Source organism: Allobosea sp. BH3 (assembly GCF_025499465.1).
In the GTDB taxonomy this organism is placed as follows: domain Bacteria; phylum Pseudomonadota; class Alphaproteobacteria; order Rhizobiales; family Beijerinckiaceae; genus Allobosea.
Genome location: NZ_JAIMCA010000002.1, coordinates 680,978 through 796,320, shown reverse-complemented (window position 1 = coordinate 796,320; position 115,343 = coordinate 680,978). Strand labels below are relative to the sequence as shown.

Annotated in this window: 97 protein-coding genes and 1 pseudogene (1 of these 98 cut by a window edge); 43 read left to right on the top strand and 55 right to left on the bottom strand. The window is 67.5% G+C overall.

All coding sequences use genetic code 11. The features are described 5' to 3' along the window. On the top strand, positions 1–710 hold the 3' portion of the coding sequence (locus BoBH3_RS08765) for a TetR/AcrR family transcriptional regulator (RefSeq protein WP_262330378.1). The gene continues 31 nt to the left of window position 1, outside the view; 710 of the gene's 741 nt are visible here — the last part of the coding sequence; the start codon falls outside the window, past its left edge; the stop codon is at positions 708–710. Between the two features lie 100 nt (positions 711–810). Here BoBH3_RS08765 and BoBH3_RS08760 read toward each other — a convergent pair whose 3' ends face one another. From BoBH3_RS08760 to BoBH3_RS08730, 7 genes are read right to left on the bottom strand one after another with little or no spacing between them, the layout of a single operon-like run. Continuing rightward, positions 811–2,934 carry an acetate--CoA ligase family protein gene (locus BoBH3_RS08760; protein ID WP_262330377.1) on the bottom strand — a complete coding sequence of 708 codons (2,124 nt, stop codon included), beginning with the start codon at positions 2,932–2,934 and terminating at the stop codon, positions 811–813. A 60-nt stretch (positions 2,935–2,994) separates the two neighbouring features. After that, positions 2,995–4,626 carry an ABC transporter substrate-binding protein gene (locus BoBH3_RS08755; RefSeq protein ID WP_262330376.1) on the bottom strand — a complete coding sequence of 544 codons (1,632 nt, stop codon included), beginning with the start codon at positions 4,624–4,626 and terminating at the stop codon, positions 2,995–2,997. A gap of 40 nt (positions 4,627–4,666) precedes the next feature. Next, positions 4,667–5,701, bottom strand: coding sequence for an oligopeptide/dipeptide ABC transporter ATP-binding protein (locus BoBH3_RS08750; RefSeq protein ID WP_262330375.1), 1,035 nt, complete (start codon positions 5,699–5,701; stop codon positions 4,667–4,669). Continuing rightward, the gene (locus BoBH3_RS08745; RefSeq protein ID WP_262330374.1) at positions 5,698–6,510 is read right to left on the bottom strand and encodes an ABC transporter ATP-binding protein; all 813 of its coding nucleotides are present in this window, start codon (positions 6,508–6,510) and stop codon (positions 5,698–5,700) included. The genes BoBH3_RS08750 and BoBH3_RS08745 overlap by 4 nt, the downstream gene beginning before the upstream one ends. Beyond that, the gene (locus BoBH3_RS08740) at positions 6,507–7,409 is read right to left on the bottom strand and encodes an ABC transporter permease (RefSeq protein WP_262330373.1); all 903 of its coding nucleotides are present in this window, start codon (positions 7,407–7,409) and stop codon (positions 6,507–6,509) included. Before BoBH3_RS08740 ends, BoBH3_RS08745 begins: the two co-directional genes overlap by 4 nt. An 11-nt stretch (positions 7,410–7,420) precedes the next feature. Beyond that, entirely contained in the window at positions 7,421–8,389 is a 969-nt protein-coding gene (locus tag BoBH3_RS08735; RefSeq protein ID WP_262330372.1) for an ABC transporter permease, read from the bottom strand. A gap of 12 nt (positions 8,390–8,401) precedes the next feature. Beyond that, entirely contained in the window at positions 8,402–9,307 is a 906-nt protein-coding gene (locus BoBH3_RS08730; RefSeq protein ID WP_262330371.1) for an amidohydrolase family protein, read from the bottom strand. Between the two features lie 146 nt (positions 9,308–9,453). On the opposite strand from BoBH3_RS08730, the gene BoBH3_RS08725 reads away from it, so the two are divergent. Next, positions 9,454–10,344: an IclR family transcriptional regulator gene (locus BoBH3_RS08725; protein ID WP_262330370.1), complete on the top strand. Its 891-nt coding sequence runs from the start codon at positions 9,454–9,456 to the stop codon at positions 10,342–10,344. A 28-nt stretch (positions 10,345–10,372) separates the two neighbouring features. Here the strand turns inward: BoBH3_RS08725 and BoBH3_RS08720 are convergent, their stop codons facing one another. From BoBH3_RS08720 to BoBH3_RS08680, 9 genes are all read right to left on the bottom strand, one after another. Continuing rightward, a complete protein-coding gene (locus BoBH3_RS08720; RefSeq protein WP_262330369.1) occupies positions 10,373–11,560 on the bottom strand; it encodes an acetyl-CoA C-acyltransferase in 1,188 nt (395 codons plus the stop codon). Between the two features lie 68 nt (positions 11,561–11,628). Further along, a complete protein-coding gene (locus tag BoBH3_RS08715) occupies positions 11,629–13,698 on the bottom strand; it encodes a 3-hydroxyacyl-CoA dehydrogenase NAD-binding domain-containing protein (protein ID WP_262330368.1) in 2,070 nt (689 codons plus the stop codon). Between the two features lie 14 nt (positions 13,699–13,712). Then, positions 13,713–14,495, bottom strand: coding sequence for an SDR family NAD(P)-dependent oxidoreductase (locus BoBH3_RS08710; RefSeq protein ID WP_262330367.1), 783 nt, complete (start codon positions 14,493–14,495; stop codon positions 13,713–13,715). A 31-nt stretch (positions 14,496–14,526) separates the two neighbouring features. Next, positions 14,527–15,594, bottom strand: a complete 1,068-nt coding sequence (locus BoBH3_RS08705; protein WP_262330366.1) for a phosphotransferase family protein — start codon at positions 15,592–15,594, stop codon at positions 14,527–14,529. A 6-nt stretch (positions 15,595–15,600) separates the two neighbouring features. Then, positions 15,601–16,356, bottom strand: a complete 756-nt coding sequence (locus tag BoBH3_RS08700) for an SDR family NAD(P)-dependent oxidoreductase (RefSeq protein ID WP_262330365.1) — start codon at positions 16,354–16,356, stop codon at positions 15,601–15,603. A gap of 10 nt (positions 16,357–16,366) precedes the next feature. Beyond that, entirely contained in the window at positions 16,367–17,572 is a 1,206-nt protein-coding gene (locus tag BoBH3_RS08695; RefSeq protein WP_262330364.1) for an acyl-CoA dehydrogenase family protein, read from the bottom strand. 12 nt (positions 17,573–17,584) lie between these two features. Continuing rightward, on the bottom strand, positions 17,585–18,004 hold the full coding sequence (locus BoBH3_RS08690; RefSeq protein WP_262330363.1) for a PaaI family thioesterase: 420 nt from the start codon (positions 18,002–18,004) through the stop codon (positions 17,585–17,587). After that, on the bottom strand, positions 18,001–18,990 hold the full coding sequence (locus BoBH3_RS08685; RefSeq protein WP_262330362.1) for an NADPH:quinone oxidoreductase family protein: 990 nt from the start codon (positions 18,988–18,990) through the stop codon (positions 18,001–18,003). The genes BoBH3_RS08690 and BoBH3_RS08685 overlap by 4 nt, the downstream gene beginning before the upstream one ends. Before the next feature lie 79 nt (positions 18,991–19,069). Beyond that, complete coding sequence (locus BoBH3_RS08680) at positions 19,070–20,245, bottom strand: acyl-CoA dehydrogenase family protein (protein WP_262330361.1); 1,176 nt, start codon at positions 20,243–20,245, stop codon at positions 19,070–19,072. A gap of 133 nt (positions 20,246–20,378) precedes the next feature. Here BoBH3_RS08680 and BoBH3_RS08675 point away from each other — a divergent pair, with 133 nt between their 5' ends. Continuing rightward, positions 20,379–21,182 (top strand): IclR family transcriptional regulator, encoded by an 804-nt coding sequence (locus BoBH3_RS08675; RefSeq protein WP_262330360.1) that lies wholly within the window; start codon positions 20,379–20,381, stop codon positions 21,180–21,182. Between the two features lie 39 nt (positions 21,183–21,221). On the opposite strand, the gene BoBH3_RS08670 is transcribed toward BoBH3_RS08675, so the two are convergent. The 13 genes from BoBH3_RS08670 to BoBH3_RS08610 all read right to left on the bottom strand — a co-directional run bounded on the left by BoBH3_RS08670 (position 21,222) and on the right by BoBH3_RS08610 (position 36,274). Beyond that, positions 21,222–22,049 carry an MBL fold metallo-hydrolase gene (locus BoBH3_RS08670; protein ID WP_262330359.1) on the bottom strand — a complete coding sequence of 276 codons (828 nt, stop codon included), beginning with the start codon at positions 22,047–22,049 and terminating at the stop codon, positions 21,222–21,224. Between the two features lie 572 nt (positions 22,050–22,621). Beyond that, a complete protein-coding gene (locus BoBH3_RS08665; protein WP_262330358.1) occupies positions 22,622–24,025 on the bottom strand; it encodes an FAD-dependent oxidoreductase in 1,404 nt (467 codons plus the stop codon). Continuing rightward, the gene (locus BoBH3_RS08660; RefSeq protein ID WP_262330357.1) at positions 24,022–24,636 is read right to left on the bottom strand and encodes a cysteine hydrolase family protein; all 615 of its coding nucleotides are present in this window, start codon (positions 24,634–24,636) and stop codon (positions 24,022–24,024) included. Before BoBH3_RS08660 ends, BoBH3_RS08665 begins: the two co-directional genes overlap by 4 nt. Before the next feature lie 2 nt (positions 24,637–24,638). Beyond that, positions 24,639–26,702 carry a hydantoinase/oxoprolinase family protein gene (locus BoBH3_RS08655; RefSeq protein WP_262330356.1) on the bottom strand — a complete coding sequence of 688 codons (2,064 nt, stop codon included), beginning with the start codon at positions 26,700–26,702 and terminating at the stop codon, positions 24,639–24,641. Further along, positions 26,702–28,441 carry a hydantoinase B/oxoprolinase family protein gene (locus BoBH3_RS08650; protein WP_262330355.1) on the bottom strand — a complete coding sequence of 580 codons (1,740 nt, stop codon included), beginning with the start codon at positions 28,439–28,441 and terminating at the stop codon, positions 26,702–26,704. Before BoBH3_RS08650 ends, BoBH3_RS08655 begins: the two co-directional genes overlap by 1 nt. Further along, positions 28,438–29,310 carry an isocitrate lyase/PEP mutase family protein gene (locus tag BoBH3_RS08645; protein ID WP_262330354.1) on the bottom strand — a complete coding sequence of 291 codons (873 nt, stop codon included), beginning with the start codon at positions 29,308–29,310 and terminating at the stop codon, positions 28,438–28,440. The genes BoBH3_RS08650 and BoBH3_RS08645 overlap by 4 nt, the downstream gene beginning before the upstream one ends. 4 nt (positions 29,311–29,314) lie before the next feature. Further along, positions 29,315–30,727 carry an MmgE/PrpD family protein gene (locus BoBH3_RS08640; RefSeq protein WP_262330353.1) on the bottom strand — a complete coding sequence of 471 codons (1,413 nt, stop codon included), beginning with the start codon at positions 30,725–30,727 and terminating at the stop codon, positions 29,315–29,317. 7 nt (positions 30,728–30,734) lie between these two features. After that, a complete protein-coding gene (locus tag BoBH3_RS08635) occupies positions 30,735–31,436 on the bottom strand; it encodes an ABC transporter ATP-binding protein (RefSeq protein WP_262330352.1) in 702 nt (233 codons plus the stop codon). Further along, on the bottom strand, positions 31,429–32,181 hold the full coding sequence (locus BoBH3_RS08630; protein ID WP_262330351.1) for an ABC transporter ATP-binding protein: 753 nt from the start codon (positions 32,179–32,181) through the stop codon (positions 31,429–31,431). Before BoBH3_RS08630 ends, BoBH3_RS08635 begins: the two co-directional genes overlap by 8 nt. Beyond that, on the bottom strand, positions 32,181–33,146 hold the full coding sequence (locus tag BoBH3_RS08625) for a branched-chain amino acid ABC transporter permease (RefSeq protein ID WP_262330350.1): 966 nt from the start codon (positions 33,144–33,146) through the stop codon (positions 32,181–32,183). The genes BoBH3_RS08630 and BoBH3_RS08625 overlap by 1 nt, the downstream gene beginning before the upstream one ends. Next, the gene (locus tag BoBH3_RS08620) at positions 33,143–34,015 is read right to left on the bottom strand and encodes a branched-chain amino acid ABC transporter permease (protein ID WP_262330349.1); all 873 of its coding nucleotides are present in this window, start codon (positions 34,013–34,015) and stop codon (positions 33,143–33,145) included. Before BoBH3_RS08620 ends, BoBH3_RS08625 begins: the two co-directional genes overlap by 4 nt. A gap of 189 nt (positions 34,016–34,204) precedes the next feature. Next, entirely contained in the window at positions 34,205–35,422 is a 1,218-nt protein-coding gene (locus BoBH3_RS08615) for an ABC transporter substrate-binding protein (protein WP_262330348.1), read from the bottom strand. A 72-nt stretch (positions 35,423–35,494) separates the two neighbouring features. After that, a complete protein-coding gene (locus BoBH3_RS08610) occupies positions 35,495–36,274 on the bottom strand; it encodes a GntR family transcriptional regulator (protein ID WP_262330347.1) in 780 nt (259 codons plus the stop codon). A gap of 120 nt (positions 36,275–36,394) precedes the next feature. On the opposite strand from BoBH3_RS08610, the gene leuC reads away from it, so the two are divergent. Together leuC and leuD are read left to right on the top strand one after the other, a co-directional pair. Beyond that, the gene (gene leuC / locus BoBH3_RS08605) at positions 36,395–37,837 is read left to right on the top strand and encodes a 3-isopropylmalate dehydratase large subunit (protein ID WP_262330346.1); all 1,443 of its coding nucleotides are present in this window, start codon (positions 36,395–36,397) and stop codon (positions 37,835–37,837) included. Further along, positions 37,834–38,451, top strand: coding sequence for a 3-isopropylmalate dehydratase small subunit (gene leuD, locus BoBH3_RS08600; protein ID WP_262330345.1), 618 nt, complete (start codon positions 37,834–37,836; stop codon positions 38,449–38,451). Before leuC ends, leuD begins: the two co-directional genes overlap by 4 nt. Before the next feature lie 7 nt (positions 38,452–38,458). Here the strand turns inward: leuD and BoBH3_RS08595 are convergent, their stop codons facing one another. From BoBH3_RS08595 to BoBH3_RS08580, 4 genes are all read right to left on the bottom strand, one after another. Continuing rightward, on the bottom strand, positions 38,459–38,809 hold the full coding sequence (locus BoBH3_RS08595) for a hypothetical protein (RefSeq protein ID WP_262330344.1): 351 nt from the start codon (positions 38,807–38,809) through the stop codon (positions 38,459–38,461). Between the two features lie 35 nt (positions 38,810–38,844). After that, positions 38,845–40,428, bottom strand: a complete 1,584-nt coding sequence (locus tag BoBH3_RS08590) for a serine hydrolase domain-containing protein (RefSeq protein ID WP_262330343.1) — start codon at positions 40,426–40,428, stop codon at positions 38,845–38,847. 73 nt (positions 40,429–40,501) lie between these two features. Beyond that, positions 40,502–41,395 carry a hypothetical protein gene (locus BoBH3_RS08585; RefSeq protein ID WP_262330342.1) on the bottom strand — a complete coding sequence of 298 codons (894 nt, stop codon included), beginning with the start codon at positions 41,393–41,395 and terminating at the stop codon, positions 40,502–40,504. Between the two features lie 265 nt (positions 41,396–41,660). Next, positions 41,661–42,530 carry an AraC family transcriptional regulator gene (locus BoBH3_RS08580; protein WP_262330341.1) on the bottom strand — a complete coding sequence of 290 codons (870 nt, stop codon included), beginning with the start codon at positions 42,528–42,530 and terminating at the stop codon, positions 41,661–41,663. Between the two features lie 515 nt (positions 42,531–43,045). Here BoBH3_RS08580 and BoBH3_RS08575 point away from each other — a divergent pair. The 4 genes from BoBH3_RS08575 to BoBH3_RS08560 all read left to right on the top strand — a co-directional run bounded on the left by BoBH3_RS08575 (position 43,046) and on the right by BoBH3_RS08560 (position 46,524). Then, positions 43,046–43,768, top strand: a complete 723-nt coding sequence (locus BoBH3_RS08575) for a response regulator (RefSeq protein ID WP_262330340.1) — start codon at positions 43,046–43,048, stop codon at positions 43,766–43,768. Further along, entirely contained in the window at positions 43,765–45,102 is a 1,338-nt protein-coding gene (locus BoBH3_RS08570) for an ATP-binding protein (RefSeq protein WP_262330339.1), read from the top strand. The genes BoBH3_RS08575 and BoBH3_RS08570 overlap by 4 nt, the downstream gene beginning before the upstream one ends. A 103-nt stretch (positions 45,103–45,205) precedes the next feature. Next, complete coding sequence (locus BoBH3_RS08565; RefSeq protein ID WP_262330338.1) at positions 45,206–45,760, top strand: hypothetical protein; 555 nt, start codon at positions 45,206–45,208, stop codon at positions 45,758–45,760. An 86-nt stretch (positions 45,761–45,846) separates the two neighbouring features. Beyond that, positions 45,847–46,524, top strand: a complete 678-nt coding sequence (locus BoBH3_RS08560) for an SGNH/GDSL hydrolase family protein (RefSeq protein WP_262330337.1) — start codon at positions 45,847–45,849, stop codon at positions 46,522–46,524. Positions 46,525–46,569: 45 nt separating this feature from the next. Here the strand turns inward: BoBH3_RS08560 and BoBH3_RS08555 are convergent, their stop codons facing one another. The 6 genes and pseudogenes from BoBH3_RS08555 to BoBH3_RS08530 form a co-directional block, all read right to left on the bottom strand. After that, complete coding sequence (locus BoBH3_RS08555) at positions 46,570–47,121, bottom strand: hypothetical protein (RefSeq protein WP_262330336.1); 552 nt, start codon at positions 47,119–47,121, stop codon at positions 46,570–46,572. 206 nt (positions 47,122–47,327) lie between these two features. Further along, positions 47,328–49,637, bottom strand: a complete 2,310-nt coding sequence (locus tag BoBH3_RS08550; protein ID WP_262330335.1) for a molybdopterin guanine dinucleotide-containing S/N-oxide reductase — start codon at positions 49,635–49,637, stop codon at positions 47,328–47,330. A gap of 167 nt (positions 49,638–49,804) precedes the next feature. After that, complete coding sequence (locus BoBH3_RS08545) at positions 49,805–51,316, bottom strand: globin-coupled sensor protein (protein ID WP_262330334.1); 1,512 nt, start codon at positions 51,314–51,316, stop codon at positions 49,805–49,807. 121 nt (positions 51,317–51,437) lie between these two features. Continuing rightward, positions 51,438–52,551: pseudogene (locus BoBH3_RS08540) on the bottom strand (ABC transporter permease). Next, positions 52,551–55,316, bottom strand: a complete 2,766-nt coding sequence (gene rbbA / locus BoBH3_RS08535) for a ribosome-associated ATPase/putative transporter RbbA (protein WP_262330333.1) — start codon at positions 55,314–55,316, stop codon at positions 52,551–52,553. Before rbbA ends, BoBH3_RS08540 begins: the two are co-directional and overlap by 1 nt. After that, positions 55,313–56,383 (bottom strand): HlyD family secretion protein, encoded by a 1,071-nt coding sequence (locus BoBH3_RS08530; protein WP_262330332.1) that lies wholly within the window; start codon positions 56,381–56,383, stop codon positions 55,313–55,315. Before BoBH3_RS08530 ends, rbbA begins: the two co-directional genes overlap by 4 nt. Positions 56,384–56,636: 253 nt before the next feature. Here BoBH3_RS08530 and BoBH3_RS08525 point away from each other — a divergent pair, with 253 nt between their 5' ends. Genes BoBH3_RS08525 through BoBH3_RS08515 form a run of 3 tightly spaced genes read left to right on the top strand, consistent with a single transcriptional unit; the run spans position 56,637 to position 60,971 of the window. After that, a complete protein-coding gene (locus BoBH3_RS08525; protein WP_262330331.1) occupies positions 56,637–58,397 on the top strand; it encodes a PHA/PHB synthase family protein in 1,761 nt (586 codons plus the stop codon). A 7-nt stretch (positions 58,398–58,404) separates the two neighbouring features. Beyond that, on the top strand, positions 58,405–59,802 hold the full coding sequence (locus tag BoBH3_RS08520; RefSeq protein WP_262330330.1) for a bifunctional enoyl-CoA hydratase/phosphate acetyltransferase: 1,398 nt from the start codon (positions 58,405–58,407) through the stop codon (positions 59,800–59,802). Next, entirely contained in the window at positions 59,799–60,971 is a 1,173-nt protein-coding gene (locus BoBH3_RS08515; protein WP_262330329.1) for an acetate/propionate family kinase, read from the top strand. Before BoBH3_RS08520 ends, BoBH3_RS08515 begins: the two co-directional genes overlap by 4 nt. A gap of 51 nt (positions 60,972–61,022) precedes the next feature. Here BoBH3_RS08515 and BoBH3_RS08510 read toward each other — a convergent pair whose 3' ends face one another. Together BoBH3_RS08510 and BoBH3_RS08505 are read right to left on the bottom strand one after the other, a co-directional pair. Next, a complete protein-coding gene (locus BoBH3_RS08510; protein WP_262330328.1) occupies positions 61,023–61,736 on the bottom strand; it encodes a CBS domain-containing protein in 714 nt (237 codons plus the stop codon). A gap of 116 nt (positions 61,737–61,852) precedes the next feature. Beyond that, positions 61,853–62,260, bottom strand: a complete 408-nt coding sequence (locus tag BoBH3_RS08505) for a phasin family protein (protein WP_262330327.1) — start codon at positions 62,258–62,260, stop codon at positions 61,853–61,855. A 245-nt stretch (positions 62,261–62,505) separates the two neighbouring features. On the opposite strand from BoBH3_RS08505, the gene BoBH3_RS08500 reads away from it, so the two are divergent. From BoBH3_RS08500 to BoBH3_RS08415, 18 genes are all read left to right on the top strand, one after another. Further along, a complete protein-coding gene (locus BoBH3_RS08500; RefSeq protein WP_262330326.1) occupies positions 62,506–63,768 on the top strand; it encodes an NAD(P)/FAD-dependent oxidoreductase in 1,263 nt (420 codons plus the stop codon). A 157-nt stretch (positions 63,769–63,925) separates the two neighbouring features. After that, on the top strand, positions 63,926–64,510 hold the full coding sequence (locus BoBH3_RS08495; RefSeq protein ID WP_262330325.1) for an ANTAR domain-containing response regulator: 585 nt from the start codon (positions 63,926–63,928) through the stop codon (positions 64,508–64,510). Then, positions 64,507–65,556: an ABC transporter substrate-binding protein gene (locus BoBH3_RS08490; RefSeq protein ID WP_262330324.1), complete on the top strand. Its 1,050-nt coding sequence runs from the start codon at positions 64,507–64,509 to the stop codon at positions 65,554–65,556. Before BoBH3_RS08495 ends, BoBH3_RS08490 begins: the two co-directional genes overlap by 4 nt. 314 nt (positions 65,557–65,870) lie before the next feature. Further along, positions 65,871–67,190: a CmpA/NrtA family ABC transporter substrate-binding protein gene (locus BoBH3_RS08485; protein ID WP_262330323.1), complete on the top strand. Its 1,320-nt coding sequence runs from the start codon at positions 65,871–65,873 to the stop codon at positions 67,188–67,190. Positions 67,191–67,194: 4 nt separating this feature from the next. Then, positions 67,195–68,409, top strand: coding sequence for an NAD(P)/FAD-dependent oxidoreductase (locus BoBH3_RS08480; RefSeq protein WP_262330322.1), 1,215 nt, complete (start codon positions 67,195–67,197; stop codon positions 68,407–68,409). After that, positions 68,409–71,096 (top strand): nitrate reductase, encoded by a 2,688-nt coding sequence (locus BoBH3_RS08475; protein ID WP_262330321.1) that lies wholly within the window; start codon positions 68,409–68,411, stop codon positions 71,094–71,096. The genes BoBH3_RS08480 and BoBH3_RS08475 overlap by 1 nt, the downstream gene beginning before the upstream one ends. 28 nt (positions 71,097–71,124) lie before the next feature. Continuing rightward, positions 71,125–72,030 (top strand): nitrate ABC transporter permease, encoded by a 906-nt coding sequence (gene ntrB, locus BoBH3_RS08470; protein ID WP_262330320.1) that lies wholly within the window; start codon positions 71,125–71,127, stop codon positions 72,028–72,030. A gap of 10 nt (positions 72,031–72,040) precedes the next feature. Further along, positions 72,041–72,832 carry an ABC transporter ATP-binding protein gene (locus tag BoBH3_RS08465; protein ID WP_262330319.1) on the top strand — a complete coding sequence of 264 codons (792 nt, stop codon included), beginning with the start codon at positions 72,041–72,043 and terminating at the stop codon, positions 72,830–72,832. A gap of 14 nt (positions 72,833–72,846) precedes the next feature. Further along, positions 72,847–73,269 (top strand): globin family protein, encoded by a 423-nt coding sequence (locus BoBH3_RS08460; RefSeq protein ID WP_262330318.1) that lies wholly within the window; start codon positions 72,847–72,849, stop codon positions 73,267–73,269. A gap of 28 nt (positions 73,270–73,297) precedes the next feature. Continuing rightward, on the top strand, positions 73,298–75,094 hold the full coding sequence (locus BoBH3_RS08455; protein ID WP_262330317.1) for a NirA family protein: 1,797 nt from the start codon (positions 73,298–73,300) through the stop codon (positions 75,092–75,094). After that, complete coding sequence (locus BoBH3_RS08450) at positions 75,091–76,680, top strand: sulfite reductase subunit alpha (protein ID WP_262330316.1); 1,590 nt, start codon at positions 75,091–75,093, stop codon at positions 76,678–76,680. Before BoBH3_RS08455 ends, BoBH3_RS08450 begins: the two co-directional genes overlap by 4 nt. 343 nt (positions 76,681–77,023) lie before the next feature. Next, complete coding sequence (locus BoBH3_RS08445; RefSeq protein ID WP_262330315.1) at positions 77,024–77,845, top strand: metallophosphoesterase family protein; 822 nt, start codon at positions 77,024–77,026, stop codon at positions 77,843–77,845. Between the two features lie 68 nt (positions 77,846–77,913). Next, on the top strand, positions 77,914–79,095 hold the full coding sequence (locus tag BoBH3_RS08440) for an ABC transporter ATP-binding protein (protein ID WP_262330314.1): 1,182 nt from the start codon (positions 77,914–77,916) through the stop codon (positions 79,093–79,095). Positions 79,096–79,097: 2 nt separating this feature from the next. Beyond that, positions 79,098–80,024, top strand: a complete 927-nt coding sequence (locus tag BoBH3_RS08435) for a carbohydrate ABC transporter permease (protein WP_262330313.1) — start codon at positions 79,098–79,100, stop codon at positions 80,022–80,024. Further along, positions 80,024–80,884 (top strand): carbohydrate ABC transporter permease, encoded by an 861-nt coding sequence (locus BoBH3_RS08430; RefSeq protein ID WP_410050569.1) that lies wholly within the window; start codon positions 80,024–80,026, stop codon positions 80,882–80,884. Before BoBH3_RS08435 ends, BoBH3_RS08430 begins: the two co-directional genes overlap by 1 nt. A 54-nt stretch (positions 80,885–80,938) precedes the next feature. Next, positions 80,939–82,210, top strand: a complete 1,272-nt coding sequence (locus tag BoBH3_RS08425; RefSeq protein WP_262330312.1) for an extracellular solute-binding protein — start codon at positions 80,939–80,941, stop codon at positions 82,208–82,210. Between the two features lie 144 nt (positions 82,211–82,354). Continuing rightward, entirely contained in the window at positions 82,355–83,200 is an 846-nt protein-coding gene (locus BoBH3_RS08420; RefSeq protein ID WP_262330311.1) for a phosphodiesterase, read from the top strand. After that, the gene (locus tag BoBH3_RS08415; protein ID WP_262330310.1) at positions 83,193–83,984 is read left to right on the top strand and encodes an inositol monophosphatase family protein; all 792 of its coding nucleotides are present in this window, start codon (positions 83,193–83,195) and stop codon (positions 83,982–83,984) included. Before BoBH3_RS08420 ends, BoBH3_RS08415 begins: the two co-directional genes overlap by 8 nt. Before the next feature lie 34 nt (positions 83,985–84,018). Here the strand turns inward: BoBH3_RS08415 and xylB are convergent, their stop codons facing one another. Both xylB and BoBH3_RS08405 read right to left on the bottom strand, forming a co-directional pair. After that, positions 84,019–85,467, bottom strand: a complete 1,449-nt coding sequence (gene xylB / locus BoBH3_RS08410) for a xylulokinase (RefSeq protein ID WP_262330309.1) — start codon at positions 85,465–85,467, stop codon at positions 84,019–84,021. Further along, positions 85,464–86,420, bottom strand: a complete 957-nt coding sequence (locus tag BoBH3_RS08405; RefSeq protein WP_262330308.1) for a sugar-binding transcriptional regulator — start codon at positions 86,418–86,420, stop codon at positions 85,464–85,466. Before BoBH3_RS08405 ends, xylB begins: the two co-directional genes overlap by 4 nt. A gap of 192 nt (positions 86,421–86,612) precedes the next feature. Between BoBH3_RS08405 and BoBH3_RS08400 the strand changes: the two genes are divergently transcribed. Both BoBH3_RS08400 and pcaF read left to right on the top strand, forming a co-directional pair. Further along, positions 86,613–87,641 (top strand): zinc-dependent alcohol dehydrogenase, encoded by a 1,029-nt coding sequence (locus BoBH3_RS08400; protein ID WP_262330307.1) that lies wholly within the window; start codon positions 86,613–86,615, stop codon positions 87,639–87,641. Between the two features lie 93 nt (positions 87,642–87,734). Then, positions 87,735–88,943, top strand: coding sequence for a 3-oxoadipyl-CoA thiolase (gene pcaF / locus BoBH3_RS08395; RefSeq protein WP_262330306.1), 1,209 nt, complete (start codon positions 87,735–87,737; stop codon positions 88,941–88,943). A gap of 75 nt (positions 88,944–89,018) precedes the next feature. Here the strand turns inward: pcaF and BoBH3_RS08390 are convergent, their stop codons facing one another. Next, positions 89,019–89,486: a hypothetical protein gene (locus BoBH3_RS08390; RefSeq protein WP_262330305.1), complete on the bottom strand. Its 468-nt coding sequence runs from the start codon at positions 89,484–89,486 to the stop codon at positions 89,019–89,021. Between the two features lie 168 nt (positions 89,487–89,654). On the opposite strand from BoBH3_RS08390, the gene BoBH3_RS08385 reads away from it, so the two are divergent. From BoBH3_RS08385 to ccoS, 9 genes are all read left to right on the top strand, one after another. Next, positions 89,655–90,359: a helix-turn-helix domain-containing protein gene (locus BoBH3_RS08385; RefSeq protein WP_262330467.1), complete on the top strand. Its 705-nt coding sequence runs from the start codon at positions 89,655–89,657 to the stop codon at positions 90,357–90,359. A gap of 334 nt (positions 90,360–90,693) precedes the next feature. Continuing rightward, the gene (ccoN, locus tag BoBH3_RS08380; protein ID WP_262330466.1) at positions 90,694–92,307 is read left to right on the top strand and encodes a cytochrome-c oxidase, cbb3-type subunit I; all 1,614 of its coding nucleotides are present in this window, start codon (positions 90,694–90,696) and stop codon (positions 92,305–92,307) included. Between the two features lie 12 nt (positions 92,308–92,319). Then, the gene (ccoO, locus tag BoBH3_RS08375; protein ID WP_262330304.1) at positions 92,320–93,084 is read left to right on the top strand and encodes a cytochrome-c oxidase, cbb3-type subunit II; all 765 of its coding nucleotides are present in this window, start codon (positions 92,320–92,322) and stop codon (positions 93,082–93,084) included. A gap of 11 nt (positions 93,085–93,095) precedes the next feature. After that, the gene (locus tag BoBH3_RS08370) at positions 93,096–93,251 is read left to right on the top strand and encodes a cbb3-type cytochrome c oxidase subunit 3 (RefSeq protein WP_262330303.1); all 156 of its coding nucleotides are present in this window, start codon (positions 93,096–93,098) and stop codon (positions 93,249–93,251) included. A gap of 4 nt (positions 93,252–93,255) precedes the next feature. Next, entirely contained in the window at positions 93,256–94,140 is an 885-nt protein-coding gene (gene ccoP, locus BoBH3_RS08365) for a cytochrome-c oxidase, cbb3-type subunit III (protein ID WP_262330302.1), read from the top strand. Positions 94,141–94,147: 7 nt separating this feature from the next. Further along, positions 94,148–95,596 carry a cytochrome c oxidase accessory protein CcoG gene (gene ccoG, locus BoBH3_RS08360; RefSeq protein WP_262330465.1) on the top strand — a complete coding sequence of 483 codons (1,449 nt, stop codon included), beginning with the start codon at positions 94,148–94,150 and terminating at the stop codon, positions 95,594–95,596. Between the two features lie 20 nt (positions 95,597–95,616). Continuing rightward, positions 95,617–96,138, top strand: a complete 522-nt coding sequence (locus tag BoBH3_RS08355) for a FixH family protein (protein ID WP_262330301.1) — start codon at positions 95,617–95,619, stop codon at positions 96,136–96,138. Position 96,139: 1 nt separating this feature from the next. Beyond that, a complete protein-coding gene (locus tag BoBH3_RS08350; RefSeq protein WP_262330300.1) occupies positions 96,140–98,356 on the top strand; it encodes a heavy metal translocating P-type ATPase in 2,217 nt (738 codons plus the stop codon). Beyond that, on the top strand, positions 98,353–98,499 hold the full coding sequence (gene ccoS, locus BoBH3_RS08345; RefSeq protein ID WP_262330299.1) for a cbb3-type cytochrome oxidase assembly protein CcoS: 147 nt from the start codon (positions 98,353–98,355) through the stop codon (positions 98,497–98,499). Before BoBH3_RS08350 ends, ccoS begins: the two co-directional genes overlap by 4 nt. 78 nt (positions 98,500–98,577) lie before the next feature. On the opposite strand, the gene BoBH3_RS08340 is transcribed toward ccoS, so the two are convergent. From BoBH3_RS08340 to BoBH3_RS08325, 4 genes are all read right to left on the bottom strand, one after another. Next, a complete protein-coding gene (locus BoBH3_RS08340; RefSeq protein WP_262330298.1) occupies positions 98,578–99,444 on the bottom strand; it encodes a carbohydrate ABC transporter permease in 867 nt (288 codons plus the stop codon). Beyond that, positions 99,441–100,319 carry a carbohydrate ABC transporter permease gene (locus tag BoBH3_RS08335; RefSeq protein ID WP_262330297.1) on the bottom strand — a complete coding sequence of 293 codons (879 nt, stop codon included), beginning with the start codon at positions 100,317–100,319 and terminating at the stop codon, positions 99,441–99,443. Before BoBH3_RS08335 ends, BoBH3_RS08340 begins: the two co-directional genes overlap by 4 nt. Positions 100,320–100,444: 125 nt before the next feature. After that, positions 100,445–101,734, bottom strand: a complete 1,290-nt coding sequence (locus BoBH3_RS08330) for an ABC transporter substrate-binding protein (protein WP_262330296.1) — start codon at positions 101,732–101,734, stop codon at positions 100,445–100,447. 49 nt (positions 101,735–101,783) lie between these two features. Beyond that, a complete protein-coding gene (locus BoBH3_RS08325; protein WP_262330464.1) occupies positions 101,784–102,821 on the bottom strand; it encodes an ABC transporter ATP-binding protein in 1,038 nt (345 codons plus the stop codon). A gap of 328 nt (positions 102,822–103,149) precedes the next feature. On the opposite strand from BoBH3_RS08325, the gene BoBH3_RS08320 reads away from it, so the two are divergent. Then, positions 103,150–103,854, top strand: coding sequence for an SDR family oxidoreductase (locus tag BoBH3_RS08320; RefSeq protein ID WP_262330295.1), 705 nt, complete (start codon positions 103,150–103,152; stop codon positions 103,852–103,854). Between the two features lie 571 nt (positions 103,855–104,425). After that, positions 104,426–106,861 (top strand): putative bifunctional diguanylate cyclase/phosphodiesterase, encoded by a 2,436-nt coding sequence (locus BoBH3_RS08315; RefSeq protein WP_262330294.1) that lies wholly within the window; start codon positions 104,426–104,428, stop codon positions 106,859–106,861. Between the two features lie 941 nt (positions 106,862–107,802). Here BoBH3_RS08315 and BoBH3_RS08310 read toward each other — a convergent pair. The 7 genes from BoBH3_RS08310 to BoBH3_RS08280 form a co-directional block, all read right to left on the bottom strand. After that, on the bottom strand, positions 107,803–108,390 hold the full coding sequence (locus tag BoBH3_RS08310; protein ID WP_410050568.1) for a transglycosylase SLT domain-containing protein: 588 nt from the start codon (positions 108,388–108,390) through the stop codon (positions 107,803–107,805). Beyond that, complete coding sequence (locus BoBH3_RS08305) at positions 108,338–109,612, bottom strand: flagellar hook-length control protein FliK (RefSeq protein WP_262330292.1); 1,275 nt, start codon at positions 109,610–109,612, stop codon at positions 108,338–108,340. The genes BoBH3_RS08310 and BoBH3_RS08305 overlap by 53 nt, the downstream gene beginning before the upstream one ends. Further along, the gene (locus tag BoBH3_RS08300; RefSeq protein ID WP_262330291.1) at positions 109,609–110,826 is read right to left on the bottom strand and encodes a chemotaxis protein MotC; all 1,218 of its coding nucleotides are present in this window, start codon (positions 110,824–110,826) and stop codon (positions 109,609–109,611) included. The genes BoBH3_RS08305 and BoBH3_RS08300 overlap by 4 nt, the downstream gene beginning before the upstream one ends. Beyond that, on the bottom strand, positions 110,823–112,118 hold the full coding sequence (locus BoBH3_RS08295; protein WP_262330290.1) for a MotB family protein: 1,296 nt from the start codon (positions 112,116–112,118) through the stop codon (positions 110,823–110,825). The genes BoBH3_RS08300 and BoBH3_RS08295 overlap by 4 nt, the downstream gene beginning before the upstream one ends. Before the next feature lie 36 nt (positions 112,119–112,154). Next, the gene (locus tag BoBH3_RS08290) at positions 112,155–112,874 is read right to left on the bottom strand and encodes a hypothetical protein (RefSeq protein ID WP_262330289.1); all 720 of its coding nucleotides are present in this window, start codon (positions 112,872–112,874) and stop codon (positions 112,155–112,157) included. Further along, positions 112,871–114,502, bottom strand: coding sequence for a flagellar basal-body MS-ring/collar protein FliF (gene fliF / locus BoBH3_RS08285; RefSeq protein WP_262330463.1), 1,632 nt, complete (start codon positions 114,500–114,502; stop codon positions 112,871–112,873). The genes BoBH3_RS08290 and fliF overlap by 4 nt, the downstream gene beginning before the upstream one ends. Positions 114,503–114,643: 141 nt before the next feature. Continuing rightward, a partial coding sequence (locus BoBH3_RS08280) for a flagellin (RefSeq protein ID WP_262330288.1) occupies positions 114,644–115,343 on the bottom strand: 700 nt, incomplete at its 5' end.

Below are 115,343 nucleotides of genomic sequence, written 5' to 3'. Positions count from 1 at the left end.
GCCCTGATACAAGCGAAACGCGCGGGACAAGCGAGGCTGATTTCTTGAGCGGGGAAGAATTCGATTATGTCTCGTACCTTGAGAAGCGCCTGGCGGCAGCTCACGGCGAAAAGAAAATAATTCGCACCGAGATACAGATCGAGATAGCGACCGCGAAATTGCTTTGCGAGAAGAATTACCATGCGATAACGGTCAATCTCATCGCCAATACGGCGGGCGTCGCACACGGAACATTTTACCGTTATTTCACCGACAAGCGCAGCGTCGTCGCCAAGACGATAGCAGATTATTTCAGATTCGTGCGCGCTTCGCGTCTGCCGATTCCCCGCGACGCTTCGCAGTTCGAGGCCATTCACCAGGCCAACCTGCATTATGTCGAGTGCTTCCGCCGCAATGTCGGGCTGATGCGTTGCCATTTCCGGCTGAAGGACGAGGACGAGGTCATCGCGGAGGTGGGCCGGCATGCGGATGCCGCCATGGTCGGCCGGGTCATCGAACGCCTGAGGCGCGAGGGCGAACTGGATCGCTGGGACCGGGCACGGCTGCGCCTGACGATCTTCTGCCTGATCGGCATGGTCGACGAACTCCTGCTCAAGATCTACAGCCAGACCCAGCCGGCGCTCGCGGAGTTCGAGGACGATCCGCAACTTGTCGCGACGACCCTCTCGCAGATGTGGTTCTCCGCGATCTATGGCGTCCAAGGCGCGTAGGCCCGACGAACATTTCGAGCCGCGCCGGACGGGCGCCGGAGCTGCGGCCGGGCCGAGCGCCGCCTGCTGCCGGATGCAGGCGGCACCGACGTTTTCAGCGCTACGAGCGACGCACGAAGAGCGCGTCGACGACGCGGATCTCGCCGGTGCCCTTGCGGACGAGCACCGGGTTGAGGTCGCAGGCGGCGATGACGTCTCCCAGGTCGCTGGCGAGCTCGGACAAGTGGATGGCGACGTCGACCAACGGCGCCGTGTCGGTGGGCGTCATCAGATTCCGGTAGCCGGACAACAGTCGATGCAGCCTGGTCTTCGCCAGCATCGCCTGCGCCTCATCGTGCTTGAGCGGGCCGAGCGCCACCGCGCGGTCCGCCAGCAGCTCGACGAGCGTGCCGCCGCTTCCCAGAACGATCATCTGTCCGAAGGGCGATGCATCCGTGAAGCCGGCCATCGCCTCCACGGCATCGACCAGCTGCTCCTGTAGCTCGTAGCCATCGATCGTCGCGTTGGGCAGAGCCTTGGCGACATTGCTGGCGATGGTCGCGATGGCGGCACGCAGCTCGTCACCGTTGCCGATGTCGAGCAGCACTCCCCCGACATCCGAGCGGTGCTGCACATCGCGCGACGCGACCTTGACCACCATGGGAAAGCCGATCTCGTCCTTGCGGGCCACGGCTTCGTGCTCGTCCTTGACGACGATCGACCTGGTGACCGGGATGCCATAGGCGTGCAGCAGCCCGAAGGAGAGCGCCGCATCGAGCGTGTTGCCGGGGCTCGCCGCGATCTCCGCTCGGAGGCTGGTGGCCTGCGGGTTGAAGGGCGATGTCCTCGGCCCATGCTGGCGCGCCCAGCTTCCGGCAGGCCCCGGCTTGCCCAGCGCTAGGTTTCCGACAGCGCGAAGCCCCGGGCTCATGCCGCGCAGCAAGGGAACGCCGTGCTCCAGCAGCGTCGCGCGGACGCCTGGATCGAGGTTCTCCGACGTCGGCGAAATGACGACCAGCGGCGTCTGGCTCGATTTGCCCGCCGCGGCATAGACACCGAGGATGTTCATGTAGTTCTGCAGGGTCGCGGGATTCAGGCTCTCCTGCGTGTCCTGCAGCGCCACGACCGCGCCGACCTGCGCGTCGTTGAGGACGGCCTGCATGGCGTCCGGTGTGTTGCGATCCTCGACATTGACGGTTGCGCCGAAATCCACCGGGTTGTTCCCCGACGTACCGGGCAAGGCTGCGCGCAGCCGCTCCACCGTTGCCGGCTCGAACGCTGCGACCGCGACGCCCTGTGCGTCGGCGACGTCGCAGGCGAGCGCCGTCTGCCCGCCGGAAATCCCGACGATGCCGATGCTCGCGCCGCGCACCATCCGCCGCGCCACGGCAGCGCATTCGAGGGAGGCGATGAGCTCGTCGTAATCGGAGACGGTCGCGATGTTGGTTTCGCGGAAGAAGCTGTCATAGGCGTCGCTGTCGCTGACGAGCGCGCCGGTATGCGCCTGCGTCGCCGCGAGCCCGACATCCGACCGCCCGACCTTGAGGACCACGAGCGACTTGCCGGCGGCGTGGACGCATTCGGCCGCCTCGGCCAACGCATGCGGAGACTTGATCGATTCCGCGACCACACCGATGACGCGCGTCTCGTCATCGTCCGCGAGCCAGCGAATATAGTCCGCGGCCGAGACCTGAAACTCGCTGCCGACCGTGACGACCTTCGACAGGCCGACGACCGTCGAATTCATCACCGAAATGGCGGCCGAGCCCGACTGCGCGACAAGCGCGACATTGCCCGGCTTTAGCCGCAGCGACGGCCGGGACGGATAGAGCGGAATCGAGTCCGTGAAATTGACGAGGCCCATGCAGTTGGGACCGTGCACGATGATGCGGCTTTGGGCGCCGAAGGCCCGGATGGCAGCTTCCTCATCATGCGAGAAGCCGTTGGTGAAGACGATGGCGGAGCGAACCGAGCTGGCTTCGAGCTCCTGAAGCATGCTGGGCACATGGGCCGCCGGGATCGCGATGATGGCGAGATCCGTCTCATCACGGATCTCGCCGATCGAGTTGATCGCTCGAAGACCGTCGATTTCCTCGGCCTGAGGATGGACCGGCAGAATCTCGCCCGCATAACCCCAGGATTTGAGGTTGCTGATGACGACGTTGCCTTGCGTGACGCGCTTGGCCGAAGCGCCGACAATCGCCACGGAGCGTGGCTTGACCATGGGAGTGACGTCGATGTGCAAGGCTTGCTTCCTTCGGATAGCGGCGTGCTTCCGCGGCCGCGTGCGCGGGATTTCGTCGGATTACTGCTTGTCTTTGGGGAGCCAGGCTTCCGCCCAGTTCGGATGGGTGTTGAACGCGAAGTTGAACTGGGCGTCCAAGTTCTTGAAGTTGTTGGTAACGGCTTCGAAGACCCGGGCGTTCGTCAGTGCGAGCTGATTGAGATCGCGGGCGACGATTTCGGCATAGGTCTTGTAAAGCGCCTTCTGCTTGTCCAGCGGCGCCGATGCCGCATCAGCAGCGACCTTGTCGAATTCGGGGTTGCAGTAGCCCGTCGGGTTGGCGAACGGCACGCTCGTCTTGTTGCAGACGAAGCTGCGGTCGACGCCGAGGACAGGGTTCGATCGGCCGGTCAACGAGATGATCGATGCATCGAAATCGTGCTGCGTATAGACCTTGTTGGTCCAGATCTGCAGGTCGAGCGCGCTGAGCTTCACGTCGATGCCGATCGCCGTCCACTGAGCCTGGATGACCTGGGCGACGGCGTCATATGGAGCTGCCGAGATCACGGCGAGCTCCAGCGCGAAGCGCTTTCCGTCCTTCAGCGGGAAGCCGGCTTCATCGAGCAGCTGCGCAGCCTTCTTCGGGTCATAGGCATACATCGTGTCGTAGTTGACCGAGGAGTCGTGCAGGTTCTTGAACTGCGTCGGGATGGCGTTCTTCGCGGTCTCGGCCAGTCCCTGATAGACGTCCTGCACGATGCGCTGACGGTCGATCGCATGGAACAGGGCCTGCCGGACCTTGACGTTGTTGATCGGCGAACGCCGCAGGTTGAAGTCGATCACGGCCGTTTCAGGCGCGTTCGTCATGATCGGCACCACACGGAACGTGCCGCGCTTGGCCGCCTGCTGTGTCGCCGGAACCTGCACCACCTCGGGGCGGAACCAGTTCACCTCGCCGTTGACGATGGCGTTGAGGCGCTGCTGGGGGCTGGGGATCAGCGCGAAGATCACCGAGTCCAGATGGGGCTTGGGCGCCTCCCAGTAGTGCGGGTTGCGCACGAAGGTGATCGACTGGCCGCTCACCCACTTATCGAACTTGAACGGGCCAAGGCCGACTGGCGCGATATTGGCCGGGTGCGTGGCGATGTCCTTCCCCTCGTAGATGTGCTTCGGCATCAGCGGAAACACCTCCTTGTCGAAGAGGTCGAGCGTCGCGGTCAGCGGCTCCTTCAGCGTCAGAACGAAGGTCTTGTCGTCGGGCGCCGAGGCCTTGTCGACCAGAGGCATGAGCTTGGTGAGGTAGGTGTTGAACTTGCCGAAGTTCTCCAGGGTGAAGACCACGTCGGTGGCCGTGAACGGCTTGCCGTCCGACCATTTGACGCCCTCGCGGAGGGTGAAGGTGTAAGTCTTGCCATCCTCGGAGACGGTCCAGCTGGTGGCCAAGCGGGGAAGGCGATTGGCGTCGCGATCATAGGTCATGAGACCGTCCGCCCAGACATCCGCCGCGAACAGCGCCGGCACCGAAGACGTCATCTGCGTGTTCAAGTTGGGGATCGTCGTCGAATTCAGCGCGGCGATGACGGTGCCGCCGCGAACCGGCTTGCCGTCGTCGGCCAGTGCCCCTGCCGCTGAAAGGCTCATCGCTCCGGCAAGGAGCGCGATCGCGCGCAGCTGGCGGATCGGCCCGGCTCCATACCCCTTGATCGCTTTCATGATGTGCTCTCCCTCGTTGTTATGGTGGCTGCTTGGTTGGTCAGACCTCGAGCGGGCTGGGACGCGCCGGTTCCGCCGACCTGCCTGCCACCGCGCCGATCTCCTCGGCGCGGTGGCAGGCGGCCATTGTTCCGGCCTGATCCACTGGCTTGAGCGCCGGGGCCTGCGCCGCGCAGATGTCGATGGCGTAGGCACAGCGCTGGCGGAAGCGGCAACCGCCCTGCGCAGGCTCGGACGAGTCGGCTCGCGGCGGCGCGGCGCTCAGGCTGCGGATCCGGCTCCGGCGCGGATCGAGCGAGAGCCGGGCATCCAGCAGAAGCTTCGTATAGGGGTGAAAGGGGCGCTCGTAGATCGAGCGGCCGATCTCGACGATGCGGCCGCGATACATCACCGCCGTACGGTCAGCGATCGACTCCATCGCGCCGAGATCGTGGCTGATGACGACGAAGCCGACATTGGTCGTCTTGTGCAGGTCCCGCATCAGCTGCAGGACCTGCGCCTGGACCGAGACGTCGAGGCTGGAGAGCGGTTCATCGGCGATGATGATCGCCGGCCGCAGCATCATGGCGCGCGCGATCGCGATGCGCTGCTGCTGCCCCCCGGACAGCTGGTGGGGATAACGCTCGAGATAGCTCTCGGGAGGGGTCAGGCCGACCGCGGCAAGGTGGCCGGCGAGGAATTGGCGGGTCTCGCCCGGTGTCGCGAGCGCGTGGCGCTGAACGATGTAACCCAGCATGCGCTCCACGGTCATGCGCGGGTTCAGCGACGAGGCCGGGTCCTGAAAGACGGCCTGGACCTGTCGCCGAAAGGCCTGGTAGTCGGCGGAAGCGAGTGCAGACAGCGAGGTACCACGGAACTGGACCTCGCCGGTGGTGGGGCGGTTGAGCAGCAGCAGCAGCTTGGCGAGCGTGCTCTTGCCTGAGCCCGACTCGCCGACGATCGCCAGTGTCTCGCCTTCCCTGATATCCAGATCGACGCCGTCGACGGCACGTAGCTGGTTCCAGCCCGGTCCGTTGGCGTTGCGGCTGCGATAGATCTGCTCGACACCGTTGAGGCGCAGGATCGGCTCGCTCATGCCTGCAGCTCCCGCGACAGCCGGCGCGTGCTGAGCTCGATGAGCCGGCGAGAGTAATCGTGCTGCGGCTGCTCGAAGAGCCTGACGGTTTCGGCGCTCTCGATCACCTTGCCGGCCCGCATCACGTAGACCCGGTCGCAAAGCTCGGCCACGACGCCAAGGTCGTGCGTGATGATGGCCATCGCCATGTTGCGTTCCTTGTGCAGCCGGTAGAGCGTCTGCAGCACCTGGAGCTGCACGGTCGCGTCCAGCGCGGTGGTGGGCTCGTCGGCGAACAGAAGCTGAGGGTCGCTGGCCAGCGCGATCGCGATCATCACGCGCTGGCGCATGCCGCCCGACAGTTCATGCGGATAGCGGCGCGCAACATTGGCCGGGTCCGGCAGGCCGACCTCGTCCAGCAACCTGTGCACGCGGTTCCGGTTGGAGCCGCGGGAAGGGTCGCGCGCGAGGGCCTCCTCGATCTGCCGGCCGACACGCTGGGTCGGGTTGAGATAGCCGAGCGGGTCCTGGAAGATCATCGAGAAGCCGCGCCCCCGCCGCAGGGCGCGCAACGGGCCATCGGCCATCGCGAGGATGTCCTGGCCCTCGAAGCTGAGCTCGCCGCTCAGCTCCGCGATGTTCACATTTGGCATCAGCCGGGTGATGGCCCGCGCCATCGTGCTCTTGCCGGAGCCGGATTCGCCGACGATGCCGACGCATTCCCCCGGCATGATCCGGAAGTCCACGCCATCTATAGCCTTCACGACGTTGGGACCGAGGCGCAGATGGACCTTGAGATCGCGGACATCGAGGAGCGGCGAGAGGCTCATTGCAGCCCTCCCACCCCGCTCGTGCTGCGGGGATCGATGACCTCGTTGAGACCGTCTGCGAAGAGGTTGAGGCCGACGACGGTGATGCAGATGGCGGCGCCGGGGAAGAGGCTCATCCACCAGGCGCTGTCCATGTAGTCCTGCGCCACGAAGAGCAGCCGGCCCCAGCTCACCTTGCTGGGATCGGAAAGGCCGAGGAAGCCGAGGCCAGCCTCGATGAGGATGGCGATGCTGGCGTCGAGCGCGACCTGCACGATGATGGGCTGGATCGCGTTGGGCAGGATCTCCCGGAACATGATGTGCGCGGTCGAGAGATCGGCGACGCGCGCGGCGGCAATGAATTCGCGATCCCGCAACTTGATGTACTGGCCGTAGACCAGGCGCGCTTCCATCGGCCAGATCGCCAGCGCCACCGCGGCGATCAGCAGCCAGAAATTCGAGCCGAAGAGGGCGACGGCGCAGAGCACGAGGATGATGACGGGCAGCGTCTGGAACAGCTCCACCAGGCGCATCAGCCCCGCTTCGACCGGTCCCTGGAAATAGCCGGCGAGGATGCCCAGCGTGCCGCCGATGAGCAGCGCGGCCAGTGCGGCCCCGAGCCCGACCATCAGCGAGGAGCGGCTGCCATGGACAATGAGCGAAAAGACGTCGCGGCCGATATTGTCGGTGCCGAACAGGAACTGGGCGGATGGCGGCGCCAGGCTCGCCTGCGTCTGCTCGAGCGGGCTGTAGGGCGCGATCAGCGGAGCCGTTATGGCGACGAGCAGCAGGACAAGCAGGATGCTCGCTCCGAGCGCGCCGTGGCGCGTGCCGAAGAGGTTCGCGACATGGACCTGCCAGCTTCCGATGGAGAAGCCGTTGCTGGCCGCAGGCGCCGTGGAGGTTTTGAGTTCCGACATCTCTGGCGACCTCACCGCGTGGTTCTGATGCGCGGATCGAGCGCCGCGTAGAGGAGATCGACGATCAGGTTCATGGCGATGACGGCGACGGCGGAGAAGATGACGACCCCGATCACGGTCATGTTGTCCCGCAGCCGGATCGAGTCGACGAGGAGCAGGCCGAGTCCGGGCCAGGTGAACACCGTTTCGAGCAGGACGGCGCCGCCGAGCGCCGAGCCGAAGGCGTAGCCCGCGATCGTGACCAGCGGCAGGCTCGAATTGCGCATCACATGGCTGCGGATGATCTGGCCGCGGCTTAGCCCCTTCGCGCGTGCCGTGATGATGTAGCCCTGCGACAGCGTGTCGATCACGCTGGCACGCATGATGCGCGCGATCCGCATGCCCTCATGGATACCGAAGGCGAGGACCGGCAAAGCGAGATAGCGAAGCTTTTCGAGGAGCCAGGCGAAGCCTTGCGTCCGGCTGATAAGGGGGCCGATGCCCTGGGTCGGGAACCAGCCGAGCCGGAGAGCGAGCAGCATCACGAGGAGCTGGCCGAGCCAGAAGGTCGGGATCGCGTAGACGATCAGCGCCGTGGTGGTCCAGAACTTGTCGACGCCGGGGCGGCGAGACGTTCCGGCCGCGATGCCGATCGCCATTCCCAACGGAATCGCCAGCGCGAAGCTGACGGAGGCCAGCAGCATCGTCCGCGGGGCGCGCTCGAGGATGAGGTCGAGCACGTTGCGCTGGTTCTGGTAGGAGAAGCCGAAATCGCCTTGGGCGACATTGGCGAGATAATTCCCGACCTGGACCAGGAAGGGATCGTTCAGCCGGTACTTCTCCTCGATCGCCTGCCGATAGGCCGGCGGCACGGGATAATCGCCGACCAGCGCCTGCACCGGATCGCCAGGGATGAGGTGCAGCAGGGAGAACATCAGGATGATGATCGCCAGGAGCAGGGGAATGGCCAACAATGCGCGCCGGCCGACGAAGCGGAGCATCGGAGCGAGCCCTCAGTTGAGGCGGAAGAATTCAGCGGCGTTGCCGTAGAGCCATTTCTCGAGGACCTTCTCCTTGAGCGGCAGCTCCTTGTACTGCTCGATGATGCTCTCGAAGGAGGTGCCGAAGAGATAGCGCGACAGCCCGACCATGACCTTGTCCTGGAGCAGGGTGTTGCCGAACTGGATGAACTGCTCCCAGCCCGAGCCGGGTTGGCTGAAGTAGCGAGGGTGATGGGCCGCCGTATCGACATAGAGGTTCGGATGGCGACGCAGCAGCCCCACCATATCGTTGACCCACGGCCAGCCGGCGAGGCCCGCCACGATCCGCAGCTCGGGAAAGTCGACCGCGACATCGTCCAGATAGCGCGGATGGCCGAGATCATAGGGCCGGTCGTTGGCGTAGTTCATCGCCGTGTAGATGCGCACCGGCACGTCGAGCTCCGCCGCCTTGGCGTAGAGCGGATAGTAGCGCCGGTCATTGGCCGGCACGCCGTTGTAGAGCGCCGACAGGCGCAGCCCGTTGGCGCCCTCTTCCTTGACCAGCCGCTCGAACTCGCGAACGGCGCGCATGCCGTCCAGCGGATCGAAGGTCGTGAACAGGAAGAAGCGGCCGGGATGGGCCTGGTGGATGCGCCCCGTGGCGCTGTTCTCCGCTCCGACCAGCAGGCCCCGCTGGATGCCCGCCCGGTCCATGTCCTCGACCAGCTTCACCAGGCCGCCATCGTCGGTCGCGCCCTTGCCGGCGCCCGCCGTCTCCTTGCTGCGGAAGACATTGCCGTAATTCGCAAAGCCGTAGCCTTCGGGGCGCGGCAGGGATTGGGCGAAAGGAGTTCCGGGCCGTCCGCGTGCGATGCGCTCCAGATCCGGATTCGCTTCGCTGTGAGGCAAGCTGATTTCCATATCGATCACGCGGCTCATCCACATTTCTCCGTGAAGCGTGCAAGCGCACGCGGCAGCCAATGTTCGATAGTGAGCTCTCGCGTCGCGAATGAGTCAAGTAAATGATGATATCAATATCAAAATGTTCATTATATTGACATTTGCTATGTTGGAGCTAGTTTGAGGTGGCGGCCTCCCCGTCCGCGTGCGGTGGTCCTGCCAAAGCGCGTCCGGTCGTATTGCGAAGATCAACGCCGCGGCTTTGCGGTACCGATGAAGTCACTTTGGAGATATTCTTGAAGATCCCCGTGGACGATCCGGATATTGCGACCACCCTCGTCAAGGGTCTCGCCGTGCTGGAAACCTTTCGCCCGAACCGGACCTTGATGAGCAATGGCGAGATCGCGAAGGAGTCCGGAATAAACCGCTCCACGGTGGCGCGCCTGACCTACACGTTGGAACGCATGGGCTATCTGCGCCAGGAGAAGTCCAAGTTTCGACTCAGCTGGCGGGCGCTGATGCTGGTGAACCCGCTGCTGGTCAATCTCAAGCTGCTGCATGTCGCGCGCCCGTCGATGCAGAAGCTGGCGCAGGATCTCGGCGGCACCGTTTCGATCGGCACGATGGACCGCACCAACTTCGTCTACCTCGAGACGTCGCGCGTGAACGAGAACATCTGGACATCACCGGATCTGGGCACGATCGGGCCACTCCTGCCGGCGACCATCGGCCATGCGCTCGGCTCGCTGCTGACGGAAGACGAGCTCAGGCTGAAGCTCGACGAGATGAAGCGTCGCTCGCCCGAGCTCTGGGAGACCTACGCCGAATCCTACGTTCAGGGCGTGGCCGACTGCCGCGAGCGCGGCTTCTCGGTTTCAAGGGGCGTCTGGATACCCGGCACCCACTCCGCCGGCGTTCCCCTGATCCGTGATGCCAATGGAGACTGCTTCGGCATGAACTGCCGGGTGCCGATCTTCCGCCTCAGCCCCAATCAGATCGAAGAGGAGGTCGGGCCGCGGCTGATCTCGCTGGCTGCGAACATCCGCAACCAGCTGAGCTACATCATGCCCGTCTGAAGGCGCGCCCCGGCCTTGCCGGCGTGGATCAGCCCGGGTTGATCTCGAAAAGCCCGGCGCAGCCCATGCCGCCTGCGACGCACATGGTCACGACCGCATAGCGTGCCTTGCGACGGCGGCCCTCCAGCAGCGCATGGCCCACGAGCCTCGCGCCGCTCATGCCGAACGGATGGCCGATCGCGATCGCGCCGCCGTTGACGTTGACCTTGTCGGGGTCGATGCCGAGCTTGTCGCGGCAATAGATCGATTGCGAGGCGAAGGCCTCGTTCAGCTCCCACAGGTCGATGTCCTCGACCTTGAGACCATTGCGCGCAAGCAGGCGCGGCACCGCGAAGACGGGCCCGATCCCCATCTCGTCGGGCTCACAGCCGGCCGCGGCGAAGCCACGAAAGATGCCGAGCGGAGACAGGCCGCGCCGCGCCGCTTCCTGAGCCGACATCACGACGCTGGCCGCGGCGCCGTCGGAGAGCTGGCTTGCATTGCCGGCGGTGACGAAGTTGTGCTCGCCGCGCACCGGCTTCAGCTTCTGCAGGGCTTCCAGCGTGGTGTCCGGGCGGTTGCCCTCGTCCTGGGCGAGCGTCACCTCCTGCTGGCTGATCTCGCCCGAGGCCTTGTCGGTGACGGCCATGACAGCGCTCATCGGCACGATCTCGTCATCGAACAGCCGCCGCTGCTGGGCGGAGGCCGTGCGCCGCTGGCTCTCCAGCGAGAACGCGTCCTGTGCCTCGCGCGAGACCCCGTAGCGAGCGGCAACGATGTCGGCGGTCTCGATCATCGAGGTGTAGATCGTCGGTTTGTTGGCCAGGAGCCAGTCGTTCTGGGTCAGCTCGCGCTGGACCACGGGCTGGACGAGGCTGATCGACTCGACGCCGCCGCCGACCGCGACCGGCACGCCGTCCATGACCACACGCCGGGCAGCATGCGCGATCGCTTCCAGGCCGGAGGCGCAGAAGCGGCTGACGGTGACGCCGGTCGACTGGACGGGCAGCCCGGCGACCAGCGCCGCGTGGCGCGCGACGTTGCCGCCGGTCGCCGCCTCCGGATAGCCGCAGCCGAGCACGACCTCCTCGACCTCGGCCGCCTCGACCGCGGTTCGGGCCAGGGCATGGCGGATCGCATGGGCTGCCATGTCGGCGCCGCGGACCTGATTGAAGGCACCGCGATGGGCCTTCCCGATCGGCGTGCGGGCGGTGGATACGATGACGGCTTCGGTCATGGGGCGGGCGTTCCTGTCCTTGGGGATGTCTTGTCCTTGGGAATGTCTTGCCGGATGCGGTCCCGGTCTCAGCTTTTCGAGGTCAGGCTGCCAAAGCCCTTGCGCTCGGCGGCGAGGAACTGCAGCAGCGGCGCAGGCTCCAGCGCCTTGTCGCCGGTCTCGGCCGCCAGCGCGGAGAGGCGCTTTGCGATGACATCGAGCCCGACGCTGTCGGCCCAGAACATCGGCCCGCCGCGCCAGGCCGGCCAGTTGTAGCCGTTGATCCAGACGATATCGATGTCGCCCGGCCGCGCCGCGATGCCGGCTTCCAGGATGCGCGCGCCCTCGTTCACCATCGGGTCGAGCAGTCGCGCCAGGATCTCTTCGGACGTGAACGAGCGGCGCGTCACGCCCTTCTCGGCCGAGATGCGCGCGATCAGCGCCTCGACCTCGGGGTCGCGCTGTCCGGCGCGGGCACCCTGCGGATAGAGGTAATAGCCGCGCCCGGTCTTCTGGCCGAACCAGCCGGCCTCGCAGATCGCATCCGCCACGGACGCCTTCAGGCCCCGCGCCTTGCGCGAGCGCCAACCGATGTCGTTGCCGGCGAGATCGGCCATGGCGCAGGGGCCCATCTTGAAGCCGAAGCCGGTCAGCGCCGCGTCGATCTCGTGTGGCAGCGCGCCCGCCACCAGCAGGCGCTCGGTCGCGCGGGTGCGCTGCTCCAGCATGCGGTTGCCGACGAAGCCGAAGCCGTTGCCGACCACGACCGGCACCTTGCCGAGCCGGCGCCCAAGCGCGACGGCGGTCACGACGACATCGTCCGCAACCTCCTTCGTCCGCACCACCTCCAGCAGCTTCATGACATTGGCCGGGCTGAAGAAATGCATGCCGAGCACATCCTGCGGGCGCCCCGTCGCCGCGGCGATGGTCGGGATGTCGAGATAGGAGGTGTTGCTCGCCAGGATCGCGCCGGGCTTGGCCACCTTGTCGAGCCCGGTGAAGATGCTCTGCTTGACGCCCATCTCCTCGAAGGCGGCCTCGATGACGATGTCGGCCTTCGCTGCCGCAGTGAGACCGACTGCCGGCTTGATCAGCGCCATGCGCCGCGCCTTAGCGTCCGGCGTCAGCGAACCGCGCTGCACCGAGATGTCGTAGATCGCGGCGATGCGGTTCATGCCGTTGTCGAGCGGCGCCTGCGCCGTCTCGATCAGCGTCACCGGAATGCCGGCATTGGCGAAACACATCGCGATGCCGCCGCCCATGGTGCCGGCACCGATCACGGCGGCGCTGAGGATTTCGCGCGGCTTCACCTCGGGGCCGATGCCGGGGAGCTTCGCCACCTCGCGCTCGGCGAAGAAGACATGGCGCAGCGCCTTCGAGCGTTCATCCGCGACGAGTTCGAGGAAGAGCCGGCGCTCGACCGCGAGCCCTTCCGCGAAGGGCAGGCTGAAGACGCTGCGCACCGCCTCGACCAGCGCCGGGACATTGGGCGCGCCCTCGGCCTTCTTCAGCGCCTCGGCGGCAAGCGCCTCGAAGGCCTCGCGATCCGCCTCCGTCAGCCGGTCGGCGGCAGTTCGCCCCGCCCCTGTGGCGGCAAGCGTTTCGGCAAGCTGCGAGGCGACCGCGACGACGTTCTCCGAGACGACCTCGTCCAGCAGCCCGTATTCGAGCGCCTGGCCGGCCGAGACAGGCTCGCCCGAAAGCATCATCGGGAAGGCTTTCGCCGCGCCGATCAGCCGCGGCAGGCGCTGCGTGCCGCCGGCGCCGGGAATAAGGCCGAGCTTGATCTCGGGCAGGCCGAGCTTCGCGGCCGTCAGCGCCACGCGCGCCCGGCAGGCCAGCGCCACCTCCAGCCCGCCACCCAGCGCCACACCCTGGATGGCTGCGACGACCGGCTTTGACGAGCCGGCAATGGCGTCGAGCAGGTCGGGCAGACTCGGCGCAACGGGCGGCTTGCCGAACTCGCTGATGTCGGCGCCGGCGATGAAGGCCTTACCCTCGGCGGCGATCACCAGAGCCGTGACGCCGGCGTCCGCGTTGGCCTGCGCGACCGCCGCGGCCAGCCCCTGCCGCACCGCGGCGCCAAGCGCATTGACCGGCGGATTGTCGATGGTGACGACGGCGACGTCGCGGAGAACGGTGGTGCTGACCAAACCCATGGGAGCCTCTGAGATCAAACCTTCATGCCGGGCAGGTTGAGCGACGCCGTGTTGCCGCCGTCGACGGGGATGGCTTGCCCCGTGACGTAGCTGGCATCGTCGCTCGCGAGAAAGGCGATGACGCGTGCGACCTCCTCGGGGTGGCCGTAGCGCCTGAGCTCGCAGCGCGCGCCCAGCCTGTCCTCCTTGCCGAGTTCGCGGGCCTTGTCGAAGATCGGCTTTGTCATCCCTGTCTCGATGAGGCCGGGGCAGACCGCATTGACCCTGATGCCGAACGCGCCGAAATCGCAGGCTCCGGTCTGCGTCATGTTGATGACGGCCGCCTTCGAGGCGCTGTAGGCATTGCCCCCGGCGCCCGCCCTGATGCCGGCTACCGATGCGGTATTGACGATGGCGCCTCGGCCCGCGGTGATCATCGCGGCACCGGCGTGTTTCATGAACAGCATCGCGCCGAAGACATTCACCTCCATGACGCGAATCCACTCCGACAGATCCTGCTCGACAGCGGCGCCCTTCGTGCTCGCGATGCCCGCATTGTTGCAGAGCACGTCGATATGGCCGTGCGCCGCGAGCACGTCGGCGACGCAGGAGCGAACCATCTCCTCGTCGCCGATGTCGAGGACATGCGCCGTGTGCTCGTCCGGGCGGGGCAGGGTGGCGGCAACGCTGGCCAACTCCGTCGCGTTGCGGTCGACGAGCGCCAGCCGCGCTCCCTCCTGCGCCAGTTGCAGCGCGGTGGCGCGGCCGATGCCGCTTGCCGCGCCGGTAACAATGCAGGTTCTGCCTTCGAAGCGCATCGGCTCCCCCGAGCTTGACGGTACCAACGGTTCAGCGGCCTTCCGACTGCGCGATCCGGCGCCCTGTCAGCGCCAGGCCGCCGGCCCTTGCGGCGACATCGAGGGCATTGGCGTCGCTCGCATTGCCCTGGACGGCGCGCGCCATCACGCCATGGAGAATGGCGGAGAGCCGGAAGAACGACAGGGCCAGGAACACCGGCCAGTCGGAGAGGCCGCTCCGGCCGCTGGCCTGCACATAGCGATCGAGCACATCGCGCTCGCTGGGAATGCCGAGCTCCTTCAGGTCGAGCCCGGCCAGGCCGCGCCCGCCCGCGATCGCGGAATCGATGCGATAGGTCATGCAGTAATAGGCGAGATCGGCGAGCGGATGCCCGAGGGTCGACAGCTCCCAGTCGAGGATCGCAGACACCTGCGGCTTGTCATGGCTGTAGAGCAGGTTGCCCGTCCGATAGTCGCCATGGGCGATCGTGGTCTCGTCGGCGACGTGGCAGCGCTCGCGCAGCCAGTCCGCCAGCCAGCCCAGATCGGCGATTTCGCCGGCAGCAGCCGAGGAGGCTTGATACTGCCTGGTCCAGCGTTCGACCTGCCGCGCGACATAGCCGCCCTTCGGGCCGTAATCATCGAGTCCGATCGCAGCCGGATCGACGGCATGCAGACTGGCGAGCGTATCGACCGCGGCGAAGTTGATCGCTGCGCGATCACCGCGGGGCTGATCGGCGAGGGCGAGCCCGTCGAAGTGCCGGCCGTCGACAAAATCCATCATGTAGAAGGCCGTCCCTATCACCTCCGCGTCCTCGCAGAGTGCGAGCGCTTGCGGCACGGGGACCGGAGTCGGCCCCAGCGCGCGGATGATCGCGAATTCGCGCTCGACCTGATGGGCCTTGGGGAGCAGCTTGCCGGGCGGCTTCTTGCGCAGGACGCAGCGCCGGTCCCCGGATGAGATCAGGAAGGTCGGGTTCGACTGGCCGCCCTGGAACTGCTGCACGGAAATAGGGCCGTCGAAACCTGGGACCTGCCCCCGCAGCCAGCGGGCCAGCGCCAGCTCGTCGAAACGGTGGCTCTCGATGACGTCGACGAGAAGGGCGGTGGGAGCGGTCATCGCGGCTCAGCTTATCGTCTCGCCGCCATCGGCGACGATGACCTGCCCGGTGATGTAGGCGGAGGCCGGGCTTGCCAGGAAATGCACGATGCCGGCGATGTCCTCGACCTCGCCGAAGCGCCGCAGTGGCGTGCGCTGCTCCATCTGCGCTCGCCGCTCGGGCGATTCCACCAGCTCGCGCGCGAAGTCCGTGCGCACGATGCCCGGCGCGATGGCATTGACCCGGATGCCCTTCGGACCCCATTCGACCGCGAGATTGCGCGCGAGCGCCGCCTCCGCGGCCTTCGACATCCCGTAGGCGCCGATCACGCCGGTGCCCCGAAGCCCCGCGATCGAGGACATCATGATCACGGCTCCTCCGCCATTGGCGGCCATGCAGGGCAGCACCAGATTGCTCAGCCAGATCGTGCTCTGCACGTTGACGGTCATCACCTTGGTGAAGGCGTCGTCAGACAGGGTGGAAAGCGGACCGTAGACCGGATTGGTCGCGGCATTGCAGACCAGGATGTCGATCCGGCCCCAGTGGCCATGGACATGTTCGACGAGGTTACGCAACTGCTCGTGCGAGCCGACATGGCAAGCCTTCGCGATCGCCTCCACGCCTGCTGCCCTGATCTCCTCGGCGACGGCGTCGCAGGCCTCCTGCTTGCGGCTGGAGATGACGATGCGGGCGCCGCTGCGCGCGAGCTGCAAGGCCGAAGCCTTGCCGATGCCGCGCGACGAGCCCGTGATGAGGGCGACCTTGCCTTTGATGTCGAACATGCGCCTGTCCTCAGCTCCGATAGCGCTTCAGTTCGAGCCGGGCGATGCTGTCCCGATGGACCTCGTCGGGCCCGTCGGCAAAGCGCAGGGACCGGGATTTGACCCAGGCGGCGGCGAGGAAATGATCCTGCGAGACGCCGGCCGCTCCGTGGATCTGGATGGCGCGGTCGATAACGTCGCAGGCCATGTTCGGCGCGACGACCTTGATCATGGCGATCTCGCGCCGCGCCACTTTGTTGCCGACGGTGTCCATCAGATGCGCGGCCTTGAGCGTCAGCAGCCGCGCCGCCTCGATCTCGCAGCGTGAACGTGCGATCTGGTCGCGAACGACGCCCTGGTCCGCCAGCAGCTTGCCGAAAGCGGTGCGCGAAAGGGCGCGGCGGCAGGCCGCCTCCAGCGCCCGTTCGGCAAGGCCGATCGAGCGCATGCAGTGATGGATCCGGCCCGGTCCGAGCCGCCCCTGTGCGATCTCGAAGCCGCGCCCCTCGCCGAGCAGCATGTTGCCGGACGGGACGCGGACATTGTCGAAATTGATCTCGGCGTGGCCGTGCGGCGCATGGTCATAGCCGTAGACCGTCAGCGCGCGCTCGATCGTCACGCCCGGCGTATCGAGCGGCACCAGGATCATCGATTGCTGCAGGTGCTTCGGGGCATCGGGATTGCTCCGGCCCATCACGATCGCGATCTTGCAGTGCTCGCTGAGCGCGCCCGAGCTCCACCATTTGCGCCCGTTGATCACGTAGCTGTCGCCGTCGCGGCGGATATCCGTCTGGATGTTGGTCGCGTCCGAGGAGGCGACATCCGGCTCGGTCATTGAGAAACAAGAGCGGATCGTTCCGTCGAGGAGCGGGGCGAGCCATTTCTGCTTCTGCGCCTCCGTCCCATAGAGCACCAGCGTCTCCATGTTGCCGGTGTCGGGGGCGGAGCAGTTGAAGACCTCCGGGGCGATGGCGGATCGGCCCATGATCTCGCAGAAATGGGCGTAGTCCAGATTGTTGAGGCCGGCGCCATAGCGCGGATCGGGCAGGAACAGGTTCCACAGCCCCTCGGCGCGGGCGCGCTTCTTCAGTTCGCCGATGATGGGCGGCGTGGCCCAGCGCGACGGCAAGGCCGCGAACTGGCGCTCATGGACCTCTTCATTCGGGTAGATGTGCTCGTCCATGAAACGCTGCAGCTTCGCGAGGAGCGGCTTGTGGACGTCTCTGAGCTCGAGCATCTGCGGCTCCACCTAGGCTGTGAGGGAGGCGGGCTGGCTTCCTTCCCGCCAGCGAAACGTGCCGATGCCGTGAGCGACCCGCTCGCCGGCATCGTCGAAGACATGCGCCTCGGCGGTGAAGCTCGACCGCCCCGCCGAGATCGTGCGCCCCTCGACCGTGAGGCGGCCGGCGCGCACCGGCCGGGTGAACTGCGTTGTTAGCGAGATGGTGACCGCGTAGCGCGCCGGCTCGCCCACGTCGGCATGGAGGCCGGAGGCGCAGGCGGCGAAGTCGATCATGGTGCAGATCACGCCGCCATGGACGTAGCCCATGCGGTTGCGATGGCCGGGGCCGATCTCGAGGCCGCCCTTCACATGGCCATGGCGGGATTCATCCAGCCCGAGACCCAGCAGGCCGAAGATGCCGACGCCGGAATAGGTCTCCGCGCTCATGAGGCGCTCTGGCCGGTGGTCAGGACGATCTTGCCGATCGCAGACCGCCCCGTCAGCAGGCGCAGCGCTTCTACGGTGTCCGCGAGATCGAGCGTGCGGCTGATCAGCGGCTTGAGCCGGCCCTCCTCGAACCAGACGAAGAGCTGCCTGAAGTTGTCTTCGTTGGCTGCGGGATCGACCGAGGCGAAGGTGCCGAAGAAGACGCCGACCAGGGAGCAGCCTTTCAGCAGGAGAAGGTTTGCAGGAATGCGCGGAATCGTCCCGGAGGCGAAGCCGACGACGAGGATGCGTCCTTCCCAGGCGGTTGCGCGTACGGCTTCCTCTAGCCTGTCGCCGCCCACCGGGTCATAGACCACGTCGACGCCCTTGCCGCCCGTCAGCTCCTTGACGCGATCCTTCAGGGACTCGCTGGTGTAGTCGATGACGTGGTCGGCGCCGGCCTTGCGGGCGACGTCCAGCTTCTCGGCGCTGCTCGCGGCCGCGATCACGGTCGCGCCCATGGCCTTGCCGATCTCAACCGCGGCGAGGCCGACGCCTCCGCTTGCGCCCAGAACCAGCAAGGTCTCGCCCGGCCGGAGTTGAGCCCGCTGCCGCAGCGCGTGCATGCTGGTGCCGTAGGTCATGGAGAAGCCGGCCGCCGTGATCGCATCCATGGCTGCAGGGCGCTGCATGAGGCGGCCGGCGCGCACCACCGCTTCCTCGGCGAAGGCGCCGACGCCCACCATGCCGGTCACGGGCACTCCGACGGCCAGATGCGTGACGCCTTCGCCGACGGCCTGGACGACGCCCCCGATCTCGGTGCCGGGCGTGAAGGGCAGCGGCGGTTTGACCTGATACTTGCCCTCGACCATCAGGGTGTCGGGAAAGTTCACGCCAGCGGCCTCGATGAGGACGCGGACCTCGCCGGGCCCCGGCTCGCGCGTCGGCCTATCCTCGATGACGAGGTCTTCGAGCGGCCCGAAGGCCTTGCACATCACGGCGCGCATTTCTGTTCTCCCTGGACGCTTCGGCCGGCCTTGGATGCCTTGAGCGACGGCAAGGCCCGGGCTGGCGGCTCGACGGCGGTCACGACAGGCCGTTCGCCCGGCGGGCGTCGCGGATCATGTTCCTGGCGATGACGAGCTGCTGGATCTGCGTGGTGCCCTCGTAGATCCGGAACAGGCGCACATCCCGGTAGAAGCGCTCGATGCCGGAATCGGCGACGTAGCCGGCGCCGCCGAAGATCTGGACCGCCTTGTCGGCGACGCGGCCGACCATCTCGGAGCAGAACATCTTGGCGCAGGCAGCTTCGGTCGCGATCGACTGCCCGGCATCGCGCCGCCGCGCCGTCTCCTCGACCATGCAGCGCGCGGCGAAGCTCTCGGCCTTCATGTCGGCGAGCATCGCCTGGACGAGCTGGAACTCGGCGATCGGCTTGTCGAACTGGCGGCGCTGCATCGCGTAGTCGAGGCTGTCGGCGATCAGGCGCTCCGCGACACCGACGCAAACGCCGGCGATGGTCAGCCGGCCGCGATCCAGCACCTTCATCGCGGTGACGAAGCCCTTGCCTTCGAAATCTGGCCCGCCGAGGATCGCCGATGCCGGAACCCGGACGTTGTCGAAGATGACGTCGCAGGTGTGGGCGCCCTGCTGGCCCATCTTCCGGTCCTTCTTGCCGAGCGTGATGCCCGGAAGATCCGCATCGACCAGAAGGGCCGAGATGCCGGACGCCGTCTTGCTGTCCGGATCGGTTCGGGCGAAGACGGTGAAGAGGCCGGCGACAGGCGCATTGGTGATGAAGCGCTTGGTGCCGTTGAGGATGAAGCTGTCGCCATCGCGGCGCGCGCTCGTCCGCAGCGAACCGGCATCCGAACCCGCCTCGGGCTCCGTCAGGCAGAAGGAGCCGACGAGCTCACCGCTCGCCATCCGGGGCAGGTAGCGTGATTTCTGCTCCTGCGTACCGTCGATGATGATGCCCTGCGAGCCGATGCCGTTGTTGGTGCCGATCATCGACCGGAAGGCCGGCGAAGTGCCGCCCAGCAGGAAGGAAACCTGGATTTCCTCCGAGAGCGACAGTTCGAGGCCGCCATAGGCTTCCGGGATGGCGAGTCCGAACAGCCCCATGTCGCGCATCTGCTGAACGACCTCGGGCGGGACGCGGTCGGTTTCGCCGACCTCGGCCTCCCTCGGCCTCAACTTCTCGCGAACGAAGCGCTCGACCGTATCGAGAAGCTGTCCAAAAACCTCGGGGTCCAGCGCCATTAATTCCGCTCCACGGAATTTAATTCCATTATTGTGATTCGTCGCATATCGTCTATCAAGCCGTCAAGACGCTTTGCGCCGGGAAGGCTGCGGGCTGGGCAAGGCGGCTGGGCCAGAGGGCGAGACGGGCAGAATGCGCAAGCGCGAAACGCAGGTGAACCTGCTGGAGGATCAGGACGCGACGGATGATCCCCGTTTCGTCACGGCCCTGGCGCGCGGCCTGGGTGTCATGCGCGCCTTCAAACGCGGTGACAGAATGCTGGGGAACCAAGAACTCGCCGAGCGGACCGGCTTGGCGAAATCGACCATCTCCCGTCTCACCTACACGCTGAGCAAGCTTGGCTACCTCGAATATTCCTCGAGCAGCGGGCAATATTCGCTCTCGGCCTCGGTATTGGCGCTCGGATTTTCGGCGCTCGGAAGCCTGGCGATCCGCGATGTGGCTCGGCCGCTGATGCAGGAGCTTGCGGATCAGGTGGGCGCGTCGGTCGCGCTCGGGACGCCTGACCAGCGCACCATGATCTATGTCGAGGAATGCCGCGGCTCCAGTCCGCTGCGGCTTGGCATCGAAATCGGCTCGCATATCAAGATGGCGACCTCCTCGATGGGACGCGCCTATCTCGCCGGCCTGGACGAGCCGGTGCGTGCCCGCATCGTCGACCAGCTGTGCGCGCACGAAGCCGACCCCGATGCGATTCGATCAGGCATCGCAATTGCGGTGACAGAATTCGCCGAGAAGGGCTTCGTTCGCTCGATCGGGGAGTGGAAACAGGAGGTCAACTCCGTCGGAGTGCCAATACTTCTGCACGGATCGCGGCCGTTTGCGCTCAATTGCGGGGGGTCATCCCTGTCCCTGAAGACCGATGACCTGGACGAGATCGGGATGCGCCTGCTGAATGTCGCCAGGCGGATCGCCAGGATCCTCGGCGCGGACTGACCGGCGCGCCGGCATCGGCTCGCGCCTGCAGGCGGCCGCTCAGACGGTTCGCCGGGTCTGCCAGCGATCGTCGATCTGCTCCACCAGACCTTCCGAATGCAGCTTGTCGAGATGGGCGAGGACATTCCGTTCGGCCGCCCGGCGCAGCCACGGGTCGGTCTTTGAGTAAAGTCGGTCCATCAGGTCCCACGCCGTTGCCGGCCCAGCCGCAAGGGCGGCGAAGATGGCCTCCTCCCGCAGGATTCTGCGCTTGAGCAAATCGGCGACATAGGGCCGTGGATTCGGCAAGGCCGGGCCATGTCCGGGAAGGTACAGCCGATCGTCGCGCGACAGCATCACGCGAAGACTGTCGCAATAGGCGGCCATGTTGCCGTCGGGCGGCGAAACGATGCTGCTCGACCACGACATGACATGATCGGCGCTGAAGACGACTCCGTCCGGCCTGGCGAAGCAAAGGTGATCGCTCGCATGCCCCGGCGTGTGGATCGCGGTCATTCCGGCCACGATATCCCCGTTCCGGATCAGCCCGTCGGGCTCGAAGGAGGGGTCGGCTGGGCGATGGAAGGCGAAGACCGGCGCTCTCGTGCGAGCCTTCAACGAGGATGTGGCGCCAAGATGATCCGAATGGGAGTGGCTGAGGAGGATTGCGGATACCGCGCCATGCGTCGCCGCGATCACGTCGTCGAGGTGCCCATCGTCATCCGGGCCGGGGTCGAGGACGATGGCCCCATCGCTGGTCTCGATCAGATAGGTGTTGGTTCCGTGATACGTCATCAGGCTCGGATTGTTCGCGACGATCCGCCTGATGCCCGGCAGGACAAAGAGAGCCTCGCGGCGGCGAGGCTCCGGTTCTTTCAGGAAGGCCAAGTTATACGTTCCCTTCATTCATCGGGTGCCGAGGGTCGCACTGCCCGCAGCAGCGTGGGAGCCTTGGGACCCTGCGCTTTACACTGAAGTGGACACGCAAGGGCTGCACAATTCAGAGAAAGATCTCGCGCCCATTGTCACCGTCAGGAATAGGCCACAGACGCCGTCTCTGATACGGGCGAGATGCGCCAAAAGCTGATCTTGTTCACTTGCCCGAAAGCAGACGTTAAAATCTGTTAAGCGGCCATATGTAGAAGCGCTGTCCTGCTTGCGAGTTTGGACAGCGGCTTATTGGGCTGCACTCCAAATTTTTTGATAAGCGCCGCCTTAGGCAGGCTCTCTTTGATGAGAAAAGCCCATGCGCTGGCCTGCGGCCAAATTGGCAGAAGGCCTAGCCGCGAGCATTCAACGTCTCGGCTGGCGGGGCGTAGCCTCCGCAGACTGCCTCGGCGGCGGCGGACGTGCTGCTTCGTAACGGCATCCGGGACGATCGGTTCGCATTTATCTCGGGGCCGAAAGAGCCGATTTCACTTAAGAAACCCCGACGACAGCCCGGTGTGAACGCTGGACGCTTAGGCTTGCCGCGAGAAGCGCGCCGCCTGTTCGCCTGCGAGCGCGCCGAGGCCGATGGCCGTCAGCAGCCCGTTCCCCGAGAGATAGCCCGCCGCCCGCGAGCCGGAGACGCCGACAGCGGCGCCGCCGCAGGCGAAGAGATTGGGAAGGGCCGTGTCGTCGCGGCGGAGGACGCGGGCTGCCGTGTCGATCCTGAGGCCGCCCTGGGTGTGAAACAGCGCTCCCGTGACGCGCACGGCGCAGTAGGGCGAGGCGAGCGCCTCTCCCGCCGAGAAGTCCCGCCCGAACCGGTCGATGCCCCCACGGGCCTTCAGCGCTTCGACCTCCGCGAGCGTGTGCCCGAGCGCCTCCGCAGGCAGGCCGAGCCGTTCTGCCAGCGTCGCGATGTCGTCGGCCATGACGACCGCGCCTTGAGCCTCCGCATTGCGGAAATCCTCGAACTGGCGGGCGATGCCGGCGATGCGCGCATCGAAGATCGTCCAGGCCTTGCGCTCGGGCTGAGACAGGACAGTGGCCGCCTGCTCGGAATAGCCGTGGCTCTCGTCCGAGAAGCGCTCGCCATGCAGGTTCACCTGGAAGCCGCCTTCCATGATCGTGGCCCAGGTCACGAGGATGCCGTGCGGCTGCGCGACCGAGCCATGGCCCTGATGGCCGGACATGTGGACGAGTTCGGCGCCGAGCGCCTCGCCCCAGAGAACGGCGTCGCCTTCGTTTCCGGAATGGCCGAACCAGAGCGCCTCCGCCATTCCCGGGATATGGCGCGCCACGAGCGCCCGGTTGCCGCCATAGCCATTGCAGGCGAGCACCAGCGCCGCGCAGCCGATGCGCTCCTCGCCTCCGCCGGGCCGCGTGCCGGCAAGCCCGGCGATGCGGCCGTCAACAGCGGCGAACAGCGTCGTCGCGCGGAATTCGGTCAGGATAGGGATGTCGCGGCGCTCGACCGCCTCCCGCAGCCTGTCGATCAGCTCCGCGCCGGTCCGTTTCGGCAGCCCGTGCATCCGCCGCGCCGAATGGCCGGGATAGGAGAAGTTCGTGACGACATCGAAGGGCAGCCCATGCGCATCGGCGAGCCATTCCAGCACCGGGCCGATGCGCCGGCTCAGCAGGGCTACGATCGCCGCATCGGGCTCGCCATCGGCCTTGGCGAGGATGTCCTGGGCGAAGAGCTCCGGGCTGTCCGTGATCCCGGCCTCGCGCTGGAAGCGCGTCGCGGGGGCCGGGATGAGCCCGGCCGAGAGGGCTGTCGAGCCGCTGGGCACGGCGTCGCGCTCGACCACGACCACCTCTGCACCGGCCTCGCTGGCGGCGAGCGCCGCGACGAGTCCGGCCGCGCCAGCGCCGACGATGACGACGTCGGCGCTGGCCTCGAAGGCAACGCCTTCCGCGGGCAGGATGGCGCTCACAGCGCCGCGACCTCGCCGAGCACCGCGGCGATGCTCGCGATGCGTGCGACAGGCTTCAGCCCCGCAATGGCCTCGGCATGCATCGCAGGCGTCGGTGCGGCGCAACCATCCTCCAGCACGGTGACGTCGATGTCGCGGACATGGGCGTCCCGCACCGTGGAGGCGACGCCGCCATTGGTGACGATGCCGCCGACGACGAGATGGTCGATCCCGAGCTTGCGCAGCAGCCATTCGAGCCGCGTCTGGTAGAAGGCAGAATAGGCGATCTTCTCGACGGCGACGTCGACCGGCTGGAGCGTGTCGACGACCTGCTGCCCCCAGCTGCCCGGCAGGAAGTCTCCCCGCTTCAGGAAGGGCCGCATCTGCTTGAGATGCGGCGAGATCAGCGGTTCGCCGCCGCGGCCGGGCACGAGCGTGAACTGGGTGGCGGCGACAAGGCCGCCACCGGCGCGCATCGCCTCGACCAGGGGCTTCAGCCGCTCGGGCAGGGCCTGCGCCTCGGGGGAGGCGGCTCCGCCTCGCGCATAGGCGCCGTCGGGATGGATGAAATCGTTCTGGAGATCGACGATCAGCAGCGCCGTCCGGTCGAGCGCGGAGATGGGGCCGGCCATGGTCAGCTCCTGACGATCACGAGGTTGCCGAAGGCATCGACCTCGGCGCCGAGGCCCGGGTCGAGCAGGATGGTCGCGTCCGGCTGCTCCAGGATCGCCGGCCCTTCGATCCAGCTGCCGACGGGAATGTCGAGGCGCGACCAGATCGCCGTTTCATGCCAGGCGCCGTCGAGATAGACTTGGCGCGCGCCGCGGCGGGCGTCGGTGAGGCTGGCGCCGGCCTCGGGCGCGAGCGCCGCGAGATCGAAGGCCGGGCGCCTGCCGATAGCGGCGCTGCGCAGCGTGACGATGCGCACGGGAATGCCTGGCAGCAGGCGGCTGAAGGCCGCGCCATAGGCGGCCTCGAACGCCTCTCGGATGATCTCGGCCGTGACGCCCGTTCCCTCCGCGCCGAGCGTTACCGGCAGCGGCACCGAAACCGTGTGCGTCTGCCCGAGATAATGCATGTCGAGCTCGTAGAGCACATCGATGCGCTCGACCGAGAGGCCGGCATCCGCGACGACGGCGTGCGCCTCGCGCCCGGCCTCGACCATGCGCGTGTCGAGGGCGCCGGCGTCGAGGCCGTCCAGCATCAGGTTGAGCGTCTGGACGCCGTCGTGCCGGATGTCGGCGATGACGCAGCCCAGCGCCGAGGTCACGCCCGGGAAGCGCGGAACCAGCGCGCCCTTCAGGCCCACCTCCTTGATCAGGGCGCCGGCATGCAGCGCGCCGCCGCCACCGAAGGGCATCGCCATGAAGCGCGACGGATCATGCCCGCGCTCGATGGAGACGAGCCGGATTGCGCCGGCCATGCGGGCATTGGCGATCTTCACGATCGCTTCCGCCGCCGCCATGACGTCGAGGCCCAGCGGCTCGGCGATCTCCTTGGCGATGGCTGCACGCGCCGCTTCGACATCGAGCCTCTGCAGCGTGCCGAGCGGCTTGGAGCCGTCGATGCGACCGAGCACGAGATTGGCGTCGGTCAGCGTCGGCCGGGTGTTGCCCTGCCCGTAGCAGACCGGGCCGGGTCGGGAGCCGGCGCTCTCGGGGCCGACTTCGAGCAAACCGCCGGCATCGACGCGGGCGATGGAGCCGCCGCCGGCACCGATCGTGGTGATCTCGATCATCGGCGTGCGGATCACCATGCCGAAGTCGATGGTGGTCTGGGCGGCAAGCGCCGCCTGCCCACCCGCGATCAGCGAGACGTCGAAGGAGGTGCCGCCGAGGTCTCCGGTGATGATGTCCGGATGACCCGCCGCGCGTGCGATGGCCGCTGCGGCGATGACGCCGGCGGCCGGCCCGGACAGCGCGGTGCGGACCGGCAGGCGCCGGGCCGTCGCCGTCGACATCACGCCGCCGTTCGACTGAACGATGTGGAAGCGCCCGACGAAGCCGTCGGCTGCCAGCGCATCCTCGAGCCGGCCGAGATAGGAACCGACGACGGGCTGCAGCGTGGCGTTGAGAGCCGTGGTCGAGGCTCGCTCGAACTCGCGGATCTCCGGCAGGATCGCCGAAGAGCAGGCGATGTGCTCGTTCGGCCAGATTTCGCGTGCGGCTTCGAGAGCGGCGCGTTCGTTCTGCGGGTTCGCATAGGCGTTGATGAAGATGATCGCCAGCGCCTCGCAGCCCTTGCCGACAAGGTCTCGCGTGGCGGCGCGCACGGCGTCGAGATCGACCGCGGTGCGGATCGTGCCGTCCGCGAGCGTGCGCTCGGGCACCTCCAGCCGGCAGTCGCGAGAGGCGGCCGGCGTGAAATCGCCCCAGAGCCCCCAGGTCTGGCGCCGGTCGCGGCGGCGCATTTCGAGCGCATCGCGGAAGCCCGGCGTGGTGATGACGCCGACACGGGCGCCCTTGCGCTCGAGCAGAGCGTTGGTCCCGACGGTCGTGCCGTGCACGATCGATGAGAGTCCGGCGACCGGCCCGAAGGTTGAGAGCCCGGCGATGAAGCCCTTGGCCTCGTCCCCACGCTGGGACGGGACCTTGGCGGTGCGGAAGCGCTTGGCCGCCTCGTCGAACCAGAACAGGTCGGTGAAGGTGCCGCCGACATCGACGCCGACGACGGCCTTGGGCGTGGAGGTCGCAGTCATCAGGGAGCTTCCGAACGCAGTGCTGCGGTCGCCGTCGCATCGACGGCGCCGGATGCGTCGAGCGCGACGCGATAAATCTCTCGCGCCGCCTTGGCGCTCACATAGCCGTTCGCCACGTCGCGGGCGACGCTGGCCGGCTCACGCTCGCGTGGCGGGCCGTAACCGCCGCCTCCGGGGCTTTCGAGCCTGACGCGCTGGCCCTTCGCGATATGGATGTCGGCGATCTTCGTCACCAGCGGCGGCGATTTCGGCCCGTCAGCCGTGTCGTAGATGAAGCGGTTGGTCGCGGCAGCCTGCCCGCCGACGACGCCGAAGGGCGGGAACTTGCCACGCTCCCCGAGCAGGAAGACATCGGCCCCGCCGGCGGCAAGCGCCTCGATCTCGTAGATCGCGCCGCAGCCGCCACGATGGCGCCCCGGCCCGGCCGAATCCGGCCGCAGCGCCCATTGCGTGAACATCACCGGATAGGCCGCCTCCAGGATCTCGGCCGGCGGGATGGTTGCCGTCGAGATCGGGTTGTTGCCGTGGTTGAGTCCGTCGCCCTCCGGGTTGCCGCCGAGGCCGCCGCCGAAGAAGGAGAACATCACATAGCGCCCGCCATCGTCGCGATGGCCAGCGAGCGAGAGCGCATTGATCGTCGCATAAGGCGAGCCATTGGCCCGCTCGGGCGCGATGGAAGCGAAGGCGCCGAAGACGGTGTCGATCACCCGCAGGATCGTTTCGGTGTAGCCGCCGACGGGTTTCGGCGCTTTGACGCCGAGCAGCGTCGTCTCCGGGATAATGAAGGTGATCGGCTTCAGCACGCCGGCATTGGCGGGCACATGCGGAAAGATGTGCTTGAGCGCGACGTAGCAGCAGGCGACCGCCGTCGAATAGGCGATGTTCAGCGGGCCGCGGCAGGGCGGTGCCGAGCGCGAGAAATCCAGCGTCATCGCGTCGCCGGCGATCGTCAGGTCGAGCGCGATCTTCAGCGGCTCGTCGCTGATGCCGTCATTGTCGAGGAAATCGTCGAAGACGTAGTGGCCATCGGGCAGGGCGGCGATCTCGGCCCGCATCAAGGCTTCGGCGCGGGCGCTGAAGCCGTCGAGGGCCGTCGAGACGGTCTCGACGCCGTATTCGTCCAGCAGCGCCGCAAGCCGCTGCTCGCCCAAATCGAGCGCGTTGAGCTGGCCGTTGAGATCCCCCCAGTTCGATTGCGGCAGGCGCGAATTGGCGTTGAGGATCTCGACGATGTCGGGCTGGAACTCGCCCCCGCGGATCAGCTTGACCGGCGGGACACGGAAGCCTTCCTGGAAGCTCTCGGTGGCACGCGCGTTGAAGTTGCCGGGCACGTTGCCGCCGACATCGAGCCAGTGCCCGACCGAGGCGAGCCAGCAGAACAGCTCGCCGTCGCGGAAGATCGGCCGGACGAGCCGCATATCGTTGAGATGCGTGCCGCCTTCATAGGGGTCGTTGAAGAGCCAGGTATCGCCGGGCTGGTTCGCAGCACCTGCTGCGACGCGCGCGATCACGGCGCGCACGGCGAAAGCCATGGCGCCGACGAAGATCGGCAGCCCCGATGTGCCCTGCACCAGCGTGTCGCCGGTCGTCGCGTGGTAGAGGCCGTGGCACGCGTCATGGGCCTCGGCGATGATCGGGTTGAAGGCGGAGCGGTAGAGCGTCGCGTCCATCTCGTTGGCGATCTGCTCGAGGCGTCCCTTCAGGACCGCGAGCGTGACGGGATCGAGCGCGGTGGTCACGGCTTACCCTCATAGGCCCTGCCGGCGGCGATCACCTGCGGCGTGCCGATCACGGCGTTGAGCTGGTCGAAATCGAACATGCGGTCGCGGAACGGGTCGGTCGTGCCGTTGGCGTGCAGGCTGGCGTAAAAATCCTGCGCGGCCCGGGCGAGCGCGCGCACGATGCCGCCGGGGAAGATCACCAGCGAGAAGCCGATTTCCTCGAGCGCCTGCGCCGATTTGATCGGCGTGCGCCCGCCTTCGACCATGTTCGCCATGAGCGGAACGATCCCTCCGAGCTCTCTGGTGACGCGCGACAGCTCCTCGGCGGAGCCTGGCGCCTCGACGAAAAGCAGGTCCGCGCCCGCCTCGGCATAGGCTCGCGCGCGTTCGATCGCCTTGTCGAAGCCCTCGACCGCGATGGCATCTGTGCGCGCGATGATCAGCGTCTCGGCCGAGGACCGCGCATCGGCGGCAGCCTTGATCTTACCGACCATCTCCGACAGCGGGATCACGCTCTTGTCGGAGAGGTGGCCGCAGCGCTTCGGGAAGCTCTGGTCCTCGATCTGCAGCGCATTGGCGCCGGCGCGCTCGAACAGGCGCATGGTGCGCTGCATGTTCAGCGCGTTGCCATAGCCGGTATCGGCATCGACGATCAGGGGCGCCGCCACACGATCGCGGATCATGGTGATGGTCTCGGCGACCTCCGCCATCGAGACGAGGCCGATATCGGGCCGACCGAGATGCGTATAGGCGATCGACGCGCCGGAGACGTAGAGCGCTTCGAAGCCGGCCGCCTCGGCGAGCGAGGCCGTGAGCGCGTCATAGACGCCCGGTGCGAGAACGATGTCCGGCCTGCCGAAGCGGGCCTTGAGCGACTGGATTGTCATTGGATCAGGTCCTGGTTGCCGGCTGCGCGGCCAGCAAGGTGTCGAGTGGGTCGATCCGGTCGCTGTCGATCAGGCCGTCGACGGCGGCGATGATGGCTTCGGCATGCGACTGCCCCCAGACGGGTTCGGTGAGATCGAAGAATTTCTGGCGCACTTCGGCCGGGGTGTAGGGGTCTTCCGTGTCGCCCCGATTGGTCAGGGCCTGCGCCTCCAGGACGCGGCCATCAGTGAGGGTGATGGTCACGAGAGCGGGACGAAGGCCGGGCAGCTTCGCGGTCGCTTCGGGGTCCTCGCGTACGAACACGCGCCGCGCAAGATCGCGGATGGTCTCATCGGTGCGGGCAGGCTCGCGGAAGGCCGGCACCGTCGCTGCACCATGCACGATGGTCGTCGCGATCGAGAAGGGCAGCGAGAACTTCGCCGCCAGCATGTTGTGCGGCTCCTGGCCGGCGAGCTGGGCCGCCCAGACATAGGTCGCCACATCGATACGCGCGATCGCGTCGGGCGCGATCTTCCCGCCTTCGCCGGCGACGATCCGCGCCAGCGCATCCAGAGAGCCGTGATTGTAGCGGCAGCAGGCATGGCGCTTGAAATAGTTGCGGGCGATCTCCCAGCGAACGCCGAGATCGGCGACCATCTCCTCCGGGCGCCAGTCATCGGCGATGACGGTTCCATAGACCGTGCCGAGCCCATCGGCCTCGCCTGTGAAGCCGGCGGCCACCAGATCGCCAACCATCAGCCCGATCTGGTTGGAGAAGCCGGCGAAGCTGTTGCGGACCGTGCCGCCCTCCAGCATCGTGCGGCGGCTGGTCGATAGGCCGAGCGAGGAGGCGACGTTGATCGTCTCGATCATCGTGGCCGCATCGCGCCGGTTGAGCCAGGCGATGGCGACCGCCGCCCCGACCGTCCCCCAGGTGCCGTGCGGGTGCATCGTGATGCGCAGCTTCGAGGCGATGCCGATGCGCGCGCCGATCTCGTAGCCGAGCGCCACGGCGGTCACGAGGTCGCGGCCGCTCGCCTTCAGCCCGCGCGCGGCGGCGAGCACGGCCGGCACGACATGGATGCCGGGATGGCCGCGGCAGAACTGGTTGCCCTCGTCGAGCTCCAGCATCGTGCCGGCGGTGCCGTTCAGGAACGCGGCCAGCGGAGGCGCGGTGCGCCGGCCGCTGCCGATCACGGCGGCTCCGTTCGCGTCGTCGGTCGCGGCCATGCGCTGTACCAGCGCAATCGTTTCAGGTTCCTGCGCGCCGGCCGCGATGGCGGCGATCGAGTCGCCGATCACCTGCAGGGTGCGGGCAACGACCGGTTCTGGCAGCGCCTCGAAGCGCAGATCGGCGCAGAAGGCCGCCAGCTGTTCGAGCCAGGCCGGCGTGGCCGGCCGTTGCATCACGGGTTCCGCCTGGAGATGGACCGTCATGGCGACCTCACAATCCGAGATAGGCGTGCTTGAGGGCAGGATCGGCGGCGATGTCCTTGGCCTGGCCGGAGACGACGATGCGGCCGTTCTCGAGGACATAGGCGCGGGCGGCGAGTTCCAGCGACTGGACGACGTTCTGCTCGACAAGCAGCACCGCGAGCCCATCGGCCGCGATGCGGGCGACGAGCGCGAACATCTCCTCGACCAGCAGCGGCGAGAGCCCCAACGAGGGCTCGTCGAGGATCAGCAGGCGGGGCTCGCCCATCAGCCCGCGGCCGATGGCGAGCATCTGCTGCTCGCCGCCGGACAGCGTTCCGGCCGCCTGCGTCGCCCGCTCGCGCAGGCGCGGAAACAGCGTGAAGATCCGCTCCAGATTGGCCTGCCGCCCCGGCTTGCCGCGCCGGTAGCTGCCGAGCACGAGATTGTCGCGCACGCTCATATTGGGGAAGATGCGGCGCCCTTCCGGCACATGGATCAGCCCGGCGGAGACGATTGCGGCCGGCTTGAGCCCGCCGATCTCGGTCTCCTCGAAGCGGATCGAGCCGGCGCGCGGTTTGATCAGGCCGGAGAGGGCGCGGTTGAGCGTCGTCTTGCCGACGCCGTTGGCGCCGAGCACGGCGACGATCTCGCCGGCGCCGACCGAAAGGTCGATGCCGCGCAGCACCTCCGTGCCGCCATAGCCCGCGACGAGGCCTTTCACCTCAAGCATCGGCGCCTCCAGCCGGCTTGGCCTGCAGGCGCTTGGCGGCGCCCTGGCCGAGATAGGCCTCGATCACGGCCGGGTCGCTGGCGATCTCGGCCGGCTTGCCCTGCGCGATGATTTTGCCCTGTGCCAGCACATGGATGTGCTCGCACAGGCTCATCACTGCCTGCATGACGTGTTCGACCATCAGGATCGTCACGCCGCGATCGCGGATGTTGCGGATGACGGGGATCATGTCCCGGATTTCGGAAGGATTGAGGCCGGCGAGCACCTCGTCGAGCAGCAGCAGCCGCGGCTCGGTCGCGAGCGCGCGGGCGAGTTCCAGCCGCTTGCGGCCGGCGACCGTCAACGCCGCGGCAGACTGCTCGAGCTGACCGCCGAGCCCCACCAGATCGGCGACGGCCCGTGCCTTCGCCTGAGCATCGGCGCGGGCCGGATGCCGTAGATAGGCGCCGACCGCGATGTTCTCGACCACGGAGAGCCCGGCGAAGGGCTGCACGATCTGGAAGGTGCGCGCGATGCCGAGCGCTGCCCGCTCATGTGCGGGCAGCGCCGTCACATCCTGCCCGGCGAAGGAGACCGTGCCGGAGCTCGGCTTCTCGAAGCCGGCGACCAGCGTGAAGAGCGTGGTCTTTCCGGCGCCGTTGGGGCCGATCAGCCCGGCGATCGAGCCCTGCGCGACATCGAGGCTGGCGGAATCGACCGCGACCAACCCGCCGAAGCGTTTGGTGACCGATTGAACCGAGAGCATCAGCGAGTCCTCCGGCGGTCGAACACGCTCGCGAGTCGCTTCAGCAGGCCCATGATGCCGTCCGGCGCGAAGGCGATGGTGGCGATCAGCAGCAGGCCGTAGAGCACCAGGTCGATGCCGGGGATGCCGCCGGCAAAGAGCTTGGTCAGTTCGCCGAAGCCGTGCAGGGCGGCAGCGCCGAGGATCGGGCCGAAAGCCGTTCCGATGCCGCCGACGATCGGCGCGACAAGGGCCTCGATCGAAATCCAGGGTCCATAGGCGATGCTCGCGTCCAGATAGAGATAATACTGCACATAGAGCGCGCCGGCAGCGCCGGTGATCGCGGCCGAGAGCGTGATCGCCTTGAGCTTGACCGCGAGCGTGTCGACGCCGAGCGCGCGCGCCGCGTCCTCGTTCTCGCGCACCGCCGTCAGCCAGGCGCCGAAGCGCGAGCGCATGATCGCGATGGTCGCGATGAGCACGAAGCCGACGAGGGCGAGCGCGATCCAGACGAAGGCGGCGCGGCTGGCGAACTGGAAGTTCGCAGGCCCCATGTCCAGTTTCACCAGCGTCCCGGCCGCGCCGCCGGTGAACGTCGATGCGTTCGCGAGAATGCGCAGGACCTCGGCGAAGGCGAGCGTCACCAGCGCGAAATAGGAGCCGCGCAATCCCGAGCGGAAGCTCAGGAAGCCGATGATCCAGCCGACGGCGCCGGCCAGCAGGATACTCAGCGCGAAGGCGACCCAGGCGTTGACGCCCCAATGCGTCTGCAGAAGTGCCGTCGTATAGGCGCCGCTGCCGAAGAACGCCGCATGGCCGAAGGAGAACTGGCCGGCGAGCCCGCCGAGTACGTTCCAGCCCTGGGCCGCGAGCGCGATGATGAGCGCGAAGACAATGAAATTCAGGACGGTGTTCGCCGTGATCGCGAAAGGCACGAGCGCGGCGGCGGCGATGAGGACGATTGCAGGGCCATAGGCGCGGATCATGCGCGCGCTCCGAACAGGCCGGTCGGCTTCACCAGAAGCACCAGGATGAAGATCAGGAAGATGCCGATCTGGCCGAGGCTCTCGCCGAGGAACAACCCGCACAGGCTTTCGACCACGCCGATGAAGAGGGCGCCGAGCAGGGCGCCGGGGATCGAGCCCATGCCGCCGAGGACGACGATGGTGAACGCCACCAGCACGAAGGCGTTGCCGGCGCGCGGCGTGACATAGAAGGTCGGCATCAGCAGGCAGGCGGCGATGGCGACGCTGGCCGCGCCCAGCCCGAAGGTCACGGCGTAGATATGGGGGACATCGATGCCGGCGAGCGCTGCGCCGGTCTTCTCCCGCGCGACGGCCCGGATGGCGCGGCCCGTATCGGTCGCGCGCAGCAGGAAGCCGAGCAGGAGCGCGACGATGAGCGCGACGCCGAAGGCCGCCACGCGTGGCACGGCCAGAAAGGTGAAGCCGAGATCGATCGATTCGAAGGCATAGGGTACGTCGATCGAGCGCGTATCGGACCGGAAGATCGCGAGCATCGCGTTCTCGATCACGATCGAAAGCCCGAGCGTGACCAGCAATATGTTGCGATCTTCGCCATGGCTTGCCGGGCCGATCACGAAGCGCTGCACGGCATAGCCCAGCACGAAGAAGAGCAGCGTCACGGGCAGCAGGGCGAGATAGGGATCGATGCCGAGCGCGGTCTGCGCCACATAGGCGGCGAACATCGCCGCGGTCAGCGTTGCGCCATGGGCGAAGTTGATGATGTGCAGCACGCCGTAGACGAGCGTCAGCCCGAGCGCGACCAGGGCGTAGATGGAGCCGGTCATCAGCCCGTTGAGCACGGCCGCGAGAATGATGTCGGGTGCAAGCATGATTGGCTTCTCCCTTCTCCCCTTGCGGGAGAAGGTGGCCCGATGGGCCGGATGAGGGGTCTCGCGACGCATTCCGTGCCGCGAGATGAGATGTCGCCATATGAGGGGCAAGGGGCCCCTCATATGTCCGGCTTCGCCGGCGCCCCTTCTCCCGCAAGGGGAGAAGGGGCGGTTCGTGCTGCGGCTTCCTTAGGCTGGGCGCGGGAAGACCGGCTTGGCGTCGGCGAAGTCGGTGGGGAAGATCACCTTGATGTCGGCGCCCTGGATCTGGGTGTTCACCGGTGCGCCGCCCTGGTTCTGGCCGTTGACGAATTTGGTCGGGCCATAGGGCATGATGTGACCGGCGTAGGTCGAGTTCGCGAGCGCCTCGGTTACCTTGGCCTTGTCCGTCGAACCGGCCTTCTCGATGGCGTCTGCCAGCAGGCCGACGCAGGAGTAGTTCAGCGGAATGTTGTAGGTCCAGAACTTGCCGGAAGCCTCGACCTGCTTGCGCAGGGCCTCGGCGACGGGCTTGCGCGGATCATGCCAGTGGTTGCAGTCCATGACGAACTGCGCGGCTTCGTTGAATTCCTTGACGAAGCGGTAATTCGAAGCTGCGCCGTTGAGCACCGCATAGATGCCCTTCGGGCGGATGCGTTGCTGCTGCATCGTGCGCGCCAGCAGGGCGAACTCGCCATAGTAGCTCGATGGAATGACGAGGTCGGGGTTCTTCGAGCGGATCTGCAGGGCGATGTTCGACATGTCGCGCGCGGGCGTCGGATGGGCGATGGTGTCGAGCACCTCGAACCCCATCTTCGGCAGCTCCGCCTGCATCAGCTTGGCGAGGCCCGACCCGAAGAGGCCGTCCTCATGCACCAGCACGACGGTCTTCGCCGGCTTGCCGGCCGCCTCGTTGAGCTTGGCGAGGTTTTCGAGTGCCGTCTTCGTCACCATGCCGAAGCCCGGGCCGAAGCGGAACGTGTTCTTGAGCCCGCGGGTGACGATGGAATCGGCGACGCCGACATCGACGATATAGGGCAGGTCGTAGCGTGCCGCGGCCTGCGAGGCCGCAAGGCAGATCGGCGATGCGAAGCCGCCGACGACGGCGACGACGCCCTCCGCCTGCATGCGCTCGACCTCGGCCGTGCCGCCCTCGGGCGTCGAGCGCGCGTCACCGAAGACCATTTCGAGCTTGGCGCCGCCGAGCGCCTTGATGCCGCCGGCGTCGTTGATGGCCTTGATCGCCGCTTCCGCGCCGATCTGGCCCTGTTGGCCGTCATAGGCGAGGGCGCCGGTCACCGGCTGCAGGATGCCGACCTTGATGGCGGGCGCCTGGGCTCGCACGAGGCTCGGCATGGCGATGGCGGCTGCGCCGGTTGCTGCCGTGGCCAGAAGGCCGCGGCGGGAAATCTCCGTCTTCTGTGTCAAAGCTCGTTCTCCTCTGTCGTTCGCCGGTCTGATGCCGGCATTCTCATTCTGCCTGTTCGGGTTTGCTGCCTCTCAGCTGCCCGTCCCGCGGGCCGGCGCAGGCGACCAGCGCCGCTCCGAGGCATTGCCAGCGCGCTCGAGCTCGAGCTGGAACGCGTAGCGGTCCGGCCGGTAGAGCGCGTGCAGATGCTCGACACCCCGTCCGTCCGGCCCGAACACGATGCGCGTCAGCGAGAGCAGCGGCGAGCCGATCTCGAGCCCCAGCGCCTCGGCGACATCGGGGCTGGCGAGGGTTGCGCTGATCGTCTGGTTCGCGCGTTCGACCACGGTGCCGGAACGCTCCAGCAAGGTCAGCAGCGGCACGCTGGCGAGGTCGGCTTCAGAATAGGTCAGGCCGATGCGCTCCGGCACATGGGTGGTGAGATAGGAGAAGGGGTGGCCGTCGATCAAGCGCACACGCACCGAGCGCTGCGTGCGCTCGCCGGGCTTCAGTCCGAGCGCCTGCACGACGGTCTCGGGCGGCTGTGCGTAAGCGAAGGAAATCAGGCGCACGCCGGTGCGCCGGCCCATCTCGACGAGATGGGTCAGCATATTGGCGAAGTCGGCGACGATCGGCGCCGGCGCCTCGGGCTCGCGCACGAAGGTCCCCGAGCCGACGCGCCGGTCGATCAGCCCCTCCGCCGCCAGGCTGTCGAGCGCGCGCCGCACCGTCACCCGCGAGACGCCGTGCTCCAGCGCCAGTGCCGGTTCGCTCGCCAGCCGCGAGCCGGGCGCGATCTCGCCGCTGGCGATGCGCTCGCGCAGCAGCAGGGCAAGGCGCCGGGCCTTCAGAGGTTCGAGCGATGCGTCCAAGCGCGCTCCTGCGAGCGAATGGGTTGACTGAATATCAGGACAGTTAGTTGTCTAGCGTATAGAACAACTGACTTGCGTCAAGCCGCGCGATGGCTATTTTTGGAGGCATCGGAGGTCGCCATGGCGGGATCGCTCGCAGCCGCGGAACAGGAAGCAAGGAGCGCGCCGCGCACCTTGTTCGACAGGCTGTGGGACAGCCACGTCATCGTCGAGCGCCCATCCGGCGACGCATTGCTCTGGATCGACCGGCATCTCGTGCATGAGGGCTCCTTCCACGCCTTCGCGCAGCTCGCAGCGCGTGATGGCGTGGTCGCCGAGCCCGGGCTGACCTTCGGCGTGGCCGACCACTACGTGCCGACGCGCGACCGCGACCACATCGCCAATCCCGAGATCGCGCGCATGATCGACGATCTCGAAGCCAACACGACGCGCCATGGCATCGAGCTGTTCGGGATGAAGGACCCGCGGCAGGGCATCGTGCATGTGGTCGGCCCCGAGCAGGGGCTGACGCTGCCGGGGCTGACGATGGTCTGCGGCGACAGCCACACCTCGACGCACGGGGCCTTTGGCGCTTACGCCTTCGGCATCGGCGCCTCCGAGGTGGCGCATGTGCTGATGACGCAGACGCTATGGCAGAAGAAGCCGAAGCGGATGCGGATCAGCGTCGACGGACGCCCGGCTCCGGGCGTCGGCGCCAAGGATTTCATCCTTGCGATCATCGCCCGCATCGGCGCCGATGGCGCGCGCGGCCACGCCGTCGAATATGCCGGCTCGGCCGTGCGGGACCTGCCGATGGCCGGGCGCATGACCATGTGCAACATGTCCATCGAGGCGGGTGCCCGCTGCGGCCTGATCGCGCCGGACGAAACGACCTTCCGCTGGATCGAGGGGCGCCCGTTCGCGCCGAAGGGCGATGAACTCGCCCGGGCCATCGAGGATTGGCGGGCTCTGAAGAGCGATAGCGATGCGGAGTTCGACCGCGAGATCCGTCTCGACGCCGCGACGATCGCTCCGGTCGTGACCTGGGGCACGAGCCCCGAGGATGCGCTGCCGATCGATTCCGCCGTGCCCGACCCCTCGCGCGAGATCGACGAGGCGCGCGCTGCGACGATCCGCGCCGCGCTCGACTATATGGGGCTGCGGGCGGGGCAGCGCCTCAGCGACATCGCGATCGACCGCGTCTTCATCGGCTCCTGCACCAATTCCCGTATCGAGGATCTTCGCGCCGCTGCGAGCGTCCTGGCCGGGCGCAAGGCCGCGGTGCCGGGGCTGGTCTCGCCCGGCTCCGCGCTCGTCAAGCAGCAGGCGGAGGAGGAGGGGCTCGACCGGATTTTCCGCTCTGCCGGGCTCGACTGGGTGGAGGCCGGCTGCTCGATGTGCGTCGGCATGAATGGAGACAGCGTGCCCGCAGGCGAACGCTGCGCCTCGACGACCAACCGGAACTTCCGTGGTCGCCAGGGGCCGGGGTCACGCACCCATCTGATGTCGCCCGCCATGGTGGCGGCCGCGGCCATCGCCGGGCGCCTCGTCGATGTGCGGCCGCTGCTGGAGGGCCGGTCTTGAAGCCCTTGCGCATCGTGTCGGGGCCGGCCTGCCCGCTCGGCCTCGCCAATGTCGATACCGATCAGCTGATCCCGGCGCGCTTCATGAAGCGCCCGCGCTCGGAGGGCTATGGCGGTTTTCTGCTGCATGACCTGCGGCGCGACGAGGCGGGCGCGGAGCGGCCGGACTTTCCCCTGAACCGGGCGGGATGGCGCGAGGCGGGTATCCTGGTCGCACGGCGCAATTTCGGCTCCGGATCCTCGCGCGAGGCGGCCGTCTATGCCCTGGCGGATCATGCCATCCGGGTCGTGCTCGCCCCCACCTTCGGCGATATCTTCGCCTCGAACGCCGTCAAGAACGGGCTTCTGCCGGGCGTGCTCGACGATGCCGACATCGAGGACCTGCTCGCAGCCGTGCAGGCCACGCCCGATCTTCAGGTCACCGTCGATCTGGAGGCGCTGGATGTGCGCTGGGGTAATCGCTCCGCCGCCCTGACGGTGGACGCGGTCTGGCGGGAGCAGTTGCTCAACGGCTGGGACGACATCGACGTCACCCGCTCCTTCGCCGCGCAGATCGCCGACCATGCCGCCGCCGACGACCGGCGCCGCCCCTGGGCGCGCCCGGCGCGGAGTTGAGCGCCGCTCACCAGCCGCGCTGCTGCTTGATCATCTTCTTCTGCGCGTCCTTCTGGTGCTTCCAGTAGTCCTTCTGCGCTTCCCGCTGCATCTCGTAATAATCGCGGATCCGGTCCTTGCGGGACGTCGAGTCGCGATAGGCCTGCCAGTCGTAATGGTCGTCGTGGACGTAGTTGTCGTCGTCATCATTCAGGAAATCGGCGAAGCCGCGCAACAGATTGCGCGCGGGCACGACGCCGTCCCATGCGGTGATCGTCGGCATGGGGGCGAGGATCGGCGCGGCAATCGCCACCGAACCCGTCGCCGAGAGGGCGAGGCAGAGGGCGGCCCGGATTGCGAAGCGGGAATGGACGCTCATGTTTCCACCATCAGGTTGGGCGCTGGGCCGTGGGCCTATCGGCCCGGCTCGCGCGTGAAGACATGGGGAAGCTCCGGCGACAGCCAGCGCAGGACGGGGCGTCCTGCGCCGTCACGCTCGAAGCGCACCTGCGTGAACGAGGCCTCGCCGGTCATGGCGACGATGGGTGCAAAGGCTGGCGTCGGGGCGAGGCTTGCCGAGAACAGACTCGGCTCATCCTTGACGGGCTCGAGCGCGACGACGGCTTCGGTTTCCTCGAGCGTCATCCGAAGCTTGCCGTCGACGATGGCGACGGTCGCGGTCCCCAAAATGGGGGATGCGTAGCTGCCGGCGAACTCGGCTGCGCGGGCCGGCAGCGGGACTGCCGGACCGGAAACGCGTTCCTTGCGCTCACGCTCCTCGCCCGCCCGCACGGCTGCTGCGCCGAGCGCGATGTTGTCGACCTGCGGATTGCCGAGGGCCCGGTCGTAGAACCATTGCGCCAGCGAATCCGCCATCGAGGAGTTGCCGAGATTGGTGAGGATCACGATCCCGACCTTATGGTCGGGCAGGAAGCCGACATGGGCGCCGAAGCCGGTGGTCCCGCCATTGTGCCAGATGATCCGGCCATTCGGCGTGGCGGAGGCGACCCAGCCCATGGCATAGGCCAGGCGTTCGTTCATCGCGACGCGTGGTGTCCAGGTCACGTCGAGATTCTGTTCGGAGACGAGGACCTTGCCGTCGAACTGGCCGCGCCCGAGATGCAGGCGCAGCCACTGCGCCATGTCTTTCACATTGGAGTTGAAGGCGCCGGCCGGCCCCACGGAGTAGGGGAAGGCGAAATGGAACGGGATGGGGAGCGGGCGCCCCTCCGGCCTGTGGCCCACGGCGTGGTTGGCCGCCTGGTCGATGGCTTCGGGCGTCATGCTGGTCGATGTCATGCCGAGCGGATCGAGCAGACTGCGCTTGACCGAGTCGAACCAGGAGTTCGCGCCGTTGACCTTGGCCACGATCTCGCCGGCGACGACATGCGGAATGTTCAGGTAGCGGAAGTCCGAACGGAAAATCCCCGTTTGCGGCGCTACGCGCAGCGAGCGGATCAGCGTGTCTTTGTCGTAGCCCAGCAGGGCCAGGCTGTCGTTGACATAGGCCGTCAGGCCGGATCGCTGCGCGGCGAGGTCGAGAATGCGGAAGTCCCGCGTGATCCAGGGATCGGCCAGCTGGAAGGCCGGCAGGTGATCGATGACGGGGTCGGTCCATTTCAACCTGCCGGCATCGACAGCCTGCGCGAGCGAGGCCGCGAGGAAGGCCTTTGTCGTCGAACCGATCTGGAAGAGGGTATCGGGGGTGACGCTCTCGGACTTGCCGACCGTCCGGACGCCGAAGCCCTTGCTGTAGATCAGCTTGTCGTCGAAGACGATCCCGACGGAGGCCCCGGGGACGCCGAATTCCTTCAACCCGGTGGCGATCTGCTTCTCCAGCTCGGGGATGAGGGCTTCGATCTTCGGCAGCGAGGTTTCGGCCCTCGCCGGCTCGAGGCAGGGCAGCGCGACGAGCACGGCGGCGACCAGGCTGCGGCAGAGCTGCCCGATGCTTTTCGCGCCAGCCGGGCGGATCTCCGCGAAAGAGGACGAGAGCATGGAACCTCCTGTATCGTCGCGTTTCGGCAGCGGGGAGGGCTGGCCTGCTTAGCGCCGGGCTTCCCGGCCCAAATCAGAACGTCCAGCCGATATCGAGCTGAGCTACGTGGCGGCTGAAATTGGTCAGGTCGAGCGGGCGGTCGCGCCCGCGCTCATGGCCGGCCACCTGGACATTGTAGGCCACAGAGATCGCGAGCGATTCCGTCGCCTGCCAGTAGATGCCGGGGCCCATGAAGGTGGCATGGCCGGCATGGTTGCCGAGGCCGAGCGAATTCTGCTGGCGCAGATGGCGCACTTCGCCACTGAGATAGACGCCGTCCCGGACCTGCCAGGCGAGCGAGGCGCCGAAAGCGGTGTTCGAGCTGCGCGAATAAGGGTCCGGGCCGTTCCAGATCAGATTGTGCGAGACGTTCACCGCCCCGAAGAGCGTACCCGGGATGATGATGCGATCGGCCAGCAGCTTGAAGGCGGTGTTGTAGCTGGAGAACTGGCCCGTGAACCTGTCCTGGTTGCGCTCCAGCCCCGTCTCGACGCCCAGCGCCAGTCCCACCCCATGGTCGCGATGGGTGAGCAGCCGGTATTTGGCTTCCAGGCCGCCGCCATAGCTGCGGTCCTTCAGGCGCTCCGTCGCCACCTTGGAGCGGGTGGTGCCTCCGAACAGCGATGCGCTGACCTCAAGGCAGGGGAACAGGCCGTAGGAGCCCTGCAGGTTGCCGTTGCGGTTGAGCGAGCGGCCTTCGCGGACGCCGGCATTGCCGCCCAGTGTGAGGCCGAGGCTCCCGCGACCGAGATCGGAGATGCCGGAGGAATCGGTGAAGCCGAAGGCATCTGTCGGCGCATCGTCGAGATCGTCGCAGACGGCAGCCTCTTCGGGCTCGGGCTGCCCCTCGATGGCGAGGCTTTGCGAGCCGGCGAGAACGAGCGCTCCGAATGCAATAAATCCGGATCTCAGAATAGATTTAGACAAGAGGGCGGCTTTCGTCGGATAGGTCGCGTCGATCTATCGGATTTCAGCTTAAATTGACGTTAAGGACGCTCTCTCAATTGTTTTATATACGTAAGATTAGCGGAGAAGAATGGGGCTGATTTCCTCGGTAATTTCCAGTGTTGGGCGGCGGCGAGCCCGGCAGCTTATGAACGGCGCGCGCCACCGAGGCGCCCGTGAGGGAGCGAGCCGCGCAAGCCCGTTCGGATATCTGCGCGGCCCTGCCTGCGTTCCCGATCTCCGGTGCTCAGACCTGAACCGGCACGTAATAGTCCATCGTCGCCCCCGGTGCAGTCAGCGGCCTGAGATCATTGTAGCATTCGAAATCGGGCGTTCCCGTCGGCGTCAGGCCGGATTCGGGCATGAGATGTCCCCAGACCTGCCGGATGCCCTCCGCTATCTGCAGATGGACCGGGCCGCCATCGAAGGTGAGGCGAAAGACGACATAGGTGGCGGGCTCGATGACCTGTCGCTCGAAGCCGTCCGGCAGGGCTGCATTGTCGTCCACCTCGACACCGGCCATGTAGCTGATCGTGCGCTCGTCGCGGTCGATGCCGGAAACGACGCCGTAGCTTGTGCAGCCCTTGACCTGTCCCTCCAAGGGCAGCGCTCCCATCAGGCGCGACCAGAGCTGGGGAATCCCGTCCTTGTTCGTCTCGTCGAAGCGTCTGGCCGGCCCGGCGACGATGAAGCGGTCGCGTTTGACGAGTTCGCCCAGGCGTTCGATGGCTGTCGTGTTCTCGGCGGTCGAGGTCATCGGATACTGTCCTTCCATGGGTTCGACGGCAAAGCCGTCGCGGAAACGGGCGGGAGTCGTGCCGAACACGCGTTTGAAGGCGCGCGTGAAGGCTTCCTGCGAGTCGAAGCCGCAATCGAAGGCGAGATCGACGAGGCGCAGCCCGGGTTCGGCGAGGAGGCGCCTGGCCCCTCCCAGCAATCTCCTGCCGCGGACATAGTCCATGACCGTGCGCCGGGTGTGGGCCAGGAACATCCGGGAGAAGTAATACGGCGAATATCCCGCCTTCTCCGCGATGACATCGAGGCTCAGCTCGTCATCAAGGTGCTCTTCTATCCAAGTGACGATCTCCTTGATGGTCTTCGCGGGCCCGGTCTCCATACCGATCACTATCGGCAATCCGGCGCCCGTCGTCTTGACCGATCTTGCGGTCGATGCGGCGGACGGAGCCCGCATTCCCGCGGCCAGAAACAAAATGACACCATCGGGAAACACCCGTTCGGCATGGCGGAAACAAGCGGTGGTTACCCCGCTGGCTGCACAGCCGCCGGAATGCCATGTCGAATCCCGCTTCATCCTCCCCGCTTTCTTCGAACACCTCCGCCCGCCCGGCATGGCCGCGCCGGGGGGAGGCCATCTGCTGGGCTCTCGCAGTCCTTTGGACCGTCATTCTGCTTGCCCGCTTCCTCGGGGCAGGGCCTGAGGACAGTGTCGCTGCCTGTCGCAGCGCGATCTATCGCGACCCGGTGACGGGCCGCGAACAGGGCATCGGGAGCGCGCGCGTCGCCCGCGACGGCGCGATGACCTGCCATGGCGTGACCTACGGCGCAGGCCCGCGATGACGGCTGCACGAGAACCGGCGCTCCGATATGCTTGCACCGCTTGAAGCTTTGGACATGGCCGTGAATGCATCGTCGCATATCCTGATCGTCGAGGACGACCGCGAGATCAGCGCGCTTGTCGCCCGCTACCTGTCTCAGAACGGGATGCGCAGCGCGACCGCGCGCGATGGGCGGGAGATGGACCGCGCGTTGCGGGACGGCCGCTTCGACCTGATCGTGCTCGATCTGAATCTGCCCGGCGAGGACGGCCTTTCGATCTGCCGCCGCCTCCGGCTCGCCACCGCGGTGCCCATCATCATGCTGACGGCCCGCAGCGAGGACGTGGACAGGATCATCGGCCTGGAGATGGGCGCGGACGACTACCTCGCCAAGCCCTTCAATCCGCGCGAGCTGCTGGCCCGCATAAGGGCCGTGCTGCGCCGCCAGGGGCCGGGCCTGGTCGATGCGTCCGAGCCTGCCGGCTCCTTCATCTTCCTTGGCTGGACGCTGAACGCCGGCAAGCGCGAGCTGAGCAACCCGGACGAGGTCCGCGTCGCGCTGACGGGCGCTGAGTTCGACCTGCTTCGCGTCTTCTGCGAGCGGCCCGGCCGCGTGCTCTCCCGCGACATATTGCTCGATCTCACGCAGGGCCGGACGGCCGCGCCCTTCGAGCGCAGCATCGACATCCTGATCAGCCGCCTGCGGCAGAAGATCGAGCGGGAGCCGCGCGAGCCCGAGCTGATCAAGACGATCCGTTCCGGCGGCTATCTCTTCACCCCGGCTGTCGAGCGGCAATGACGCGCCTGTTTCGCCTGCCCTCCGGAATCGGAAGCCAGATCGCGCTGCTGGTCGTCGGCGTCATCGGCCTGCTCTATCTGATCTTGTCCGTGGCCTTCGTCCTGCAGGCGCCCCGCAACAGGCCGGGCCCGCCTGTCTTCGAGGTCGTCGCGGCGACGGTCCGGCTTGTCGCGCAGATGCCGCCGGAGCAGCGGCAGGGCGTGGTCGATGCCGCGAACCGGGCCGATGAGCGCTTTCGTTTCGGCCTGACGGCGAAGGGCCCGGCGGCGTCGCCGTCAGTCGCCCAGGAGCCTCATCCCGATGCGATGGCGCTGCGCCTCGGCAGCGGCTTTCAGGCTGTGCCTCAACCGCAGGGCAGGGGCGGGCCGCCTCGAAAATTCCTGATCGGCCTGCCGGACGGCACGGGTCTGGAGGCCGAGCTTCTGGATGATCCGCTCGGACAGGCGCCGCCGCGGCCGATCTCCGTGCTGGTGCTCTCGACGATCATCCTCCTCGGTCTCAACATCGGCGCCCTGACGCTCTGGGCCTCGCGCGGCATCACCGCGCCGCTCGCGCGCTTTGCCGCCGCTGCCGAGGAATTCTCGATCGATCGGGACCCGTCGCCGCTTCGCGAGGAGGGGCCTGCGGAGGTCCGGACCGCAGCGCGCGCCCTGAACAGGCTGAGGGACCGCATCCATGCGATGTTCGCGGACCGCACGCGGATGCTGGCGGCGATCAGCCACGATCTGCGGACGCCGATCACGCGCATGCGCCTCAGGGTCGAGTTCATCGAGGATGCCACGCTGCGCGGCCAGCTCACCCGCGATCTGGAGCATATGGACTCGATGGTCCAGGGCGCTCTTTCCTATCTCCGCGACGCCGACCGGCGCGAGGAGCCCGTCGCGGTCGACCTGTCGAGCCTGCTGCAGACCGTCGCCGACGAGTTCGGCGACATGGGCCACGACATCCACTTTGACGGCCCGCGCCGGGTGGTCGTGATTGGCAGCGCGCAGCAACTCGAACGCGCCGTGACCAACCTCGTCGAGAACGCCGTGCGCTACGGCAAGCAGGCCAGCATCCGCCTTCGCGAAGAGGAGGAACTCGTCGTCGAGATCGCTGATGATGGGCCCGGTATCCCGGAAGCTGATCGTGTGCGCCTGCTCGAGCCCTTCATGCGCGGCGACGAGGCGCGCGGGCGGCTCGACTCCGAAGGGTTCGGGCTGGGCCTCGCCATTGCCCAGTCGATCGCCGTCGCCCATGGCGGGCGCCTGACGCTGCATGACAACGAGCCCCATGGCCTGCTGGCGCGGATCAGCCTGCCGAGGCAGGCAGCCCCTCCGCGTTCGAAGGCCTGACGGCGCATACAACTTTCAACCCGCCCGAAACATTCGGAAATATTGGCGCCGGCATTCTGCCCGACCGCCCGCACAGAGTCCCGTAGCAACGAACGGGACGAACATGCTCTCTTTCATCCTTCATCATCGCCGAACGGCCGCCTGGGCCTCGGCCGCGGCCGGCCTTGCGCTGCTCGGTTCCGCCCTGGCGCCCATCACCGAGGCGCCGGCCACCTCGCAACCTCGCCTGGTCGCCTTGCAGCGCAGCCCATCCGGCAAGATCGTCGACAGGTTGCCGGGAACCGCGCCGGCGGCCTCCCGTCTCGCCGCAAGCTTCCTGCAGTCGGACTGGGCCATGTCGGTTGCCTTCGAGCCGGGTTTCGCGGTCGCTTCGGCAGCGACGGGCAACCCCGACGCGCGGGACGATGTCGTCGCCGACAAGCCCGTTCGCGTCGCCGCCGCCAAGGCCATTGCGCCGGCATCGAAGCCGGCCCGCCAACCGGCCAAGCTGCACATGATACCTCAGGCAATCGCAGCGCTGCCGCCGTCACGCCCGGTCTCGCTTCGCGCACCGCAATCTCCAATCGAGATCGCAGCCCCGAAAGAAGGGCGCCGGTCCTATGCCTCGCGGATGATCGCCTTCGTCGGCTCGCTCGCGGCAATGGCCAGCCCGCTGTGATCACGGTCTTCTCGATGGCGCGTGGGCCACGATTGCTGCGTCGCGGACTGGGCTCGTTCCCCTTGCTGGCGCTTACGCTGTGTCTGTTGTCGGCGGCGATCGCGGCGGGTTGGGTCGCGCATGGCCAGGGCCCGGGCGACGGTCCCCCGCCCGCCTTCGAGGGTTTCCGCCAGGTCCGACTGAAGACCATCCAGTCCCAGCTCGACCAGGTCCAGGGTTCCTATCTCGTGATCCTGGGCGATTCCCACGCGGAACGTCTGTTCATGCCCACGCTCTGCGGCTTGCCGCTGGTGAATGCCGGCATCTCGGGTGCGACAGTGGCCGACGTTCTCGACCTCGCCCGGAAGATCAGGCCGCCGCGGGAGCCGGAAGCGGTTCTGCTCGTGGTCGGCACGAACGACATCTGGGCCAAGCGCAATCCGGAAACCGGGGAGGCCGAAGGCCGCTTCCGCTCCGGCCTCGACGCCTTGAAGCAGCGCCTCACAACATGGGGCGGGCGCCGAGCCCTGATCGCCATACCGCCGGTCGCGGACAAGGAGGACGCACTGTTTCCGAGGTCGGCGGCGGCCCGCTATTCGAGCCTGCTCGCGCAGTCATGCGAGCCGGCACGCTGCACGTATCTCGATGTGTTCGGGGGAGCGCCGGATGGGGCGAGAGGGCGCGCCGCTTTCAGCGATGGCGTCCATCTGCGCGACTATGCCGGCTTCATGCGCAGGCGGGAGGCGGAGCTTTGCAGCAGCCTCGGGCTCGCGACGCGCAAGTGAGCCATGCCGCGGCGCCTTCTGGCACCGCGACCATGATCTCGCTGCTCAGACAGCCTGGTCGTAGAACAGGGACGAGACGGAGCCGGTCGAGGAAGCCGTGCCGCTGCCGGTGTAGGCGGCGTTGGTCTCGCCGACCTTCTTCATGAGTTCCTGCAGCAGCGCTGCGATGTCGATGTTGCCGGAGAGGCTCGAAGAGGCGGAAGCCGTGCTCTCGTCGTCCTCCTCGCTCTCGCTCGGAGGCATGCCGGGCGGAGGGCCGGGGGGCGGCCCGCCCGCGCCTTGCGGCCCCGAGCCGAAGGCGGCCGAGAACACGCTGCGCAGCTCTTCCGCCTGGTCGCTGGTCAGGCTGCCTGCGCTCACCTGCGCATCGATCAGGGCGTCGATCTTCGACTTGGGATCGCCGGACTCCTTGGCGGACTGGCTGCCGCGCGAGGACCGCATGCTGGCATCGATGCTGTCGAGCGCCGAGGAAAGCGCGCTCTGGTCGCTGGAGGCAACGGCACCGCTGCTGACCTGGCTTGCGAGCGTGGTCTTCAGCATTTCGAGGGGAGAGGGACGTTGATAGGCGGCCGATGAGCCGGATATGGCACTGGTCATGGTGGGCTCCGCTGAACCGAGACTATTCCCGGCCGCTCCATGACCTGTCTTTGCCTGTTAACTGGCCGTTACGGCGCAAAACCGAATTGGTTTCCCATGGTTTCGCCAAGGAGTCCGGAAACATACGAGAAACAAATTCAGGGGTTTAGGGCGCCATGCGAGCCCGGCTCAGGCGGGGAGAAACCCGCCCGAGCCGGGATTGGAAGCTAGGCCGAGACGGGCGGCTCATAGGCGTTGATCGGCGGGAGATTGCCGTCGAACCGCTCGACGTTGACGGTTGTGAGCTGCCCCGTGCAGCCCTGCGCCAGCGCCGAGGTGCCGATGTCCCGCGTCAGGACATTGGGGTTGCCGTGGACGCAGAGCGACTTGTCCTCGTTCGGGTCGGCTGGATCGTACCAGGCGCCGGTCGGCAACTGGATCACGCCGCGGCGGATGCCGTCGGTCAGGACCACGCTCGCGAGGCAGGCGCCGCGCTCGTTGAAGAGGCGGATGATGTCGCCATCCGCGATCCCGCGCTGGCTTGCGTCGTCCGGATGCATGCGGGCGACCTCCCGGCCGCGCTGCTTGGCGCCGCTGCTGTGTCCGCCGAAATCGAACTGGCTGTGCAGCCGCGTGCGCGGCTGGTTGGCGACCAGCACATAGGGCTCCGACGCGGTCGGCACATGGACCGGCCCGAGCCAGGCGGGATGGCCGGGGCAATCCGCCTCGCCGAAGCTCGCGATGGTTTCGCTGAAGATCTCTAGCTTGCCGCTCGGCGTCGGCAGCGGGCGGCCTTCCGGGTCTTCGCGGAAGGCGCGCAGCTTGCCGCCGTCATCGGGCTGCTGCGGCAGCAGGAAGCCTTCGCCCGCCCAGAACTCGGCGAAGCTCGGCGCCGGCAGCCCCTTGGCCGCCAGCGCCTCGCGCGTCGGCTCGTAGAGATGCTCCAGCCATTGCCGGACGCTGCGCCCCTCGGTGAAGGCCTCGCGCGCGCCGAGGCGCTCGGCGAGATCGGCGAAGATGGCGTAGTCGTCGCGCGCCTCGCCATAGGGCGGCACGACCGGGCGCATCGGCAGGAGCAGCGGGTCGTTCGAGTTCGCGCCGATGTCCTCCCGCTCCAAGGTCATGGTGCAGGGGAGAACCACATCCGCATGGCGGGCCGTCGCGGTCCAGGCCAGCTCATGGACGACGAGCGTGTCGAGCTTCGCGAAGGCCTTGCGCAGGCGGTTGAGGTCCTGGTGGTGGTGGAACGGGTTCCCGCCGGCCCAGTAGACCAGCTTGATCTCGGGATAGGTCCGCGTCTGGCCGTTATAGCGGTAGCTCTCGCCCGGGTGGAGCAGCATGTCGGAGATGCGTGCGACCGGGATGTAGTCGGAGACGCCGTTGCGGGCCTGCGAAAGCGTCCCCACCGGCACGGCGTTGAAGCGCCGCCCGTAATAGGCGATGGCGCCGAGAGCATAGCCGTAGCCGCCGCCCGGCAGGCCGATCTGCCCGAGCGCCGCCGCCAGCACCATGCCCATCCAGACCGGCTGCTCGCCATGCTCGGCGCGTTGCAGCGCATGCGCCACGACGATCAGCGCCCGCTTGCCGTGAAGCCGGCGGGCGAGTGCGACGATCTCGTCGGCTTGAAGGCCGGTCAGCTTCGCAGCCCAGGCCGCGTCCTTCGGCTGGCCGTCGCTCTCGCCGCGCAGATAGCGCTCGAAGACGGGCCAGCCCACCGTGCAGCGGTCGAGGAAGCTGCGGTCGTGCCGGCCCTCGATGACGAGCGTGTGCAGGATGCCCATCATCAGCGCGGTATCGCTGCCGGGGATGCAGGAGACCCATTCGGCCTTCGCCTCGTCGGGCAGGTCCGCACGCAGCGGGCTCACCAGCACGAACTCGCAGCCGCGCTCGGCCGCGCGCTGCATCCCGCCGCGCTCGACATGCTGGCTGACGCTGCCGCCGGCGACCATCGAGTTCTTCAGCGCCATGCCGCCGAAGGCCAGCACGATCTCGCTGTGCTCGGCCACCTGCTCCCAGGAGACGTTGCGCTTGGTCAGGTCCTCATAGTCGCCGATGATGTGCGGCACGAGCACCTGCGAGGAGCCCGAGGAATAGCTGTTCACCGATTTGACGTAGCCGCCGCAGGCGACGTTCAGGAAGCGGTGGATCTGACTCTGCGCATGGTGGAAGCGGCCGGCGCTGGCCCAGCCATAGGAGCCGCCGAAGATCGCGCCGGGGCCGGCGCCGTCCCTTACGCGCAGGAGTTCCGCGCCGAGCAGGTCGAGCGCCTTGCCCCACGACACCGGGACATACTCGTCGCGGCCGCGCCGCTCGTCGGGGCCGGGTCCGTTCTCCAGCCAGCCGCGGCGGATCATCGGCTGCGCGATCCGGGCGCGGTGCCTCAGCGCCGCGGGAAAGTTCTGGATGATCTCGTTGGGGTCGGGATCGCCGGCATGGGGCCTGACTTCGAGCTCGCCGTCGCGCATGCGCGCCGAGAAGACGCCCCAATGCGAAGTGTGCGGCACGAAGCCGCCGTCGAGATCATCGTTCAAGGACACTGTGCCGGCCTCATCTGCTTGATGTCTTTCGGTCGAAGCCTCGCTGAGGCTTGAAGTCAAGCGGGCTGTCCGCCCGGCAGGCATGCGCAGGTGTCACCTCATCAAGCAAAAAAGGGCGCCGGATGGCGCCCTTTTGAGGAGTAAAGCCATCTGCTGGCTCGGCTTGCTCAGGCGGCGACCCGACGGGTTGACCCGGCGGCCCGATGCGGTTCCTGCGTGCGGAAGGCCGCGACCATGCGGTTCAACTGCTCGATCTGATCGAGCAGGGTGCTGGCGGAGGCCGCGCTCTGCTCGGCCAGCGCCGCGTTCTGCTGGGTGATGTCATCCATATGGCTGACCGTGCGGCTCATCTCGTCGATGCCGCCGGCCTGCTCTTGCGAGGCCCCGGCGATCTCCTGCACCGTGGACGAGACTTTCGCGGAGGCGTCGACGATCTTCTGCAGCGTCTCGCCCGTCAGCCTGACGAGTTTGACCCCTTCCGCGACCTCGGTGTCCGACGCGGCGATCAGGCCCGTGATGTCCTTGGCGGCATCGGCCGAGCGCTGGGCGAGCGCCCGCACCTCCGCCGCGACGACGGCGAAGCCGCGCCCGGCGTCGCCGGCCCGCGCTGCCTCGACGGCGGCATTCAGCGCCAGAAGATTGGTCTGGAAGGCGATGCCGTCGATCACGTCGGTGATCTCCGAGATCTTCTTGGAGCCCTGCTCGATGCGCGCCATCGCCTCGATCGCGTCCTTGACGATGGTGCCGCCGGTGCGGGCGACATTGGTCGCCTCGTCCGCCAGCTGCACCGACTGGCGGGACGCCTCGGAGGAGCTCTTGACCGAGGCGGCGAGCTCCTCGGTGGTGGCGGCGCTCTCCTGCAGGGCGGAAGCCTGCTGCTCGGTGCGCGAGGACAGGTCCTGCGCGCCCGAGTTGATCTCGCGGGACGAGGCGGCGAGGCTGCCCGAGCTCGCCTTGATGGTGTTGACCATCTCGCCGAGCGTATCCATCGCAATGTTGAAATAGTCGCGGATCTGCCCGTACTCCCCGGGGATATCGGCGGTCATGCGATAGGTCAGGTCGCCCTGAGCGAGCGCAGCCAGGCCCGTTGTGACGCTGTGGACCGCGGCTTCGCGTTCCTGGGCCTTGGCCTGCTCGGCCGCGCGCGCATCGGCCTCGGCCTTCACGCGGGCCCCCTCGGAGGCCTCCAGATAGACGGAGATGGCGTAGTCCATGTCGAGCATGGCCGCCTTGACGACGGCTGCGATCTCGGCGCTGCGCTCCGCCGCGCCGGCCATCCGGCCGCCGAAGGCGTTCTTCGGCCACCGCGCCTCGATCAGGCTGGTGATGAGCTTCTCGAGGATGAGGGCGTAGCCGCCGATATACCAGCTTGGCTCCAGCCCGATCCGGGCATGCACCCGGCCGACGGCGGAGACCGCCTCGACATAGCTCTGGTCGAACTTGCCGCTCGCGATCTTGTCCCAATGGGTCAGCTGCCGCTTCTTCGCGGCGTCCATATGGGCAGAGTCACTGAAGAAGCGCTTCGTCTCCGGGAAGGCGGCGACACGGCCGTAGAAAGCGTCGAGAGCAGCCGGGAGAGCCGCGGTGACGACCTCCCTGACATCGCGTATCCGCGCCTCCGCCTCGGGCCCGAATTGAATGAAGGCAAGACGCCTAGCGAGATGATCAGACTCAGACACCGACTTCCCCCGGAATAGCGCGCAACACACTCCTGCTGCGGCGCGGCATAGGAGCAAATGTCTGGTTAATAATCCCTCTCGGCTCGGCGGATTTCGTTAAGATTGGGCCGTTCTCGGAGTGTCATTTCAGCATCGCTCGGAAGCGCCGCAGCGCCAGCACGAACAGGATGCTGCCGATGCCGAACAGGGCGAGGAATTGCGGCCAGACCACGTCCAGCCCCGCACCGCGATAGAGGATCGCCTGCGCCAGCGAGACGAAATGCGTGTTCGGGGCCGCCGACATCACGACCTGGACGAATTCCGGCATGCTCTCGCGCGGCGTCGTGCCGCCCGACAGCATCTGCAGCGGCAGCAGCACCAGCATCAGCAGGAGCCCGAACTGCGGCATCGAGCCTGCGATCGTGGCGAGGAAGATGCCCATCGACGTCGTGGCGAAGAGATGCAGCGCCGCGCCTGCGAGGAAAAGCGGGATCGAGCCGTCGATCGGCACGGCGAGCATGCCCTGCACCACGAAGAGCAGCGACAGGGCCGTCGCCACCAGCACGACGAGCGCCATCGACCAGACCTTGCCGATCATGATCTCCGCCGGGGTGACCGGCATGACCAGCAGGTGCTCGATCGTGCCGTGCTCGCGCTCGCGGATCAGCGCCGCGCCGGTCAGGACGATCGCGAGCATGGTGACGTTGTTGATCAGGTTCATCACCGCGCCGAACCAGATCTTGTTCAGCTCGGGATTGAAGCGCGAGCGCAGGACGAGCTCGATCGGCGCGGTCGTCCTGGCCCGGTACCGCTTGGCTGAATTCGTCGATCTCGCCGGTGACGATGGTCTGGATGTAGCCGCTGCCGCTGAAGGCCTGCGTCATCCGCGTGGCGTCGACATTGAGCTGGATCGTCGGCTGTCGGCCCGCCAGCAGGTCGCGCTGGAAATTGGGCGGGATATCGAGGGCGAAAGTGTCCAGCCCCGCATCCATGCGCCGGTCCATCTCCGCGGCGGTGATCGTCTGCGGTGGCGAAAAATAGGGTGGCTGGAAGGCTGCGATGATCCGTTCGGACAGTGGCGAGCGATCCTCGTCGACGATCGCTATCGGCGCGTTGTTCAGCGTCTCCGGAACGGCTCGCGAGCCGGCATAGACCGCGAAGGTGAAGGCGTAGACGATCAGGATCAGCAGCCCCCGGTCGCGCCAGAGGCCTCGCAGTTCCTTCACGCCAAGATTGAGGATGTTCGAGGCGCGCATCAGCTCGCCTGCTTCTTCAAGAGGAGGACACTGGCGCCGAGCAGCACCGGCACCGCGAGCACCAGCGGCAGGAAGGCGCCGCCGAGATCGCCGAAGCCGAGCGCCTTGGAGAAGGTCGCCCGCGCGATGGTGATGAAATGCGTCGCCGGATAGACCTGGCCGATGGCGGCGCCTGCGCCCTGCAGCGAGGACACCGGGTCGATCATCCCCGAAAACGACACGGCAGGCAGGATCGTCAGGATCGCCGTGCCGAAGATGGCGGCGATCTGGCTGCTCATGAAGGTCGAGATCAGCAGGCCGATCCCGGTCGAGGCCGTCACATAGAGCAGCGCGGCGCAGGTCAGCGCGAGATAGCTGCCGGTGAAGGGCACGCGGAAGATCAGCACCGCGGCCATCGTCAGCAGCAGGAAGTTCAGCATCGCCAAGCCGATATAGGGCAGTTGCTTGCCGAGCAGGAACTCACTGCGCGTCACCGGCGTGACGTAGAGATTGACGATGGAGCCGAGCTCCTTCTCGCGCACCACGCTCAGCGCCGCGAGCATGGCCGGGATCAGCATCAGGAGCAGCGGGATGACGGCCGGCACCATGGCGACGAGGCTCGCCATGTCCGGGTTGTAGCGGAAGCGGGTCTCAAGGTTGAAATTCGCGGCCGCGGCCCTGTCGCCGAGCAGTTGGCGGGCCTTCTCCGACAACCATTGCGCGTGCAGGCCCATGACATAGCCGCGCACCGTCTCCGCGCGCTGCGGCATCGCGCCGTCGATCCAGGCGCCGATCTCGACATTGCGCCCGCGTGCCGCGTCCCTGCCGAAGCCGGGCGGGATTTCGATTGCGAGGCTGATCTCGCCGGCGCGCATCCGTCGGTCGAGATCGGCATAGTCCCGGATCGGCGGCTTCTCGGTGAAATAGCGCGAGCCCGCGATGTTGAGCGTGTAGTTTTGGCTCAGCGTGCTCTGGTCGTTGTCGAGGACGGCGAAGGACAGGTGTTCGACGTCGAAATTGATGCCGTAGCCCATGACGAACATCAGGATCAGGCTGCCGACCAGTGCCAGCGTGGCGCGGATCGGGTCGCGGCTGAGTTCCAGCGCCTCGCGTCGGGTGTAGCTCAGCATCCGGCGCAGGTTCAGCGGGCTCCAGCCGGGCTGCCTGCCGCCTGCATGCGCGGGTGACGCGACCTCGGCGAGCTTGGCCGCCGACGCTGGTTGCGTCTGCGCGGTGCCGATCGCATCCTCGAGATAGGCGACGAAGGCTTCTTCCAGATTGGCCGCGCCGCGCCGCGCGACGATGCCCGCAGGCGTGTCGCTGACCAGCACCTTGCCGGCATGCATCAGCGAGATGCGGTCGCAGCGCTCGGCCTCGTTCATGAAATGGGTCGAGATGAAGATCGTGACCCCGTCCTTGCGCGAGAGGTCGACGAGCCCCTGCCAGAGGGCGTCGCGCGCGATCGGGTCGACGCCGGAGGTCGGCTCGTCGAGGATCAGCATCTCCGGTCCGTGCACCATGGCGACCGCGAGCGAGAGGCGCTGGCGGATGCCGAGCGGCAGCGCGTCGGGCAACTCCTCCATCACGCCGGCGAGGTCGAAGCGGCGCGCCATCTCGTCGACGCGCTCGGGAATCGTCTCCGGCCGGAGCTGGAACAGCCGCGCGTGAAGCTCGAGATTCTGCCGGACGGTGAGCTCCGAATAGAGCGAGAAGGCCTGGGACATGTAGCCGACGCGCCGGCGGGTCTCGATGTCCTTGGGGTCGACCGGGCGGCCGAACAGACTGGCTGTGCCTTCGCTGGCTTCGAGCAGCCCGGTCAGCATCTTCATCGTCGTGGTCTTGCCGCAGCCATTCGAGCCGAGGAAGCCGAAGATCTCCCCGCGCGGGACGCTGAGATTGACCTTGTCGACGGCGACGAAATCGCCGAAGCGCATGGTCAGGTCCCTGGCCTCGATCGCGACGACGTCGTCATGGCTCGTATCCCGTGGCGGGATCACGATGGCGTGGTGCCGGCTGCGTTGCTCCTCCGGCAGCAATGCGATGAAGGCGTCGTCGAGCGTGTGCGTGCCCGTCTCTGCCAGAAGCTCGGCCGGAGAGCCGGTCGCGAGGATATGGCCGGCATTCATCGCCATCAGCCAGTCGAAGCGGCCTGCTTCCTCCATATAGGCCGTCGCGACCAGCACGCTCATGCCGGGTCGCTCCGCCCGGATGCTGTCGATCAGTTCCCAGAACTGGCGCCGCGACAGCGGGTCGACACCCGTCGTCGGCTCGTCGAGGATCAGCAGGTCGGGGTCGTGGATCAGCGCGCAGCAGAGGCCCAGCTTCTGCTTCATGCCGCCGGAGAGCTTGCCGGCGGGGCGGTCGGCGAAGGGCGAAAGCCCGGTGCCGTCCAGCAGGGTGGCGATCCGTCGCTCGCGTTCACGCCTGCCATGACCGAAGAGCCGGCCGAAGAAGTCGACGTTCTCGAAGACCGAAAGCGTCGGATAGAGGTTCTTGCCGAGGCCCTGCGGCATGTAGGCGATGGCCGGGCAGGCCTCGCGGCGATGGCGGGCATCGGCCATGTCTCCGCCCAGCGCCACGATCTTCCCCTCGCTGATCGCGCGTGCGCCGGCGATCAGCGAGAGCAGGCTCGACTTGCCGACGCCATCGGGCCCGATCAGCCCGACCATGCAGCCGGCGGGTATGTCGACCGTGATGCCGTCGAGTGCCCGCGTCCGCCCATAGGCGAGGCCGACCTGGGAGAGGCGCGCCGCCCATTGCGCCGGTGCGCCGCCCGGCAGGCTCATTGCACCAGCCCCTCCTGCAGCCGCGCCGGCCACTGGGCATCGTCCGTGAGCTTGACATAGGCCACCCCGGGCAGGCCGGTCTTCACATGGCGGATGTATTTCTTAAGCAGCTCCGGGGCGATCCGCGCCTTGATCCGGAACATCAGCTTCTGCCGTTCCTGCGCCGTCTCCACGGTCTTGGGCGTGAATTGCGCCACATCGGCCACCATCGAGATCGAGGCGGGGATGACGTAGCGCGGCGCCGCGTCGAGCACGATCCGCGCCTCGGCGCCGAAGGCTACGCGCCCGGCCTGCTCGGTCGGCAGGAAGAAGGTCATGTAGACATCGCCGAGATCGACGACGTTCAGCACGCGCCCGCCGGCCGAAAGCACTTCGCCCGGCTGGGCGACGCGATATTGCACGCGCCCGTCGCGCGGCGCCTTCAGGATGCTGTCGGCGAGGTCGGCGTCGATGCGCTCGATCGTCGCCTTGGCGGCGACGACGCTGGCCTCCGCCGCCACGACCTGGGACTTCGCCGCCCCGATCGCCGCGCTCGTCGCCGCGAGTTGCGCCTTCGCCGCGCCAACGGCGGCCTTGGCGCCCTCGGTGCGGGCGCGGTCGTCGTCCCGGACCTGCTCGGAGGTGTTGCCGCGGTCGGCGAGTTGCTCGGTGCGGACGAGGCGCTTCTGCGCGGCGTCGAGCTCGGCCTCGCGCTGGGCCACCACCGCTGTCGCCGCCTCCTGCTCGGCCTGCCGCTGGGTGACCTGGCTCTTGGCCGTGTCGATGCCGATCACGGCCCGCTGGAGCTGAGCCTCGGCCTCCCGCCGCTGCGCCTGCAACTGGTCGGTGTCCATCCGCGCGATCACCTGGCCGGCGGTGACGAAATCGCCCTCATTGACCAGGATCTCGCGAATGCGCCCGGCGCTTTTGGTCGCGATGTCGATCTCCGTGGCCTCGATCCGGCCATTGCCGCCGGCGATGCCCTCCGGCAGCGCTCTGGCGTTCGACTGCCGCCAGGCCACATAGCCGCCGGCCACGGCGATGACCGCGACCGCTGCGATCAGCCAGCCTCGTTTCGAGCCGCTCATGGATCACACTTCCTCTTCCGCCGCCCGACGATGGCGCGCGCCAAACTGGAGCCGACATCATGGCGTCGCATTGACCGACATCAACGTAGGACAACATGGCGCACGCTAGGCAGGATGGCGCAGTACGGCAGGAGTTCAACCCATAGTTTGGCCGCATGGTCGCAAGGCCGATATGCGGCTCCGCGGAAGGAAGGCCATGAAGATCCCGGCAGCATCCGCTTCGCAGGCCCAGGCAATTTCGCAGGCCCAGGCCATGTCCGCCGCCCTCCGGCATGACGAGGCGCTGGGGCTGGAGGCCTTCGGCGCGATCGACCGGATGCGCGAGGCGCTCAGCGCGCAGTTCAGCGCCGGCCTCTCCCCGGCGTCGCTCGCGCTCGCCTCGCTCGATTGGTGGCTCCATCTCTCGACAGCGCCGGGCAAGCGCCTCGAGCTCGGCTACAAGGCCGGCCGGAAGGCCGCCAGGCTCGGGAACCATCTCATCGCCGCGCTGATGGAACCGGACACGCCGCCCTGCATCGAGCCGCTGCCCGGCGACCATCGTTTCAGCGGCGAGGCCTGGCAAAAGCAGCCTTACAGCTTCTGGGCCCAGTCCTTCCTGCTCGGCCAGCAATGGTGGCACAACGTCACCCATGAGGTGCCGGGCGTGAGCCGGCATCATGAGGAGGTCGTCTCCTTCGCCACGCGCCAGCTCCTCGACATGGTCTCGCCCTCGAACTTCCCCTTCGCCAATCCGGAGGTGATCGAGAAGGCCCGCGCCACCGGCGGCGCCAACTTCGTCCAGGGCGCCTATAACTGGCTGGAGGATTGCAGCCGCCTGCTCACCGGCCAGCCGCCGGTCGGGGCGGAGGATTTCGTCGTCGGGCACGACGTGGCTGTGACGCCGGGCCAGGTCGTCTATCGCAACCGCCTGATCGAGCTGATCCAGTACGCGCCGACGACGGAGACGGTCCATGCGGAGCCGATCCTGATCGTGCCCGCCTGGATCATGAAGTATTACATCCTCGACCTTTCGCCGCAGAATTCGCTGATCCGCTATCTCGTCGGACAGGGCCATACGGTCTTCTGCGTCTCCTGGCGCAATCCGGGAGCCGCGGATCGCGACCTGACCATGGACGACTATCGGCAGGAAGGCGTGATGGCGGCACTCGATGCCGTCGCCGCGATCGTGCCGGGCCGCAAGGTCCACGCCGCCGGCTATTGCCTCGGCGGCACGCTGCTCTCGATCGCGGCGGCCGCCATGGCGCGCAGCGGCGATGCCCGGCTGGCCTCGCTGACGCTGCTCGCGGCCCAGACCGACTTCACCGAGCCGGGTGAGCTCGCCCTCTTCATCGACGACAGCCAGCTACGCATGCTGGAGAGCATGATGTGGAACCGCGGCTATCTCTCGGCCGACCAGATGGCGGGCGCCTTCCAGCTCCTACGCTCGAACGACCTGATCTGGTCCCGCCTCGTGCATGACTATCTGATGGGCGAGCGCACGCCGATGTTCGACCTCATGGCCTGGAACGCGGACTCGACGCGCATGCCCTACCGCATGCATGCGGAATATCTGCGCAAGCTCTATCTCGACAACGAGCTTGCCGGCGGCCGCTTCATGGTCGATGGCCGGCCGGCCGCCTTGCAGAACATCCATATGCCGCTCTTCGCCGTCGGCACGGAGCGGGACCATGTCGCGCCCTGGCGTTCGGTCTACAAGCTGCACCTGCTGACCGATGCCGAACTGACCTTCGTGCTCACCGGCGGCGGCCACAATGCCGGCATCGTCAGCGAGCCTGGCCGCCCGCATCGCAGCTTCCGCATTGCGCTGCGCAGGCATAACGACATCTGCCTGAGCCCGGACGAGTGGGTGGAGGCCGCCAAGGTTCGCGAGGGCTCCTGGTGGCTCGCCTGGGCGGAATGGCTGGCGGCGCATTCGACGCCGGAGCGCGTGCCGGCACCTTCCGCACTCGGCCGTGCCGAGGCAGGCTATGCCCCGCTCGGCGATGCGCCGGGCCAGTATGTCCTGCAACGCTGAGGGCCGGATGGACCAGGAACTGCTCAGGAACCGCACCTTCGACGAACTCGCCATCGGCGAGAGCGCCTCGCTGGTGCGCCTCGTCGGGCGCGACGACATCGACCTTTTCGCGGCCGTCTCGGGCGACGTCAATCCAGCCCATCTCGACGCCGCCTTCGCCGCAAGCGACATGTTCGGCCATGTCGTGGCCCATGGTATGTGGACGGCGGCGCTGGTCTCCGCCGTCCTCGGCACGCGGCTGCCCGGCCCGGGCACGATCTATCTCGGGCAGGATCTGCGCTTCCTCAAGCCCGTGGCGCCGGGCGATACCGTGACGGTCGTCGTCACCGTGCGGGAAAAGCGGGCTGAAAAGCGCATCGTCCTGCTCGATACGCGCTGCACCAACCAGCGTGGCGAGGCGGTGCTGGACGGAACCGCGACGGTGATCGCCCCGGCAGAGTCGATCGAATGGCCACGCGCCCGTCTGCCGGAGATATCCCTGAAGCGCAGCGACCGTTATGAGGCGTTTATCCGACAGGCGCGGGAGCTGCCGCCACTCAGGGCCGCCATCGTCCATCCCTGCTCGCCGGAGGCGATGCTGGCTGCGGTCGAGATCCGCGACGAGGGCCTGCTGGAGCCGGTCCTGATCGGCCCGGAGGCGAAGATCCGCGCCGCAGCCGAGGCGGCGCAGGTCTCGATCGACGGCATCCCCATCGAAGCCGTTCCGCACAGCCATGCCGCGGCGGCCCGGGCTGTCGAGCTCGCCTGCGCAGGCCAGGTTGCGACCCTGATGAAAGGCAGCCTGCACACGGACGAGCTGCTGGGCGCGGTTGTCACCTCGGGGCTCAGGACCGAGCGGCGCATCAGCCATGTCTACGCGATGAGCCTGCCGGCCTATCCCAAGCCGCTGATCGTCACCGACGCCGCCGTCAACATCCAGCCGACGCTCCTGCACAAGCGCGACATCTGCCAGAACGCCATCGACCTGATGCATACGCTCGGCATCCCCGAGCCGCTTGTCGCCGTGCTCGCCGCCGTCGAGACGGTCAACGAGCAGATGCCCTCGACGCTCGATGCCGCCGCGCTCACCGTCATGGCCATGCGCGGCCAGATCACCGGCGCCCGCGTCGACGGGCCGCTCGCCTTCGACAATGCGGTGAGCCCGGAAGCCGCCCGCGCCAAGGGCATCGTCTCGCCGGTGGCAGGCCAGGCCGACATCCTGCTGGTGCCGGACCTCGAAGCCGGAAACATGCTGGCCAAGCAGCTCATCTATTTCGCCAATGCCGATGCGGCCGGGCTCGTGCTCGGGGCGCGCGTTCCCATCATCCTGACGAGCCGCGCGGATTCGCTGAAGACGCGCATCGCCTCGGCGGCGCTCGCCAAGCTCGTCGCCGCGCGCCGCGCCGCTCTGAAGGTGCCGGCGTGACGGCTCCGCTGCTGCTCACCTTCAACGCCGGTTCATCGACGGTGAAGATCGGCCTCTTTGAGCTGGGGCCGTCCGGGGCCGAGCGCATCGGCAAGGGCGTGATCGACTTCCGCGAGGAGCCCCTGCGCTTCTCGCTGGTCGAGGGGCCCGACCGTTTCGACATCGCGCTGGAGGCCGTGGCCGGCGAGGAGCTGGACGCGGTGCTGGCGGAGGCGTTCCGCCGGCTTTCCTGGCATTTCGACATCGACGGCGTCGCTGCTGCCGGCCACCGGATCGTCCATGGTGGAGACCATTTCACCGGCCCCGCTCGGATCGATGATGGCGCCATCGCGGCCATGGAGGCGCTGACATCGCGCGCCCCGCTGCACCAGCCGCAGGGCATCAGGCTGATCAGGGCGATCCGGCGCTTGCGCCCCGGCCTGCCGCAGACCGCCTCCTTCGACACCGCCTTTCACCGTGGCCATGCCGATGTCGTGCGCCGTTTCGCGATTCCGCGCGCGCTGCATGACGAGGGCGTCAAGCGCTACGGCTTCCACGGCCTGTCCTATCGCTTCATCGCGGGCGAACTCGCGCGCCGCGAGCCGGCGTTTGCCGAGGCTAAGGTCGTCGTGGCCCATCTCGGCAGCGGCGCCAGCCTCTGCGCGCTCGAAGCCGGCGTCAGCCGCGACACCAGCATGGGCTTCTCGGCGCTGGACGGCATCCCGATGGCGACGCGCTGCGGCGCGCTCGACCCCGGCGTGCTGCTGCATCTGCTCGCGGGCAAGAACTACGGCGCGAAGGAGCTGGAGAATCTGCTCTACCGCCAATCCGGCCTGCTCGGAGTCTCCGGTATCAGCGCCGATAGCCGCGACCTGCTGGAGAGCGGCAGGCCCGAGGCGAAGCAGGCGCTCGACCTCTTCACCTTCCGCATCGCGGGCGAGGTGGCGCGGCTGGCGACGACGCTGGGCGGGCTCGACGCCGTGGTGTTCACGGCCGGCATCGGCGAGCACCAGCCAGCGATCCGCGCCGCCGTCGCCGCACGTCTGGGCTGGCTCGGCCTTGCGCTCGACGAGGCCGCGAACGCCGCCGATGCGCCGCGGATCAGCCGCTCCGAAAGCCGCGTCGCCGCCTTCGTCGTCGCGACGGATGAGGAGCGCGTCATCGCGGACGAGGCCCTCTCGCTTCTCTAGAGCCGGATCCGCTCAGGTTGAATCAACCTGATCGGCGTGTGCTCCAGAAGGCTAGCTGCCGGTCGGCGACACCAGCACCATCCCCGACATCGGCTCGACCGAGACGATCTGGTCGGAGACCGATTTCACGCCCGGAATATTCTCGGCCGCGACCCGGGCGGCGAGGCGGGCACGCTCGTCGAAGATCGCGCCTGTGAGCTCCACCGTGCCGTCTTTCGCGTGAACGCGGATCATCCCGTTCCCGCCCCAGCTCTGCTTGTTGAGCTCCGCGGTGACGGCAGCCTCGATGCGCTCGTCATCGCCTGCGATGGCTGGGCCGGCTGTCAGGGTTTTGGCGAGAGCACGCAGCAGATCGGAACGGGCGACGATGCCGATGACCTTGCCATCCTCCACGACGGGCAGGCGCTTGACGCGATGTTTCCTCATCAGCTCGACGATGTCTTCGAGCGAGGCGTCGCGCTGCGTGGTCACAACGCCCGTCGCCATGATTTCCCCGACCTTGCGGCCATGCGACTGGACATATTCATCGGCGATCTTGCCGGGACTGGCCAGGAATTCGAGCCACCAGGGCCGCTTGCGCTCGGTTCCCAGCTCGCTTCGGCGCAGCAGGTCGCCTTCGCTCAGCATCCCGACCAGGGTTCCGTCGCTCTCGACGACGGGCAGGCCGCTGATCCGCAGGGAGAGCATGAGCTTCGCCGCATTCGCGATCGAGGTCGAGGGATCGACGCTGACGACGGGCGCCGTCATCACGGTATCGACAAGCATGGGAACCTCCAATCCGGCAGCCACCGGCGCGGGCGGGACTTTGCCCCGGCTGGCAGGCAAGTGAAACGGCCTCGGCGCGACGTGATCGAACACGCCGCGTCGAAACCTCGTCGCGATCAGGCCGCCAGCTTTCCGCTTCCGCCCAGGGCCGACGCGCATTGGGCGCCGATGGCGGAGAAGGTGGCGAGGTTCTTGCGGGCGATGTCCGACAGCTTCTCGACCTCCTGCGAATAATCGCCGGTGACGCTTTGCGCGAAGTTGCGCTGCACATCGACCGCCTCGGCAATCTCCTTGCAATGGCCGAGATGACCGCAGAATTCGGCCTGCGCCCTCATCCGATGGCTCATGAAGGTCAGCATCTCGGACAGGATGGAGAGATTGGCCTCCCAGATCGCCTGCGGAACTGCGGCGGCCGAGGCGAGCTGGGCCTGGAACAGCCGCACGCCGCCGTCCAGCAATTCGGGAGATGCAAGGCTTTCGGCTTTCGAGGAGTCGTAGGGCGGCACGTTCTTCAACGTAGTCATCTTCGCGTCCTCCTTGAGCGGGATTGTCACCGGTCGCAGGATGGTCGCACAGGACGCGCTCGACCTTGACTCAGATCAAGCGTCGCTCTGCCGCCGCTGCGACAGGTCGTCTCTTCTCGCGCCCGATTGCGCCGGGAGTAGGGCTGGGACCTGTCGTGGCGCGAGGTTGACCAAGGGCGCCGGATCATCCTGTTCTGGGCCGCCGGCGCGCTGTGATTCCGGCGCGTCGGGGGCGGTTTCTGTTGATGACGAGTTTGAGACGACAGGCCGATGTGATCGTGCTCGGCGCGGGCATCGTCGGGGTCAGTGCGGCGCTGCATCTGCAGGAGCGCGGCCGCTCCGTCCTGCTGGTCGATCGTGGCGAGCCGGGGAGTGAGACCAGCCATGGCAATGCCGGGCTGATCGAGCGCGCTTCGGTCGTGCCCTATGCCTTTCCGCGCGATCTTGCGACGCTCGCCGCCTTCGCCTCGAACCGCTCCGTCGCCGTGCGCTATCGCCCTGCGGCGCTGCTCAGCATGGCGCCCTGGCTCGCGCGCTACTGGTGGAACTCGGCGCCGGCCCGGCTCGACAGGCTGGGCCGGTCGATCCTGCCGCTGATCGAGCGCTGTATCGACGAGCACAGGCGCTGGACCGAAGCCGCCGGCACCGGCCCGCTGATGCGCGAGGGCGGTTGGATCGATCTCTATCGCACGCCCCGCAGCCTGCGCCAGGCGGTCGAGACGGCGGCCGGGCTCTCTTCCTACGGGCTGGCCTATGACGTGCTCGACGAGGATGGGCTTCGGCGCTTGGAGCCGGGGCTGCTGCCTGGCGCGGTCGCCGGCGCCCTGCACTGGCGCGACCCCGTCACCGTGCGCGACCCCGGTGCGGTGACGCGCGCCTACGCAGCCCTCTTCGTCGCGCGCGGCGGCATGCTGCAGCGCGCCGATGCCGCGGAACTGCGGCAGGACGGCGCGGAATGGTGCCTTCCTGTCGGTGCGGAGGAATGGCGGGCGCCGGAGGCGGTCGTCGCGCTGGGGCCCTGGTCGAACGATCTCTGCAAGCGGCTAGGCTATCGTTTTCCGCTCGGCTTCAAGCGCGGTTACCACATGCATTACGAGGGAGAGGACGACGCGACGCATCCGCGGCATCCGCTCTGCGAGACGCAGGCCGGCTTCATGCTGACCCGGATGACGCGCGGCATTCGCCTGACCACGGGCGTCGAACTCGCCGGCCGCGACGAGCCCTCGGATCCCTGGCAGCTCGACCAGGCCGAGCGCGTCGCACGGCGCATCATGAAGCTGGGCCGGCGCGTCGATGCCGAGCCCTGGCGCGGCGCGCGGCCCTGCCTGCCCGACATGCTCCCGATCATCGGCCCGGCGCCGCAGCATCGCGGCCTCTGGCTCGCCTTCGGCCATGCCCATCACGGCTTTACGCTCGGGCCGGTGACGGGCCGGCTTCTGGCAGAGATGATGACAGGCGAGCCCGGCTTCTGCGATACGGCGCCTTTTGCTGCGCAGCGATTTATCTAACGCAAACAAGTCGCAATTGCATTATTAACAATATTGAGAACTATTTGCGATAAAGAGAGCCTGTCGTCGAACCGGCTAGACATCGGCGGCGGCACGGGTGATGCATCTGCCATCGGGAAACCGCGTTCCATTCGACCTTGAGAGTTTCGCCGGGCACATGAAGCAGGGTCTCAGGATCCTCATCGTCGACGCCAATCCGCTGCGCTCCGCCATCATCGAGGAGGGGCTGCGCGAGAGCGGCCTGACCGATCTCGTCCGCATCGGGGCGACCAACGGGCTCGTCGCCGAGATCGAGCGGCACGATCCCGACGTCGTCGTCATCGACCTCGAGGACCCGAGTCGCGACGCGCTCGCCGACATGTTCCTGGTCAGCCGCCATGTGAAGCGGCCGATCACCATGTTCGTCGACCAGTCGGATTCCGCCTCGATCGAGGCTGCGGTCGAGGCCGGCGTCTCGGCGTATATCGTCGACGGGCTCAAGAAGGAGCGCATGCAGGCCATCCTGCAGACCTGCGTCAGCCGCTTCAACGCCTTCCGCAAGCTCAGGGAGGAACTCGACGAGGCCCGTTCCCAGCTCGAGGAGCGCAAGGTCGTCGACAAGGCCAAGGGCATCGTCATGCGTCTCAAGGGGCTCTCGGAGGACGAGGCCTACGCGCTGATGCGCAAATCCGCGATGAACGAGAAGCGCAAGATCGCCGACATCGCCAGATCCATCATCACCGCCGCGGAGGTACTGAAATGAGCACGCTGCATCTGCGGGTCGGCTTCATGCCGCTCGTCGACTGCGCTCTCGTGGTCCTCGCCCGGGATGAAGGCTTCGCGGAGACGGAAGGGCTCAACCTGGAGCTCGTGCGCGAGGTTTCCTGGTCCAACCTGCGCGACAAGCTCAATGTCCGGTTGTTCGATGCCGCCCATGTCCTCTCGCCCATGGCCATCGCCTCGACTCTGGGCATCGGCGGCGTGCGCGCGCCGATGGCAATCCCGATGGCACTAAACCTCGACGGTTTCGCCGTCACGGTCTCGCTCAGGCGCTTCGAGGAGCTTTCGCGGCTGGCGGAGGGCGATCTCGCCGATCCGGCTGTCTCGGCGCGGGCGCTGGCGGCTCTGGTCGCCCGCCGCCGCACAGGAGGCCTGCCGCCGCTCACCTTCGCGGCCGTCTTCGGCTATTCCAGCCACACCTATCTGCTGTGCGAATGGCTGGGGAAGGCCGGCCTCACGCTCGGCGAGGATGTCCGTTTCGAGGTCGTGCCGCCGCCGCAGACGGTCGAGGCGCTCGCCAGCGGGCGCATCGACGGCTTCTGTGCCAGCGCGCCCTGGAATTCCGCGGCCGTCGCGCGCGGTGTCGGCGCGATGCTGCTGGCCAATGTCGATATCCGCCGCAACTGGCCCGACAAGGTGCTGGTCTGGCGGGCGGACGATGCCGAGCGGCGCGCGGAAGCCGTTGCCAGGCTCGGCCGTGCCATCCTGAAGGCGAGCGACTGGGCGATGGACCCCGCCAATATCCCGCGCTTCGCCCATCACCTTTCAGCGCATGATCGGCTGGCATTGCCGGCCGAGATCATCGAGCCGATCCTGCGCTTCGAGCTCGGGCAGGGCGCCGGCCGGCCGCCGCGCCAGATCGAGCGCTTCGTCCGTTTCGACCGCGCGGCGCTGAAGCCCGATCCGGCCCATGCCGACCGGATCATGGATGGCATGGCCATGGCCGGCCAGGCGACGCCGGATGAGGAGATGCGGGCCATGGCGCGTTCGGTTTTCCGTCCGGATCTCTTCCCGAGCGATGTCGGCTGATCCCGCGCTCTGCCCGTTTGTTGTGCGGGTGCGTGCTGTTTGTGCGGCGCAGCAAGTTCGCGCGGGCGTAGCGCATCGGCCTCGCAATAGGTGCAAGTTATTGAGATTCCAGACTGGAACCGGCCGCGAACGCGGTTGGCATGAAGTTTGATTGAATAAACCCGACGCGGCCAACGCTGCCCGCGTCGATCTTCCGAACCGGAACGAACAGCAACGCCGCTGTCGAAGGAGCCCCGCAGGGCGCTTTCGCGCGGCGTTTTTCGTTTTCGGCGGGTCCGCGGGCTGCTTCCACCATCACCGACGCGAGGGGAAATATGACCGATATCGTGACGAGCAGGGCTACCGGCGCGAAGACAGGCTCCAGCCGCCGCCATTTCCTGAAGCTGTCGGGCACGGCCGCCCTGTTCTCGGCGGCGAAGGCCGCGCTCCCGGCCGGCGCCTTCGCTCAAGGCGCGGGCCCCGAGGTGAAGGGCACCCGGCTCGGCTACATCGCGCTGACCGACGCCGCCCCGCTCGTCATCGCCAAGGAAAAGGGCCTCTACGCCAAATATGGCCTGCCCGACATGGACATCGCCAAGCAGGCGAGCTGGGGCGCCACGCGCGACAACATGGCGCTCGGCTTCAAGAACAACGGCATCGACGGCGGCCACATCCTGCGCCCGAAGACGCATCTCTACGCGACCGGCAAGGTGATGCAGAACAGCCAGCCGCTGCCGATGTACACGCTGCTCAACCTCAACGAGGACGGGCAGGCGATCTCGGTCTCCAACGAATACAAGGACCTCAACGTCCAGAAGGATTCCTCGCCGCTGAAGCAGGCCTTCGAGCGCAAGAAGGCGGCCGGCAAGGAGCTGACCGCCGCCATGACCTTCCCGGGCGGCACGCACGACCTCTGGATCCGCTACTGGCTCGCCGCCGGCGGCATCGACCCCGACACCGACATCAAGGTCATCGTCGTGCCGCCGCCGCAGATGGTGGCGAACATGAAGGTCGGCAACATGGACTGCTTCTGCGTCGGCGAGCCCTGGAACGAGCAGCTCGTCAACCAGAACATCGGCTACACGGCGCTGACCACCGGCGAGCTCTGGTCCCGCCATCCCGAGAAGATCCTCGGCATGCGTGCCGACTTCGTCGATGCCAATCCCAAGGCAACGCAGGCCATCCTGATGGCGGTGATGGAAGCCCAGCAATGGGCCGACAAGATGGAGAACCGCCAGGAACTCTCCGAGATCGTCGGCCGCCGGCAGTGGTTCAACGTGCCGGTCAGCGACATCAACAAGCGCCTGCAGGGCGACATCAACTACGGCAACGGCCGCGAGGCGAAGGGCACCAAGCTCTTCATGAAGTTCTGGGGTGAGGGCGGCTCGACCTCCTATCCCTGGAAGAGCCTCGATACCTGGTTCGTCACCGAGAACATCCGCTGGGGCAAGTTCGAGCCGACGATCGACATCAAGGCGCTGGTCGACAAGACCAACCGCTCCGACCTGTGGCTGGAGGCGGCCAAGACCCTCGGTGTCGCCGGCGTGCCGACCTCGGATTCGCGCGGCGTCGAAACCTTCTTCGACGGCGTGAAGTTCGATCCGGCGGCGCCTCATGACTACCTCAAGGCGCTCAAGATCAAGCGGGTGGCCTGAGGCGATGGCCGAGCCCCTGGTCATCATCGGCAAGGGCATGGCCGCGACGCGGCTGGTCGACGAGCTCGGCCAGCGCGCGCTCGGCCGCCATGCCGTCGCGGTGATCGGGGCCGAGCCGCGGCTTGCCTATAACCGGGTGCTGCTCTCGCCGCTTCTGGCGGGGGAGATCGACGAACGGGACATCGAGCTGAAGCCCGCCGCCTGGTGGCGGGCGCGCGGCGTCTCGACCTTCTATGGCCGGGCGGCCAGCGCCATCGACCGCGCGTCGAAGACGGTGACGCTGGAGGACGGGCTAACGCTGTCCTATGGCAAGCTCGTCCTCGCCACCGGCTCCAAGCCGCTGAAGCCGCCTTTCTCCGGCGGCGACCTGCCGGGCGTCCTGACCTTCCGCGACACTGCCGATGTCGAGGCGATGCGGGCTTACGCCGAGCGCGGCGCGCGCATCGTCGTCATCGGCGGCGGGCTGCTCGGGCTGGAGGCGGCGGCGGGGCTCGCCAGGGCCGGCGGCAAGGTGACGCTGCTTCATCTCGTCGACCGGCTGATGGAGCGCCAACTCGACGCCGAGGGCGCGGCGATCCTCAGCGATGCGATGGCCGCGCGTGGCGTCACGGTCAGGCTGAACAGCGCGACGAAGGGCTTCCTCGGCGGCGGCAAGGTCGAAGGCGTGGAGCTTCAGGACGGCGCGGTGATCCCGGCCGATGTCGTCGTCCTCGCCATCGGCGTGCGGCCGAACGTCGATCTGGCCAAGGCAGCCGGACTCGGCGTCGATCGCGGCATCCTCGTCGATGACGGGCTTGCAACCGACGACTCCAACATCTTCGCCATCGGCGAATGCGCGCAGCATCGCGGCCAGGTCTATGGGCTGGTCGAGCCAGCCTATGAGCAGGCGCGCGTGCTGGCTGCGCGTCTCGCGGGACACGAGGCCGCCTATGCCGGTTCGCTGCTCGCAACCAATCTCAAGGTCAGCGGCGTCGGCGTCTTCTCGGCCGGCGAGTTCGAGGCCGGCGAAGGCGCCGAGACGATCCTGCTGCGCGACCCTGCGGCCGGGCTCTACCGCAAATTCGTGCTGCGCGAGGGCAGGCTCGCCGGCTGCATCCTCGTCGGCGACACCCAGGGCGCGCTCTTCTACCTCGACCTGATCCGGTCGGGGCAGGACATCACGTCCCTCCGGGCCGATCTGCCCTTCGGCGAGAGCTACTGCGTCAGGGAGGCCGCCTGATGCGCAACGACGCGCCGCTTGCCCCCGCGCCCATCCGCACCACCTGCCCCTATTGCGGGGTGGGTTGCGGCGTGCTGGCGACGGCGGACGGCAAGGGCGGCGCGACCATCGCGGGCGATCCGGAGCATCCGGCCAATCGCGGCCGGCTCTGCTCCAAGGGCTCGGCGCTCGGCGAGACGCTGGGGCTGGGCAGCCGCGTGCTGCACCCGCTGAAACGCAACGCGGCCGGCACTTACGACCGCGTGAGCTGGGGCGAGGCGCTGGATGCCGTAGCCGTCGGGATCAGGGGCATCATCGCCGAGCACGGCCCGGACGCGGTCGCCTTCTATCTCTCCGGCCAGCTTCTCACCGAGGATTACTACGTCGCCAACAAGCTGATGAAGGGCTTCATCGGCTCGCCGCATGTCGACACCAATTCGCGGCTCTGCATGTCCTCGACCGTTGCCGGCCAGCGTCGGGTCTTCGGCTCGGATACGGTGCCGGGCTCCTATGAGGATCTCGACGGCGCAGACCTGATCGTCCTCGTCGGTTCCAACACGGCCTGGTGCCATCCGGTCCTGTTCCGCCGTATCCAGCAGAACCGCGCCGAGCGCGGCGCCCGTGTCGTCGTCATCGACCCGCGCGTCACCGCGACCGCCGAGGATGCGGATATGGTCCTGCCGCTGAAGCCGGGCTCCGACAGCACGCTCTTCGCCGGCCTGCTCGTCCATCTCTCTGATCGCGGTTTGGTCGACCGCACCTATGTGGCGCGCCATGTCGCAGGGTTCGAGGAGGCGCTCCATAACGCCCGGGCCATCGCGCCGAGCCTTGCTGTCGTCGCGAAATTGACAGGGCTCCCCGAGGCGCAGGTCGCGGCCTTCTACCGCCTCTGGGCCGAGACGCCCGCTGTCGTCACGGCCTGGAGCCAGGGCGTCAACCAGTCGGCGCAGGGAACGGACAAGGTTGCCGCGATCCTGCACTGCCATCTCGCCACGGGCCGCATCGGCCGGCCCGGCGGCGGCCCTTTCTCCCTCACGGGCCAGCCCAACGCCATGGGCGGCCGCGAGGTTGGCGGGCTCGCCAACATGCTCGCCGCCCATATGGGCTACGCGCCGGAGGAGATCGACCGCGTCGGGCGCTTCTGGCAGGCGCCGAACATGGCCCGTCGCGAGGGGCTGAAGGCCGTCGCGATGATGGAGGCGGTGGCCGAGCGCCGCATCCGCGCGTTCTGGGTGATGGCGACAAACCCGGCCGTCTCGCTGCCGCGTGCCGATGCGGTGAAGACGGCGCTTGGCGGGCTCGACCTCTTCGTCGTCTCCGAGAACGTGCTCTCCAACGATACGCTCGCTGCGAAGCCGCACTACATCCTTCCCGCCGCAGCCTGGGGGGAGAAGGACGGCACCGTCACTAATTCCGAGCGCCGCATCTCGCGCCAGCGCGCCTTCCTGCCCCTGACCGGAGAGGCGAAGCCGGACTGGTGGATCGTCTGCGAAGTCGCGAAGCGCCTCGGCTTCGGCAGGGCCTTCGCCTACGCCCATCAGGGCGAGATTTACGCCGAGCACGCGGCGCTCTCGGCCTTCGAGAATGGCGGCACCCGCGACTTCGACATCGGCGCCCATGCCGGCCTCGCGCAGCCTGACTATGACGCGCTCGTCCCCGTCCAATGGCCTGCCCCAGCCGGGCGCCCGGAGGGCACGGCGCGTCTCTTCGCCGATGGCGGCTTCTTCACGCCCGACAATCGCGCCCGCCTGCAGCCGCTCGCCCTGCCGGAGCTGGCAAGCACGGTGGACGCTGACTATCCGCTCCTGCTCAACACCGGCCGCGTGCGCGATCACTGGCACACGATGACGCGCACGGGCCTGAGCCCGCGCCTGTCCGCCCATGTCTCGGAGCCCTCGCTCTCGGTGAACCCGGCCGATGCCACCCGCCTCGGCCTGATCGAGGGCGGCTTCGCCCGCGTCTCGACCCGTCATGGCGCGGCCATCCTCAAAATCGTCTTTGATACCGGCCTCGCGGAAGGCGCGCTGTTCGCGCCGATCCACTGGTCGGGCGAGACGGCGTCCGACGCGCGGATCGGCGCTTTGGCGCAGCCGCACTGCGATCCCTATTCCGGCCAGCCCGAGATGAAGGCGACCCCGGTCGCCGCCTCGCCCGTATCCTTCGCCTCGCAGGGCTTCGTCCTCTCCCGCGACGCCTTCGCACTGCCGGAAGGCTCGTGGTGGGCGCGGCTCGCCGTCGAAGGCGGCGAGGGCCGCCTCTTCGCCGCCGATGCCGGCATCGACACACTGATGGCCGCCATGCGCAGCCGCTTCGGCGAGGACGAACTCGTCGAGATGATCGACCATGAAGGCGGCTCCTATCGCTGCGCCGCCATCCGCGAAGGGAAGCTCGCCGCGGCGCTCTTCCTGGCGCCGGCGGGGCGCGCGCCGCTCTGGGACACGGTCAAGGCCGTCTTCGCCGATCCTGAAGCCGAGGTTGGCAACCGCCTGCCGCTGCTTGCCGGCCGCAACCCCGGTGGGGCCGATCCGGGGCCGGTCGTCTGCGCCTGCTTCGGCGTCGGCCTCAACGCTATCCGCGCCGCCTTCGTTGCGGGCGCCGCCTCGGCCGAGGAGATCGGCGCCAGGCTGAAGGCCGGGACCAATTGCGGCTCCTGCCTTCCCGAGATCCGCCGCATCGGCGCCGCCGCACGCGCGACGGTAGCCGCATGAGACATCAGTTCACCAGAGGAGAGACCGTATGGGTCAGGCCGTGCTGAAGGAGGAGACCGCGGAGGCGAAAATCGTCGCGCTGCCGGGCCAGCCGGCGGTGCTGGCGCTGCCCGCCGTGCAGGGCAAGCCGCTCTCGCAGCGGCTCATGCCCTGGCTGCGTGCCGCGCTGGTCAATCTGGTGCCGCCGCTGATCACCGTCGCGCTGATCCTGCTCGTCTGGCAGCTCGCCGCCTCTGGCCCGCAATCCTCGCTGCCGCCGCCGACCAAGATCTGGGATGAGGCGAAGGACCTCATCGTCGAGCCGTTCTACTGGGCGGGCTCGCAGGATATCGGGCTCGGCTGGCGCATTCTGGTCTCGCTCCAGCGCGTTGCCATCGGCTTCAGCCTCGCGGCGGTCGTCGGCGTGCTGCTCGGCGCGCTGATCGGCCAGTCGGTCTGGGCGATGCGCGGGCTCGATCCCGTCTTCCAGGTGCTGCGCACCGTGCCGCCGCTCGCTTGGCTGCCGCTCTCGCTCGCCGCCTTCCGCGACAGCCAGCCCTCGGCGATCTTCGTGATCTTCATCACCGCGATCTGGCCGGTGATCATCAACACCGCGGTCGGCATCCGCAACATCCCGCAGGATTACCGCAACGTCGCCAAGGTGCTGCGGCTGAACCAGGTCGAGTTCTTCTACAAGATCATGGTGCCCTCGGCGGCGCCCTACATCTTCACGGGCCTCAGGATCGGCGTCGGCCTCTCATGGCTCGCCATTGTCGCGGCCGAGATGCTGACCGGCGGCGTCGGCATCGGCTTCTTCATCTGGGACGCGTGGAACTCCTCGCGCCTCTCCGACATCATCGTGGCGCTCGTCTACATCGGCGTGGTCGGCTTCGTGCTCGACCGTCTCGTCGCCGGCATCGGCAGCGTCGTCACCCGTGGCACCGCGCAAGGCTGAGGAGCGAACGATGGGCTATCTGAAGATCGACCACGTCGACAAGAGCTTCCGGCGCGGCAGCGCCACCACCGAGGTGCTGAAGGATATCAGCCTCGTCATCGACAAGGGCGAGTTCGTCTCGATCATCGGCCACTCCGGCTGCGGCAAGTCGACCCTGCTGAACATCATCGCCGGCCTCACGCCCGCAAGCACGGGCGGCATCCTGCTCGAGGGCAAGGAGGTCAACGCCCCGGGGCCGGACCGTGCGGTCGTCTTCCAGAACCACTCGCTGCTGCCCTGGCTCACCGTCTACGACAACGTCGCGCTCGCCGTGAACAAGGTCTTCGGGGCTAAGAAGAGCAAGGCCGAGCGGCATGACTGGATCATGCACAATCTCGACCTCGTCCAGATGGGCCACGCCAAGGACAGGCGCCCGGCCGAGATCTCCGGCGGCATGAAGCAGCGCGTCGGCATCGCGCGCGGCCTCGCCATGGAGCCCAAGATCCTGCTGCTCGACGAGCCCTTCGGCGCGCTCGACGCGCTGACCCGCGCCCACCTGCAGGACTCGGTGATGCAGATCCACGCCGCCCTCGGCAACACCATGATCATGATCACCCATGACGTGGACGAGGCGGTGCTGCTCTCGGACCGGATCGTGATGATGACCAACGGCCCCTCCGCCCGGATCGGCGAGGTGCTCGACGTTCGCCTCGCCCGGCCGCGGAAACGCCTCGATCTGGTGTCCGACCGCACCTACATCGCCGCCCGCGAGGCGGTGCTGAAGTTCCTCTACGAACGCCACCGCTTCGTCGAAGCCGCCTGAAGGGAGGGCAAGCCATGACGCCTGCGCAGGTTTCCGAGATCAAGACGAGCTTCTCCATGGTCGCCCCCATCGCCGAGCAGGCCGCCGCGCTGTTCTACGGCCGCCTGTTCGAGATCGCGCCCGAGGTCCAGCCGCTGTTCAAGGCGGCGGACATGAAGGAGCAGGGTCGCAAGCTGATGGGCACGCTCGCCGTCGTGGTGAAAGGGCTCGAGGACCTGCCGGCGCTGATGCCGGCCGTCGAGAACCTCGCACGCAAGCATGTCGGCTACGGCGTCGCGCCCGAGCACTACGTTCCCGTCGGCGCGGCGCTACTCTGGACGCTGGAGCAGGGCCTCGGCGAGGGCTTTACCCCGGCGGTGAAGGACGCCTGGACGACGGCCTATGGCGCTCTTTCCGGCGCGATGATCGCCGCGGCGGAGAAGCCGGCCGCCGCCTGACCGCGAAGCGCATCCGGAAAACAGCATCATGAGCGACGATTTCACCCCCGAGCAGAAGCGCTATCTCGAAGGCTTCACGAGCGGCATGCAGTCGGCCCGCACGGCGCGCGGGCTGGCGCCGCTCGGCACGGGCGCTGGCGGGGGCAATGCCACGCCCGCCGGCCCCGATCGGGAACATCTGGAGGCGCAGGCGAAGACTGTCTCCGGCGGCGGCAAGCTCGCCGATCAGGAGAAATGGAAGGCGGCCGAGCACCCCTTCGACGCTTATGCCCGCTTCAAGGAACAGGCGTCTTCGGGAACCTATCCCAAGCCCGAGGACAATTTCCGCTGGCGCTATCACGGGCTGTTCTACGTGGCGCCCGCCCAGAACAGCTATATGTGCCGCCTGCGCATCCCCAACGGCATCCTGAAGAGCTGGCAGTTCGCCGGCGTCGCCGACATCGCGGAGAGCTTCGGCGGCGGCTACAGCCATGTCACCACCCGTGCGAACCTGCAGGTCCGCGAGATCACCGCCGAGAACGCGCCGCTGCTGCTGGAGGGCCTCGCCGATCTCGGCCTCACCGCCAAGGGCTCGGGCGCCGACAACATCCGCAACGTCACCGGCTCCGCCACCGCCGGCATCGACCCGCTCGAGCTGCTGGACACCCGGCCCCATGCCCGCGCCTGGCACCACCATATCCTCAACGACCGCTCGCTCTACGGCCTGCCGCGCAAGTTCAACGTCGCCTTCGACGGGGCGGGCTCGATCGCGACGCTGGAGGACACGAACGACATCGGCTTCCAGGCGATCGAGGTCGGCGCCGGCGCGTCCTTCGAGGGGCAACCGGTCGAGCCCGGCATCTGGTATCGCCTCGCGCTCGGCGGCATCACCGGCCACAAGGACCTAGCCCGCGACACCGGCGTCATCGTCGCGCCGTCCGATGCCGTCGCCGTCGCCGATGCGGTGGTGCGCGTCTTCGTCGCCAATGGCGACCGCACCAACCGCGCCAAGGCGCGGCTGAAATACGTGCTCGACGCCTGGGGCTTCGAGAAATTCCTGGCCGCCGTCGAGGAGAAGCTGGGCCGCAGGCTGATCCGGCTGGACAGCGCCTTCGTCGCGCCGCGACCGGTCTATGACAGGCTCGCCCATATCGGCGTGCATGCGCAGGCGCAGGCCGGCCTGAACTGGGTCGGCGTCGCGCTGCCGGTGGGCAAGCTCACCGTTCCCCAGATGCGCGTCATCGCCGCGATCTCGCAAGAGTGCGGCGACGGCGACATTCGCCTCACCGTCTGGCAGAACCTGCTGATCTCAGGCGTGCCGGATGCCAGGGTCGAGGACGTGCTCGCGAATCTGAAGGCCTGCGGGCTTTCGGCCGAGACGTCGATCCTGCGCGCCGGGCTGATCGCCTGCACGGGCGCGACGGGCTGCAAATTCGCCGCCGCCCACACCAAGGAGGATGCGCTCGCCATCGCCGCCCATTGCGAGCCGCGCATCACGCTGGACCAGCCGGTGAACATCCACCTCACCGGCTGCCATCATTCCTGTGCCCAGCACTATATCGGCGACCTCGGCCTGATCGGCGCCAAGGTGCCGGTCAACGAGGAGGGCGACACCGTGCCCGGCTACGACCTGCTGGTCGGCGGCGGCTATGGCGTCGATGGCGGCATGGCCAGGCCCTTCCGCGAGAAGGTGAAGGCCGAGGACGCGCCGGCCCTGGTCGAGGCGATCCTGCGTACCTGGCAGACGCATCGTGTCACGCCCGAGGAGAGCTTCGTCACCTTCGCGCGGCGCCACGACATCGAGGCGCTGAAGGCACTGGTTGCCGAGACGGGAGAAGCGGCGTGACCCTCCAGACCCCGTCCCCTCTTGTCCAGGTCATCCCCGAGACGGCGCCTTTCAGCGAGGAGCAGCGTTCCTGGCTGAACGGCTTCTTTGCCGGTCTCCTCTCGCTCGACAACGCCGGGGTCACCGCGCTCTCGCCCGCCGAGAACGCTGCGGTCATGGGCGGCGCCGAGGATGATGGCGCGCCCTGGCACGATCCGGCCATGGAGATCGCCGAACGGCAGAAGCTGGCCGAGGGCCGCCCGCTGCCGCGAAAGCTCTACGCCGCGATGGCTCAGCAGGATTGCGGACAGTGCGGCTATATCTGCGAGACGTATTCGTCGGCCATCGCGTCGGGGGCGGAAGGGCGGCTGAACCTCTGCGCTCCGGGTGGCAAGGAGACGCTGCGCGCCGTCAAGGCGCTGATGGAGGAGGGCGGCTCGGCCGCAGCTGCGGCGCCTGCCGAGGTCGCCGCTCCGGCCGCGCCCGCTGGCCCGGCAGGCCGCAGCCGCGAGAACCCGGCGCTGGCGACCTTCCTGTCCCGTCGCAAGCTCAACGGGGCAGGCTCCGAGAAGGAGACCTGGCATGTCGAGTTCGACCTTAACGAATGCGGGCTCGACTACGTTGTCGGCGACGCCTTCGGCATCGCGGCGCAGAACGATCCGCGCCTTGTCGATGCGGTCATCGCTCTGCTCGGCGCGCGGCCTGACGCCGATGTCGCGGGCAAGAGCCTGCGTCAGGCGTTGATCGCCGATCGCGCGTTGGGGTCGGCGCCGGATGCGCTCTTCCAGCTCATCTCCTATGTCACCGGCGGAGAGACGCGGGCCAAGGCGCGCAGGCTGGCGGCGGGCGAGGACCCGGATGGCGATCTCGACCGGCTCGACGTGCTCGGCGCGCTCCACAAGTTCGGCGGCGCGCGGCTCTCGGCGGAGGCCTTCGTCGAGGCGCTCGACCCTCTGCAGCCGCGGCTCTACTCGATCTCGTCGTCGCACAACGCCACGCCCGGCCGCATCTCCCTGACGGTCGATGCCGTGCGCTATGCCATCGGCTCGCGCCCGCGCTGGGGCGTGGCCTCGACCTTCCTCGCCGAGCGGGTCGCGCCGGGCGAGAAGGTGCCTGTCTATGTCCAGCGCGCCCATGGTTTCGGACTTCCGGAGAATCCGCAGACGCCGGTCATCATGTGCGGCCCCGGCACCGGTGTCGCGCCGTTCCGCGCCTTTCTGCACGACCGCCGCGCCACGAAGGCACCGGGCAAGAACTGGCTCTTCTTCGGCCATCAGCGCCGGACGTCCGACTTCTTCTACGAGGATGAGCTCGACGCCATGAAGGCGGAAGGGCTGCTGACCAATCTGACGCTGGCCTGGTCCCGCGACGGCGCCGAGAAGATCTATGTCCAGGACCGTATGCGCGAGCGCGGGGCCGAGCTCTATGCCTGGCTCGAGCAGGGCGCGCATTTCTATGTCTGCGGCGACGCCAAGCGCATGGCGAAGGACGTCGAACGCGCCATGATCGACCTCGTCGCCGAGCAGGGGCGCAAATCCACGGAAGACGCTGTGATCTACGTCACAGAGCTCAAGAAGGCCGGCCGTTATCAAGCTGATGTGTATTAGCTAGATAGGAACGTCCGCGGGAAACTCTGTTCCGGCATGAGCGAGGCAGGGGTGAGGTGAGGTCGCTCACCGAGCTTGCCGTGGGGGATTGGTCGCGCAGCCTTGAAGCGGCATGCTGCCGGTCGAGCGACCTCACCTCACCCCTGTGCTTCTCCCTCCGGAATGAGACGTCCGCTCCATGAGGCGGTGAATGGCGCGTAGCCGGCTTCCCTCGCCATCGCCGCTCCGCAAATACATTTGTGTCATCAAACATTCATCTGTATGGTTCATGGCAAAAATGCCGCTTCCGAACTGAAGGACGCGGCCCGTATCCCGGCAGCGGGAGCGTGTTCGGAGGGAAGCCATGCACCGGGTCGTGCAAATTTCAGACACCCATCTCAGTCCGATCAAGCAGCATTTCGCCTGCAACTGGGAGCCGCTGACAAGCTGGCTTTCGGCGCAGCGGCCCGACCTCGTGATCCATACCGGCGATGTCACGGTCGATGGCGCCGATATCGCCGCCGACTTCTCGCATTGCAGTGACCTGCTCGACACGCTCGGCGTGCCCGTGCTCAGCATCCCCGGCAACCATGATGTCGGCGAGGCCTATCATCCGCACCAGCCGGTCAATGACGAGCGGCTGGCGCGCTGGCGCGAGCATATCGGCGAAGATTTCTGGGTCCATGATCTCGAGAATTGGCGGCTGATCGGCCTCAATTCCATGCTGTTCGGCAGCGACGAGACCGAGGAGCAGCGCCAGCTCGCCTGGCTCGACCGGCAGATCGCAGAGGCGCAGGGCCGCCGCCTCGGCTGGTTCCTGCACCGCCCCCTCTTCATCGAGAGCCCCGACGAGGGCGACAAGGGCTACTGGAGCGTGCCGCCGCGGCCGCGCGCCCATCTGCTTGATCTCGTCCGCCGGAATGACGTCGCCTTCGTCGCGAGCGGCCATCTCCACCGCGCCCATGATTTCGCGGTCGACGGCACCCGCTACATCTGGGGTCCGTCCTGCGGCTTCGTGGTCGGGTCGGAGATGCAGCCCGGCATGGCCGGTTCCGCGACGCTCGGCGCCGTGACCTACGGCTTCGAGGGCAGGGACTATACCGCGCAGGTCCATGAGATCTCCGCGCTGAAGACGCTCTGGATCGATGACGTGATCCACGAGGTCTACCCCTCGCCCGTCGCCTGACGGCCGCTTCCTGCCGGACCCCGTTTCGACGCGGGCTCCAATCCCGATAACGCAGAGAGGCGAACGACATGGCCACGGTCGTGCTGTCTTCCATCGCCAAATCCTTCGGCCCGACGAAGGTGCTGGGCGGCGTCGATCTCGACATCGCCGATGGCGAATTCCTGACGCTGGTCGGCCCTTCCGGCTGCGGCAAGTCCACGCTGATCCGCATCATCGCGGGGCTGGAGCATCAGGATGCCGGCAGCGTCGCGATCCGCGGCGCGGGCGTCGACCATCTGCGCCCGCATGAGCGGCGCGTGGCGATGGTCTTCCAGTCCTATGCGCTCTATCCGCATATGAGCGTCCGGGCGAACATCGCCCTGCCGCTGACCATGTCGCGCCTCAAGCTGCGCCAGCGCCTGCCGCTGGTGAAGCATCTCTCGCCCGGGCGGCGCGAGATCCTGCGCGGTATCGAGGCCGATGTCGGCGCGGTCGCCTCGCAGCTCCAGCTCGACCATCTGCTCGACCGCAAGCCGGCTCAGCTCTCGGGTGGCCAGCGCCAGCGCGTCGCGCTCGGACGCGCCATGGTGCGCAGCCCCGACGTCTTCCTGATGGACGAGCCGCTCTCCAATCTCGACGCCAAGCTGCGCGTCCACATGCGCACGGAGCTGGCGGAGCTGCACAAGCGGCTGGGCGCGACCTTCATCTACGTGACGCACGACCAGGTCGAGGCGATGACGATGTCGGATCGCGTCGCCATGATGGATTCAGGCTCGATCCTGCAACTCGGCACGCCCTCGCAGCTTTACGAGAAGCCGGCCTCGCTCAAGGTCGCGCAGTTCATCGGCAGCCCGGCGATCAACCTCTTGCCGGCCTCCGTCGCGGCCGGTGGCCGGCTCGAGCTCTTCGGTCGGCCTCTGGCGCTCGCCGTCGACGAGGCGCCAGGGCGCTCGGTTACGCTCGGTATCCGCGCCGAGGCGCTGTCGCTCAGCCATGGCGAGCCGGGGAGCGCGGTCTTTTCGGCGCGGCTCCGGCGCAAGGAGAATCTCGGCTCCGAATATATCCTCCATTTCGATCTCGCCGGGCGCGACGCCGCTGCAGGCGTGACCATGCGGGCCAGCCCCGCGACGGCGGCGGGCATCCATGAGGCCTCCGAGGTCACGCTCGGCTTCGACGAAAGCGCGGCCCATGTCTTCGGCGCCGATGGCGAGCGCATCGAGCCGCGCGGGCAGGGTGCCGCGACCGGCTCCGTCGTGCCGCTGAGGGCCTGACCATGGCGATGGCTGCGCTCGCAACCCCGGCATCCTTCGCCTCCGTCGCACGCCGCCGGCGCTGGATCGAGCGCGTCACGGGCCTCGGCTTCGCCATGCCGGCGCTCGTGCTGCTGCTGCTGACGATCCTGCTTCCGCTCGGCGCGCTGACGCTGCTCAGCCTGACGAACTACGAGTTCGGCGGCACCGACATGGACTGGGTCGGGCTGAAGAATTTCCAGCGCGCGCTGGCCGATCCGATCATCCGCCGCTCGCTCGTCAACACGCTGGTCTATGTCGCGATCGTCGTGCCCGGTGGCGTGCTGGGCGCGCTCCTGATCGCGGTGCTGGTGCATCGGCGCAAGCAGACGCGCTCGTTCTACGAGGTGATCTACTTCCTGCCCGTCACCTCGACGCTGATCGCCATGGCGACGGTCTGGCAGTTCCTGCTCCATCCTTCGCTCGGCCCGGTCAACGCGCTTCTGAAGTGGCTGGGCTTTGCGCCGGTCGCCTTCCTCAGCGAGCCTTCGACGGCGCTGGCGACGCTGGCGGTGATCGGCATCTGGCAGCTGCTCGGCTTCAACATGATCCTGTTTCTCGCCGGGCTGACCGCGATCCCGCGCGATCTCTACGAGGCGGCCGAGATCGACGGCTGCGCCGGCGGCATCGACCGCTTCCTGACGATCACCTGGCCGCTGCTCGGGCCGACGACGATGTTCGTGCTCGTCACCACGATGATCACCGCCTTCAAGATCTTCGACACCGTTGCGGTGATGACGCGGGGCGGGCCCGTCGGCTCCACCGAGGTGCTGCTCTACAACATCTATCTGGAAGGCTTTCAGTATTTCCACACCGGCTATGCCGCGGCGCTGACCTTCATCTTCCTGACCTTCATCCTCGTCTTCTCGGTGATGCAGACCTTCGCCCTCGACAGGAAGGTGCATTACTGATGTCGGGCATCGCACTGTCCCCCACCCGCTCGACCCTGCGCCGCTACCTGTCGCTGGCGCTGGTCCATGCCGTGCTGGTCGCGGGCGTGGTCTTCATGCTCGCGCCCTTCGTCTGGATGCTGGTGACCTCGATCAAGCCGCCGGTCGAGATCTTCACCGCCGAGATTTCGCTCTGGCCGAAGCAGTTCTATGCCCTGCAGAACTACGGCATGGCGCTGGAAAAGGCGCCCCTGCTGCGCTTCGCGCTGAACGGCGTCATCATCTGCGGCGGCATCCTGATCGTGCAGCTTCTGGTGGCGATCCCTTGCGCCTATGCGCTGGCGAAGCTCGATTTCCCCGGCCGCGACCTGCTCTTCGTGCTGGTGCTGCTCGGCCTCTGCGTCCCCGTCCAGGTACCGGCCATGCCGCTCTATATCGGGCTCGCCCATCTCGGCCTGCTGAACACCTATTTCGCGATGATGGTGCCGTTCTTCATCTCGGTCTTCGCCATCTTCCTGTTCCGCCAGTTCTTCCGCAGCTTTCCGGACGACATCATCCACGCCGCCCGGCTCGACGGCATGAGCGAGTTCGAGATCGTCTGGCGCATCGTGACGCCGAGCGCCTGGCCGGCCATCGCCGCCTTCTGCGTCTTCTCGGCGGTGGCGCACTGGAACGACCTCTATTGGCCTCTGATCGTGATCTCCGACGCCAAGCTCGCTCCGCCGCCGCTCGGGATGATGTTCTTCGCCGATGCCGAGGCGGGCTCGAATTACGGCGCCCTCACAGCGGCGGCGACGATCCTGACCGCGCCGCTCGTCATCGCTTTCCTCATCGCCAGAAGACGGTTCATCGACGGCATCACGATGACCGGAGTGAAGTGAGTCGACACCCCAGTTCACGACGAAGAATTGAACTTATTTTCAAGGAGATAGACCATGAAACCATTCGGCAAAGCGCTTGCCGCGGCCGCGCTCGCCCTCGTCGCCTCCACGGCGGCCCGGGCTCAGGAGGTCACGCTCGACGTCCTCTACGCCTTCCCGTCCTTCGCGCAGTTCCATGAGCCCATCGCCAAGGAGTTCATGAAGAAGCACCCGCAGATCAAGATCAACTTCCGCGCCCCGGCGGCGAGCTATGACGAGGGGCATCAGACGATGCTGCGTCAGGCTGTCACCAACCAGCTTCCGGACGTCTATTATTCCGGCTTCCACCTGCTCACCGAGCTGGTCGAGAGCCTCGACAAGCGCAACCAGATCCTCGATCTCGGCCCGCTTCTGAAGGCGGAGCCGGCGGACTGGGTCAAGGCCAACTATTCCGACGCCCTGTTCTCGCTGGGCAAGGTCAACGGCAAGCAGGCGGGCCTCGCCTTCAACGCCTCGACACCGCTGATGTACTTCAACGCCGAGCTGGTGAAGAAGGCCGGCGGCGACCCCGAGAAGATGCCCGACAACTGGGACGACCTGATCGCACTCGCCCGGAAGATCAAGGACGGCGACACCGCCGGCATCTCCTACTCCATCCACGCCTGGCCGGATGACTGGCTGTGGCGCGGCATGGTCCTCCAGGGCGGCAACAGCATCCTGGCGGCGGACGGCAAGAAGGTCGCCTTCGGCGGCGATGTCGGCGAGAAGATCCTGACGCGGCTACGCACTCTCGTCACCGATGGCGGCATGCCGCTGATCGACTGGGATCAGGCCCGCCAGCAGTTCATCGCCGGCAAGATGGGCATCTATTTCGACACCCCGGCACGCCTGCGCCAGGTCACCGACCTCGTCGGCGACCGCTTCACCTTCAGGACCGCGCTGTTCCCGATCGACGACAAGGCCAAGGGCAAGCTGCCGACCGGCGGCAATGCGGCGATCATCACCGCCAAGGATGCGGCCAAGCAGAAGGCGGCGTGGGAGTTCATCAAGTTCGTGACCGGCCCCGAGGCCCAGTCCATCGTCGTCCAGACCGCCGGCTACATGCCGACCAACCTGCGCGCCGGCGACGAGGCCTTCCTCGGCCCGTTCTACAAGGCCAACGCCAACTTCCGCACCATCAACGGCCAGGTCTCCCGCGCCGCGCCGTGGGAAGGCTATCCGGGCGGAAACTCGGTCCGCATCTGGCGCCAGCAGCGCGAGGTCATCTCGAGCGTGATGCGCGGCGAGCTTGCCCCTAAGGCCGGCATCGAGCGCATCGTCTCCGAGACCGAAGCGCTGATGAAGTGAGCGGATCGCTCTGACGCCATCGCCACCCGGCCTGCGCGGCCGGGTGGCATTTTCTGATTGAGCCATCATCCGGAGGAGCCGCGGCACGCAGCGTCCCGAAGGATGAGGGCTGAGGTTCGATAAGCGCTTTTGAAGGCCTCCCCCATGATCATCGCCCAGATCAGCGACCTCCATGCCCGCCCGCACGGCCGGCCCGCCTATGGCATCGTCGACACCAACGCCGCGATCACCCGGGCGGTCGATGCGGTTCTGGCGCTGGACCCCCGGCCGGACTGCGTGCTGGTCACGGGCGACCTCTCCGATTGCGGGCTCGCCGAGGAGTACGGCATCGTGCGCGATGAGCTCGCGCGGCTGCCGATGCCGGTCTATGTCGTGCCTGGCAATCATGACCGGCGCGAAAGCTTCGCGGCCGAGCTTCGGCCACGATATGGCTATCTGCCGAAGCAGGGCTTCCTGCATTACACGGTCGAGGATGTCCCGGTCCGCCTCATCGGCCTGGACACGGTGATCGCGGGCGAGGATGGCGGCGAGATCTGCGCGGCCCGCGAGGCCTGGCTCGCCGAGCGTCTTGCCGAGGGCCATGGCCGGCCGACGATCGTCTTCATGCACCATCCGCCCTTCGCCGTCGGGGTCGACGGCATGGACATCATGCCCTGCCGCGTCTCGCCTGGGTTCGCCCGGTTGATCGCCAGCCACCCCGAGATCGAGCGTGTGCTCTGCGGCCACTATCATCGCCCGATCCAGCGGCGCTTCGCCGGCACCATCGGCTATGTCGTGCCGGGCACGGCCCATCAGGTCGCGCTTGACCTGCGACCCGGCACGGAGAACTGGTTCATCATGGAGCCGCCTTCAATCGCAGTGCATGTCTGGAAGCCGGAGACGGGCGTCGTCAGCCATCTCCAGCCGATCGGCGACTTCGGCCCGCGCCGGCCCTTCGTCCTTGATCCGGCCTATCCCGGCAAGCCGCAGGGGGCGCCCGCCCATGCTTGAGCCGCGCCTTACCGCACTTCTCGACCGGGCCGGTGATCTGGCGCGGCAGGCGGCCGGGCTCCTCGTCCGCATGCAGGGCGAGCAGCTCGCCGTCACGCGCAAGGATCTGCGCGACGTCGTGACCGCGGCCGACCTCGCTTCGGAGCGGCTCGTCATCGAGGGCCTTCGCCAGCTCACGCCCCAGGCCGCGATCCTGTCGGAGGAGGCGGGCTTCTCCGGCTCGTCGGATGCACCGCGCTGGATCATCGATCCGCTCGACGGCACGGTGAATTATGCCAGCGGCCTGCCCTGGTTCTCGGTGACGCTGGCCTATCAGGAGGCGGGCCGCACGGTTCTGGGCCTGACCCACGCCCCGCTCGCCGGGCTCGTCGCCCGCTATGCCGAGGGCTCCGTCGCGACTGTGGACGGTAAGCAGGCCATGGTTTCAGGAACTGCGAACCTGGCCGATGCGGTGGTCTCGATCTGCCTGACCTCGCATTACACGGAGGAGGAAACCGAGCGGACGAGCGCCGTCATCGCCCGGCTGGCCGGGCTCTGCCGCGGCGTCCGCGTCATCGTCTCGGGCGGCCTTGAGATGTCGCTGGTGGCCGCGGGGCGGCTCGATGCCTTTGTCGGCCTGAAGGCCGACATCGTCTCCCACGCCGCCGCCATACCGCTGGTGCGCGCGGCCGGCGGCCGCGTGACGACGGTCACTGGGGCGGATTCGCGCGACGAGGATCTGGAGAAGGTCGTCAGCAACGGCCTGATCCATGAGGAACTTCTGCGGGCGATCCGCGGCGCCTAGAGCGTACTGATGTTGCACGGCAAATCAGCGGGCTCTAGCGCAGAGCCAGGTGTTGCGCGAAGCGCGCCTTCTTCTCCGACAGCGCTTCCGCCATCGCCCGGTCGGGCGCGATGATCTCGTCCTCCGGCTCGGCGCTTTCCGTGATGAGCGGCCCGCCGATCCCGCGCCGCGCCAGCCGCGCCGCGCCGAGCGCCGGCCCGACGGCCGCTGCCGGCGAGCGGGACAAGGACATGCCGGTCGCGCTTGCGATCAGCGTCGTCCAAAGCCGGCTGTTCGCGCCGCCGCCGACCAGCGCCGCCTGCCGGATCGCCGCACCCGTCGAGATGAGCGCCTCGTGGCAGTCGGCGAAGGCCATCGCCACGCCCTCCAGCACGGCTTGCACCAGATGGAGCCGCGTCGTCTCCGTCGTCAGCCCGGAAAAGGTCCCGGCCAGGGCGGGGTCGTCATGGGGCGTGCGCTCGCCGGCGAGGTAGGGCGTGAAGACCGGCGTCTCCGCGATGGGCAGCGCCGCGGCCTCGACCTCCCGCATGAGCGCAGGGAGGTCGTCGGCCCCGACGAGTCGCGCCACCCAGGCCAGCGCGGCGCCGGCGCTGAGAACGCAGCCGTTCTGCACGAACAACCCCTCGACGGCATGCCGATGCGTATGCAGGCCGCGCCCGCGCGCCGGCAGGAAGGCGTCGTTGGCGACGAGATAGACGCCCGACGTGCCGAGGCTGATCGAGGCCATGCCAGCCTCGACGATTCCCCCGCCGATGCCGCCGCACATATTGTCGCCGGCTCCCCCGACGACGGGCGTTTCAGCCGCCATGCCCCAGCGCGCGGCGAGCTTGGGCAGCAGGCCGCCGCTGATCTCGTCCGAGGCGATGAGCGTCGGCATCTGCTCGACTGTCACGCCGCAGGCGGCGAGCAGCTCCGGCGACCATGTGCCGGCGACCGTATCCATCAGCAGCGTGGCGCTCGCATCCGCGCGATCGCTGGCGGCGGCGCCGGTCAGGCGCAGGCGGATATAATCCTTGGGCAGCAGGACGTATTCGGCCCGGCCCAGAAGCTGCGGCTCGTTTCGCGCCAGCCAGGCCAGCTTCGGCGCCGGAAACCCGGCCATCGCCCGGCAGCCGACGAGCCCGGCGAAATCCGGAACGGCAGCTTCGACAGCGGCGCATTCGGCCTGAGCGCGGCCGTCGTTCCACAGGATCGCAGGCCGCAGCGCATGGCCCAGCGCATCGATGCAGCTGACGCCGAGCATCTGGCCGGAGAGCCCGATGGAGCGGACGCCCGCCATCTCAGCCGGGGCGGAAGCCGCCAGCTCATCCAGCGTCGTCACCACGGCGCGCCACCAGTCCTGCGGCTCCTGCTCGAACCAGAGCGGCTGCGGCCGCAGAATCGGGATCGGCGCGCTCGCCTCGGCGAGGATCCGGTCGCGCTCGTCGACCAGAACGGATTTCACGCCCGAAGTGCCGAGGTCGATACCGAGGACGAGGCTCATGGCGTTCCGCCTTCATGCAGCGCGAGCGCCGCGCTTGCGGCTTCTTCGTCCGTGACGAGGATGGAGGCGAGCCGGCCGCGCAGCGCGGCGGCGATGACGGCAGCCTTGTTGGCGCCGCCCGAAGCGAGGATCACGGTTGGGATGCGGGTGAGGCCCTCCAGCGGCAGGGCGATGGCGCGGCGATTGATCGGGTGGTCGATCGCTTCGCCTCTCGCATCGATGAACTGCCCCAGCATGTCGCCGACTGCGCCCTGCGTCGCCAGCTCTTCAGCCCGCACGTCGCGCGGCAGCCCATAGCGCACCAGCAACGAACGCGCGCTCAGGTCGCCCGCACTGAGGATCGCGACATCGGTGGCGCGGATGCGCGCGAAGGCATCCTCGAACACGTCCTGCGCCACGATGGTATCGCGCGATTGCGGCGTGCCGGCATAGATGGGCGCGGCGAGATAGTGGCATTCCGCCTGCCACAGGCTGGCGAAACGGCTGGCGATCTCGAAGGTGTTGAGCTCGATGCCGTAGGTCAGCCCGCCCATCATCGAGGTCACGGTCAGCTCGCGATGCTGGCCGGGGCGGATATGGCGGATCGTCTCGCGCAGCGTTCCGCCCCAGCCGACGCCGAAGATGCTCGAAGGCTGTTCCTCGACGATGCGCGAGACGAGATCGGCCGCGGCCTTGCCGATCTGGGCCGAAATCTGCGCGGCATCGCCCGGCGTCGGAACCACGATCGCTTCCTTCAGTCCGAAGGCCGCGACGAGCGCGTGCTCCAGCCGCACGCAGCTTTCCAGTCGCGAATTGATGGTGATGTTGACGAGCCCGCTGCCGCGGGCCTCGACCAGCAGCCGGTTGACCCTGAGCCGCGTCATCTTCAGCCGCTCGGCGATCTCCGCCTGCGTCAATCCCTCCATGTAGTAGAGCCAGGCGGCTCTCACGGCGGTCTGGGGATCCTCCGGCATCACGGCTTCCTGGCGGCGGGGCGGGCTGGCGTCTTCTGCGGTCTCAATCTTGGCTTAGCGCGCTTTCGTCGGGCCTCACAATGCGCGTGGCCCCCATCCGCGTCATGCATCGCTTTCACCTTGACCGCTACCAATGTAAATAAGAAAATACATTTGTTGAATCAGCTTGTCGCGCCGGAGCTCCCGCCCGCAATGTCCCACGCCGTCTTCCTCCATGCCGCCGGCGATGCAAGGGTCGCGCCCTTCAACCTGCGCGAGGGTGTCGCGGGCGAAACCCTGCTCGATGTCGCCGCCGTCGGCCTCTGCGGCAGCGACCTGCACTATTACAAGGATGGCGGCATCGGCTCGGCCATGATCGCGGCGCCCTTCGTGCCGGGGCATGAGTTCAGCGGCTGGCTGACCGAGGATCTGCCGGCGCTCGGTCTCGCGCGCGGCATGCTTGTCGCGGTCGATCCCAACCAGGCTTGCGGCCATTGCGAGCATTGCCGGAGCGGCCATCCGAATCTCTGCCCCGAGGTCGTCTTCATCGGAGCCCCGCCGCATCACGGTGCGATGACGGAGCGGATCTGGGTGCCGACATCGCAGATCGTCCCGGTCCCGCAGCATTTCTCGCCGAGCGACGCGGTGATGCTGGAGCCCCTGGGCGTCGCCATCCATGCCGTCGATCTCGCCAAGCCGCGCCTGCTGGAGCGCGTGGCACTGCTCGGTTGCGGCCCGATCGGCCTGCTGATCCTGCAGGTGTTGCGGGCGGTGGGCGCGGGCGAAATCCTGGCCTGCGATCCGCAGCCGCATCGGCGCGCGCTCGCGCTGAAGCTCGGCGCCAGCAAGGCGGGCGAGGGGGCCGCCGACATCGCCGCCTGGACGAAGGGCGAGGGGTTGCCGCTGGTGATCGAGGCGACGAATGCGCCAGAGGGCTTTCGCGACGCGGTCCGGGCGGCGCGCATCGGCGGGCGGATCGTGCTGGTCGGCATACCCGATGGCGACAGCTATGTTCTGCCGGCCTCGGAGGCGCGCCGGCGCGGGCTGACCGTCAAGTTCTCGCGCCGCATGGGCCATGTCTATCCCCGTGCCATAGAGCTGGTCGCTACGGGCAAGGTCGATGTCGAGGCGGTGATCTCCCACCGCTTCCCGCTGGAGGAGGCGCCCGAAGCCTTCCGCCGCCACGCCGCCAACGAAGCGGGGTTGGTCAAGAGCCTGATCTATCCGGGCCGACGCGGCTGAGGCTGATCCTCGCTTCTCAGCGTCTTTACAAGGCGCAGGCGGGCGGCGAGAACACCCAGCCGCCTGACTGGGCGGGAGCGAAAGGTCCTGACGATGAGCGAAGCCTTCATCTGTGCTTATGTCCGCACCCCGATCGGCCGCTTCGGCGGCTCGCTATCCTCGGTGCGTGCGGACGATCTCGGCGCCGTGCCGCTGAAAGCCCTGATGGAGCGCCATGCAGGCGTGGATTTCGGCGCCGTCGACGATGTGATCTTCGGTTGCGCCAACCAGGCGGGCGAGGACAACCGCAACGTCGCGCGCATGTCGCTGCTGCTCGCAGGGCTTCCCAAGGAGGTGTCGGGCACGACGATCAACCGGCTCTGCGGTTCCGGCATGGATGCGGTCACCACCGCCGCGCGCGCCATCCGCGCCGGCGAGGCCGAGCTGATGATCGCCGGCGGTGTCGAGAGCATGTCGCGCGCGCCCTTCGTCCTGCCCAAGGCCGACAGCGCCTTCTCGCGCCATGCTGAGATCCACGACACCACGATCGGCTGGCGCTTCGTCAACCCGCTCATGAAGGCGCAGTATGGCGTCGATTCGATGCCCGAGACCGGCGAGAACGTTGCCGCGGATTGCGCGGTCAGTCGCGCCGATCAGGACGCCTTCGCGCTGCGCTCGCAGCTCAAGGCCGTTGCAGCGCAGGAGAACGGCCGTCTCGCCAGGGAGATCGCGCCGGTCGTCATCCCGCAGCGGAAGGGCGACCCCGTCCGCGTCGAGATCGACGAGCATCCGCGCGGTGACACCACGCTGGAAAAGCTCGCCAAGCTGCCGACACCCTTCCGCAAGGACGGCGGCACGGTGACGGCCGGCAATGCCTCGGGCGTGAATGACGGCGCCGCGGCGCTGATCATCGCCTCGGAGAAGGCTGCGGCGAAATACGGCCTGACGCCGCTCGCGCGGGTCGTGGGCGGCGCAGCGGCCGGCGTGGCGCCTCGGGTGATGGGGTTGGGTCCCATCCCGGCGACGCGGAAGCTCTGCGCCCGTCTCGGCCTCAAGCCTACGGATTTCGACATCGTCGAGCTGAACGAGGCCTTCGCCAGCCAGGGCATCGCCGTGCTGCGCGAGCTCGGCATCGCCGAGGACGGCACCCATGTGAACCCGAATGGCGGCGCGATCGCGCTCGGCCATCCGCTTGGCATGTCGGGCGCCCGCATCGCCGGCACGGCGGCGCTTGAACTGTCCCTGACGGGCAAGAGGCGCGCGCTGGCGACCATGTGCATCGGTGTCGGCCAGGGCATCGCGATCGCCCTCGAAGGGGTCTGAAAGCCCTGTTCCGGCCGGCGGCTTTTGCTGCGCTGCAGAATTGAGGCAAGTCAACTTGCAGGCTGGATCGCCGGTTCAGGCTGCCGAATCGAGCCTCGCCCGGCGCAGGACCATCACGCGGTCGACCTGGAATCCGGAGCGCTGCAGGGCATCGTGATCCTGCATCCAGGCGGCCGAGCGCTCGAGCGAGATCGCGATCCGGGGCAGGGCCAGTTCCTCTGCGAGCCGGTTCGCGAAGCGCAGCAGCGCATCGACCAGATGCGTGCCGGGCAGGCGCAGCATGGCGAGCTCCGAAATCTCCAGAGTGGCGCCGCCGTCGAGGCCCTGCGTCACGGCGAAGGTGAAGAGCCCATGCGGCATGCCGCGCCCGTCGCGCAGCGCGAAAACGCCACAGGGCTTCGCGCCGTCCTGCGAATGCTGGCGCAGGAAGGCGGCCCAGCCATCCGGAGTGACCTCGGGATGCAGCATGGAGACGAGGGGATAGACCGTATCCGCGCCTGAAGGCGCGATGCGCGCGACTTCGAAGATGTCATCGCCGGTCACGTGCTTCTCTCCCGGATTTCACCGCGCACGGTGGTTTGCCCCGTCGAGCAGGCGCATTGATCTAGATCAATCCCTGTGCCTGCGACCGGAAGCCCGCTTTGTTGCGTTGCAGGCTTGGAGTATGGTCGCCGCGACGAACGGGAAGGTGCGATCGTGAATTGTCATCCCATGGGCTGTGAGGCGGCGCATCGCAGCGGAGCTGGCTGCCGCGCCTGCATGGTGCGGATGGTCAGCGTCTGCGCGGTTCTCTCGGACGACGAGCTGGCGCTGCTGGAGTCGATGGCGCACCCCGCGCATTTCGCCTCGGGCGAGACGCTGTTCACGCAGGGGCGTGAGGCGCACTCGGTCTACAACGTCACCGCCGGCGTCGTTCGTCTCTACAAGCTGCTGTCGGACGGCCGCCGGCAGGTGGTCGGCTTCGCTCTCCCGGGCGACTTCCTCGGTCTCGCCATGCGGGATGCCTTCGGCTTCTCGGCCGATGCGATCGGCGAGGTCACGGCCTGCTCCTTCTCCCGCGCCGCCTATACGGCGCTGGTCGACGCCAAGCCGCATCTGCTCAAGCGCCTGCACGAATTTGCCACGCATGAGCTGACGCTGGCCCATGAGCAGATGATGCTGCTCGGACGCCGCAGCGCCGAAGAGAAGCTGATCTGCTTCCTGCTCGGCATGCAGCAGCGCTGGGCTCGGCTCGGCAAGTCCTCGGTCACTGTGCCTCTGCCGATGACGCGCCAGGACATCGCTGATTTCCTCGGCCTCACCATCGAGACGGTGAGCCGTACCTTCACCCGCCTCGCGAAGGACAAGACGATCCTGATCGTCCCGGGCGGCGTGCGGCTGATGAACCCCGAGCGCATGAGCGCCGCCGCGGCCTGACGGCCGTTTCGGACTTTCAGCCCTTATCCTGAGGAGGCCCGAAGGGCCGTCTCGAAGGATGGTCCAGAGGATTCGGGAGCCTCCTGAAACATCCTTCGAGACGCCATTTCTAGGGGAATGGCTCCTCAGGGTGACGGTTGTTCTAGCAAGACTTGACTCTGCGCCGTCTCGCCGCACCCGCAGCGGCCCTCCGTTGACCTGAATCAACGCCCGGCTTTCGCCGGCTCGCTAAGCCTTCCCCATGGCGCGCCTCTGCGCCGGCGAGGAAGCGGAGTCGGACGTGACCGCAACGGCGAGCCCCATCAGGCAGGCGACTGTCGGAGAATTGATCGGCATGCTGATCGCCGCGGCCTTGGTGCTGCCGCTGATCGTGATTGCCGCGCTGACCCAGAATTCGGGCTACGCCTTCCACGCGATGGTCGGTGCCGCCGCGGCGATGGTCAGCGTCTTCCTGATCGCCAATCGCTGCTTCGACGGCACGCCCGCGTCCGAGCCGCAGGAGATCAACGGCAAGCCCAATTACGATTTCGGGCCCGTCAAGTTCGCGACGGTGGCAGCGATGTTCTGGGGCATCGCGGGCTTCACCGTCGGCCTCATCATCGCGCTGCAGCTCGCCTTCCCCGAGCTGAACTTCGACCTGCCCTGGACAAATTTCGGCCGGCTTCGCCCGCTGCACACCTCGGCGGTGATCTTCGCCTTCGGCGGCAACGTGCTGATCGGCACCTCCTTCTACGTCGTCCAGCGCACCTGCCGCGCGCGCATCGCCGGCACGCTCTCGCCCTGGTTCGTCGTGCTCGGCTACAACCTCTTCATCGTCATCGCCGGCACCGGCTATCTGCTCGGCCTCACGCAGGGCAAGGAATACGCTGAGCCGGAATGGTATGCCGACCTCTGGCTGACCATCGTCTGGGTCGTCTACCTGCTGGTCTTCCTCGGCACGGTGATGAAGCGCAAGGAGCCGCATATCTATGTGGCGAACTGGTTCTATCTCGGCTTCATCCTGACCATCGCGGTCCTGCATGTCGGGAACAACATCGCCGTCCCGGTCTCGATCCTGTCGCCGAAGTCCTATGGCCTCTGGTCGGGCGTGCAGGACGCGATGTTCCAGTGGTGGTACGGCCATAACGCGGTCGGCTTCTTCCTCACCGCCGGCTTCCTCGCGATCATGTACTACTTCGTGCCCAAGCGCGCGGAGCGGCCGATCTACAGCTACCGGCTCTCGATCATCCACTTCTGGGCGCTGATCTTCCTCTACATCTGGGCCGGGCCCCACCACCTGCACTACACCGCGTTGCCGGACTGGGCACAGACGCTGGGCATGACCTTCTCGATCATGCTCTGGATGCCCTCCTGGGGCGGCATGATCAACGGCCTCATGACGCTCTCGGGCGCCTGGGATCGGCTGCGCACCGACCCCGTGCTGCGCATGATGGTGGTCTCGCTCGCCTTCTACGGCATGTCGACCTTCGAGGGGCCGCTGATGTCGATCAAGGCGGTCAACGGCCTCTCGCACTACACCGACTGGACCATCGGCCACGTCCATTCCGGCGCGCTCGGCTGGGTCGCCTACATCTCCTTCGGCGCGATCTACTGCCTCGTGCCCTGGCTCTGGAACCGCAAGCAGCTCTACTCGCTCAAGCTGGTGAACTGGCACTTCTGGATCTCGACGCTCGGCATCGTCTTCTACATCACGGCGATGTGGGTCTCCGGCATCCTCCAGGGCCTGATGTGGCGCGCCTACACCTCGCTCGGCTTCCTCGAATACGCCTTCATCGAGACGGTCGCGGCGATGCATCCCTTCTATGTGATCCGCGCGCTGGGCGGCGCCCTGTTCCTGATCGGCGCGCTGATCATGGCCTTCAACCTCTGGATGACCGTGCGCTCGGAGAACGTGGCCGAAACGCCCCGCTCCGACATCGCCCCGTCCCCGCTGGCCGCGGCCGTCTGAGGAGTTCCCGCAATGACCAGCATCGAACACAAGCCCGCGCGCCGGTCGCTCTGGGCCAAGCACAAGATCTTCGAGACCAACTCGATCGTCCTGGTCATCGGCGTGCTGCTGGTGATTTCCGTCGGCGGCCTCGTCGAGATCGCGCCGCTCTTCTACCTGAAGAACACCATCGAGACCGTGCAGGGCATGCGGCCCTACACGCCGCTGGAGCTCGCCGGCCGCGGCATCTATGTCCGCGAGGGCTGCTACAACTGCCACAGCCAGATGATCCGGCCGCTGCGCGACGAGGTGGAGCGCTACGGGCATTACTCGCTCGCGGCCGAGAGCATGTACGACAAGCCCTTCCAATGGGGCTCCAAGCGCACCGGGCCGGACCTCGCCCGCGTCGGCGGCAAGTATTCGGACGAGTGGCAGCGCGCCCATCTCGCCGAGCCGCGGGCCGTCGTGCCGCAGTCGATCATGCCGGGCTACCCCTTCCTGGCGAAGACGGAGCTGGCCCTCGGCGATATCGCCAACGAGCTGAAGGCCAACCGTCTCGGCGGCGTACCCTATAGCGACGAGATGATCGCCCAGGCCGAGACCGACCTGAAGGCGCAGGCGACGCCGGACCATCCCGGCCAGTCCGATCTGGAGAAGCGCTATCCCAAGGCGCAGTCGCGCGATTTCGACGGCGACCCGCAGCGCATCACCGAAGCCGACGCCCTGATCGCCTATCTGCAGGCGCTCGGCACGATGGTCGACTTCAAGCTCTACGACGACAAGGCCAACATCCGCTGAGCGAGGCTGCCATGCAAACGACCTATCACTGGCTCGCCGGCTTCGCCCAATCCGCCGGGCTCCTCTACTTCGTCGGCGTCTTCCTCAGCGTCTGCGTCTACGCCTTCTGGCCGAAGAACCGCGCCCGCTTCGAGCAAGCCGCGCTCAATCCGCTGCGCGAGGACTAAAACCATGGACCAGCGTCAAGACGCCCCGCAGATCGACGCCGTCACCGGCCAGAGCACGACCGGCCATGAATGGGACGGCATCCAGGAGCTGAACACGCCGCTGCCGCGCTGGTGGCTCGGCATCTTCTACGCCACCATCGTCTGGTCCGTCGGCTACTGGATCGTCTATCCCGCCTGGCCGCTTCTGACCGACGCGACCAAGGGCGTGATCGGCTATGCCAGCCGCGCCGACATCAGCGCGGACATGGCGCAGCTCAAGGCCCAGCGCGCGGTCCAGGCCGCCGGCATGGCCGACGCCACGCCCGAGCAGATCAAGGCCGATCCCGCGCTGTTCCAGATCGCGATGGCGCAGGGCAAGGCCGCCTTCGGCGACAACTGCGCCGCCTGCCACGGCGTCGGCGGCGCCGGCGCCAAGGGCTATCCGAACCTCAATGACGACGACTGGCTCTGGGGCGGCTCGCTCGAGGCGATCGGGCAGACCATCCGTCACGGCATTCGCGCCACCGGCAATGACGAGACGCGGGTGAGCCAGATGCCGGCCTTCGGCCGCGACGGCATGCTTAAGCGCGACGAGATCAACGCCGTCGCCAACCATGTCCGCGAGCTCGCGGGGCTCTCCACGGAACCGAAGGCGAACCTCGCGCTCGGCCGCAAGCTCTTCGCCGATAACTGCGCCGCCTGCCATGGCGATGCCGGCAAGGGCAACAAGGACATGGGCGCGCCCAACCTCACCGACGCGATCAGCCTCTACGGAATGGACATGGCTTCGCTGACCGAGACCATCGCCAACAGCCGCAACGGCGTGATGCCGGCCTGGGGCGGGCGCCTCGACGAGACGACGATCAAGGCGCTGACCGTCTATGTCCACTCGCTCGGAGGGGGGCAGTAGCGTGAGCATGGCCGAGGCCGATCCCGGCGACGGGCCGCTTTTTGCGGCGTCGCGGAAGGTCTACCCGCAGAGCGTCTCCGGCCCGTTCCGGCGCGCGAAGTGGATCATCCTCATCATCTGCCTCGGCATCTATTATCTGCTGCCCTTCCTGCGCTGGGATCGCGGGCCGCACCTGCCGAACCAGGCGGTGCTGGCCGACCTCGTCAACAACCGCTTTTACTTCTTCTTCATCGAGATCTGGCCGCAGGAGGTCTATTACTTCACCGGCCTGCTGATCCTGGCCTCCTTCGTCCTCTTCCTGATGAACGCCGTCGCGGGCCGGGTCTGGTGTGGCTATCTCTGCCCGCAGACCGTCTGGACCGACCTCTTCCTCGCCGTCGAGCGGCTCTTCGAGGGGGACCGGCGCGAGCGCATGCGCCGTGACGATGCGCCCTGGAGCTTCGACAAGCTCTGGCGCAAGAGCGGCAAGCACACGGTCTGGCTCGTCATCGCCTGGTGGACCGGTGGCGCCTGGGTGCTCTATTTCGCCGACGCGCCGACGCTGGTGTGGCAGCTCGCGACCTTCACCGCGCCGATCTCCGCCTATGTCTGGATCGCGATCCTGACCTTCACGACCTACGCGCTCGCCGGAATGATGCGCGAGCAGGTCTGCAAGTTCATGTGTCCCTGGCCGCGCATCCAGGCGGCGCTGACCGACGACGATGCGCTGAACGTCACCTATCGCTACGACCGCGGCGAGCCGCGCGTCTCGGTCAAGCAGGCGCAGCGCCTGCGTACCCAGGGACAGCCCGCGGGCGATTGCGTCGACTGCTACCAATGCGTCGCCGTCTGCCCGGTCGGCATCGATATCCGCGACGGCGCCCAGCTCGACTGCATCCAGTGCGGGCTCTGTATCGACGCCTGCGACAACGTCATGGAGAAGATCGGCCGCCCCGACAGGCTGATCGCGTACGACACGGACGACAACGTCAAGCGCCGCATCGCCGGCAAGCCGGCAATCTACCGGCCGCTGCGCGCGCGCACACTGATCTATGCGGCGCTGATCGTCATCGTCGGTGGCGCGATGCTCTGGCAGCTCGCGACGCGCCGCACCGCCGAGATCTCCGTGCTCCATGATCGCGCCCCGCTCTTCGTGACGCTGAGCGACGGCTCGATCCGCAATGCCTATACGGTCCGGCTGCTCAACAAGCGCCCTGAGCCGCGTCCCTTCGCGCTCACCGTGGACGGGTTGCCCGGCATTCGGATCGAGGCTGTCGGGACGGCGCCGACCGCGGATATCCGCCCGATCGTCACGGTCGATCCCGATTCCTCGCGCGAGGTGCGCGTGCTGGTCACCGTGCCGGCGGGCACCACGCTGTCGGCGTCCCAATCCGTCACCATCACCGCCTCGGATCTCTTCGCCGGCGAGACCGTGCACGCGACCGACCATTTCATGGCGCCGGGAGCCCATCCATGAGCTGCTGCGGAGTTTTTCTCATGTCCTGCGATACCCCCGCCGCCCCGCGCCCGCGCCGCCCCTTCGTGCTGACCGGCCCCATGGTCGCCGCCATGCTGGTGCTGTTCTTCGGCGTCATCATCTCCGTCAACGCGACGATCCTGACCGTCGCGCTGCGCACCATGCCGGGCGTCGAGACGCGCAGCGCCTATGAGGCCAGCCAGGGCTTCAACACCGAGATCGCCCGCCAGCACGAGCGCGATGCCCGCGGCTGGACGGCCGATGCCCGGCTGGCAAGGCAGGACGGGGACGTGGCGCTCTCCGTCGCGCTGGCGGATCGCCTCGGCAAGCCGCTTGCGGGCTTCGCGGTGACCGCTAGGCTGCGCCACCCCGCGACCTCCGCCCGCGACCACGAGATCGCGCTGACCGAGCCGGCGCCGGGGCGCTACGAGGCCCGGTTCGATCATATCGAAAGCGGCTCCTGGATTCTGGAGCTGCAGGCGAAGCGCGGCGAGGAGGTCGTCTTCCTGTCCCGCAGCCGGGTCACGCTCGGGGAGAAGTGAGATGGCCGCGCAGAGTCTCTCGGCGCAGGATCTTTCGGTCTTCGTCAGCCATCGCGACGGCGGCATCGCCTCGATGGAGCTCGCGGTCGATGGCATACGCTGCGCCGGTTGCATGCAGGCGATCGAGAAGGGGCTCGGCCGCGAGCCCGCCATCCTCGGCGCCCGCGTCAACCTCGCGCTGAAGCGCGTCTCGGTCGAATGGCGCGAGGCGCTGCTGCGGCCCGAGGCCGTCGTCGAGAAGCTCGCAGCGCTCGGCTTCAAGGCCTATCCCTTCGTGCCCGAGCGGCAGGAGGACGGCGCGGCCGCCGAGGAGAAGCGCCTGCTGCGCGGTGTCGGCGTCGCCGGCTTCGCCGCGATGAACATCATGCTGCTCTCGGTCTCGGTCTGGTCCGGCAACAGCGGCGACATCGACCCGGCGACGCGTGATTTCTTCCATTGGCTCTCGGCGCTCATCGCGCTGCCGACGGCGGCCTATGCCGGCCGGCCCTTCTTCGAGAGTGCGCTCAGGGCGCTCAAGGCCGGCGCCGTCAACATGGACGTGCCGATCACCATCGGCGTCGTGCTCGCGCTTGCCATGTCGGTGGCCGAGACCTGGAACCACGGCCACCACGCCTATTTCGACGGCGTCGTGATGCTGCTGTTCTTCCTGCTGATCGGGCGCTATCTCGACCAGCTCATGCGCCGGCGCACCCGGGATCTCGCCGGCAACCTCGCCGCCCTCAAGGCCGAGACCGCGACCCGGCTTGGCGCGGATGGAAGCTGGATTTCCGTGCCGATCGCCGCGATCGCAGCCGGCGATCAGGTCCTCGTCCGCCCCGGCGAGCGCGTCTCGGTCGACGGCCTGGTTCTGACCGGGCGCTCCGAGCTCGACCAGAGCCTCGTCACCGGCGAGACCTCGCCCGCCGCAGTCGGCGTCGGCGAGCGCGTCCATGCCGGCACGCTGAACCTCACCGGCGCGCTGACCGTGCGCGTCGAGGCCGCAGGGCAGGGCACGCTGCTCGACGAGATCGACCGGCTGATGTCGCAGGCCGTCGGCAGCCGCTCGCGCTATGTCCGCCTCTCGGACCGCGCCGCGCGGCTCTACGCGCCCGTCGTGCACACGCTTTCCGCCGCGACCTTCCTCGGCTGGCTGCTGATTGGCGGGGCCGACTGGCCTGTGGCGCTGATGATCGCGGTCACGGTGCTGATCATCACCTGCCCCTGCGCGCTCGGGCTCGCGATCCCTGCTGTGCAGGTGGTCGCAGCCTCGGCGCTGTTCCGCCGCCGGATCATGCTCAAGGAAGGCGATGCGCTGGAGCGTCTCGCCGAGGCCGATATCGCCGTCTTCGACAAGACCGGCACGCTGACGTTGCCCGAGCCCGACATCCTCAATCCCGACGCGCTGCCGTCCGAGCGGCGGGCCGAGATCGGCGCGCTGGCCGCCGCGAGCCATCACCCGCTGGCGCAGGCTCTCTCGCGCGCGCTCGGCAGCCCCTCGGCCCGGACGGACGTCCACGAGGAACGCGGCCAGGGCCTCTCGACGACGCAGCATGGCGAGGAAACCCGTCTCGGCAGTGTCGGCTTCTGCGGAGCCGAAGCCGAGGCAGTGCCGGTCTTGGCGGCGCATCCCGGCGCCTCCCTCATCGCCTATCGCCGTGGTGCCTATCGCACCGTGCTCGCGCTCGGCCAGAAGCTGCGACCCGAGGCGCAGGAGACGCTTCGTGCGCTGCGGGCAGCGGGGCTGGAGATCGCGATCCTTTCCGGCGATCGGCCGGAAGCCGTGGCCCCCATCGCCGATGAGCTCGGTGTCTCCTTCGTGCGGGCGGGACTCCTGCCAGGCGACAAGCTCGAGCTGCTCGACGGCATGGCCGCCAAGGGCCGCAAGGTCCTGATGGTCGGCGATGGCCTCAACGACGCGCCGGCGCTGGCGGGCGCCCATGTTTCGATCTCGCCGGTCAGCGCGACGCATCTGGCGCAGGCGGCCGCCGACATCGTCTTCCTCGGCGATGGCCTGAAGCCCGTCGCCGACGCGCTCGCCATTGCGCGCAAGGCGCGGCGGCTGATGCTGGAGAACCTCTGGTTTGCCGTCCTCTACAATGCCGTGGCCGTACCCATCGCCATGGCGGGCCTCGCCACGCCGCTCGTCGCGGCTGCGGCCATGTCGGGCTCATCGCTGGTGGTGACGATCAACGCCCTGCGGGCGCGGAACAGTGCAGCCGGGCCGGAGGCAAGCGCATGAACATCATCGTCATCCTGTTCCCGCTGGCGCTGGGACTGGGCCTCATCGGGCTCGGCGCCTTCTTCTGGTGCATGCGCAGCGGCCAGTTCGCCGATCTCGAGGGCTCCGCCTGGCGAATCCTGCAGGACGACGACGAGGCCTGAGCCGTCATTCTCTGCAGGCACCACTCGTCATTGCGAGGAGCGAAGCGAAGCAATGACGGGTGGTTTGGCGCAACACCCTCACTTGATGCCGGCGCGCATGAAGCTCTGGACGAACTGGCGCTGGAACAGCAGGAAGCCGACGAGCAGCGGCGCGGAGGTCATCAGCGTCGCAGCGCAGATCACCGCCCAGTCGATGCCCTGATCGCTCGACGAGAACACCTGCAGACCGACGGTAAGGGGCCGCGACTCGACCGAGTTCGTCACCAGCAGCGGCCACAGGAAGTTGTTCCAGTGGTAGCTGACCGAGACGAGCCCGTAGGCGATGTAGGTCGGCTTCGCCAGCGGCACATAGACCTTCATCAGCACCTGCAGGGGGCTCGCGCCCTCGACGCGGGCGGCATCGTCCAGTTCCTTGGGCACGGTCTTGAAGGTCTGCCGCAGCAGGAAGATGCCGAAGGCCGAGGCGATATAGGGCAGGGCGATGGCGGGGATCGTGTCGATCAGGTTGACCTTGGCGAGCGTCCTGTAGTTCTCGACGATCAGCGCATCCGGCATGATCATCAGCTGCGCCAGGATCAGCGCGAAAGCCACGTCGCGACCCCAGAAATCCTGCCGCGCCAGCGCATAGGCCGCGAGCGTTCCCAGCACGATCTGGAAGGCCAGGATCATCGTGACGAGGATGAAGGTGTTGAGGAAATAGCGTGCGAAGGGTGCGGCTGCCCAGGCGCGCGTGAAGTTGTCGAGGGTCAGCGGCGCCGTCAGCTCGAAGCGTGTCGTGTATTCGGCCGGGTGAAACGCGGCCCAGACGGCATAGGCCAGCGGCAGCACCCAGAGGATCGCGAGCAGGATAGCGCCGGTCGATTCGAGCGTCAGCGAGAGGCCTTTAGGGGCGTAAGGGTCGGTCCGCGAAGAATGCGTGGCCGGCTGCGCGGTGGGGGCGCTCATCGATAATGCGTCCTGCGCTCGAGGATGCCGTACTGGACGAAGGCGACCAGCGCGAGCAGCGCCAGCAGCACGCAGGTCAGCGTCGCGGCATAGGCCGTGTCCCAGAAGCTGAAGCCGACCTGATAGATGTAGAACAGCAAGAGCGTGGTTGCATTGTCAGGCCCGCCCCGCGTCATGACGAAGATGTGGTCGACCATGCGGAAGGCGTTGATCACGGCGTTGATGAGCACGAACAGCGTCGTCGGCATCAGCAGCGGGAACTGGATGCGCCGGAAATAGGTCCAGCGCGACGCGCCCTCGATCGCCGCTGCCTCGCCCAGGCTCGGCGGCAGAGCCTGTAGCGCCGCGAGGTAGAAGATCATGAAGAAGCCGGCTTCCTTCCAGATCGCGACAATGGTGATGGCGTAGAGCGCCGTGTCCTGAGAGCCGAGCCAATTGGTGCTGCGCCCGCCGAAGAAGCCGACGATCTGCTCCAGCAACCCGTATTGCGGCGTGAAGAAGAACAGCCAGATATTGGCCACCGCGATCATCGGCAGGATCGTTGGCGTGAAGAACGCCATCCGGACCCAGGTCCGCCCCACGATCTTGTCGTTGACCCACACGGCCATCAGCAGCGCGAGCGCGATCGAGGCCGGGATCGTGCCGATCGCGAACCAGAGGTTGTTCGACATCGCCTTCCAGAAGATCGGGTCGGCGAGCATCTGCTGGTAGTTGTCGAGCCCGATGAAGCGCGCCGGGCGGCGCGCCCTCGGGGTCGAGTAGAAGCTTTCGATGAAGCTCGCGACCGCGGGCCAGTGCGTGAACAGGGCCAGGCACGCCATGGCCGGCAGCAGGAGCAGCCAGCCATGGATGGTCGCGGTCGCGCGGCTGTTCATTGGCGAACCTTCACCGTCATTGCGAGCGTAGCGAAGCAATCCAGCGGGACGTAGAGCGCGGCCGCTCCTGGATTGCTTCGTCGCTGACGCTCCCCGCAATGACGGTGGGGCTTCATCACACGCCTTCAGCGATACGGCTTCAGGATGCGCTCGGCCTCGGCCTGCGCGTCCTCCATCGCCTTCTGCGCCGGCTTCGTGCCGGTCAGTGCCGCCTGCAGCCCGTCGTTCAGGGCCTTGGTGACGCGCTGGTTCTCATGGGTCGAGAGCTCGGCCACCGCGAATTCCAGCTGGTCGCGCGCGACGGCCGCCGGCGGGAAGTCGACGACGTATTTCTTCATCGCCTCGGTCTCGTAGGCCGCCTTGCTGACCGCGACATAGCCGGTGTCGATCGACCACTGCGCGGCGCGCTCCGGCTGCGTGATCCACTTGATGAACTGGAACGCGGCCTGCTGCTGGGCCGGGGTCGCCTTCTTCGAGATGTAGAAGTTGCCGCCGCCGGTCGGCGAGCCCCGGCGCTTATGCGACGGCAGCATGGCGACGCCGAACGGGAACTTCGCGTTGCTGCGGACATTGGTTAGGTTGCCCGTCGTCGTCCAGATCATGGCGACCTTCTTCTCGAAGAAGTCCTTCGGCGTGGTGCCCCATTCGACGATGCCCGGGGGGTGGACCTTGTGCTTCTGCGACAGGTCGATCCAGTACTGCAGCGCCTCGACGACGCCGGGCTTGTCATAATAGGTGGTATCGCCGGCGGGGTTCATCAGGAGCGCGTCGGCCTCGGTCGTCAGCGCCTGGAACAGCCAGTAGGGGAAGCCCGAGGACGGGATCTGCGTGCCCCACTGCGTGACGTTGCCGGAGGCATCGCGCTTCGTCAGCTTCTGGGCGAATTCGAGGTGCTCGGCCCAGGTCTGCGGCGGCTTCTCGGGGTCGAGCCCGGCCTCCTTGAACAGCTCCTTGTTCCAGTAGAGCACGATGGTCGAGCGCTGGAACGGAATGCCCCAGGTCTTGCCGCCGGTCTGGCTGTTCTCCATGAAGCCGGGATAGAAGCCGGCGAGCCACTTCTTGTCGTCCTCGGTCTTGATGAAGTCGTCGAACGGCACGATCGCTTCTTCATCGATCAGCGTGAACATGTCGGTCGAGAGCAGCACCGAGGTGACCGGCGGCGTGCCGCTCTTATGCGCGGTCAGCGCCTTGACGATGGTCTCCTGATAGGTGCCGGCATAGATCGGCTTGAGCTTGATCGAGGGGTTCGCCTTCTCGAAATCGGCGGCATAGGTGTCGATCAGCTTGGTGATCGGGCCGCCGACGGCGACCGGATAGAAGAAGGAAATCTCCGCGCTCTGCGCGAGGGCCGAGCCGGGCAGCGCCGCAGCGCCGGCGATCGCGGCGGTGCCGCCGAGGAATTCACGCCTGTCCATGTCTTTCTCCCCTGATGGGTGGCTCGCGTCCGACACGGAAGGTCGGATTTCAGTTCCGAGCCACCTTCCGTTCTGACGCTTGGTCGAACCAGTGCAATGCCGATTGTGACAAGGTGATGTAGATTGTTTCGCCGGCAGACAGTCTCGTCTTGCCCGGGCGCCTGACGATAAAGGGATGGCCGTCGACGCGCGTCTCGATCAGCGTATCCGCGCCGAGATACTCCACGGCCACGACCTCGGCCGTCAGGCCGCTCTCGCCGATTTCGGCAAGCTCAGGGCGGATGCCGAGCGCAAGTCTCGCGGGGTCCAGGCCCGGAGGCGGCGTCACCTTGCCGCCCCCGGCCTGCACGGCGGCGAGCGGGAGCACGTTCATCGGCGGCGTGCCGACGAAGCGCGCCGCGAAGATCGTCTCGGGGTTCTCGTAAAGCTGATCGGGCGCCGCATCCTGCTCGATCCGGCCGTTGCGCATCAGCACGACCTGGTCGGCCATGGTCATCGCCTCGACCTGGTCGTGCGTGACATAGACCATGGTCATGCCCAGCCGCTGCTGCAACTCGCGGATCTCGCGGCGCATCTCGACGCGAAGCTGTGCATCGAGGTTCGAGAGCGGCTCGTCCATCAGGCAGACCGGCGCCTCGGCGACGATGGCACGGCCGAGCGCGACGCGCTGCTGCTGTCCGCCGGAGAGCTGCGACGGCTTGCGCTCGAGCAGGCCGGAAAGGCCGAGGATGGAGGCGGCGCGGGCGAGGCGCTCGTCGCGCTCGGCCCGCGAGACCTTGCGGACCTTCAGCCCGAACAGGATGTTCTCGGCGACGCTCAGATGCGGGAACAGCGCATAGTTCTGGAAGACCATGGCGATGCCCCGCTTCGAAGGCGGCGCCTGGGTGACGTCGCGCCCGCCGATGGCGATGTTGCCGCCGCTGGTGTCCTCCAGCCCGGCGATGAGCCGCAGCGTCGTCGACTTGCCGCAGCCGGACGGGCCGAGCAGGGCGACGAGCTTTCCGCCCTCGACGCAGAAGCTGATCGCATCGACGGCGTTGGCCCCGCCCCAGCTCTTCGAAACCGTCCTGAGTTCTACCGAAACCATGCCCGACCCGGCCAACCCCAGCGTCACTGTAAAAAGCCGGCGCAGGGATGTGGCGCTCAGCGTCGCTTTGCGGAAACCATGCCGCGAAAGTTCTGCCGCACACAAGAGCGTCGTCTCATGCGCCTGTCGACAGGTGGTCGGGTCATCGTTCCGGTTATCGTTCTAGGTTCAGATTGCGACGCATTATTAAAAGCAAGCACGACACGAATGATAATGAGTGCCGTTTGCAATATGATCGGGTTCGCCGAGGCGCGGCGGCGGTGCTAAGGAGGGACTCGGTTTCGTTCGGCACGGGCCACGGGCCGCTGCCGTCGCTTAGGAGATGCAGATGGCGGTTGAGAAGGTTGCTCTGGTTACGGCGGGCGGCAGCGGCATGGGGGCGGCGGCTGCGAGGCGCCTCGCTCAGGAGGGCTTCGGCGTCGGCATCCTGTCTTCATCCGGCAAGGGCGAGGCCTTGGCAAAGGAGCTCGGCGGCATCGGCGTGACGGGGTCCAACCAGTCTAACGACGACCTGCGACGGCTGGTGGACGTCGCGCTGGAGCGTTGGGGGCGCATCGACGTCCTCGTCAACAGCGCCGGTCACGGCCCGCGTGCGCCGATCACGGAGATCACCGACGAACAGTGGCATACCGGCTTGGACGTCTACCTGATGAACGTCATCCGCCCCGTTCGCCTCGTGACGCCGGTCATGCAGGCTCAGAAATCGGGCGTGATCATCAACATCTCGACGGCCTGGGCCTTCGAGCCGGCCGCCATGTTCCCGACCTCGGCGGTGTTCCGGGCTGGTCTCGCCTCCTACACGAAGATATACGCCGACACCTACGCGGCCGACAACATCCGCATGAACAACGTGCTGCCGGGCTGGATCGACAGCCTCCCGAAGACGGAAGAGCGGCGCGAGGGCGTGCCGATGAAGCGCTACGGCACCAGTGAAGAGATCGCCGGCACCATTGCCTTCCTCGCCTCGAAGGATGCGGCCTACATCACCGGCCAGAACCTGCGCGTCGACGGCGGGCTGACGCGCGCGGTCTGACTGCTTTCCTGGTAGCCGGCTGCCGGGATGCCGCGAGGCCATCCCGGCATTGTCATAGCCGTCGGCAGTTCAGCAAAGCAGATGGGGCGCGATGTCGCTGAGATGCGGCAGTCGATTATTTCAGTACGACAGGTTACGGCGAATCGTGATCTGCAACCCTGCTCTCGGTAGGGTTTTGTCATCTATGTTTTGAGCCGAACAAATTAACCTGTCCACGCGCATGGTCCGTATTAGCCGCGTTGCGGCTGGTGGACTGCACCCATTCGTCGGCGATGTGCCGGTGCCGAATGGGTGGGGATCTGGATCATGGTTGTGTGTCGTTGGTTCAAGAGCGTGCGATGATGGACGGTCGAAGGGCTGGTTCCCGGTTCGATCTGCCGCGCCGCGCATATCTGGGGCGAAAAGCGGCCCATGCCTGCGCCGATGCCGCTCTGCCGGCGGTTCCCCTGACGACGCCGCTTTCATCATTCCCATCTCATCGGCGTGACCCGCGTCATTCGCGCTGCCTCCGCGGGCCGGGCATCACGGCGCCTGCCCGCCGGGCCGAGGCACAGGGTCGAAGGGAGGCAGCGTGAAGCTGACGACCGTTACCCGCGATCTCATCCGCTTCGCCACGCCGCTGATCGTCATCACGTTGACGATGGCTGCCGTCTCCGGCGTCAGTCTCGGCGTCCTCTCGACGGTGCGCGCCTATACGACCGGGCAGGGCCTGTGGACCAAGGGGCAGAAGGACGCCGTCTATTTCCTCGATCTCTATACGAGCACGGGCGAGATCGGCCACTTCAAGCGATATAGAGAGGCGGTCGCCATTCCGCTGGCGAACCGCACGGCGAGGCACGCGCTCGAATCCGATCCGGTCGATCTGCCGACGGCCCGCAGGGCGCTCATCGAAGCCGGCAATCATCCGAGCGATCTCGAAGGCATCATCCTGCTGTTCCGCTATTTCCGCGGGTTCGGCCATTTTGCCGATGCCATCGAGCACTGGCGCGCCACGGATGCCATTCTCGACGAACTCGTCACCCTCGGCGAGCAGATCAGGATGTCCTTCGAGGCCGGGGCTGTGTCCGAGGGCAGGATCGCCCGCTATCGCGAAAACATCTTCCGCATGAACGCCCGGCTGACGCCGTTTGCCATGGAATTCTCGAACAGCCTCGGCATGGGCGCGCGGGCGATCACCAATGTGCTGATCGGGTTGAACATAGCCGTAGCCCTTCTGTTGATCGTGCTTGCCGCCCTGCGGATCCGGCGCCCGCTGCTGCAGCGCCAGCAATTCGAGAACGAGTTGCTCGCCGAGAAGGAGACGGCGCAGATCACGCTCGCCTCGCTGGGCGAGGCCGTGGTCCGCACCGATGCCGCCGGGCGGGTCGAATACATGAATGCACAGGCGGAGCGGTTGCTCGGCTGGAGCTCGGCCCGCGCCGCCGGCATCCGGCTCGACATGATCCTGCGGCTGGTCGATCCCAAGACGGAGGAGGAGACGAACGTCCTCGGCCAGTCGCTGCACGGCGACGCCGGCCTGTCGACCGCGGTGCAGAAGCTGGTGCGGCCGGGCGGCTCCTACGCCATTGTCTCGGTCGTCACCGCTCCGGTCACGATCTCAAACGCCCGTGCCGGCTCCGTCGTCGTCCTGCACGATCGCAGCAGCGAGGACGCCTATATCAGCCAACTCGCCTGGCAGGCGATGCATGACGAACTCACCGGCCTGCCGAACAGGCGGGCTCTGGAAGAGGCGCTGGCCATCGCGTTGGCGGATCAGAAGGGGGCGGGGCACCACGCGCTGCTGTTCCTCGATCTCGATCAGTTCAAGATCGTCAACGACACCTGCGGGCATCCGGCCGGCGATCAGCTCCTGCGCCAGATCACGATGCGCCTGAAAGACAATCTCCGCTCCAGCGACTGCCTTGCTCGCTTTGGCGGGGACGAGTTCGCCGCTCTCGTCACGGTGAAGACGCCGGAAGGGGCGATGGAGATCGGCGAGCGCCTGCGCCAGGCTGTCGAGGATCTGCAATTCGCCTGGGAGGACAACAGCTTCCGGATCAGCGCCAGCATCGGCCTAGTGCATCTGGGCGGCTCGGGCCTCGGCGTCGAGGAGGCGCTCAAGGCTGCCGACATCGCCTGCTATATGGCCAAGGAGCACGGGCGCAACTGCATCCAGCTCTATCATCCCGAGAACTTCCAACTGCAGGCCCATCTCAGCGAGATGGCCTCCGTGCAGTGCATCCAGTGGGCCTTGCAGCAGGACAGGTTCCGCTTCCATGCGCAGGAAATTCGGCGGCTGCCGGCGGGACAGGGGCCGAGCTTCGGCGTCGAGCTGCTGCTGCGCCTCGAGGGCCAGGACGGCGAGATCGTGCCGCCCAACCGCTTCATTCCCGCTGCCGAGCGCTATGGTCTGATGCCGCTGATCGATCGTTGGGTCGTGACGCACGCCTTTGACGTCATCGCACGCTGGCCGGCCGGCTCCGAGACGACGGCGGCCTTCTTCACGATCAACCTCTCCGGCGCGACCTTTCGCGAGAGCGGTTTCATCGATCACGTCCTGACGCAGGCCGCCAGGACCGGCGTCGATCCGGCCAGGGTCTATTTCGAGATCACCGAAACCGCCGCGATCAACGACTTCTCGGTCGCCCATTCCGTCATCGAAAGCCTGCGGCGCCATGGCTTCCGCTTCCTGCTCGATGATTTCGGCGCCGGCATGTCCTCCTTCGGCTATCTCAAGATGCTTCCGGTGGATTTCCTCAAGATCGACGGGCATTTCGTGCGCGACATGCGCCGGGACCCCACCGATAGGGCGATCATCACCGCGATCGTCGGCATGGCCGCCGCGCTTGGCAAGCAGACGGTTGCCGAGCAGGTCGAGGATCTTGAGACGCTCGCGCTGCTTCAGGAACTCGGCGTCGGCTGGGCGCAGGGCTTCGCGATCGGCCGGCCAAGGCCCGTTCCGATGGTGTCCGGGGTGCCTGTGCCGATGCGCAAGCCGCCGGAGCTGCGCATGGACGATGCCGCCTGAGACGCTTTCCCTATCGGGGAGAAGGGGTCGCTGTTCCGGCGCCTAGCAAGCTTCCTTGCCGGTAAGGCGCGGGGAACCCCTCTCCCGCATCGAAGTCGGCTGTTGCCGACTTCGACACTCTGAGTGCTGATGTCGGGCAAGCCCGAGATCAGTGAGAGGGGCTGGGGTGAGGGAAGGCCGCTGGTCGTTTGAACGCAGCGGAGCCGTTGCGCCTTCCGCGGATAGCGCAGGCCCTCATCCGGCGCTCCGCGCCACCTTCTCCCATCCGGGAGAAGGAACAACGCGTTGAGGTTCTCTCACCAAACTTATCCCCGCCCTGTCGTCCCGCCCTTATCCTCGCCATCACCTCATCCCCGAGGGGCAGCCGTCCGGAGGTATGCCGTTGGCGGGGTTGAGGGCGGCGCCTGCGGGTGGAGTTACGACCCACTCCCGGGAGGCTTCGGGGCACCGCCCTGGGGGTACTACGGCCCCTGTGCGAGGAGCTCGCTGGAAGGCTCGGCGAAGACGGATAAGCGTAAGTGAGGATGCGACGAGGCGATGAGCCGAACTGGCGTCCGGACCCGCAGCTCCTGAACCGCCCAGCCGTATAAGCGCGGCCCGGAGACTTAAGAACGCCGATGAGCGGAGCGCCACGGGGCGTGCGGATGGTGGCTCAATCCATCCGCGCCGCATCCTGGCTCAATGGAAGCGGCTGACTACCAAACCTGCGCCTCGCGGCGCTCCGCTGCCCCTCATCATCACCGAACGCGGAAACGCGGGCGGGAGAAGACCTGTGCGCGGGAACCTGAACGTCATGCTCGCCCTTGTGGCGAGCATCCACGTCTTGAACACCGCACTGCATGAAGGAGGACGTGGATGGTCGGGACAAGCCCGGCCATGACGACGAGGAGGCAGAGACAGATCGGCGAGATGCCGTCGTCGCGCCCTGCTTGGTCGAAGCCTCAGCCCTGCGCGGCCGAACCCTTTTCGCCGCAGAAGGAGCGCGCATTGCCGGTCCATTGGCCGAAGCCGCTCGCGACCATGTTCTTGATCACGGCGCAGACATAGCGCTTCTGGGCGGGGTCGTTGTTCGGGCCGGCGTGATAGCGCGCAACCGCCATGGTCCAGCTGGTATGCCGCTGCTTGAGCTGCTTCAGGAAGCGAGCCGAATATTCGACGTTCAGCCCCGGCTCGAACATCGCATCGAGGCTGGGGAACTGGCTGCGGTGATAATGGTGGTTGATCTGCATGCAGCCGATGTCGATGAGCTTCTTGCCGCTGGCACGGGCCGCGTTGAACTCGGCCAGCGCCTGCTCCTTGCTGTCGCCGAAGAACGTGCGCCCTTCGATGTTGAGCGCATAGGGCTGCAGCGAGTTGCGCCGGCCGGTCTCCGTGAGGCCGACGGCGTAGAGCACGCCGAGCGGGATCTCATAGGCGTTCGACACGCGGATCATGTGCTCCTCGCACACGGTCTGCGCGGCGGCCGGCGTCGCCAGGCTAGACGTAGCGATGAGCGTCGCGGCTGCTGTGGCCCTCAGCGTCCAGATCATGAGCGTCGTCCTTGCGGGTTCCATCGGGGTTCCAGCCGCGGCGCTGGGCATCCTGCTGCTGTTGTTCGCCCTGGCGGGATTGTTCGAAGCCGCGTCCCTGCCGCTGCTCCGTGTTGTCGTTGCGATTGGCGTCCTGCCCCGGCCCTTGCCGGTCCGCGGCCGGGCCGTCGACATGCACGGTCTCGATCGAGACGGCATCGACGGAGAAGCCGCTCTTCTTGACCACCTCGCGCAGCGCGTCCTTGTCGTTGGCCAACATGCGCGCGGTCTCGGCCTTGTCGGCTTCGATCCGGATCTCCATGCCGCCCTGCGTCAGCCGCATCTTGACGGTGAGGCTGCCGAGTTCGACCGGGCGGAGCTCCAGATGCAGGATCTTGGTGGGTGACGAAATCTCGCCGGGCTTGCTGCTGTCGGTTTCCGCGGTGGCTTGGCTGCGTGCCGAGAGAAGCTCGTCCACCGCCTGCCGGATCGGCTCGACGACCTGCTGGAACGGCGAGGCGCGCATGACCGGCGGCAGATAGGTCTCCTGCTTGACGATGGTGACCGAGATCGGCTTCGTCGGCTCCGCTTCGGCCGACGCGGACTTGGACGAGGCGGCGCCGTCGTCGACGAGCGCGCTCAGCGCGGCCAACGCATCGCCGTCAGGCAGCGCGGCCTTGTCGTCGCTTGGCATCTCGACGGGCGCGAGATCGTCCATGGCGCCTGGCATCTCCGGGCCGGCCTTGTGGGCGCTCTTGTGCCCGCCGCCCGCCAGAGCGTTGCCTAGCGCGGCCATCGCGCCCTCGCGCTTGCCTTCGCCCTTGCCGCGCGGCTCGGACGCATCGCGCGCCACGGGGGCCTGCAGGGCGCCGAGCAGCAGCGCGGTGGCATCGGGGTTGCCTGGGGCCGCAACGGCCGTCGACGCAGCGGCTGCGGCGTCGACGGCCTTGCCAGCTCCCTCCAGCAGGGCGAGAGCCGCCTCCGCCGCCTTGTCGGCAGCCGTGCCGGCGGCCTGCTGATCCTTGCTTTCGGCCTGCTCGCCCTTGCCGGCGGCGTGCGCCTTGCGGCCGGCTTCCGCCGTCTTGCCGCCGACGCTCTGGAGCAGGGCGCCGAAGGCCGATCCGAGTTCGCCGCGGCCGTTCATTCCGGCCCGGCCCTTGCCGCCCTTGGCCCCATCGGCGATTCCCGCGAGACCCTTGCCGCCCTGCCGCATGCCCGGCATCGGATTATCAAGCTGGTTCATCGCCTGGCCTTCTCCTTGGATGCGGTTTCGAGCAGCGTCTGAGCCTGGTCGAGGCTGCGCTCGGCTGAAGACAGAAGCTGTTTCAGGCGGGGGTCGAGATCGGGCGGCTCGGTCGGCTCTCTGGGCGTCGCCGTCGCGCGAGGGGCCGCAGTGTCGGTGATCTGGCCGGCCACGCGCAGCGCCGTACGGTGGATTTCCTGCTCGGCCGGCTGGAGGCGGGCCGGGTCGATGCGCTTGAGCGTGTCGAGCGCGCCGTCGCCGCGGTCCGTGGCGATGCGCGCCGCGGCCGTATAGAGCGAGGCGCGGGCGATGGTCGACTGGTCTGAGCCCGGCAGCTTGGCGACCTCCTCGGAAGCCTTGCGCGCCTGCTCGAAACGCCCGTTGACCAGTGCGTCACGCGCCAGGATCAGCAGCACGGCGCGCTGCTGCTCGCGGCTGAAGGCGCGCAAGGTCGCGACGAGCTGCGGGAACTTGGCCGGCTCGCGCCCGACATCGAAGCGCGCCAGGCTCGTCGCGAAGCTCTGGCGGAAATGGTCGGCATAGACAGAGTGGTCGAACCGGCGGACATATTGCGCAGTCGCCTTCTCCAGACGATCCAGCTCGTTGATCTCCGCCGCGATGAAGACGCTCCGGCGCAGCGCGCCTTCCTCGACCAGTGTGCCGGGCGCGAGCAGCCGCGCCTGGTCGAGCAGCTTCAAAGCCTGCTTCTGGTCGTTGCGCATGATCAGCGTGGCCTGGATCAGGGCGAGCTGGCCGGCCAGCGACTCATGCAGGCCTGTCGGGTCGAGCGGCATCAGCAGCGCGCGCGCCCTGTCCAGATCGCCGGTGACATAGGCGAGCGCGCCCGGCGCGAGCCCCGGCGGCAGGCCGGCCGGCTCGCCGCGCTTCAACAGCTCCTGCAGCACGGCGGGTTGTCCGCCGCTCAGCACGTACTGGACCACTGCGCGCGTGTTGCGCGGGTCGGCCCAGACGCCTGGGTCCTGCTGCGTCATCGGCTGCTCGAATTCGCGCAGCAGCCGGCCTTGCGCTTCATGCGCGGTGCTATTGCCGGCGGCCGCCTCGTTCTGGAGCGACTGGAGCGTCCGCATCAGCTGGAAGGGCAGGGGCTTGGACGCAGCTGTCGCAGGGGCGGCGGCGTCCTCTTGTGCCTGTGCCGGCGCCGCAAGCAGGCCGAGCAGAAGGGCGGCAGCGAGGCCGCGGACGATCCGCCTCATACCTTCTTCTCCCGGACCAGGATCTCGATGCGCCGGTTCTCGGCGGCGTTCGCATCGTTCGAGCGCGGCTTGCGGCTGGCATAGCCTTCGACATGCTCGATGCGCTGCTCCGGAACGCCGCCCTGGACCAGCAGGTCCTGCGCGACATGGGCGCGCGCCGTCGAGAGCCGCCAGTTGTTCTGCCGGGCGTCGCGGAATGGACGGGCGTCCGTGTGGCCACGGATGATGATCGCGCCTTCGCGCTTGCTCAGCACCCCGGCGACGCGCTTCATCGTCTCGATCGTTTCCGGCTGCGGGTCGGCCGAGCCGATGGCGAACATGCCGAAATTGACGTTGTCGGTCAGGCTGATGAGCACGCCTTCATCGGTCTGCCGCACCTCGATCCCCGGCGCTGCGGCGCCCGGCTTGTCAGCCTTGGTGTCGGCGATGGCCGAAGCGATCGCCTTGGCGACCGGGTCGCTCGCAGGCATGGCGGTCTGGCCGGCCTTGAGCGTCGCGATGGCATCGGGGCTGGGCGTGCCGCGCGGCGACATCGGCAGCGCGACCGGTGGCTGGGCTGCCGCCATGAGCGCAGGGGCGGGCGGCGGAGCCTCCTTGGCGGTATCCTTGGGCTGCTCGCCGGCGGCGGCCTGAGCCTTTGCTGCCTCGGTTCGCGGTGCGGGCGGGGTTCCCGTCGCGACGGGCGCCTTCGCCGACGGCTGGACGGGGGCCGCGTCGCCGGCCCAGGCCTCCTGCTTGACCGGCTTCTCGGTCTGCGGCGTCTGGCGCCAGAAATTCGGGTCGAACGGGTCGCGCATCGCGTCGCCGCCATCCATGCCGGGCCTGCCGGCCGCGCCGACCGCGAGGCCTGCGGCCTTGTCGGGTCCGGGCTGGGACCGGGCAGCGCCGGCGTCCGCGAGCACGGCATATGGATCCTCGAAGGCGGCCTTCTCGTGCTTCGAGTCCTTGAGATTGGCGCTCGGCTTGCGTTCCGTGCCGGCCTTCGTCTTCCCCGGCGGATGGTCGCCGTCGAAGAGCGACGACTCGTCGGACTTGCCGGGCTCCGCGTCCTGCGGATTGCGTACGCCCTTGCGGTCCGATGTCGTGTCGGAGAGCTGGATGGGGTTGAAATACTGCGCAACCGTCCTGCGTGTTTCCTTGTTGGTCGAGTTGACCAGCCAGAGCACGAGGAACAGCGCCATCATCGCCGTCATGAAATCGGCATGGGCGATCTTCCAGACGCCGCCCTTGAGCGGTTCCGGCTGATAGCCGCCGCGCCGGATGATGATCAGAGGCCGCTCGTCGTTTTCCATGGTCGCATTATCCGCTTGGCTGCTGGCCCGGAGCTGTCAGATCGCCGAAGGGCGACGACGGCGGTCGGGGCCGCGGCCCTCGAGCCTGGCGACCCAGTCGCCGATCCGCGTCTCGATGATGGTGTCTGTGGTCGCCACGGTGACTTCGGTCTGTTCGCTCTCGACGAATTCGACCGCTCCGCCCGCCGGGAAGACGTTGCGCAGCGTCGCGAGCAGAAGCGCCGGCCCGTGTACGCGGACGACCGCCCCGTCGGCTCCCGCGAGCAGCGGCCCGATCTGGGCGATCAGCGAGCGGCAGGCGGTGTCGCGCAGCTCGGTTCCGAGGAAGGGCTGCAACAGGCGGCCGACACGATCGGCGAGGCTCTCGCCCAGCGTGTCGAGCGCCGCCGAAATCTGCGCCGCGAGCGGCGCCGCGACCTCCTCGGCCCAGCGCCGGCGTTCCTCCTCGAGGATGCGGGCGGCCTCGCCGCGCTGGCGGTCGAGCTCCTGCTGCGATTGGCTCTGCTGTTCGGCGAGCCCGGCCTGCCGGCCGGTCTCGAACACCTCGTCGAGGTCCGGCCCCTTCGGCGGGCGCGGGGATTTGGGCAGGAAGGCCGGCAGTTCGATCGCGTCGACCGGCAGCGGCGCAGGCTCGTGCGCTACCGCCGCGATGAAGGGGAGTGGCGCGTCGGTTTCGGCCGCAACCTCGAAGTCGAACTCGTCGGCGTCGAAGCTGTCGAAGCTCGGAATGAAGTCGGAGGCGGGCCGATGCTTCACGCGCGCACCCCTTCATGGATCCACTGCCGCAGGATCGCCGCAGCCTGGGCCTCGTCGAACTCGACGAGCTGCTCCAGCTTCTTGATCGGCGAGCGCGTCGAGCCTTCGGTCAGGTCCTCGATCAGGTTCACGCTCGGGCCGGCGGCGGCGGCGAGCTGGGCCTGGAGCGAGGCGCTCTCGGACACGGTCTCGGAGGCGAGCGTCGTGATGCCGGCCGGTTCGGAGGGATGCTTCAGGATGGCGTTCATCGCCGGCCGCAGGCCGAACCAGATGATCAGGGCCGCCAGAGCCAGGATCGTTACCGCGTTGATGACGGTGCCGGACTGACGCATCAGGGCCTCGGCGACGCCCAGCGGCGGCGACGCTTCCAGCGTGCGGCTGCCCTGCAGGAAGTCGACGGCCAGGACCTTGATGTTGTCGCCGCGCGTATCGTTGATGCCGGCGGCCGAGCCGATGATCTGCTTGATCTCATCGATTCGCTTGTCGATCAGCTCCTGAGAGGGCGAGGCGCCGAGCGACTCCACCAGGCGCGGCCGGTTGAGCAGCACCGCGACCGACAGCTTCGCGACCGAATAGCCGTCGCTGATCGTCTGCGTCTTCTTCGACGAGATCTCGTAGTTGGTCAGCTCCTCGCGGCGCTGCTTCTCCTCGCTGGAGCGCTGGCCGCCCTCGGAGCGGACCTGCTGCTCCGGCAGGTTCTGCTGGACCGTGGTCGGATCCTGGTTCTGCGAGTTCTGCGAGGTGTCGTTTTCGCGCACGACGCGCACAGAACGCTCGACCTTGGAGTCCGGGTTGAAGACCGTCTCGCTGGTCTCCTTGCGGTCGGTATTCAGGTCTGTGGCGACGCTGATCTCGAAGTTCTCCAGCCCGAGATACGGGGTCAGCGCCTTGCTGATGTTGTCCTGGATCTCGCGGTTGACGGTCTGCTGCAGCCCCGCGAGCTTGGTCGAGGCCATCTGGCTGGCATCGCCGCCGGTGGCGAGCACAGTGCCGTCGGTGTTGAGGACGGTGACCTTCTCGGTCGCGAGGCCGGGCACCGCCGAGGCGACGAGATGGCGGATCGCCTGGGCGATATTGGCCGAGCCGGAGCTCTCCGTGCGGACGACGACGCTGGCCGAGGCCGGCTGCTGGTCGCGGCGGAAGGAGCCCTTGTCGGCGAGGACGAGGTGAACGCTCGCAGCCTTCACGCCGCGCATCAGCTGGATGGTGCGGGCGAGCTCGCCTTCCATGGCGCGCACCCGCGTCACTTCCTGCATGAAGGAGGTCAGGCCCAGCGAACCGAGCTTGTCGAAGAGCTCGTAGCCGCCGTTCGTGCTGCGCGGCAGGCCCTTCTCGGCGAGCAGCATGCGTGCCTGCGGCGCCTGCGCCGGCCGGACCATCACCTGCGTGCCCTCGGCATTGACGTCGAACACGACGCCGGCCTCCTGCAGGGCGGCGCCGATGCGGTTGACGTCCTCGCGCTGGAGCCCGCCATAGAGCACCGCCATCTCGGGGCGGCTGAGGTAATAGGCGCTCGTCCCGATCGCGGCGAAAACGAACAGCCCGATCGCCGCCAGTGCCGCGAGGCGCTTGTGCCCGAGCTGCTGGAGATTGAGCCAAATCTCTTCAGCGTATTGCCGTCCTGGCATCGTCATTCCCTGGCGCTTTTGAGGCGTAACGTCAGGGAGCATCCGACATCAGCCTTGCGCTGGCCTTGCGCCACTCGGGAAAACGAAAGGCCACGCTCCTTTCGGAGCGTGGCCGGTTGTCGTTGGCGTTGAGCCTTTGGATCAGCCGCGGAAGAGCGACAGGATCGACTGGCTGTTGCCGTTGGCGATGGAGAGCGCCTGGATGCCGAGCTGCTGCTGGGTCTGGAGCGCCTGCAGGCGGGTCGACTCGGCGTTCATGTCGGCGTCGACGAGCTGGCCGATACCGCGATCGAGCGAGTCGGTCAGGGACTTCACGAAGTCCTGCTGCAGACCGACGCGGCTCTTGATCGCGCCGAGGCTGGAGGCCGAGGTCGTGATCTCGGCCAGGGCGTTGTCGACGGCCGCGACGTAGGTCTCGAGCGCCGCCAGGTCCGAAGCGGAGTCCGTCAGGGCCGAGATGTTCAGCGCGTCGTCGCCACCGGCGATGCTGAAGGTGCCCCAGGCAGCGGCGGCGCCGTTCGTCGAACGGAACACGTCGTAGGTCTTGTCCAGGACGCCCTTCTTGGTCTCGGTGGTCAGGCTGCTGTTGGCCGTGACGGTCGTCGTCGCCGCGACACCGCCGTGGCCTGCGTCGGCCGCCGAGGTGATCGTGACGGCCGCGCCGCGGTTGCGGAACTCGAGGCCGGTGCCGGCGGTGTTGATGCCGACAGTCAGCCCCTCGATGCCGAGCGCACGGAACTTCTTGGCGAGATCACCGATCGTGGTGCTCTCGGACACGTCGATCTGGTAGGTGCCACCGCCGGCGACGGCGACGTCGATAAGACCGGTCGTGGCCGTGGTG

Bases quoted from the DNA above. Each gene is read 5' to 3' on its own strand.
- ccoS (WP_262330299.1), top strand. From the start codon at position 98,353: ATGAACATCATCGTCATCCTGTTCCCGCTGGCGCTGGGACTGGGCCTC.
- rbbA (WP_262330333.1), bottom strand. From the start codon at position 55,316: ATGAGCCTGCCGGGCGGCGCACCGGCGCAATGGGCGGCGCGCCTCTCC.
- BoBH3_RS08680 (WP_262330361.1), bottom strand. From the start codon at position 20,245: ATGGCGCTGGACCCCGAGGTTTTTGGACAGCTTCTCGATACGGTCGAG.
- BoBH3_RS08455 (WP_262330317.1), top strand. From the start codon at position 73,298: ATGAGCGACGATTTCACCCCCGAGCAGAAGCGCTATCTCGAAGGCTTC.
- xylB (WP_262330309.1), bottom strand. From the start codon at position 85,467: ATGAGCCTCGTCCTCGGTATCGACCTCGGCACTTCGGGCGTGAAATCC.
- BoBH3_RS08465 (WP_262330319.1), top strand. From the start codon at position 72,041: ATGGGCTATCTGAAGATCGACCACGTCGACAAGAGCTTCCGGCGCGGC.
- BoBH3_RS08480 (WP_262330322.1), top strand. From the start codon at position 67,195: ATGGCCGAGCCCCTGGTCATCATCGGCAAGGGCATGGCCGCGACGCGG.
- BoBH3_RS08430 (WP_410050569.1), top strand. From the start codon at position 80,024: ATGTCGGGCATCGCACTGTCCCCCACCCGCTCGACCCTGCGCCGCTAC.
- BoBH3_RS08620 (WP_262330349.1), bottom strand. From the start codon at position 34,015: ATGCTTGCACCCGACATCATTCTCGCGGCCGTGCTCAACGGGCTGATG.
- BoBH3_RS08385 (WP_262330467.1), top strand. From the start codon at position 89,655: ATGGGCTGTGAGGCGGCGCATCGCAGCGGAGCTGGCTGCCGCGCCTGC.
- ntrB (WP_262330320.1), top strand. From the start codon at position 71,125: ATGGGTCAGGCCGTGCTGAAGGAGGAGACCGCGGAGGCGAAAATCGTC.
- BoBH3_RS08320 (WP_262330295.1), top strand. From the start codon at position 103,150: ATGGCGGTTGAGAAGGTTGCTCTGGTTACGGCGGGCGGCAGCGGCATG.
- BoBH3_RS08635 (WP_262330352.1), bottom strand. From the start codon at position 31,436: ATGCTTGAGGTGAAAGGCCTCGTCGCGGGCTATGGCGGCACGGAGGTG.
- BoBH3_RS08675 (WP_262330360.1), top strand. From the start codon at position 20,379: ATGCGCAAGCGCGAAACGCAGGTGAACCTGCTGGAGGATCAGGACGCG.
- BoBH3_RS08475 (WP_262330321.1), top strand. From the start codon at position 68,409: ATGCGCAACGACGCGCCGCTTGCCCCCGCGCCCATCCGCACCACCTGC.
- BoBH3_RS08740 (WP_262330373.1), bottom strand. From the start codon at position 7,409: ATGTCGGAACTCAAAACCTCCACGGCGCCTGCGGCCAGCAACGGCTTC.
- ccoG (WP_262330465.1), top strand. From the start codon at position 94,148: ATGGCCGAGGCCGATCCCGGCGACGGGCCGCTTTTTGCGGCGTCGCGG.
- BoBH3_RS08370 (WP_262330303.1), top strand. From the start codon at position 93,096: ATGCAAACGACCTATCACTGGCTCGCCGGCTTCGCCCAATCCGCCGGG.
- ccoN (WP_262330466.1), top strand. From the start codon at position 90,694: ATGCTGATCGCCGCGGCCTTGGTGCTGCCGCTGATCGTGATTGCCGCG.
- BoBH3_RS08330 (WP_262330296.1), bottom strand. From the start codon at position 101,734: ATGGACAGGCGTGAATTCCTCGGCGGCACCGCCGCGATCGCCGGCGCT.
- BoBH3_RS08445 (WP_262330315.1), top strand. From the start codon at position 77,024: ATGCACCGGGTCGTGCAAATTTCAGACACCCATCTCAGTCCGATCAAG.
- BoBH3_RS08405 (WP_262330308.1), bottom strand. From the start codon at position 86,420: ATGCCGGAGGATCCCCAGACCGCCGTGAGAGCCGCCTGGCTCTACTAC.
- BoBH3_RS08350 (WP_262330300.1), top strand. From the start codon at position 96,140: ATGGCCGCGCAGAGTCTCTCGGCGCAGGATCTTTCGGTCTTCGTCAGC.
- BoBH3_RS08525 (WP_262330331.1), top strand. From the start codon at position 56,637: ATGTCCGCCGCCCTCCGGCATGACGAGGCGCTGGGGCTGGAGGCCTTC.
- BoBH3_RS08310 (WP_410050568.1), bottom strand. From the start codon at position 108,390: ATGATCTGGACGCTGAGGGCCACAGCAGCCGCGACGCTCATCGCTACG.
- BoBH3_RS08710 (WP_262330367.1), bottom strand. From the start codon at position 14,495: ATGCGCTTCGAAGGCAGAACCTGCATTGTTACCGGCGCGGCAAGCGGC.
- BoBH3_RS08640 (WP_262330353.1), bottom strand. From the start codon at position 30,727: ATGACGGTCCATCTCCAGGCGGAACCCGTGATGCAACGGCCGGCCACG.
- BoBH3_RS08630 (WP_262330351.1), bottom strand. From the start codon at position 32,181: ATGCTCTCGGTTCAATCGGTCACCAAACGCTTCGGCGGGTTGGTCGCG.
- BoBH3_RS08750 (WP_262330375.1), bottom strand. From the start codon at position 5,701: ATGAGCGAGCCGATCCTGCGCCTCAACGGTGTCGAGCAGATCTATCGC.
- BoBH3_RS08660 (WP_262330357.1), bottom strand. From the start codon at position 24,636: ATGGCCGGCCCCATCTCCGCGCTCGACCGGACGGCGCTGCTGATCGTC.
- fliF (WP_262330463.1), bottom strand. From the start codon at position 114,502: ATGCCAGGACGGCAATACGCTGAAGAGATTTGGCTCAATCTCCAGCAG.
- BoBH3_RS08685 (WP_262330362.1), bottom strand. From the start codon at position 18,990: ATGCGCGCCGTGATGTGCAAGGCCTTCGGGCCGCTCGAAGACCTCGTC.
- BoBH3_RS08500 (WP_262330326.1), top strand. From the start codon at position 62,506: ATGACGAGTTTGAGACGACAGGCCGATGTGATCGTGCTCGGCGCGGGC.
- BoBH3_RS08495 (WP_262330325.1), top strand. From the start codon at position 63,926: ATGAAGCAGGGTCTCAGGATCCTCATCGTCGACGCCAATCCGCTGCGC.
- BoBH3_RS08565 (WP_262330338.1), top strand. From the start codon at position 45,206: ATGCTCTCTTTCATCCTTCATCATCGCCGAACGGCCGCCTGGGCCTCG.
- pcaF (WP_262330306.1), top strand. From the start codon at position 87,735: ATGAGCGAAGCCTTCATCTGTGCTTATGTCCGCACCCCGATCGGCCGC.
- BoBH3_RS08555 (WP_262330336.1), bottom strand. From the start codon at position 47,121: ATGACCAGTGCCATATCCGGCTCATCGGCCGCCTATCAACGTCCCTCT.
- BoBH3_RS08735 (WP_262330372.1), bottom strand. From the start codon at position 8,389: ATGCTCCGCTTCGTCGGCCGGCGCGCATTGTTGGCCATTCCCCTGCTC.
- BoBH3_RS08435 (WP_262330313.1), top strand. From the start codon at position 79,098: ATGGCGATGGCTGCGCTCGCAACCCCGGCATCCTTCGCCTCCGTCGCA.
- BoBH3_RS08460 (WP_262330318.1), top strand. From the start codon at position 72,847: ATGACGCCTGCGCAGGTTTCCGAGATCAAGACGAGCTTCTCCATGGTC.
- BoBH3_RS08700 (WP_262330365.1), bottom strand. From the start codon at position 16,356: ATGTTCGACATCAAAGGCAAGGTCGCCCTCATCACGGGCTCGTCGCGC.
- leuC (WP_262330346.1), top strand. From the start codon at position 36,395: ATGGCGGGATCGCTCGCAGCCGCGGAACAGGAAGCAAGGAGCGCGCCG.
- BoBH3_RS08295 (WP_262330290.1), bottom strand. From the start codon at position 112,118: ATGGAAAACGACGAGCGGCCTCTGATCATCATCCGGCGCGGCGGCTAT.
- BoBH3_RS08690 (WP_262330363.1), bottom strand. From the start codon at position 18,004: ATGAGCGCGGAGACCTATTCCGGCGTCGGCATCTTCGGCCTGCTGGGT.
- BoBH3_RS08400 (WP_262330307.1), top strand. From the start codon at position 86,613: ATGTCCCACGCCGTCTTCCTCCATGCCGCCGGCGATGCAAGGGTCGCG.
- BoBH3_RS08305 (WP_262330292.1), bottom strand. From the start codon at position 109,612: ATGAACCAGCTTGATAATCCGATGCCGGGCATGCGGCAGGGCGGCAAG.
- BoBH3_RS08300 (WP_262330291.1), bottom strand. From the start codon at position 110,826: ATGAGGCGGATCGTCCGCGGCCTCGCTGCCGCCCTTCTGCTCGGCCTG.
- BoBH3_RS08695 (WP_262330364.1), bottom strand. From the start codon at position 17,572: ATGCTCGAGCTCAGAGACGTCCACAAGCCGCTCCTCGCGAAGCTGCAG.
- BoBH3_RS08755 (WP_262330376.1), bottom strand. From the start codon at position 4,626: ATGAAAGCGATCAAGGGGTATGGAGCCGGGCCGATCCGCCAGCTGCGC.
- BoBH3_RS08485 (WP_262330323.1), top strand. From the start codon at position 65,871: ATGACCGATATCGTGACGAGCAGGGCTACCGGCGCGAAGACAGGCTCC.
- BoBH3_RS08580 (WP_262330341.1), bottom strand. From the start codon at position 42,530: ATGGAGACCGGGCCCGCGAAGACCATCAAGGAGATCGTCACTTGGATA.
- BoBH3_RS08335 (WP_262330297.1), bottom strand. From the start codon at position 100,319: ATGAACAGCCGCGCGACCGCGACCATCCATGGCTGGCTGCTCCTGCTG.
- BoBH3_RS08655 (WP_262330356.1), bottom strand. From the start codon at position 26,702: ATGACTGCGACCTCCACGCCCAAGGCCGTCGTCGGCGTCGATGTCGGC.
- BoBH3_RS08425 (WP_262330312.1), top strand. From the start codon at position 80,939: ATGAAACCATTCGGCAAAGCGCTTGCCGCGGCCGCGCTCGCCCTCGTC.
- BoBH3_RS08530 (WP_262330332.1), bottom strand. From the start codon at position 56,383: ATGAGCGGCTCGAAACGAGGCTGGCTGATCGCAGCGGTCGCGGTCATC.
- BoBH3_RS08510 (WP_262330328.1), bottom strand. From the start codon at position 61,736: ATGCTTGTCGATACCGTGATGACGGCGCCCGTCGTCAGCGTCGATCCC.
- ccoP (WP_262330302.1), top strand. From the start codon at position 93,256: ATGGACCAGCGTCAAGACGCCCCGCAGATCGACGCCGTCACCGGCCAG.
- BoBH3_RS08720 (WP_262330369.1), bottom strand. From the start codon at position 11,560: ATGACCGAAGCCGTCATCGTATCCACCGCCCGCACGCCGATCGGGAAG.
- ccoO (WP_262330304.1), top strand. From the start codon at position 92,320: ATGACCAGCATCGAACACAAGCCCGCGCGCCGGTCGCTCTGGGCCAAG.
- BoBH3_RS08520 (WP_262330330.1), top strand. From the start codon at position 58,405: ATGGACCAGGAACTGCTCAGGAACCGCACCTTCGACGAACTCGCCATC.
- BoBH3_RS08575 (WP_262330340.1), top strand. From the start codon at position 43,046: ATGGCCGTGAATGCATCGTCGCATATCCTGATCGTCGAGGACGACCGC.
- BoBH3_RS08595 (WP_262330344.1), bottom strand. From the start codon at position 38,809: ATGAGCGTCCATTCCCGCTTCGCAATCCGGGCCGCCCTCTGCCTCGCC.
- BoBH3_RS08645 (WP_262330354.1), bottom strand. From the start codon at position 29,310: ATGACAATCCAGTCGCTCAAGGCCCGCTTCGGCAGGCCGGACATCGTT.
- BoBH3_RS08705 (WP_262330366.1), bottom strand. From the start codon at position 15,594: ATGACCGCTCCCACCGCCCTTCTCGTCGACGTCATCGAGAGCCACCGT.
- BoBH3_RS08420 (WP_262330311.1), top strand. From the start codon at position 82,355: ATGATCATCGCCCAGATCAGCGACCTCCATGCCCGCCCGCACGGCCGG.
- BoBH3_RS08590 (WP_262330343.1), bottom strand. From the start codon at position 40,428: ATGCTCTCGTCCTCTTTCGCGGAGATCCGCCCGGCTGGCGCGAAAAGC.
- BoBH3_RS08625 (WP_262330350.1), bottom strand. From the start codon at position 33,146: ATGATCCGCGCCTATGGCCCTGCAATCGTCCTCATCGCCGCCGCCGCG.
- BoBH3_RS08490 (WP_262330324.1), top strand. From the start codon at position 64,507: ATGAGCACGCTGCATCTGCGGGTCGGCTTCATGCCGCTCGTCGACTGC.
- BoBH3_RS08340 (WP_262330298.1), bottom strand. From the start codon at position 99,444: ATGAGCGCCCCCACCGCGCAGCCGGCCACGCATTCTTCGCGGACCGAC.
- BoBH3_RS08440 (WP_262330314.1), top strand. From the start codon at position 77,914: ATGGCCACGGTCGTGCTGTCTTCCATCGCCAAATCCTTCGGCCCGACG.
- BoBH3_RS08730 (WP_262330371.1), bottom strand. From the start codon at position 9,307: ATGAGCCGCGTGATCGATATGGAAATCAGCTTGCCTCACAGCGAAGCG.
- BoBH3_RS08715 (WP_262330368.1), bottom strand. From the start codon at position 13,698: ATGGGTTTGGTCAGCACCACCGTTCTCCGCGACGTCGCCGTCGTCACC.
- BoBH3_RS08570 (WP_262330339.1), top strand. From the start codon at position 43,765: ATGACGCGCCTGTTTCGCCTGCCCTCCGGAATCGGAAGCCAGATCGCG.
- BoBH3_RS08415 (WP_262330310.1), top strand. From the start codon at position 83,193: ATGCTTGAGCCGCGCCTTACCGCACTTCTCGACCGGGCCGGTGATCTG.
- BoBH3_RS08355 (WP_262330301.1), top strand. From the start codon at position 95,617: ATGTCCTGCGATACCCCCGCCGCCCCGCGCCCGCGCCGCCCCTTCGTG.
- BoBH3_RS08325 (WP_262330464.1), bottom strand. From the start codon at position 102,821: ATGGTTTCGGTAGAACTCAGGACGGTTTCGAAGAGCTGGGGCGGGGCC.
- BoBH3_RS08505 (WP_262330327.1), bottom strand. From the start codon at position 62,260: ATGACTACGTTGAAGAACGTGCCGCCCTACGACTCCTCGAAAGCCGAA.
- BoBH3_RS08745 (WP_262330374.1), bottom strand. From the start codon at position 6,510: ATGAGCCTCTCGCCGCTCCTCGATGTCCGCGATCTCAAGGTCCATCTG.